101 protein-coding genes (2 of these 101 cut by a window edge) are annotated in these 115,343 nt (G+C 66.4%); 53 read left to right on the top strand and 48 right to left on the bottom strand.

The genetic code is table 11. The annotated features are described in order from the left end of the window. Together aroC and ASF44_RS14865 are read left to right on the top strand one after the other, a co-directional pair. Positions 1-587: the 3' portion of a chorismate synthase gene (gene aroC / locus ASF44_RS14860; protein WP_056900002.1), read on the top strand. Its footprint begins 508 nt before the window's first position; only the last 587 of its 1,095 coding nucleotides appear in the window; its start codon lies off the left edge, out of view; the stop codon is at positions 585-587. 120 nt (positions 588-707) lie between these two features. After that, a complete protein-coding gene (locus ASF44_RS14865; protein ID WP_056900003.1) occupies positions 708-2,267 on the top strand; it encodes a DEAD/DEAH box helicase in 1,560 nt (519 codons plus the stop codon). Between the two features lie 6 nt (positions 2,268-2,273). Here the strand turns inward: ASF44_RS14865 and ASF44_RS14870 are convergent, their stop codons facing one another. Further along, a complete protein-coding gene (locus tag ASF44_RS14870; RefSeq protein ID WP_056900004.1) occupies positions 2,274-3,116 on the bottom strand; it encodes a symmetrical bis(5'-nucleosyl)-tetraphosphatase in 843 nt (280 codons plus the stop codon). Positions 3,117-3,191: 75 nt separating this feature from the next. Here ASF44_RS14870 and ASF44_RS14875 point away from each other — a divergent pair, with 75 nt between their 5' ends. Both ASF44_RS14875 and ASF44_RS14880 read left to right on the top strand, forming a co-directional pair. After that, positions 3,192-3,680: a hypothetical protein gene (locus tag ASF44_RS14875; RefSeq protein WP_056900005.1), complete on the top strand. Its 489-nt coding sequence runs from the start codon at positions 3,192-3,194 to the stop codon at positions 3,678-3,680. After that, on the top strand, positions 3,680-4,996 hold the full coding sequence (locus ASF44_RS14880) for a hemolysin family protein (protein WP_056900006.1): 1,317 nt from the start codon (positions 3,680-3,682) through the stop codon (positions 4,994-4,996). Before ASF44_RS14875 ends, ASF44_RS14880 begins: the two co-directional genes overlap by 1 nt. A 33-nt stretch (positions 4,997-5,029) precedes the next feature. Here the strand turns inward: ASF44_RS14880 and purM are convergent, their stop codons facing one another. After that, a complete protein-coding gene (gene purM, locus ASF44_RS14885) occupies positions 5,030-6,082 on the bottom strand; it encodes a phosphoribosylformylglycinamidine cyclo-ligase (RefSeq protein WP_056900007.1) in 1,053 nt (350 codons plus the stop codon). A gap of 99 nt (positions 6,083-6,181) precedes the next feature. Here purM and hda point away from each other — a divergent pair, with 99 nt between their 5' ends. From hda to ASF44_RS14910, 6 genes are all read left to right on the top strand, one after another. Then, positions 6,182-6,856 carry a DnaA regulatory inactivator Hda gene (hda, locus tag ASF44_RS14890; protein ID WP_056900008.1) on the top strand — a complete coding sequence of 225 codons (675 nt, stop codon included), beginning with the start codon at positions 6,182-6,184 and terminating at the stop codon, positions 6,854-6,856. After that, positions 6,853-7,542, top strand: a complete 690-nt coding sequence (locus ASF44_RS14895; RefSeq protein WP_056900009.1) for an HAD family phosphatase — start codon at positions 6,853-6,855, stop codon at positions 7,540-7,542. Before hda ends, ASF44_RS14895 begins: the two co-directional genes overlap by 4 nt. Beyond that, positions 7,539-9,104 carry a polynucleotide adenylyltransferase PcnB gene (gene pcnB / locus ASF44_RS14900; RefSeq protein WP_056900010.1) on the top strand — a complete coding sequence of 522 codons (1,566 nt, stop codon included), beginning with the start codon at positions 7,539-7,541 and terminating at the stop codon, positions 9,102-9,104. Before ASF44_RS14895 ends, pcnB begins: the two co-directional genes overlap by 4 nt. Then, positions 9,101-9,628, top strand: a complete 528-nt coding sequence (folK, locus tag ASF44_RS31060) for a 2-amino-4-hydroxy-6-hydroxymethyldihydropteridine diphosphokinase (protein ID WP_082524780.1) — start codon at positions 9,101-9,103, stop codon at positions 9,626-9,628. The genes pcnB and folK overlap by 4 nt, the downstream gene beginning before the upstream one ends. 89 nt (positions 9,629-9,717) lie before the next feature. After that, entirely contained in the window at positions 9,718-11,799 is a 2,082-nt protein-coding gene (locus ASF44_RS31065) for an SUMF1/EgtB/PvdO family nonheme iron enzyme (RefSeq protein ID WP_162243812.1), read from the top strand. A gap of 362 nt (positions 11,800-12,161) precedes the next feature. After that, the gene (locus tag ASF44_RS14910) at positions 12,162-14,162 is read left to right on the top strand and encodes an acyltransferase family protein (protein ID WP_056900012.1); all 2,001 of its coding nucleotides are present in this window, start codon (positions 12,162-12,164) and stop codon (positions 14,160-14,162) included. 119 nt (positions 14,163-14,281) lie between these two features. Here the strand turns inward: ASF44_RS14910 and ASF44_RS31070 are convergent, their stop codons facing one another. From ASF44_RS31070 to ASF44_RS31800, 9 genes are all read right to left on the bottom strand, one after another. Continuing rightward, positions 14,282-15,460, bottom strand: a complete 1,179-nt coding sequence (locus ASF44_RS31070; RefSeq protein WP_082524782.1) for a glycosyltransferase family 4 protein — start codon at positions 15,458-15,460, stop codon at positions 14,282-14,284. 139 nt (positions 15,461-15,599) lie between these two features. Continuing rightward, positions 15,600-16,700, bottom strand: a complete 1,101-nt coding sequence (locus ASF44_RS31075) for a polysaccharide pyruvyl transferase family protein (RefSeq protein WP_162243813.1) — start codon at positions 16,698-16,700, stop codon at positions 15,600-15,602. A 223-nt stretch (positions 16,701-16,923) separates the two neighbouring features. Continuing rightward, a complete protein-coding gene (locus ASF44_RS14920; protein ID WP_082524784.1) occupies positions 16,924-18,417 on the bottom strand; it encodes a lipopolysaccharide biosynthesis protein in 1,494 nt (497 codons plus the stop codon). Next, positions 18,407-19,453, bottom strand: coding sequence for a nitroreductase family protein (locus tag ASF44_RS31080; RefSeq protein WP_082524785.1), 1,047 nt, complete (start codon positions 19,451-19,453; stop codon positions 18,407-18,409). The genes ASF44_RS14920 and ASF44_RS31080 overlap by 11 nt, the downstream gene beginning before the upstream one ends. A 60-nt stretch (positions 19,454-19,513) precedes the next feature. Then, a complete protein-coding gene (locus ASF44_RS14930; RefSeq protein ID WP_056900016.1) occupies positions 19,514-20,290 on the bottom strand; it encodes a glycosyltransferase family 25 protein in 777 nt (258 codons plus the stop codon). After that, a complete protein-coding gene (locus tag ASF44_RS14935; protein WP_162243814.1) occupies positions 20,287-21,564 on the bottom strand; it encodes a glycosyltransferase in 1,278 nt (425 codons plus the stop codon). Before ASF44_RS14935 ends, ASF44_RS14930 begins: the two co-directional genes overlap by 4 nt. A 91-nt stretch (positions 21,565-21,655) precedes the next feature. Beyond that, positions 21,656-22,885 carry a glycosyltransferase family 4 protein gene (locus ASF44_RS14940; protein ID WP_056900018.1) on the bottom strand — a complete coding sequence of 410 codons (1,230 nt, stop codon included), beginning with the start codon at positions 22,883-22,885 and terminating at the stop codon, positions 21,656-21,658. Then, positions 22,882-23,946: a glycosyltransferase family A protein gene (locus ASF44_RS14945; protein WP_056900019.1), complete on the bottom strand. Its 1,065-nt coding sequence runs from the start codon at positions 23,944-23,946 to the stop codon at positions 22,882-22,884. Before ASF44_RS14945 ends, ASF44_RS14940 begins: the two co-directional genes overlap by 4 nt. Positions 23,947-24,405: 459 nt before the next feature. Continuing rightward, complete coding sequence (locus ASF44_RS31800; RefSeq protein ID WP_156374511.1) at positions 24,406-24,738, bottom strand: hypothetical protein; 333 nt, start codon at positions 24,736-24,738, stop codon at positions 24,406-24,408. A gap of 153 nt (positions 24,739-24,891) precedes the next feature. On the opposite strand from ASF44_RS31800, the gene epsF reads away from it, so the two are divergent. The 7 genes from epsF to ASF44_RS14980 are packed head-to-tail and all read left to right on the top strand — an operon-like array spanning position 24,892 to position 32,878. Beyond that, positions 24,892-26,310, top strand: a complete 1,419-nt coding sequence (gene epsF, locus ASF44_RS14950) for a chain length determinant protein EpsF (RefSeq protein ID WP_056900020.1) — start codon at positions 24,892-24,894, stop codon at positions 26,308-26,310. 27 nt (positions 26,311-26,337) lie between these two features. Beyond that, on the top strand, positions 26,338-27,264 hold the full coding sequence (locus tag ASF44_RS14955) for a polysaccharide biosynthesis tyrosine autokinase (protein ID WP_056900021.1): 927 nt from the start codon (positions 26,338-26,340) through the stop codon (positions 27,262-27,264). Next, positions 27,254-28,291: a glycosyltransferase family 2 protein gene (locus ASF44_RS14960; protein ID WP_056900022.1), complete on the top strand. Its 1,038-nt coding sequence runs from the start codon at positions 27,254-27,256 to the stop codon at positions 28,289-28,291. Before ASF44_RS14955 ends, ASF44_RS14960 begins: the two co-directional genes overlap by 11 nt. 5 nt (positions 28,292-28,296) lie before the next feature. Continuing rightward, positions 28,297-29,478 carry a glycosyltransferase family 4 protein gene (locus ASF44_RS14965; protein WP_056900023.1) on the top strand — a complete coding sequence of 394 codons (1,182 nt, stop codon included), beginning with the start codon at positions 28,297-28,299 and terminating at the stop codon, positions 29,476-29,478. Between the two features lie 2 nt (positions 29,479-29,480). Further along, positions 29,481-30,377, top strand: a complete 897-nt coding sequence (locus ASF44_RS14970) for a family 16 glycosylhydrolase (RefSeq protein WP_162243815.1) — start codon at positions 29,481-29,483, stop codon at positions 30,375-30,377. 55 nt (positions 30,378-30,432) lie between these two features. Beyond that, a complete protein-coding gene (locus tag ASF44_RS14975; protein ID WP_156374512.1) occupies positions 30,433-31,794 on the top strand; it encodes a hypothetical protein in 1,362 nt (453 codons plus the stop codon). A gap of 13 nt (positions 31,795-31,807) precedes the next feature. Further along, complete coding sequence (locus tag ASF44_RS14980; protein ID WP_162243816.1) at positions 31,808-32,878, top strand: glycosyltransferase family A protein; 1,071 nt, start codon at positions 31,808-31,810, stop codon at positions 32,876-32,878. 78 nt (positions 32,879-32,956) lie between these two features. On the opposite strand, the gene ASF44_RS14985 is transcribed toward ASF44_RS14980, so the two are convergent. The 8 genes from ASF44_RS14985 to gmd form a co-directional block, all read right to left on the bottom strand. Then, complete coding sequence (locus tag ASF44_RS14985) at positions 32,957-34,114, bottom strand: acyltransferase (protein WP_056900027.1); 1,158 nt, start codon at positions 34,112-34,114, stop codon at positions 32,957-32,959. A gap of 16 nt (positions 34,115-34,130) precedes the next feature. Next, a complete protein-coding gene (gene epsE / locus ASF44_RS14990; protein ID WP_235579226.1) occupies positions 34,131-34,967 on the bottom strand; it encodes a polysaccharide export protein EpsE in 837 nt (278 codons plus the stop codon). Positions 34,968-34,988: 21 nt separating this feature from the next. Beyond that, entirely contained in the window at positions 34,989-36,233 is a 1,245-nt protein-coding gene (gene epsL / locus ASF44_RS14995; protein ID WP_056900028.1) for an XrtB/PEP-CTERM-associated polysaccharide biosynthesis outer membrane protein EpsL, read from the bottom strand. Between the two features lie 126 nt (positions 36,234-36,359). Then, positions 36,360-37,784, bottom strand: coding sequence for an undecaprenyl-phosphate glucose phosphotransferase (locus ASF44_RS15000; RefSeq protein ID WP_056900029.1), 1,425 nt, complete (start codon positions 37,782-37,784; stop codon positions 36,360-36,362). Then, positions 37,777-38,595, bottom strand: coding sequence for an XrtB/PEP-CTERM-associated transcriptional regulator EpsA (gene epsA, locus ASF44_RS15005; protein WP_056900030.1), 819 nt, complete (start codon positions 38,593-38,595; stop codon positions 37,777-37,779). Before epsA ends, ASF44_RS15000 begins: the two co-directional genes overlap by 8 nt. Before the next feature lie 414 nt (positions 38,596-39,009). Further along, a complete protein-coding gene (locus ASF44_RS15010; RefSeq protein WP_056900031.1) occupies positions 39,010-39,468 on the bottom strand; it encodes a low molecular weight protein-tyrosine-phosphatase in 459 nt (152 codons plus the stop codon). A gap of 14 nt (positions 39,469-39,482) precedes the next feature. Next, a complete protein-coding gene (locus ASF44_RS15015) occupies positions 39,483-40,436 on the bottom strand; it encodes a GDP-L-fucose synthase family protein (RefSeq protein ID WP_369820926.1) in 954 nt (317 codons plus the stop codon). Continuing rightward, complete coding sequence (gmd, locus tag ASF44_RS15020; protein WP_056900033.1) at positions 40,433-41,548, bottom strand: GDP-mannose 4,6-dehydratase; 1,116 nt, start codon at positions 41,546-41,548, stop codon at positions 40,433-40,435. Before gmd ends, ASF44_RS15015 begins: the two co-directional genes overlap by 4 nt. 164 nt (positions 41,549-41,712) lie before the next feature. Between gmd and ASF44_RS15025 the strand changes: the two genes are divergently transcribed. Further along, positions 41,713-42,360, top strand: coding sequence for a DUF47 domain-containing protein (locus ASF44_RS15025; RefSeq protein ID WP_056900034.1), 648 nt, complete (start codon positions 41,713-41,715; stop codon positions 42,358-42,360). Between the two features lie 15 nt (positions 42,361-42,375). Next, positions 42,376-43,386: an inorganic phosphate transporter gene (locus tag ASF44_RS15030; protein ID WP_056900035.1), complete on the top strand. Its 1,011-nt coding sequence runs from the start codon at positions 42,376-42,378 to the stop codon at positions 43,384-43,386. 24 nt (positions 43,387-43,410) lie between these two features. Here the strand turns inward: ASF44_RS15030 and ASF44_RS15035 are convergent, their stop codons facing one another. Continuing rightward, positions 43,411-43,860, bottom strand: coding sequence for a hypothetical protein (locus ASF44_RS15035; RefSeq protein ID WP_056900036.1), 450 nt, complete (start codon positions 43,858-43,860; stop codon positions 43,411-43,413). A gap of 5 nt (positions 43,861-43,865) precedes the next feature. Then, entirely contained in the window at positions 43,866-44,387 is a 522-nt protein-coding gene (locus tag ASF44_RS15040) for a GNAT family N-acetyltransferase (protein WP_056900037.1), read from the bottom strand. Between the two features lie 159 nt (positions 44,388-44,546). On the opposite strand from ASF44_RS15040, the gene rpsP reads away from it, so the two are divergent. From rpsP to hisC, 7 genes are all read left to right on the top strand, one after another. Next, positions 44,547-44,819 carry a 30S ribosomal protein S16 gene (rpsP, locus tag ASF44_RS15045; RefSeq protein ID WP_056900038.1) on the top strand — a complete coding sequence of 91 codons (273 nt, stop codon included), beginning with the start codon at positions 44,547-44,549 and terminating at the stop codon, positions 44,817-44,819. Positions 44,820-44,835: 16 nt separating this feature from the next. Beyond that, positions 44,836-45,405: a ribosome maturation factor RimM gene (gene rimM, locus ASF44_RS15050; RefSeq protein ID WP_056900299.1), complete on the top strand. Its 570-nt coding sequence runs from the start codon at positions 44,836-44,838 to the stop codon at positions 45,403-45,405. A gap of 19 nt (positions 45,406-45,424) precedes the next feature. Further along, positions 45,425-46,183 (top strand): tRNA (guanosine(37)-N1)-methyltransferase TrmD, encoded by a 759-nt coding sequence (trmD, locus tag ASF44_RS15055; RefSeq protein WP_056900039.1) that lies wholly within the window; start codon positions 45,425-45,427, stop codon positions 46,181-46,183. Between the two features lie 125 nt (positions 46,184-46,308). Further along, entirely contained in the window at positions 46,309-46,695 is a 387-nt protein-coding gene (rplS, locus tag ASF44_RS15060) for a 50S ribosomal protein L19 (RefSeq protein ID WP_056900040.1), read from the top strand. Positions 46,696-46,790: 95 nt separating this feature from the next. Then, positions 46,791-47,492 (top strand): CoA pyrophosphatase, encoded by a 702-nt coding sequence (locus ASF44_RS15065; protein WP_235579238.1) that lies wholly within the window; start codon positions 46,791-46,793, stop codon positions 47,490-47,492. Positions 47,493-47,526: 34 nt separating this feature from the next. Beyond that, positions 47,527-48,516, top strand: coding sequence for a CobD/CbiB family protein (locus ASF44_RS15070; protein ID WP_056900041.1), 990 nt, complete (start codon positions 47,527-47,529; stop codon positions 48,514-48,516). Then, complete coding sequence (gene hisC, locus ASF44_RS15075) at positions 48,513-49,586, top strand: histidinol-phosphate transaminase (RefSeq protein WP_056900042.1); 1,074 nt, start codon at positions 48,513-48,515, stop codon at positions 49,584-49,586. Before ASF44_RS15070 ends, hisC begins: the two co-directional genes overlap by 4 nt. A 3-nt stretch (positions 49,587-49,589) precedes the next feature. Here hisC and fghA read toward each other — a convergent pair whose 3' ends face one another. From fghA to ASF44_RS15105, 6 genes are read right to left on the bottom strand one after another with little or no spacing between them, the layout of a single operon-like run. Beyond that, a complete protein-coding gene (gene fghA / locus ASF44_RS15080; protein WP_056900043.1) occupies positions 49,590-50,432 on the bottom strand; it encodes an S-formylglutathione hydrolase in 843 nt (280 codons plus the stop codon). Beyond that, complete coding sequence (locus ASF44_RS15085) at positions 50,432-51,541, bottom strand: S-(hydroxymethyl)glutathione dehydrogenase/class III alcohol dehydrogenase (protein ID WP_056900044.1); 1,110 nt, start codon at positions 51,539-51,541, stop codon at positions 50,432-50,434. Before ASF44_RS15085 ends, fghA begins: the two co-directional genes overlap by 1 nt. 20 nt (positions 51,542-51,561) lie before the next feature. Further along, positions 51,562-51,837: a formaldehyde-responsive transcriptional repressor FrmR gene (gene frmR / locus ASF44_RS15090; protein ID WP_056900045.1), complete on the bottom strand. Its 276-nt coding sequence runs from the start codon at positions 51,835-51,837 to the stop codon at positions 51,562-51,564. A 33-nt stretch (positions 51,838-51,870) separates the two neighbouring features. Then, a complete protein-coding gene (gene rsgA / locus ASF44_RS15095; protein WP_200930613.1) occupies positions 51,871-52,818 on the bottom strand; it encodes a ribosome small subunit-dependent GTPase A in 948 nt (315 codons plus the stop codon). Next, positions 52,776-53,117, bottom strand: a complete 342-nt coding sequence (locus ASF44_RS15100) for a 4a-hydroxytetrahydrobiopterin dehydratase (RefSeq protein ID WP_056900047.1) — start codon at positions 53,115-53,117, stop codon at positions 52,776-52,778. Before ASF44_RS15100 ends, rsgA begins: the two co-directional genes overlap by 43 nt. A gap of 10 nt (positions 53,118-53,127) precedes the next feature. Then, the gene (locus ASF44_RS15105) at positions 53,128-54,423 is read right to left on the bottom strand and encodes a M48 family metallopeptidase (protein WP_200930606.1); all 1,296 of its coding nucleotides are present in this window, start codon (positions 54,421-54,423) and stop codon (positions 53,128-53,130) included. 36 nt (positions 54,424-54,459) lie between these two features. Here ASF44_RS15105 and orn point away from each other — a divergent pair, with 36 nt between their 5' ends. The 7 genes from orn (at position 54,460) to ASF44_RS15140 (ending at position 65,726) form a co-directional block, all read left to right on the top strand. Next, entirely contained in the window at positions 54,460-55,044 is a 585-nt protein-coding gene (gene orn / locus ASF44_RS15110; RefSeq protein WP_056900048.1) for an oligoribonuclease, read from the top strand. A gap of 213 nt (positions 55,045-55,257) precedes the next feature. Continuing rightward, positions 55,258-56,940 (top strand): DEAD/DEAH box helicase, encoded by a 1,683-nt coding sequence (locus ASF44_RS15115; protein ID WP_056900049.1) that lies wholly within the window; start codon positions 55,258-55,260, stop codon positions 56,938-56,940. Between the two features lie 277 nt (positions 56,941-57,217). Continuing rightward, positions 57,218-58,594 (top strand): TIGR03013 family XrtA/PEP-CTERM system glycosyltransferase, encoded by a 1,377-nt coding sequence (locus ASF44_RS15120; RefSeq protein WP_056900050.1) that lies wholly within the window; start codon positions 57,218-57,220, stop codon positions 58,592-58,594. Between the two features lie 55 nt (positions 58,595-58,649). Beyond that, a complete protein-coding gene (prsK, locus tag ASF44_RS15125; protein WP_056900051.1) occupies positions 58,650-60,764 on the top strand; it encodes an XrtA/PEP-CTERM system histidine kinase PrsK in 2,115 nt (704 codons plus the stop codon). Next, complete coding sequence (gene prsR, locus ASF44_RS15130; RefSeq protein ID WP_056900052.1) at positions 60,761-62,125, top strand: PEP-CTERM-box response regulator transcription factor; 1,365 nt, start codon at positions 60,761-60,763, stop codon at positions 62,123-62,125. Before prsK ends, prsR begins: the two co-directional genes overlap by 4 nt. A 38-nt stretch (positions 62,126-62,163) precedes the next feature. Then, positions 62,164-64,944: an XrtA/PEP-CTERM system TPR-repeat protein PrsT gene (prsT, locus tag ASF44_RS15135; RefSeq protein ID WP_056900302.1), complete on the top strand. Its 2,781-nt coding sequence runs from the start codon at positions 62,164-62,166 to the stop codon at positions 64,942-64,944. Next, positions 64,944-65,726, top strand: a complete 783-nt coding sequence (locus tag ASF44_RS15140) for a serine protease (RefSeq protein WP_056900053.1) — start codon at positions 64,944-64,946, stop codon at positions 65,724-65,726. The genes prsT and ASF44_RS15140 overlap by 1 nt, the downstream gene beginning before the upstream one ends. Before the next feature lie 24 nt (positions 65,727-65,750). Here ASF44_RS15140 and aspS read toward each other — a convergent pair whose 3' ends face one another. The 10 genes from aspS to ASF44_RS15190 form a co-directional block, all read right to left on the bottom strand. Then, complete coding sequence (aspS, locus tag ASF44_RS15145) at positions 65,751-67,553, bottom strand: aspartate--tRNA ligase (protein ID WP_056900054.1); 1,803 nt, start codon at positions 67,551-67,553, stop codon at positions 65,751-65,753. A gap of 78 nt (positions 67,554-67,631) precedes the next feature. After that, positions 67,632-68,261 carry a DUF502 domain-containing protein gene (locus ASF44_RS15150; protein ID WP_056900055.1) on the bottom strand — a complete coding sequence of 210 codons (630 nt, stop codon included), beginning with the start codon at positions 68,259-68,261 and terminating at the stop codon, positions 67,632-67,634. A 10-nt stretch (positions 68,262-68,271) separates the two neighbouring features. Further along, positions 68,272-68,625: an FmdB family zinc ribbon protein gene (locus tag ASF44_RS15155; RefSeq protein WP_056900056.1), complete on the bottom strand. Its 354-nt coding sequence runs from the start codon at positions 68,623-68,625 to the stop codon at positions 68,272-68,274. Between the two features lie 68 nt (positions 68,626-68,693). Then, positions 68,694-70,139, bottom strand: coding sequence for a sodium:solute symporter family protein (locus ASF44_RS15160; RefSeq protein ID WP_056900057.1), 1,446 nt, complete (start codon positions 70,137-70,139; stop codon positions 68,694-68,696). 30 nt (positions 70,140-70,169) lie between these two features. After that, positions 70,170-71,741 carry a ubiquinone biosynthesis regulatory protein kinase UbiB gene (gene ubiB, locus ASF44_RS15165; RefSeq protein ID WP_056900058.1) on the bottom strand — a complete coding sequence of 524 codons (1,572 nt, stop codon included), beginning with the start codon at positions 71,739-71,741 and terminating at the stop codon, positions 70,170-70,172. 34 nt (positions 71,742-71,775) lie between these two features. Continuing rightward, positions 71,776-72,240 (bottom strand): SCP2 sterol-binding domain-containing protein, encoded by a 465-nt coding sequence (locus ASF44_RS15170; RefSeq protein WP_369820927.1) that lies wholly within the window; start codon positions 72,238-72,240, stop codon positions 71,776-71,778. A gap of 129 nt (positions 72,241-72,369) precedes the next feature. After that, the gene (locus tag ASF44_RS15175; protein WP_056900060.1) at positions 72,370-73,377 is read right to left on the bottom strand and encodes a Tim44 domain-containing protein; all 1,008 of its coding nucleotides are present in this window, start codon (positions 73,375-73,377) and stop codon (positions 72,370-72,372) included. 39 nt (positions 73,378-73,416) lie between these two features. Further along, positions 73,417-74,148 carry a bifunctional demethylmenaquinone methyltransferase/2-methoxy-6-polyprenyl-1,4-benzoquinol methylase UbiE gene (gene ubiE / locus ASF44_RS15180; protein WP_056900061.1) on the bottom strand — a complete coding sequence of 244 codons (732 nt, stop codon included), beginning with the start codon at positions 74,146-74,148 and terminating at the stop codon, positions 73,417-73,419. A gap of 98 nt (positions 74,149-74,246) precedes the next feature. Beyond that, positions 74,247-74,660: a gamma-butyrobetaine hydroxylase-like domain-containing protein gene (locus ASF44_RS15185; protein ID WP_056900062.1), complete on the bottom strand. Its 414-nt coding sequence runs from the start codon at positions 74,658-74,660 to the stop codon at positions 74,247-74,249. A gap of 9 nt (positions 74,661-74,669) precedes the next feature. Further along, the gene (locus ASF44_RS15190; RefSeq protein ID WP_056900063.1) at positions 74,670-78,521 is read right to left on the bottom strand and encodes an FAD/FMN-binding oxidoreductase; all 3,852 of its coding nucleotides are present in this window, start codon (positions 78,519-78,521) and stop codon (positions 74,670-74,672) included. A gap of 187 nt (positions 78,522-78,708) precedes the next feature. Here ASF44_RS15190 and ugpB point away from each other — a divergent pair, with 187 nt between their 5' ends. The 8 genes from ugpB (at position 78,709) to ASF44_RS15230 (ending at position 90,388) form a co-directional block, all read left to right on the top strand. Continuing rightward, positions 78,709-80,016 carry a sn-glycerol-3-phosphate ABC transporter substrate-binding protein UgpB gene (ugpB, locus tag ASF44_RS15195; RefSeq protein WP_056900064.1) on the top strand — a complete coding sequence of 436 codons (1,308 nt, stop codon included), beginning with the start codon at positions 78,709-78,711 and terminating at the stop codon, positions 80,014-80,016. An 88-nt stretch (positions 80,017-80,104) separates the two neighbouring features. After that, positions 80,105-80,986, top strand: coding sequence for a sn-glycerol-3-phosphate ABC transporter permease UgpA (gene ugpA / locus ASF44_RS15200; protein WP_056900065.1), 882 nt, complete (start codon positions 80,105-80,107; stop codon positions 80,984-80,986). 86 nt (positions 80,987-81,072) lie between these two features. Then, positions 81,073-81,924 (top strand): sn-glycerol-3-phosphate ABC transporter permease UgpE, encoded by an 852-nt coding sequence (gene ugpE, locus ASF44_RS15205; RefSeq protein ID WP_056900066.1) that lies wholly within the window; start codon positions 81,073-81,075, stop codon positions 81,922-81,924. A gap of 10 nt (positions 81,925-81,934) precedes the next feature. Then, the gene (locus ASF44_RS15210; RefSeq protein ID WP_056900067.1) at positions 81,935-82,996 is read left to right on the top strand and encodes a sn-glycerol-3-phosphate import ATP-binding protein UgpC; all 1,062 of its coding nucleotides are present in this window, start codon (positions 81,935-81,937) and stop codon (positions 82,994-82,996) included. Beyond that, positions 82,993-83,736, top strand: a complete 744-nt coding sequence (ugpQ, locus tag ASF44_RS15215; protein ID WP_056900068.1) for a glycerophosphodiester phosphodiesterase — start codon at positions 82,993-82,995, stop codon at positions 83,734-83,736. The genes ASF44_RS15210 and ugpQ overlap by 4 nt, the downstream gene beginning before the upstream one ends. 173 nt (positions 83,737-83,909) lie before the next feature. Beyond that, a complete protein-coding gene (locus ASF44_RS15220) occupies positions 83,910-85,682 on the top strand; it encodes a cyclic nucleotide-binding and patatin-like phospholipase domain-containing protein (protein ID WP_056900069.1) in 1,773 nt (590 codons plus the stop codon). Continuing rightward, positions 85,667-89,533 carry a non-ribosomal peptide synthetase gene (locus ASF44_RS15225; protein WP_056900070.1) on the top strand — a complete coding sequence of 1,289 codons (3,867 nt, stop codon included), beginning with the start codon at positions 85,667-85,669 and terminating at the stop codon, positions 89,531-89,533. The genes ASF44_RS15220 and ASF44_RS15225 overlap by 16 nt, the downstream gene beginning before the upstream one ends. Positions 89,534-89,683: 150 nt before the next feature. Next, positions 89,684-90,388, top strand: a complete 705-nt coding sequence (locus ASF44_RS15230; RefSeq protein ID WP_056900071.1) for a TVP38/TMEM64 family protein — start codon at positions 89,684-89,686, stop codon at positions 90,386-90,388. Here the strand turns inward: ASF44_RS15230 and ASF44_RS15235 are convergent. Genes ASF44_RS15235 through ASF44_RS15250 form a run of 4 tightly spaced genes read right to left on the bottom strand, consistent with a single transcriptional unit; the run spans position 90,372 to position 94,366 of the window. Further along, positions 90,372-91,421 carry a VWA domain-containing protein gene (locus ASF44_RS15235; RefSeq protein WP_056900072.1) on the bottom strand — a complete coding sequence of 350 codons (1,050 nt, stop codon included), beginning with the start codon at positions 91,419-91,421 and terminating at the stop codon, positions 90,372-90,374. The genes ASF44_RS15230 and ASF44_RS15235 overlap by 17 nt on opposite strands. Before the next feature lie 28 nt (positions 91,422-91,449). After that, positions 91,450-92,436 (bottom strand): DUF58 domain-containing protein, encoded by a 987-nt coding sequence (locus ASF44_RS15240; protein WP_056900073.1) that lies wholly within the window; start codon positions 92,434-92,436, stop codon positions 91,450-91,452. After that, positions 92,417-93,424: a MoxR family ATPase gene (locus ASF44_RS15245; protein WP_056900074.1), complete on the bottom strand. Its 1,008-nt coding sequence runs from the start codon at positions 93,422-93,424 to the stop codon at positions 92,417-92,419. The genes ASF44_RS15240 and ASF44_RS15245 overlap by 20 nt, the downstream gene beginning before the upstream one ends. An 18-nt stretch (positions 93,425-93,442) precedes the next feature. Further along, entirely contained in the window at positions 93,443-94,366 is a 924-nt protein-coding gene (locus ASF44_RS15250) for a S1C family serine protease (protein ID WP_056900075.1), read from the bottom strand. A 139-nt stretch (positions 94,367-94,505) separates the two neighbouring features. On the opposite strand from ASF44_RS15250, the gene ASF44_RS15255 reads away from it, so the two are divergent. The 6 genes from ASF44_RS15255 (at position 94,506) to ASF44_RS15280 (ending at position 101,063) form a co-directional block, all read left to right on the top strand. Then, entirely contained in the window at positions 94,506-95,405 is a 900-nt protein-coding gene (locus ASF44_RS15255) for a TatD family hydrolase (protein ID WP_056900076.1), read from the top strand. Beyond that, positions 95,389-96,171 carry a spermidine synthase gene (locus ASF44_RS15260; RefSeq protein ID WP_056900077.1) on the top strand — a complete coding sequence of 261 codons (783 nt, stop codon included), beginning with the start codon at positions 95,389-95,391 and terminating at the stop codon, positions 96,169-96,171. The genes ASF44_RS15255 and ASF44_RS15260 overlap by 17 nt, the downstream gene beginning before the upstream one ends. Then, positions 96,168-97,946: a GspE/PulE family protein gene (locus ASF44_RS15265; RefSeq protein WP_056900078.1), complete on the top strand. Its 1,779-nt coding sequence runs from the start codon at positions 96,168-96,170 to the stop codon at positions 97,944-97,946. Before ASF44_RS15260 ends, ASF44_RS15265 begins: the two co-directional genes overlap by 4 nt. A gap of 136 nt (positions 97,947-98,082) precedes the next feature. Then, positions 98,083-98,571, top strand: a complete 489-nt coding sequence (locus ASF44_RS15270; RefSeq protein ID WP_056900079.1) for a tripartite tricarboxylate transporter TctB family protein — start codon at positions 98,083-98,085, stop codon at positions 98,569-98,571. A gap of 10 nt (positions 98,572-98,581) precedes the next feature. Next, positions 98,582-100,093 (top strand): tripartite tricarboxylate transporter permease, encoded by a 1,512-nt coding sequence (locus ASF44_RS15275; protein WP_056900080.1) that lies wholly within the window; start codon positions 98,582-98,584, stop codon positions 100,091-100,093. A gap of 172 nt (positions 100,094-100,265) precedes the next feature. Beyond that, complete coding sequence (locus ASF44_RS15280; protein ID WP_056900081.1) at positions 100,266-101,063, top strand: SDR family oxidoreductase; 798 nt, start codon at positions 100,266-100,268, stop codon at positions 101,061-101,063. A gap of 13 nt (positions 101,064-101,076) precedes the next feature. Here ASF44_RS15280 and ASF44_RS15285 read toward each other — a convergent pair whose 3' ends face one another. Continuing rightward, complete coding sequence (locus tag ASF44_RS15285; RefSeq protein WP_056900082.1) at positions 101,077-101,994, bottom strand: DMT family transporter; 918 nt, start codon at positions 101,992-101,994, stop codon at positions 101,077-101,079. A gap of 72 nt (positions 101,995-102,066) precedes the next feature. Between ASF44_RS15285 and ASF44_RS15290 the strand changes: the two genes are divergently transcribed. The 3 genes from ASF44_RS15290 (at position 102,067) to ASF44_RS15300 (ending at position 105,041) form a co-directional block, all read left to right on the top strand. Further along, on the top strand, positions 102,067-103,059 hold the full coding sequence (locus ASF44_RS15290) for a quinone oxidoreductase (protein WP_056900083.1): 993 nt from the start codon (positions 102,067-102,069) through the stop codon (positions 103,057-103,059). A 73-nt stretch (positions 103,060-103,132) separates the two neighbouring features. Continuing rightward, positions 103,133-103,936, top strand: coding sequence for an NUDIX domain-containing protein (locus ASF44_RS15295; RefSeq protein WP_056900084.1), 804 nt, complete (start codon positions 103,133-103,135; stop codon positions 103,934-103,936). Between the two features lie 196 nt (positions 103,937-104,132). Further along, positions 104,133-105,041 (top strand): diguanylate cyclase, encoded by a 909-nt coding sequence (locus tag ASF44_RS15300; protein ID WP_056900085.1) that lies wholly within the window; start codon positions 104,133-104,135, stop codon positions 105,039-105,041. Positions 105,042-105,058: 17 nt separating this feature from the next. Here ASF44_RS15300 and ASF44_RS15305 read toward each other — a convergent pair whose 3' ends face one another. The 4 genes from ASF44_RS15305 to ASF44_RS15320 all read right to left on the bottom strand — a co-directional run bounded on the left by ASF44_RS15305 (position 105,059) and on the right by ASF44_RS15320 (position 111,261). After that, on the bottom strand, positions 105,059-106,723 hold the full coding sequence (locus ASF44_RS15305; RefSeq protein ID WP_056900086.1) for a Na/Pi cotransporter family protein: 1,665 nt from the start codon (positions 106,721-106,723) through the stop codon (positions 105,059-105,061). Between the two features lie 71 nt (positions 106,724-106,794). Then, on the bottom strand, positions 106,795-107,286 hold the full coding sequence (gene lspA / locus ASF44_RS15310) for a signal peptidase II (RefSeq protein WP_056900087.1): 492 nt from the start codon (positions 107,284-107,286) through the stop codon (positions 106,795-106,797). Then, the gene (gene ileS, locus ASF44_RS15315) at positions 107,286-110,111 is read right to left on the bottom strand and encodes an isoleucine--tRNA ligase (protein WP_056900088.1); all 2,826 of its coding nucleotides are present in this window, start codon (positions 110,109-110,111) and stop codon (positions 107,286-107,288) included. Before ileS ends, lspA begins: the two co-directional genes overlap by 1 nt. A gap of 106 nt (positions 110,112-110,217) precedes the next feature. Continuing rightward, positions 110,218-111,261 (bottom strand): bifunctional riboflavin kinase/FAD synthetase, encoded by a 1,044-nt coding sequence (locus ASF44_RS15320; protein ID WP_056900089.1) that lies wholly within the window; start codon positions 111,259-111,261, stop codon positions 110,218-110,220. 182 nt (positions 111,262-111,443) lie between these two features. Between ASF44_RS15320 and ASF44_RS15325 the strand changes: the two genes are divergently transcribed. Then, positions 111,444-112,001, top strand: a complete 558-nt coding sequence (locus ASF44_RS15325; RefSeq protein ID WP_056900090.1) for an HNH endonuclease — start codon at positions 111,444-111,446, stop codon at positions 111,999-112,001. A 50-nt stretch (positions 112,002-112,051) separates the two neighbouring features. Here the strand turns inward: ASF44_RS15325 and ASF44_RS15330 are convergent, their stop codons facing one another. Beyond that, on the bottom strand, positions 112,052-113,167 hold the full coding sequence (locus ASF44_RS15330) for an acyl-CoA dehydrogenase family protein (RefSeq protein WP_056900091.1): 1,116 nt from the start codon (positions 113,165-113,167) through the stop codon (positions 112,052-112,054). A 10-nt stretch (positions 113,168-113,177) separates the two neighbouring features. Then, positions 113,178-114,356 (bottom strand): acyl-CoA dehydrogenase family protein, encoded by a 1,179-nt coding sequence (locus ASF44_RS15335; RefSeq protein WP_056900092.1) that lies wholly within the window; start codon positions 114,354-114,356, stop codon positions 113,178-113,180. A 105-nt stretch (positions 114,357-114,461) separates the two neighbouring features. Between ASF44_RS15335 and purN the strand changes: the two genes are divergently transcribed. Further along, positions 114,462-115,055: a phosphoribosylglycinamide formyltransferase gene (purN, locus tag ASF44_RS15340; RefSeq protein WP_056900093.1), complete on the top strand. Its 594-nt coding sequence runs from the start codon at positions 114,462-114,464 to the stop codon at positions 115,053-115,055. 39 nt (positions 115,056-115,094) lie between these two features. Beyond that, positions 115,095-115,343: the start of an RsmB/NOP family class I SAM-dependent RNA methyltransferase gene (locus ASF44_RS15345; protein ID WP_056900094.1), read on the top strand. 1,032 nt of this gene lie beyond the right edge of the window; 249 of the gene's 1,281 nt are visible here — the first part of the coding sequence; its start codon is at positions 115,095-115,097; the stop codon falls past the right edge of the window.

The raw sequence follows: 115,343 nt of genomic DNA on the forward strand, positions 1-115,343 counted from the left end.
GGGAGCATGTGCCGAACAACCCGTTCTTCGCGCCGGTGGCCGACGTCTCGCAGCTGGAGGCCTACATGGACCAGCTGCGCAAGGCCGGCGACTCGTGCGGCGCGCGCGTGCGCGTGACAGCCTCGGGCATGCCGGTGGGCTTGGGCGAGCCGCTGTTCGACAAGCTCGACGCCGACATCGCCTTCGCGATGATGGGCCTCAACGCGGTCAAGGGCGTGGAGATCGGCGCGGGCTTCGCCAGCGTGGCGCAGCGCGGCAGCACGCACGGCGATTCGCTGTCGCCGCAGGGCTTCTTGTCCAACAATGCCGGCGGCGTGCTGGGCGGCATCAGCACCGGGCAGGACCTGGACGTGGCCATCGCGATCAAGCCGACCAGCTCCATCATCACGCCGCGCGAGTCCATCGACACGGCTGGCCAGAGCGTGGAAGTGGTGACCAAGGGCCGGCACGACCCCTGCGTGGGCATCCGTGCCACGCCCATCGTCGAGGCGCTGCTGGCGCTGGTGGTGATGGAGCATGCGCTGCGCCAGCGCGCCCAGTGCGGCGACGTGCGCCAGGCCGTCGGGCCGATTCCCGCGAGCGCCTGAACACGGCCTGAAACTGCACCTGTCACAGGGTTTTGACCCCCTTGCGCGATAATTGCGGTCCGGCCCCACCCTGGCGGGCCGGCCTGCTATCTGTTTGGTAGCGCTTCAACCCTGGACTTGATGACCGACTCCGCAACCGCTCCCGAAGCAGGCTCCACCCCCGCCGAAACCGCAGCACCGACCGCTTCCTTCTCTCAGCTGAACCTCGCCGAGCCGCTTTCGCGTGCCGTGGCCGAGATGGGCTACAGCAGCATGACGCCGATCCAGGCGCAGGCCATTCCGGTGGTGCTGACGGGCCGCGACGTGATGGGCGCCGCCCAGACCGGCACCGGCAAGACCGCCGCCTTCTCGCTGCCGCTGCTGCAGCGCATGCTGCGCCACGAGAACGCCTCCACATCGCCTGCGCGCCACCCCGTGCGCGCCCTCGTGCTGCTGCCCACGCGTGAACTGGCCGACCAGGTGGCGCAGCAGATCAAGCTGTACGCCAAGTACACCCAGCTGCGCAGCACGGTGGTGTTCGGCGGCATCGACATGAAGCCGCAGACGGCCGAACTCAAGAAGGGCGTGGAGGTCCTGGTGGCCACGCCGGGCCGCCTGCTCGACCACATCGAGGCCAAGAACGCGGTGCTGAACCAGGTCGAGTACGTGGTGCTCGACGAGGCCGACCGCATGCTGGACATCGGCTTCCTGCCCGACCTGCAGCGCATCCTGTCGTACCTGCCCAAGCAGCGCACCACGCTGCTGTTCTCGGCCACGTTCTCGCCCGAGATCAAGCGCCTGGCCGGCAGCTACCTGCAGGACCCCACCACCATCGAGGTGGCGCGTTCGAACGCCACGGCCTCGACCGTGGAGCAGCATTTCTACAGCGTGGGCGACGACAACAAGCGCCGTGCGCTGCACCAGATCCTGCGCAAGCGCCAGTTGCGCCAGGCCTTCGTGTTCGTCAACAGCAAGCTGGGCTGCGCCCGGCTGGCCCGCGCGCTGGAGCGCGAGGGACTCAAGACCAACGCATTGCACGGCGACCGCAGCCAGGACGAGCGCCTGAAGGCACTGGACGCATTCAAGAAGGGCGAGGTCGACCTGCTGGTCTGCACCGACGTGGCCGCCCGCGGGCTGGACATCAAGGACGTGCCGGCGGTGTTCAACTTCGACATCCCCTTCAACGCCGAAGACTACGTGCACCGCATCGGCCGCACCGGCCGGGCCGGCGCCTCGGGCCTGGCGGTCAGCTTCGCCGGCGGCGGCAACGATGCGCGGCTGGTGGCCGAGATCGAGAAGCTGATCAAGACCAAGATCGAGATCGAGGCCTTCGAGTACGACGAGGACATGCCGCGCATCCGCGAGCAAGGCCGCTTCAACGAAGGCCGCCGTGCCTGGGGTGGCGACGACCCGCGCGACGTGATGGACGGCCCGCGCGGCCGGCCCGAGCCCCGCGAACCCCGTGAGCCGCGCGAACGCGCACCGCGCCGTTCGGCCTCCGTGGCGCAGGATCCGTTCTTCAACCAGCCCTACGAGGCGAATGCACCCGCTTCCGGCGCGCCGGGGTGGGAGAGCAAGCGCGAGACCGTGCGCAGCGGCGTCTCGGCCAACATCAAGCCCAAGCGCAAGCTGGCCGCGCTGTTCAAGGCGCCGGCACCCGCGCCGGCCGCCGCACCCCAGCCGGAAACCTCGGCCGGCTGATCGGGCTCAGCCCGGTTCCTGCGCCTGCGGGCAGTCGACCTGCACCAGCGCCTGCCGCGCAGCACGAGCGTCCACGCGCAGCGCACTGAGCGGGCCGCCCCACACGCAGCCCGTGTCCAGGCAATAGAGGTCGTCGCGGTCCAGCCAGCCCAGCGTGGACCAGTGGCCGAAGGCCACCGCCACCTCGGCCGTGCGCCGGCCCGGCACCTCGAACCAGGGCATGAAGCCGGCGGGCGCTGCGCCCACCCCCTCCTTGGTCTCGAACTCCATCTGGCCGTCGGCGCTGCAAAAGCGCAGCCGCGTCAGCGCGTTGATGACCACGCGCAGGCGCTCGTTGCCGGCCAGGCCGTCGTCCCAGCGGTCGGGCTGGTTGCCGTACATCTCGTGCAGGAAGTCGCCGATGTGCGGGCCGCGCAGCACCGACTGCAGTTCGGCCGCGAGTTCGGCCGTGCGTGCGGCGGTCCATTGCGGCAGCACGCCGGCATGCACCATCAACAGTTCGCGGCCGGCCACGGTCTCGTGGATCGCCAGAGGCTGGCAGCGCAGCCAGTCCAGCAGCGCGGCGCGGTCGGGCGCGGCCAGCACCGCGTCCAGCGTGTCGCGCTTGTGCGGCCGGCGCACGCCCCAGGCGCAGGCCAGGAGGTGCATGTCGTGGTTGCCCAGCAGGCAGCGCGCGCTGCCGTCCAGGGCCATCAGGCGGCGCAGCACCTGTGCCGACGCCGGGCCACGGTTGACCAGGTCGCCCAGCAGGTAGACGGTGTCGCGGCTGGGTGAGAAATCGATGGCCTGCAGCAGCCGGCCCAACGGCTCGTCGCAGCCCTGCACATCCCCGATCAGATAAGACGCCATGTGTACTCCGTCAACGACGCGCGACTCTACACGGCGCCGGATGCTGTAGATTGCACGGCAATCAGGGAGGAAGCCATGGATTCGAATTTCGGTGACGGAGAACTGAGTGGCATCGACCGCTCGGAGTTGCAGATGGCCTATGGCGCCTGCGTCGCCGACATCGAACTCTTCACGCGCCAGCAGTGGTGGGCCGGGGCCTATGCGCTGGTGATCTATGCCTTGCTGCTGGCGGGCGTGCACCAGCTGGTCGAGCCCGGCGTCGAGGGCGGCCTGCGGCACTGGGTGCTGGTGGCGATCACCTGGACGATCTGCCTGTACGGCTTGCTCGCGATCAAGCGCATGCAGATCTCCATCGTGGTGGGTCGGCGCCGGCTGGACCGCGTGCGCGCGCACTTCGGTCGCCCGTTCCAGGAGATCTGGACGATCGCCCGGCCGCGCGAGGACATCCACCGCATGCTGTACGGCGTGATGGTGCTGGGCGCCGTGCTGGTGACCTGGATGGCGCTGGACAAGGCCTTCAGCATGGGCCTGCCGCCGCTGCACGCGCCCACGCCGCTGCCCTGATGGACTTCCTGCTGATCGCGCTGTTGACCGCGCTCAACGGCGTGTTCGCCATGTCGGAGATGGCGCTGGCCACCAGCCGCAAGGCGCGCCTGGTGGCCATGGCCGAAAGCGGCGACAAGGGCGCGGCTGCCGCGCTGGCACTGCTGGCCAATCCCACGCGCTTCCTGTCGTCGGTGCAGGTCGGCATCACGCTGATCGGCATGCTCAACGGCATCCTGGGCGAGGCTGCGTTCAGCAGCGCCGTCGCCCAGTGGCTGGAGGCGCTGGGCCTGGGCCCCGGCGTGGCCGATGTCGTGGCCACGGCACTGGTGGTCACGGCCATCACCTTCGTGACCATCGTGTTCGGTGAACTGGTGCCCAAGCGCATCGCCCAGCTGCATCCCGAGAAGGTGGCGCACCTGGTCAGCCGGCCGATGACCTGGGTGGCCATGGTGGCCAAGCCCTTCGTGCGGCTGCTGTCGCTGAGCACGCAGGGTGTGCTGGCCGCGCTGCGCGTGGACACCGCCGGCAACCGCGCCGTGACCGAGGAAGAGATCGACGCGAGCCTGGAGGAGGGCGTGGACGCCGGCGTGATCGAGGCGCACGAGCACCGCATGGTGCGCAACCTGTTCCATCTGGACGAGCGGCCGCTGACCTCCATCATGGTGCCGCGCGACGACATCGGCTGGCTCGATGCCGGCCTGCCGGTGCTCGATGCGCTGCGCCAGGCGGGAGGCGAATCCGAGCATGCCGGCCATTCCTGGTATCCGGTGTGCCGCGGGTCTCTGGAAGACGTGGTCGGCATCGTCAGCGTGGCGCGCCTGCTGGCGCTGGCCGGACAGGACCGCGGGGCGCTGATCGGCGCGCATGCGCTGCCCGCCACCTTCGTGCCAGAGACGCTGTCGGGCCTGGAGCTGCTGGAGCAGTTCCGCGCACGCGCCGGGCGCATGGTGTTCGTGGTCGACGAATACGGCGTGGTGCAGGGCGTGCTGACGCCGCGCGACCTGCTGGAGGCCATCACCGGCGAGTTGCAGCCCGAGACCCAGACCGATGCCTGGGCCACCGCGCGCGGCGATGGTTCCTGGCTGCTAGACGGGCTGATGCCGGTCGGCGAGCTCAAGTCGCGCCTGGACATCGAGGCGCTGCCCGAGGAAGACCGCGGCCGCTACAACACCGTGGCCGGCCTGCTCATGGCCGTCTCGGGCCGCCTGCCGGCCACCGGCGAACGCATCGAGTGCGCGGGTTGGGTGTTCGAGGTGCTGGACCTGGACGGCCGGCGCATCGACAAGGTGCTGGCGCAGCCGCTGCGTGCGGACGAGGGCAGCGCGGGCGGCTGAGGCGGCCGCGGCCAGGCCGGGCCTGGCTGCAGATCAGGCCACGCGGACGGCCGCGCCGTCACCGCGCGCGGCGATGGCGCCGATGGTGTAGACCGTCTCGCCCGCTGCGCGCAGCGTGGCCGCCGTGGCCTCGGCCTCGGCGGCCGCCACCACGACCACCATGCCGATGCCGTTGTTGAAGGTGCGGTTCATCTCGATGTCGTCGATGCCGGCGGTGGCCTGCAGCCATGCGAACAGCTCGGTCTGCGGCCAGCTGCCGGCCTTGAGTTCCGCGGCCAGACCTTCGGGCAGCACGCGCGGAATGTTCTCGAGCAGGCCGCCGCCGGTGATGTGGGCCAGGGCCTTGATCGGGTGCTGGGCCAGCGCGGCCAGCACGTTCTTGACGTAAAGGCGGGTGGGCTCCATCACGGCCTGCCGGAAGGGCTTGCCGTCCAGCGTGGCCGGCACGCTGCCTGCGGCTTCGGCGCGTTCGATGCACTTGCGCACCAGGCTGAAACCGTTGGAGTGCACGCCGGCCGAGGCCAGGCCCAGCACCACGTCGCCGGCGACCACGTCCTGGCCCGTCAGGATCTTGCTTTTTTCCACCGCGCCGACGGCGAAGCCGGCCAGGTCGTACTCACCGGGCGGGTACATGCCGGGCATCTCGGCGGTCTCGCCGCCGATCAGCGCGCAACCCGACAGCTCGCAGCCCCGCGCGATGCCGCCGACCACGGCCGCTGCGGTGTCGACATCCAGCTTGCCGCAGGCGAAGTAGTCCAGGAAGAACAGCGGCTCGGCGCCCTGGACCAGCACGTCGTTGACGCTCATGGCCACCAGGTCGATGCCCACGGTGTCGTGCATGTTCCATTCGAACGCCAGGCGCAGCTTGGTGCCCACGCCGTCCGTGCCCGAGACCAGCACGGGCTCCTTGTAGCGCTTGGGCACCTCGAACAGCGCACCGAAACCGCCGATGCCGGCCAGCACGCCCTCGCGCATGGTCTTCCTGGCCAGCGGTTTGATGCGCTCGACCAGGGCGTCGCCGGCGTCGATGTCGACACCGGCATCCTTGTAGGACAGCGGGGTGGGGGAGGCGGGGGTGTTGCTCATGGGGGCAGGGTGCCTGCGACGGCACAGAGGGTAAGCAGGGAGACTAAAATCCGCGCGAATTCTACGGGGGCTCCCCCCGCTACCCGCTCCATCCCCCTGATGCAACAGTTGGCCCTCGACATCGGTCTGGCTTCCGGCCCCACGCTGGCGAACTTCTTCGCCGGACCGAACGAGGCTGCGCTGCAGCACCTGCAGCTGTGGGCCGGCAGCCCCACGCGCTCGCCCGTCCCCACCTACCTGTGGGGACCCGCGGGTGGCGGCAAGACCCACCTGCTGGAGGCCGTGCGGGCCTCCCTGCGCGAGCAGGGCGGCAAGGTCGGCTGGCTCGACCCCAGCGTGGCCGAGCCGCCCGAGTTCGACGAGGACTGGGCCGCCGTGCTGCTTGACGACGTGCAGCACTACTCGGCCGTGCAGCAGCACGCGGCCTTCAACTGGTTCGTCAACGCCCAGGGCCTGCAGCGCTGGGTGCTGGGCGCCGGCACGCTGCCGCCGGCCGACCTGCCGCTGCGCGACGACCTGCGCTCGCGCCTGGGCTGGGGCCACGTGTTCCAGCTGCAACTGCTGTCCGAGGCCGAACGCCGCGCCGTGCTGCGCCAGCAGGCCGACGCGCGCGGCATCTTCCTGTCCGACGAGGTGATGGACTTCATGCTGCGGCGTTTCAGCCGCGACCTGGCCAGCCTGGTCCAGCTGCTGGACCACCTGGACGGCTACGCGCTGCAGACCCAGCGCGCCATCACCATTCCGCTGATCAAGTCCATGCTGGAGCACACTTGAACCTGGCCCTCTTCGATCTGGACCACACGCTGCTGCAGATCGATTCCGACCACGCCTGGGGCGTCCACACCACCCGCATCGGCTGGACCGACCCCGAGGCCTTCGCCCGCCGCAACGACGCGTTCTACGCGCACTACAAGGCCGGCACGCTGGACATCCACGACTACGTGCGCTTTGCCACCGACGCCGTGCGCGAACGCGGCCCCGTGGCGGCTGCCGCCGCGCATGCCGATTTCATGCGCGAGATGGTGCTGCCAGCGCTGCTGCCGGCGGCGCGCGAGCTGGTCGCGCAGCACCGTGCGCGTGGCGACACGCTGCTGCTGGTCACGGCGACCAACGAATTCGTCACCGCGCCCATCGCCCAGGCCCTGGGCATCGAGCACCTGATCGCCGTGCAGCTGGAGCGCGCTCCGTTGCCCGACGGCAGCGGCGACTGGATCACCGGCGCCATCCGCGGCGTGCCCTCGGCGCGCGAAGGCAAGGTCACGCGCATGCAGGCCTGGCTCGCCGAGCGCGGGCTGGACTGGGACCGCGTGCACTGCACTTTCTACTCCGACTCCATCAACGATCTGCCGCTCCTGGAGAAGGTGCAGGTTCCGGTGGCCACCAATCCCGACGACCGCTTGCGGGCGGTCGCGCAGGCGCGCGGCTGGCGCATCCTGGACCTGTTCGAAAAACTCACATGATCAAGAAATTCATCGACAAGCTGCTGGGCAAGAGCGCTCCCACCACCCGCGCCCGCCCCAAGTTCGGCAAGCGCCAGGAGATCGCGGCCGAGGTCCACAAGATCGACGTCAACCTGGTGGACGAACGTGCCGCCAACGTCGTCAACACGCTGCAGCAGGCCGGTTACGAGGCCTACATCGTCGGCGGCGCCGTGCGCGACCTGCTGGTGGGCCTCAAGCCCAAGGACTTCGACGTGGCCACCAACGCCACGCCCGAGCAGGTCAAGGCGCTGTTCCGCCGCGCCTTCATCATCGGCCGGCGCTTTCGCATCGTGCACGTGGTCTACGGCCGCGGCCGCGAGCACGAGGTCATCGAGGTCTCCACTTTCCGCGCCTACCTGGACAACGCCGCCGCCGAGCAGGTGGCGGGCAACGAGCGCACCAGCAAGAGCGAGCTGGCGGGCATGCAGCATGCCGTGGATGCCACGGGCCGCGTGCTGCGCGACAACGTCTGGGGCCCGCAGGAGGAGGACGCTGCACGGCGCGACTTCAGCATCAACGCGATGTACTACGACCCCAGGCGCCAGATCGTTGTGGACTACCACGATGGCCTCAAGGACGTGCAGAACCGCAGCATCCGCATGATCGGCGACGCCGCCACGCGCTACCGCGAAGACCCGGTGCGCATCATCCGCGCGGTGCGCTTCGCGGCCAAGCTGGGTGCCCTGGGCTTCACGATCGACCCCAAGACCGCCGCACCGCTGGTCAAGTCGCAGCAACTGCTGGCCGACGTGCCGCAGAGCCGCCTGTTCGACGAAATGCTCAAGCTGCTGCAGACGGGGCATTCCATCGCCACCATCGGCAAGCTCAAGGAACTGGGCCTGGCGACCGGCATCTACCCGCTGCTCGACCTTGTGGTCGAACGCGCGGACCAGCCCTTCGTGCGTGCCGCGCTGCAGGACACCGACCGCCGCGTCGGCGAGGGCAAGCCAGTGGCGCCCAGCTTCCTGCTGGCCTGCGTGCTGTGGGCCGACGTGCGCGACGGCTGGAAGAACCGCATCGAGCACAAGCGCCAGCCGCCCTTTCCGGCGCTGCAGGACGCCATCGAGGACGTGTTCAGCGCGCGCATCGGCGACGTCTCCGGCCGCGGCAAGCTGGCCGGCGACATGCGCGAGACCTGGACCATGCAGCCGCGCTTCGACAAGCGCACCGGCAGCGCGCCCTGGAGCCTGATCGAACAGCCCCGATTCCGCGCCGCGTTCGACTTCATGCGCCTGCGCGCCGACGTCGGCGAGATCGACGAGGCGCTGGCCGAGTGGTGGCAGGAGTTCAGCCAGGCGAGCGACGAGCGCCGGGAAGACCTGCTGGAGCAGGCGCGGGAAGAGTCGGGCAAGGCGCGCGTGCGTGTGGTGAAGGGCACCCGGCGCGATGCCGCCGAGCCCGTGGCAGAGGGCGAACCCGCCGAGGCCGTGGCGTCGGCCGACGGCATGGCCGCTGCGCCCAAGAAGCGCCGTCGCCGCCGCAAGCCCTCCGGCGAGCGGACAGTGCCCGCCGGCCCCGTCGGCCAGGACGACGGCGCTTGATCCAGGTGGCGCCGGTCGCCGCCTTCATCGGCCTGGGCGGCAACCTGGGCGACGCGCGTGCCACGCTCGCCGCGGCGCTGCTGGCCTTAGATGGGCTGCCGGAGACACGACTGGTGCGCCACTCATCCCTCTACCGCACAAAGCCTGTGGATGCCGGTGGGCCCGACTACCTCAATGCCGTCGCCGAACTGGCCACCGAACTGCCCCCCCATCAACTGCTGGCCCATCTGCAGGCGCTGGAGTTGCAGGCAGGCCGTGAACGCCCTTACCGGAACGCACCGCGTACGCTGGATCTGGATGTGCTGCTCTATGGCGCGGTGGTCATGGACACACCCAGCCTCCAGGTGCCGCATCCGCGCCTGTGGGAACGCGCTTTTGCGCTCTTGCCGCTGTCGGAAATTGCGCCGATGCGTGTGCCGGCGGCGGCATTGGCCGCGGTGGCAGGGCAGGGCGTGGAGCGGCTTGTTGGTGCGCCGTGGAGCACCTGCGGAGAAGCTCAATGCGGTGCGGAATGCCAAAGATGATTTCAAGATGGGCTGACTTCAGCCAAATCGAGGCCGGGAACCGCTTCGGATATCAGGTGCTGAGGTCGGCGCACGTGGCCTCCTTCCTCATGTACGCACTGATCGGCGCTTTGGTCCTGGCGCCAAGCGCAGGTTTTGGCGAGACACTGGCAAACCACGTACCGGATTTCGTTACCGTTCCAGCGCTGCGTGCAGACCAGGTCGCCGGGGCGCCCGACGCCTGTCCGCTTCCGACGGCAGCTGTCCAGATCGGAAAGTACGAGGTCACCAATATCGAGTACGCCGCATTCTTGAACGCTGTCGCTCGCACGGGAGATCCCCGTGCGCTGTTCAGCCAGCTTCAAGAGGATCACTTCTGGGGCGGGATCGTTCGAGAGGCGGGTGGGGGCGGTTACACCTACAAGGTCAAACCGGGCTATGGAAATCTGCCAGTGACATTCGTATCGGCCCACGATGCGATGAGGTTCGCCAACTGGCTGCACTACGGCCGGCCCTCCACGGGTACCTCGGAATTGGGCACGACCGAGGGAACATCAAGCTCGGGCGCTTACGACACGCGTGCCCTGAGCGACGCCTCCAGCGGTCCGGCGCGCAACGCGGCTGCCCGGTACTTTCTGCCGACATGCGGAGAGTGGATGACGGCCGGATTCTTCGATCCTCGGACCCGCGCATTCACGGAGTATTCCGGTGGAAACGATGCACCGGCCAGTGGCAGCGCGGACATGAGCGGCCACTCGGCCAACTATTACGCGGGGCAATGGGCCATCCCATTCCCTCACCTTGCCCGCGTGAACGCCTACGAGAACAACCAAAGCGCGCTCGGAACGCGCAACCAGGCCGGTAACGTGATGGAGTGGGTCGAGGGTCCACTGGGACATCATCAGATGGCACTTGGGGGGTCGCTCTTTCTGCCTAGGGACACCCTTTCCAAGGGTTATCGGGATTCCGAGCTGAGCAGCAAAAAGCTCAGTTCGTTCGGCTTTCGCATTGCCAGGGCTTCCGGCACCCAGGAGTCCCTCCCGTTTTCAGCACCGGTAACTGTGACAGCGGCTGTGGCAGGCTCCAGTTCTTCGCCTTCCACAGGGCGCGGCGCGAATGTCGATTGGACGCTGATCGACAAGCCGGGCAACACGTCGGATCTGAGGACCGGCTACGGGTGTGTTGCCAAGCGCTACGAGATGGCCCGAACTGAGGTGACGAATGTCCAGTACGTCGCTTTCCTGAACGCTGTTGCTGCGGGCGGTGACCCGTATCGCTTATATCTGGAGGACATGGCCACTGGAGCCGTGGGCGGCATCGTGCGCCGCGTCGATGGCGAACGGGCCTCCTACCAGGTCAAGCCAGGGTATGAAGACAGGCCCGCCGCCTATCTGTCTTGGTTTGCCTTGGCACGGATGGCCAATTGGTACCACTTTGGGCAGCCCAATGGAATGCAGGTGGCCGGTGTCACGGAGGGAGACTACACCCTCGGCGCCTACGACACCAGAGGCTTCGCGTCGTTCGAGCAAGCCGGCCGCAAGCACACGGTTGCAGCGACGTTGTTCGAGCGCAATCCGGATGCCAAGTACTTCTTGCCGAGCAACGATGAGTGGTACAAGGCCGCGTACTACGACCCGGAGCGCCCTGGACTGCGCAAGTACTGGAGTTATCCGAATCGAAACGACACGCCGCCTGGCAGTGCACCCGATTCCAACGGCGCGAACTACCAAGTGAAAAGTCTGGGTGAGGGTGGTCCTTATTACGTCAGCACGGCTGGCCGCTTTGCAAGCCGGGGCTACTACGACCTGCTGGACATGGGAGGCAATCTCTGGGAATGGCTTGAAACATGGAGAGGTCTCGGCGGACAGCAAGGTTGGCGCCGCGACATCCCCACCAAGGGCCTGCGCGGCGGCTCTTTTAACTACATCGATATTGGTCTCTCGTTCAACAACATCGACCCTGGTTATCCATCCGACCATTATTTTGTGTATGGCGGACGTCTCGCGCGCGCGGCGCAGTCCGAATCAACTGACGTCGGCTGGTGTTTGCCCCCTGCGGCACGGGAGCGTTTGGCCGGGACGCTTCAATTCGCCCGAAAGCCCCGCATCGCGGCAGCGCTTGCAATTTTGCTTGTGGCTGTAACCATCTGCATCGTCTTTTGGGGTCGACGTCGCTCGAAACTGCCAAGGTGATAGTCGACAAAGCAAGAGCTGCAATAGAACCGGGGCGGGTGAAGGTGGCTGTCGCCTCGGTCAAGCTAAGGGGTGGCGCAAGCTCACCAAGCCGATGCCTTGATGGTGGTGATCCACGTTGCATCAATGCACGAGGCTTGTCGCTCAGTCCTGTGTCCAGTCTTCCGGTGCGGGTACGGGTGAGCGTTTCCTGCCACGTTCCTGTAGAAGAATGGCAATAGACCGCCAGCGGTAGTCAACAGTGTCGAGCGATCAAGGCAACTGCTGCAATCCTTCGTCCCGAAGTTGCCCATGCAACAATCCCGCACGCTGGTCGCCGTGCCGCAAAGCACTCACACTGCCAATCTTCCATTTTTCCACCCATGCAGTTCAGAAGTGATCTCAATGCCTTGAGGGCGTTGGCAGTGACGCTCGTCGTGCTGTTCCACTACCAAATCCCTGGATTTCAGAGCGGCTTCATCGGGGTGGATGTGTTCTTCGTGATTTCCGGTTATCTGATGACGAAGATCGTCTGGACCGCATTGAACAAGAAATCCTTCAGTTACCTGCAGTTCGTTGCGGCACGGGCTGCACGCATCTGGCCTGCCTTGGCATTCTTGATCCTCGCTCTATTCGCCATATTGGCGTTCTTGCTACCGCCGGTCGACTACCTCGACTATGCGGAACAGGCTCGGGCGGCGAGCTTGTTCTACAGTAACCATTACTTTGGCAACGCCGGGGGATACTTCACATCTACCGTAGACGAGCGCTGGCTATTGCACACTTGGTCGCTGTCCGTCGAATGGCAGTTCTACTTGATTTACCCGGTCTACTTGTGGTTCTTGCATGGGCTGAGCTGCCACGTCAGGCTACTGCAGCGCTGGGCACCGCAGCAGCTGCTTGTAGCAGGCATCCTCGCCCTGGTGCTGGTTTCGCTTGCCCTATCGGTCTATGTCACACCGCTCAGGCCAACCAGCGCTTTCTACAAGCTACCTTCCCGCGCGTGGGAGATGGCCGCTGGCGGATTGCTGCTGGCATTTGAGCCCCAACTACAGCAACGCTTGCATGGCAAACGACCACTTCTTTACATCGTTGCGGCGTGCATTCTGGTCTTCTCCATCGTGGCAGGAGCCTACGGGCATTGGGAGTCGAGATGGCCTGGAGCGCTGGCCCTCTGGCCAGTAGTGGCCGCGCTGCTGTTTCTTGCAGCCCACAACGATACGTCGGCAGCGGAACCTAGATGGCTGAAGATGCCGGGCATTCAATCTGTCGGGCTCTGGTCCTATTCCATCTATCTTTGGCATTGGCCATTCGTTGTTGGGTTGAACTTTCTCGATGTCCCGGAGGCATACAAATGGCCAGCCAAAATCGCGGCGATGGCGCTCTCTTTAGCGCTTGGAATGGCGTCGTTTCACTGCATCGAGAAACGTTTTGCCCTGCGCTCGAAAACATGGAAGGCTCTTCTCCAGCCTTCGACTGTCTTTGCAATTGCGGCACTGGCGGCTGCGGTCGGAGTCTCAGCCCTGATGGTGCGCTCCAGTGGCTGGGATAGCCGCGTTCGAACGGACAGGAATTTCTTCGAGGCGCATGCTGCCGCCCTCAAAGCAAGCTACTTCCCCAGCGAGTGCCATAACTTCAAGACGCCCATCGAACGGTTGAATATCTGCTCCGTCAATCCCGACGCACAAGGACCAAGAACTCTTGTATTCGGGGATTCGCATGCACAGCATTTGTACCCTTGGTTCAAACAGCACGCAACGACACGGGTCGACTTCGTGACGGCATCGGGCTGCCAACTGTTCAAGGGCTACAACAAGAAGGAGCCAGGCCACTACTGCGACAAAGTCGCAGACATGGTTCAAGAGAAGGCTTTGGATCCGGCGTATGCCACCGTGATTGTCGCAGGCAACTACGGGTACAACCCCAGCGCAATGGCGGCCGTGTTCTGCCTTGTCAAGAATGGTGTCTGTGATGAGGATTTGCCGACGGAACCTTCCGCGCTGATCTCTGTCAACGTGGATGCTTTCCAACATATTCTCGATGCAGGCAAGCAATTGGTGTTGCTGGAGCAGATGCCCATTGCGCCGTTTAACGTGCCCAAGAACGCCATGCGCCACAAGTTTATTGGCGCTGACGTGCCAGCAACTTATGAGCAAGCACGTCTGCCATTCCCAGGCGCAACAAGCTACATTGCACAGGTTTATGCCCGACTCGAGGGGCACGGCCATCTCGCCATGGTAGATCTACGCGACGGCTTCTGCGAAGGCACGACCTGCGCCATCTACGATCAGGCCATAGCAGGTCCAACCTTGATCGACCACAGCCATCTGAATCCGGACTGGCTGGTTCGCAAGGGGGAGGCGTTTCGGGCGTTTGTGCGGTGACGGCGTCGGGCAACCTGTCAATCGGAAACCGTTGCCATTTCCGCGACTGACGTTTTTGCCTTCTTGTTGGCCGTGGTAGGGATCCTTGCGCAACGCAGCAGTGTCTTGCTGAGGAAAAATTATCCAGGATTATCAGAAATGATATCTGGAAAATTGACCAAGTCTGCAGAAGCTGATTTAGCTCTTTCAAAAATATCCGAGTAATTCGGCGTTTTTATTCCAGTTCGGGTCTTCATCCAGCGTTCGATCAGTTGGGCCATCTCACTCGGGTCATCCGTTGCCGTGATCGAATCGCCTACGTGGTTGCTAAACTTCGTTGAAATAATTGGAATTCCAAGCTGCATCGCTTCGATCAGCTTGATTTGAAATCCAGATCCATGCCTTGTGGGGTTCAAGAAGAGCGACGCGTTCCGCATGAGGCTCTCATATTCAGTGCGTGCCAGCAGACCCGCATACTCGAGATTGCTGAAGCGTGAAGCGAGGTTCTTCAGGTAGCCATCTTGATCCCGCCCCGTCAGGACGAAGGAAATTTGCGGATCCACTTTGGGCATGACTTCTGCGAAAAACCAGTCCAGCGACAGTACATTCGGCTGCCACGTGGCGTTGGTTGGCATGATCACATATCGCTTGCCAACCACAGCAGAGTGAATGTCGCTGGAGGGCTTCCGAAAGGCCGGAGGAATTACAGAAATACGGAGATTTGGCGCAAGGGATCGCAGGGCATCTGCATCCTTTTCTGTAAAGCAAGCCACGGCATCGGCTTCTTTCAAAATCCGTTGTTCGTGCCGCTCCATTCGGCGCGCTTCGCCCCGCAACCGCCCCATCAGGGTCTGCGGCTTGGCATAGTCAACGATCAGCGATTCGACATTGTGGGCGAGATAAATGCGCTTGAAGTCTCGGCATTCCGCCCACACGAGCGTGCTCGGAATGTTGTCAAAGAGAACGACATCGGCTTGCGCGCGCTCAAGGTATTCTTCAATCTGACGGGCGACTTGGCGTCGTTCAAACTTCCTGTAGAACCATGGTCCGCGCTGAAAATTTCGTTCGAGAAAAAAGCGTAAACGCTCCATTGGACGCTTCTTGGCAGCGGGACGGCTGAGTGGCCAGCACGGCGTCTCTATCGAGCCTGCGAGAGACATCGGTCCCAGGTTATCCCAATCGATAAATGCAACGCTCAAGTCGCATAAGTCCTGAAGAAGCTTGGCTCTATCCACGCCGATCACGCCTCCCCCCGAACTGACGCTGCTTGGTGGCTCACTCAGGATCAGAAGTGCCCTTTTTTTTTGCTGCAATACCATGGTTTGTAGTCAGGCGTCAGGTTTTTAAGCGGCAGGAATGTGGTAGATGATCATTTTTTCTTTGACGGTGCGCTTGATGATCACCTGGTTTCTCATCGGAAAAAACGAGGTGATCGATCCGATGAAAATAGAAGAAAATTTATTGAGGCGCGCCCGTCAGCTGCTGCATGTTCAGCTCAGACGCCTTCTTCACCGAAGGAAGCTGTGCATTCACTTGGCCGGTCAGCGCGGGTAGGCGGTCGATGAAATCGTTGATCAAGGAGGCAAGTTTTTGCGGATCGACAGCATCTGCAGGTGGCAGCAAAAAGCGTTCTGGATAATTGAAATGTGCAAACAGGCCCTGAAACTTGTCTTGATAAGTCATTGCTGCCACTGGCTTCCCGGTGCCAAGCGTTGCAATTGCAAGGTGCATGCGGCCTGTGACCACCCCATCGGCCGCTCCTGCCATGGCCTTGAGTTCTGAAGCAGAGTACTGCCTGGTCGAATACATCTGACGCTCACCCAACTCCTCTTGCAGGGCTTTGGCGATCGGTCCAAGACAAGCATCGTCGCCTTCTTCACCGCGGTAGTCGTGCGAGAGAAGGAGTAGTGCAACCCGCTTTGCGCGGATGACCTGCCTCAGCGCCTCTATCGCGCTGGCGACGAGGCCCTCCACCTGCGCAGGTGTGGCTTTGGTGATCAACATGGGGTGCAAATTGAACCCGAGCACGATCATGCCGGCCGCACGTTGGCGGTCCGCCCACGCCATCACGTGCCGTACTGCATCAGATGAATCATCTGGCTCGAGCATGAAAGCGGCATCCGCAACCAGGTGCGATTCAATTCGGCTGAAGCGTTGAAACCTTCCTCGTGAAATGCGGTCCCGAACATTGACGGCTACCGACGGGCTAAGATTGTTGAATACCGGGCGCAGCAGTGAACTCGGGGACGAGTTGAAACTGAAACCCGAAAATGCTACTTTGGTGCCTCGGCGCGCAGCACACTCTGCGAACGCAAGCAATCTGGCAGTGGTGACTGGGTTGTAATATCCATCCATCACGTCAGCGCCAATGACCACCATCAAGTGCGGATCAAAAGAATCTACGAGTTTGATATCCCCTTCCATCCATCCCGACCAAGCAGGTATGGATTGAAATCCAAGCCTGAGGGCCGCATCGCGGGCAAGTTCCGTGGCAGTGATGGCTGCAACCTCGAGGTCGCGATGGCATTCACGCAAGCGCGCGACGATGGCGGTGATCATGGCTTCATCGCCTTTTGACCCGATCAACGTCCATGCATCGCAAGGCACGATCAGCAGGCGCGTGGGCGGTGGCGCTTTATTCTCCGTCGGCCGATACGTTGATAGAAATCTTCGGATGCGCCGGATTTGCTTCCATGCTCTATATTGGCTAATAAGGCGATTAATTCTGGGATAGGCCATGCTATTTATGGATTGACGTGATTGAAGCCAGGATATTATTGCGCTAGCTTTTTCGCGACCTTAGTAGCCGGAAAACTTCAACAAGTTGCTGACGTGCAAAGAGGAACAAGAATGCGATGTACCCAACTCCGCCTGCTGCCGAGCAGATGATGAGCTTGAATATCTCTGGGAACTGTTGGCCTTGCAGGAAATGGTACGCGCTCATGGCGATCGCCATCATGGCAATACAGCCGAAGATCATGGCTTGAATTCTTCTCCAAAGTTCAATCAACGAAATTCCCACCAAGACCTGAAGAACATAGAAGCTGGCCGGTGTAATTGCCAGTTGGCTCAGAATATATGCGTATAGCAACTGCGTCATTTCGCCATCGCGAAAATAAGTCAAGGTGCTGAATGTCAGAATGATTTTTACAACCATGAACTTCAGCCCAATGGAGGGCTTGCCAATGGCGTTGTAAACTGTCCCGTTATAAAACTGCATGACTTGTATCGCTCCAAGGAGCGCGGTCCAGCGCATTACTTCAGCGCTGGCGATCCATTTCTCTCCAAAAAGAACGATCGTGATGGAAGGCGCCAACGCTGCCACCATGCAAAAAATTGGCACCGCCACCGTGGCGGTGATTGCGACACTTTTGTAATATGCCGAGATCAGGGCAGGCCTATCCTGGGAGAGTCGTGAGAAACTGCTATGCGCCACGTCCAGAATGGTGGAGCTGAACATTTGCATCAGCGCTTGGTAGAACTTCAATCCCACGGTGTAAACCGCGAGGGCTGCAGGGCCCAATGTGGCGGCAAGAAAAACTTCAATATATCTGTTGTTGGCGAAATCCAGTACATAAGTACTCAACCTGCTGGAGCTGTAACCGATCAATGGGCGCAGACCGCGTATGTCGGTGGCCCTCGTGAGCCTCCAGGCGGGCCTGAACCACAGGCAGAGCGTGAACGTGACAGCTCCAATGATTGCCTGGAATACTAGGCTCCAGACGCCGAAACCAGCCAGAACCATGGCGATGACGGCGGCACTGCCGACGAAAGTGGAGGCAAGAGTCGCGGTCGCGATTCGTTTGTAATCGAGCGCTCGCCGCCGCATGGCCAGCTGGCCGAACGATGCAGCCGATATAGGAAGAACAAGCGCAGAGACCTGCAGAATGCGCGTCAATTCAGGTTGTTTCATGAACGACGCAATGAATGGCGCAAGAAGGCAAACAGAGATCGTCAGAAAAATCGCGACAGAAATATTGAGCCAGAACACCGTATTCATTTGCTGCGGTGTGATGGTTTCGCGTTGGACGACCGCCTCGCTCAAACCCTGTTCTGCCAGCATGCTGAGAAAGGTGAGAATCACGGTGGTCATGGCATACAAGCCGATCTCGGCGGGCGAAAGCACGCGCGCCAAAACCATGAATACGCCAAGCGAACTCAGTCGAAATGTCCAGCTCTGGATAGCCGACCAGATCAATCCCAACCGCACCTTGTCGCGCAATGATTCCGCCACTTTGACTCCTGCTGTAGGTATGGAGGGGGTTTCAGTTGTCATGGATTGTCGTCATCGACTGTGGGGTGCGCCGGGGGGAGCGGGGTACGAGGGCGTTCGCCGAAGCATATCCAACCGCCAAATACATGATGATTTTCTCGTGGTCGGCAATATTGCCTTGCTGGTGCGCGCGCTGGTCCAGGTCTGGCGCAACGCACCAATTCAGGCAGCAGCTTGCAATGCCGCGCGCCTGTAAGGCGAGGATGAGGCTCATGGAAAAGAGACCCGAGTCGATGTAGGGTTGGTTGCGTTCCGAGGCGTCGAAAAAATAGCGACTGTCGGCGCAGATAACGATCAAGGTGCTGAGCTGATGGCCGAATCCGGTGTTTCCATTTTGCAGTTCGAGCAAACGCGCAATTTGCTTGGGATCTCTGTAGATGTGAACGAGCCATGGCTGCCGGTTGCAAGCGCTGGGACTGAGTTGCGCTGCTGCGATTGCATCTTGCACAAGATCAAGTGGCACCACGACGTCAGAATAAGAGCGAACACTGCGCCTGTCTTTGCAAAGCTGATCAAATATCTCGGTCGTACCGTCGGTCGGACGATAAGGCACCGGCGTCGAAGAATCAGGTGCCGAAGGCATAGAGGTGTCTATGCAAGCGTCCAATGCGGTGAAGATGCTGGCTGCCTCGTGGGAGGGAGGTGGTGTTTCGTCCAGACGGTTTCGATAAGCGCGCAATGTTTCAATGGCGCCGATATACACTGGATCGTTGGTCGAAAAGCCGGCGCGGTGCCAGCGCGCTACCAACTTACAAGTGGCAAGAACGGGATCGCGGCCGAAGAATCGTTTAGGGCCGGAAATGCACAGGCCTTTTTCCAACTTGTGGTATTGAAAAATGAGTTCCGCGCTGAGCTTGGCGTAGGAAGCGTCGTGTTCGGCCCAGAACATGAACCGCTTGGCTTGGGTGATGTCGCCAATGAAATAGCGCAGCTTGTGCCAGCGTCTGATGTTGACCTTGAATTCGTCCAGTCGGCGTTTTGCCCTTGGGAAAGGCTTGACCAGAAGATTCACAGGGGCCACTAGGAGCTTCTTGAGCATGGCTGCAGCCTTTCTCGATGTCCAGGCAAAGGCTGGTTGGCGCGAACTTGCCGAATGGTTTTAGTTGATCGAGGCGGCGCCCTGGTCCTGGGGCTTGCCGAAAGGGTGGCGACTGCAGAACAGGTCGGACGACGCGCGTGCCGCACGTTCTCGGATCTTCCACGATAGCCTTGCAGCCCGTTGCCTGGCGGTGGGCAGGAATTCCTCCTGCGCCGAATGCCCGATGGTGGAAGGTCCGTGACGCTCCAGCACAGGAAATGGGAAAAGGCAGTAATTGCGCACGCCATAGTCCCAATACCTGGACATCGCCCAATCGACGGGCATGCACAGCACGTTGCACGAGCGGTGCAAGGCTGTCGCTCCTGTGCGGGTCAGCAGATAGGCCTGCGTGCCCAGCGTGAGGCCCCGAACGCTCAACAGATGGCTGTGGTCCGACAGCAGCTTGTATTTGGCCACGCGTGCGTTGAGGGGGTGCGTGCTGAAGAGCTTGAGGATGTCGATCCCGTGTGACGACAGATCGTGCCTGCACAACGGCGCAATCGCCGGCCAGTCCACCACGGTGTCGTCCTCCAGAACGACCAACTGATCGTAATCGGACGCCAGGAACCAGCCCCACAGGGCGTAGTGGCTGGCATAGCAACCGATCTCCCCGGGCTTGAGGGGGCGACCGAAGCGTGACACCGCCAGCTGCATGTCGTACCGCAATGGCGCCTCGGCCTGCCGCAGGGCGGGGAAGAAGGCCCAGTCCAGGCCGCAGCCGTTCGCCGCTTCGCCGAACTCCGTTCGGCGCTTGGTGGCGCTCTCCATGCTGATCACGCGGATGGCGGTCTTGGTCATGGCATGGCCTCGCGCGCAAGCGCCGCCTGTGCGGCCGGCTGCGGCAATGCGTGACGCCGACGGGCCGCGAGCGCGTTGATTTCTGTCATGAGCTGCAAGGTCTTGCTTTGGAAAGAGAAGTTCTGTGCCACGTGGGCACGACCGCTTTCACCCAGGTTGCGCGCCGTGGCCGGGTCGCGCAGGAGCGAGACGATGGCGTCGGCGAAGGCGCGCGTGCCGTTGGCCACGGCAAGGTGCTGCCCATCGACCGCGCCCAGGCCCTCCGCTCCGACGCTGGTCGCCACGACAGGGCAGGCGCGCGCGAGCGCTTCGATGACCTTGATCTTGATGCCACCGCCGAAGCGGTAGGGGCAGACGGAGACAGCCGCACCGTCGAAGAAGGCATCGATGTTGTCGACGAAGCCGGTCATGTGCACGCCCTGTGCCAGCAGTTCCGGCGTTTGCGGCGGGCATTGGGGCCCCGCAACGCGGAGTTGCGCGTCCGGCATCTGCGCACGGACCTGCGGCCAGACCTCCGAGAGCAACCAGTGCAGGCCGTCCACGTTGGGCGGGTGGAAGTAGTTGCCGACCATGGCCACGTAGCTGCCCGGGCCGCGTGCAACTTGAGGGGGGACCTCGGTTGCGACGGGGCTGAGGACGCACGGCACATCGGCCCAGAAGGCGCGCAGCACACCGGCGTCGGTCTCGCTCAGCGCCAGCAGCAGGTCGGCCGTGGCGTAATGGCGCATTTCGTAGCGTGCCCAGGACAGCCAGTTCAAGCCGTCGATGATGCGGCGCTTGGTGCTGCCGGCCTTGCGCCATTGGCGGTAGATCGACACGGTGCTCACGTCCTGGGTGTCCATGATGGTGGGCACGGCTGATCCAGCGCGGATGTATTGCGCCACCTGCGGGAACTGAAACAGCGCGGCGATGGCGCTGGACCGCGCGATGACGGTCTTGATGGTGTCTTCCATCTCGCGCGATTCCATCACCTGTGCCGGAACCGGCGGCCCGCCCAGCAGCTGGCGTGCGCGCAAGCGCCAGCGTGGCTGTGGTGCGGGGAGTGGCACGGTGGTGACGCTTGCGCAGAACTCGCGCAGCGCCGTCTTCCCAGCTTCCACGTCGTTCGTCGTGGTGTCGAACGAGACCCAGTGGATGCTGTAGTGGGCGGCCAGGCTCTTCAACAAACGGAAGCACAGCACGCCTCCACCGATGCCGCACCGCAGGTGGAATACCCAGGGGGCGACAACCACGATGGATGGCAGGGGCGTTCTTGTCGGTTCGTTCAGCTGCATTTCAAGAGATGGTCGGTGTGGTGTGTGGCAGCGGTGCGGCCATGCCGGATGGAATGGCCGTGGCGTCCTGGCTCCCATCCGTTGGCTGAGGTCAGATCGAAGGCATGAGGATCTTCTTTTCGCCCTTGGCTGCCTGCGGCACATGCGAGGCCAGGGCGGTCGCCAGCGCGGCGACTTGCTCCGAATTCCACTCCTGGGCAGCAGCTCTGGCGGCCTCGGCGAACTGGCGCCGCAACGCGGCGTCGTCCAGCAGGCGCAGGATGGAGTCGGCAAACGACTGGGCGTCATCGTCGTCTGCCACGCAGAAGGCACGCTCGAAGTACGCGTCCAGCCCACGCGCACCCGAACGCGTGGTGACGATGGGCATGCCTGCGGCCATGGCGTCCAGCAGTTTGATGTTGATGCCGGTACCGGCCCGCACGGGGTTGATCGCAATCATGGCGGCGTCGAACGCATCGGCGAGTTGGGGCACGAAACCCAGCCGCACGATGCCCGGTTGCGCTTCGATTTCGTTGGAAACCGCGCCGGCAAGCAGCAGTTCGAAGCCGGGCTTGGCTCGACGCACGATCGGAAGCACGTTGTCGATGAAGTGACGCGCGCCTGTCGTGTTGATGGGGTTGCCGGAGCCGACGAAGACCGCAGCTTGCCGTGCGGACGGGTTCGAGGAGACGGGCATGTCGATGAGGTGGCCGACTTGCAGGACACGCGTGCTGCTGCCGGCAACGCGCGTCGCAAAGTCGCGCGCTTCGCTGGCCTGGATGGCCAGGACGATGTCGGCGCGCCGAAAGCCCCTTTCTTCTTCTTCCAGGCTGGTGGAGAACCACTGGGGGCGCATGCCGGCCTTGAGGTAGGCGCGGTGCCGCAGGCCGAAACAATCGTGGGTGTCCAGCACGCGCAGGCAGTCCGGTGGCAGCGCTTCGAGGGCCTTGGATGCAAATACGTATTCGGCGAACACGACGTCGTACCGGTGCTGTGCGTGGAGCGCGGCGAGCTCTGCGTTGGCGGCGGCGCTGTACCAGTCGTCCAGGCGCCACATGAAGGCACGCTCGATGTTCAGGAACCGGCCGAGCTTGCGGGCCATGCGCGCGAGAGGGCCGGGACGCGGCGGAACGGCATTCAGCACATGCACCCTTGTGCTGCCGTAACGTGACTGCATCGCCACCAGGTCGTAGGGCTCCAGCGGGATGTAGGCGAAGTGAACCTCGTGGCCGGCCTGGATCAGGCCTTGGGCCAGCGTCATGATGCGGACGCGGTTGCCCGCGTCCGGCGGATCGGTAGGCACAGGCGACACCATCAGGATCCGCAGGCTGCCCGCGCTCATCGGATCACTCCCAGCCTGGAAAGCGCCGTGCGCAATGCCTGGGGACGCGCGGCTGGCACGAACCGCCAGAGGATCAAGCGGTTGCCGGCTTTGCGCGGCAGGAGCGCAACGAGCGTTGTCCATACGCCAATGGCGGTCTTGCCTTTGGCGGACATTCCTTGCGGCTTGAACAGGGCCTGTACGACGTCCAGCCATACAGCGCCCGCACTGTCGCCAGGAATCGGGTGGGTCTGGGGTTCAAGGCGCAACGAGGCCAGCCTGTAGGGAAGGTACGACAGGCTGCCGTTGATCGCGTCAGGCTTGATGTCGATGCCCACCCGCTGTGCGATGCGCCTGGCATAGGCATGCCGTTGCTGGGCACGCACGACGTGCAGTTGGAATTGCTTGACGTCCAGCCGCGAGGCTGCGCCATCGTTGCGGCCATGGATGCGGTAGCAGCCCAGCACGTGGGGAATCGTCAGCACGTCTCCAAGGAACGGTGCCGCCGCGAGGCAACTCGCGTCGCCAGGTCTGCCGCACGAGTCGTCCAATGGAAAGATTTGCGCCAGGTACGCACGGGCGTAGGCGTTGCCTGAGCCCGGGGGGGTGGGGTAGGCGGTCGTGGTCGCTGCCCAGTGGCGGATGTCCTCGGGCGTCGGCACACCATGGAATTGTGGAATCACATTGCCCAAAGGTTGGCCGCCGGCATCGATGGTGCGCATGCGGTACTGCACCTTGCTGACGCCGGGGCGCCACAAGGAGGCAACTTCGCGCATCACCTGCGGTTCGAGCAGATCGTCGGAGTCCAGGAAGATCACCACCTCCTCGGTAGCGAGGCGAAAGCCGACGTTGTACGCCTCCAGCTGCCCGGCATTCGCCTGATGCACGATCTGCACCCGGCCCCGGTAGCCTTCGATGACTTCGCGCGACCGGTCGGTCGACCCATCGTCCACGACGATCACCTGGACGCGGGGCCAGTCGACGGCCAAGGCGCTGTCGATGGCCAGGCCTATGAATTCCTGGTAGTTGTAGTTCGGGATGATGATGCTCAGCCCGAACGAAGGTTCACCGTTGGCGAGCATCGGTCTTCTCATGATTGTTGCTGCGATTGCCCAGATCGAGGGCGCATGGGCATGTGGGCCTGCAGCGTGCGGGGAGCGGCATCCTACCAGTCGACTGCCGAACCGGCCCAGTCGGAGATTCGCGGCACGGCCGTTGCGCCATGCTGGGAAATCGCCCTGTGGCCGGCAGTGCTGGCTGTGGAGCGGCCATCACCAAGGGCTGGCCGGCAGCTGGTCGGCAGCAGATCGTCGGACCCCAGCTACCGCACGGCGACCAGCTGGATTGTCGGATTGGGCCAACCGAGCGGCGCAGACGAACGGTGCTATGGTGCGAAGGTGCCGAGATGAATCAGCATGTAACGCAGAGATGGGTTTTTGCGTGCGCGTCAACGGTGGGGTGTCGTGGCCCGCAAGCGCTGTGGGTTGAAGATCCGCGCGGTCACGGCCTGGCAGCATGCGCATCGGCCGTATAACGCGTGTTCAGCCATTGCGCGAGCGTCGCCGCGCGATGATCGCCATGATGCACAGGCCGGCAAGTGCGGCATAGCTGCTCGTGCCCAGATCCTCCGACGGACCAGAGGACGCGGCGGCTTGGCGACGGAACGATTTGTCTGTCCCGGTGTCAGCGATCCTGCTGGGCAGCGCCATCTGGGACATGGCTGTCTGATAGTCCTGCGGTTGTAGGGTGTATTTGGCATGTCTCGCATTGGCCTGGGGCTGGGAGACGGCGTCGGTCACTGGTGATGCGCTGGCCGCGCAACTGGCGGCGATCGCAGTGGCAACCAGGACAATGCGCGGCGAGAAATTTCGCATGGTGAAGTACTCGGGTGGATTTAGCCACATGGATGGGGGGCATGGTGAGCGATTTTGTGCAGTGCAGCAATAGTCCAAATGTACTAAGTTGATGCCCTGTCGACCCGTCACAATCGCCCGCGGAACACGCCGCGCTGCTTGTTCGGAGCTTTTATGAATTTGATGGATGTTTATGTGTCGCTGCTGGCGCGATGGCGCACTGCGCTGATCGTGCTGATCGCAGTCGTCGGCGCCACCGCAGCCTTCACGCTGACGCGTGTTCCCCAATACACGGCGCAGGCTTCCGTGGTGCTGGACGTGAGGACCCCGGATCCGATCGCTGCGGCGGGAACGCAAAGCATGGCCGGCACTGCCTACATGGTCACGCAGGTCAACGTGCTTCGCAGCGAGCGCGTGGCTGTGCGGGCGCTGGATGCGTTGGGCCTGAGCCAGGATCCCGACCGCCAGGCGCAATGGCGCGCAGCGACGAACGGTGTGGGCAGCTTCGAGTCCTGGCTGGCGGACGGTCTGCTGTTGAAATTGGACGCAGCACCGCCGCGCGACTCCAATGTGATCGACGTGTTCTACACGTCGCCAGATCCCGTGTTTGCTGCAAAGGTCGTCAACGCCTGGGTCAAGGCCTATGTCGACACGACGCTGGAGTTGCGGGTCGAGCCCGCCAAGCGCTACAACAGCTTTTTCGACAACCGCAGCAAGGAATTGCGCGAACAACTGGAGGCTGCACAGTCGCGGCTTTCGGCCTTCCAGCAAAAGATGGGGATCGTCGCCACGGAAGAGAGGCTGGATGTCGAGAATTCGCGTCTCTCTGAGCTGTCGTCCCAGGTCGTGCAACTGCAGGGACTGGCAAACGAGTCGAGCGGGCGTCAGCGGCAGTCGGCACAGAACGCGTCCGACATGAACCAGGTGTTCAGTTCCCCGGTGCTGGTGTCGATGACGACGGACCTGGCGCGTGCGAAGACCCAGTTGAACGAGCTGGGCGAACGGCTGGGCGCCAACCATCCCGCCATGGCGGAACTGCGGGCCAAGATCGCGCAGCTGGAGTCCGGCATCGCCGCCGAAACCAGGCGTGTGGCGAGCAGCCTGTCCATCGACGACCGGATCAACCAGACGCGGCTCGCACAAGCGCAGGCCGCAGTTGCGGAGCAGCGTGCGAAGTTGCTGCAATTGCGGACGCACCGCGATGAAATGGCGGTGCTCGAGCGCGATGTGGAGAGCGCGCGGCGCAGCTACGACACGACGCTGGCGCGCCTGGCGCAAACCTCCGTGGAAAGCCAGACCAACCAGACCAACGTGTCGCTTCTCAAAGAGGCCACCCCGCCGGCCTACCCGGCATCGCCGCGTGTGCGGCTGAACATCACGATCGGCTTCTTGGTGGGCTGCCTGCTGGCTGTGGCCGGCGCGGTGGTGCGCGAATTGCTCGACCGCAGGTTGCGGACGGACCATGACGTCCTGAGCGGCCTCGACGTGCCCTTGCTGGGCGTGCTGCCCGCGAAAGCGGGTGCGAAGAGGATCGGTGCATCGCGTCGTCGGCTGCGGCTGACCTTGTCCTCGGCCCCCCCGAAGCTTTCGTGATGCCAATGTCAATGCGCTCAGGACTTCATGCAATCCAAATCAAATTTGCGCGCCATGCCACCGGTCGGTGATTCTGGCCAGTCGGGATCTTCGCCAGCGGCGGATGGTGGCGTGGTGATGGGGCGCTCGATCGGCGACCTGATCCGCGAGGCGCGCGGGCTCACTGCGGCGCAGATCGAACAGGTGCTGCAATACCAGCGCGAGCACCGCGTGCATTTCGGCGAGGCTGCAGTCGCCCTGAAGTTGGCATCGCGCGATGACGTGCTTTGGGCGCTGTCGCAACAGTTCCAATATCCCTATGCGCCCGCGGGCGATGTGTCGGCGCTGAGCCCTGAACTGATCACGGCGATCGACCCGTTCAGCGACGAGTCAGAGATGTTCCGCGACGTGCGTAGCCAGTTGCTGATGGGGGCGCTGGCGCCAGACCAGCCGCGGCGCGCTCTGGCCGTCATGAGCCCCAACGTGGGGGACGGCAAGTCCTTCTTTGCGGCAAACCTGGCCATCGCGTTCAGCCAGTTGGGCGGCAGGACGCTGCTGGTCGATGCCGACATGCGCACACCGCGCCAGCAGGATCTGTTCAACGTGGCAAGGCGTGCAGGCCTGAGCAACATCCTGGCCGGCCGTGCCGATGCGGAAGTCATCCACGAGGTGGCGGCATTGCCCGGGTTGTTCCTGCTGCCGGTGGGTGCCACGCCGCCCAATCCGCTGGAGCTTTTCCTGCGACCGACCTTTCGCCTGCTGCTGCAGGAGGTCTGCGCCAAGTTCGACCACGTGATCGTGGACACGCCGGCGGCAAGCCACGGGGCGGACGCGCGCGTCCTGGCTGCCACTTGCGGAGCTGCCCTGGTGATCGGCCGCCGCAACACCAGCCGCATGCACGCCATCAAGGAACTGGTCCAACAGATCGCCAAGACGCGGGCCACATTTGCCGGGGTGATCATCAATGAGCATTGAGGCACAAGCGCTGCGCGTGCTTGTTGTCATCCCCACGCTCAACGAGGCACATGGCATCGACGCGGTGATCGATGCCCTGGCTGTCGACCTGCCCGTCGACGCACAGGTGACGATGGTGGTGGCGGACGGCGGCAGCGACGATGGCACGGTCGAGCGCGTGCAGCGGCTGCAAGCAACGCGCCCCTGGTTGAAGCTGATGGCCAATCCGAAGCGCATCCAGAGCGCAGCCGTGAATCTTGCCGTTCGCACGCATGGTGGCGGTGCCGATGTGCTGGTGCGTTGCGATGCGCATGCGCGTTATCCGAGCGGCTTCATCGGCAGCCTGCTGCAAACGTTGGAACGTACGGGTGCCGATGAAGTGGTCGTGCCCATGGATTCGTCTGGCAGCGGCTGCTTCCAGCGTGCCGTGGCCTGGGTGTCCGATACGCGTGTGGGCTCTGGCGGGTCTGCGCACCGTGGTGGGCGGCGCAGCGGCTACGTGGACCATGGGCACCACGCGGCGTTTCGCATGGCCTCGTTCGTGCGTGCCGGAGGCTACGACGAGAGCTTCACCCACAACGAGGACGCCGAGTTCGATTGCCGCCAGCGCCGGCTGGGTGGCCGGGTGTATCTGGATGCCGACATCCGGCTCGAGTACGCACCACGCGCCACGCCTGCCCGGCTGGCCAAGCAGTACTTTGCCTACGGACGGGGGAGATCCCGCACGGTCCGCCGCCATCCGGGTTCGATGCGCTTGCGGCAGCTCGCGCTGCCGGTGCACCTGTTGGTGCTGCTGATGTCGCTGGCGCTGGCCGCATGGTCCGCCTGGGCCTTGGCCTGGCCGCTGGTGTACGCGGGTGTGCTGGCCCTTACCTCGTGCCAGACCGCCTGGGGCCGGCGTTCCCTGTGCGGACTGTGGGCCGGGCCCGCTGCGGGCATCATGCACACGAGCTGGGCTGCGGGTTTTCTGTGCGGATTGGCCTTCATCCGTGAAGCACCGTGGCGGGCCGATGGGTCGCTGCCGCTGGGCGCAAGGCGCGAGGTCTAGGCGGCATGACGCAGCTTTCCCCGCTTCATGCGCTGTTGATCGATCCTTCACTTTTCACGGCCCCTTACGACGCCGCGCTGACAACCGGGTTGGTGGCCGCCGGGGTGGAGGTGGTGTGGGCCACACGGCCGACGCGCAAGGGCGACCGGCAGGAGCTGCCGATCGAGCGGACCGATACCTTCTTCTACCGTCGGACCGATGAGGCGCAATGGGTGCCGAACCGGCTCAAGCCGGTGCTCAAGGGCATTGCCCACTTTGCCGGGTTGGCGACATTGTTGGCGCGTGTACGCAAGCAAAAGCCCGATGTCGTGCACGTCCAGTGGATCGTGGTGCCGCCGTTGGATGTGCTGGCATTCATGTTGATCCGCAGGTGGTGCCCGTTGGTGCTGACCGTTCACGACACGGTGCCCTTCAACGGCCAGAAGATGAGCCTGCTGCAGCGCATTGGATTCGATGTGCCGATGCGTTGGGCCCATCGGCTGATCGTGCACACCAAGTCCGGGCGTCAGGCGTTGATCGACCGTGGGGTGCCGGCCGGCAAGATCGAGGTGATCCCGCATGGACCTCTGCAGCTGGCCGTGCAGCCGATGCCGTCTGCGACACCACGCGATCCGCGTTGGACCTTCGTGCTGTTTGGCGAGATCAAGCCCTACAAGGGGCTCGACCTGCTGATCGAGGCTTTTGCGCGCATGCCTGCCGCCATGCGTGCCCAGGCGCGTGTCGTCGTTGCCGGCCGTCCGCGCATGGATCTGGCGCCGCTGCTGGCCCGGATCGAGGCGCTTGGCTTGTCGGAGCAATTTGACATGCGGCCGCAGCGCCAGTCCGAGGAGGAAATGGCCACGTTGTTCGCAGAGACCGATTGCTTCGTGTTCCCCTACCGCCAGATCGATGCCAGCGGCGTGTATTTCCTCGTGAAGTCCCTCAGTTGCTGGCAGATTGCCAGCCGGGTGGGCATCTTTGCCGAGGACATGGTTCCCGATGTCGACGGCACGCTCGTGCCATGCGAGGACGTGGATGCACTTGCACAGGCGATGCAGTCGTCCATCGCACGGCGTCCGAGGCGCAGCGCACCAGCCGCGTCGGATTCCTGGGCAGAGATCGGTCGGACGACCCGCGCCCTGTACCTGGATGCGATGGCGGCCTTCCACGGCGTATCGCACCCGAACAGCCCGAGCACTGTGGAGTAACGATGCGCAACCTGCCGGATTCGCCAGAACCTCTTCGTTCGCTGACGCTGTTACGCCGGCGGCTGATCCAGGGCTTGATTGGCCTTGCGGGGGGAGGCGCATGGCTGACGCGGGCAGCACATGGGCAAACCGCGGTGCCGTTGCCGGCACCGATCGCTGGCACCGGCTACCAGTTGGTCAAGAACTGGGACTTCACTTCGAACGTGACGGACATCGCCACGTTGCGCAAGGAGTTCTTCACGCGCTACATCTACAACAACGGGCAGCAGGACGCGCTGAACGATGAATGGCAGCGCTACCGCGACAACGGCAACCATGCGTTCGAGGACGATGCGCTGGCACTGGTCGCGCGCGCGCCTGCAGGCGTGGCGCGCGGGAAGATCGAAAGCGGCATGCTTCGATCCAAGTGGTTCGGCAAATATGGCTACTTCGAGTGCAGCATGAAGGTGCCTGCGGGGCGGGGGATGTGGCCGGCGTTCTGGCTCAACCCACAGGACGGGCGGTGGCCTCCTGAGATCGACATCGTCGAGATCGTCAACAACGGCCGCGACACCACACGCAACAGCTTTCACATCCTGCACACCCGCAGCAAGGAGAAGAGGGTCGTCACCTCGTCGCGCCTGGACAAGCACCAATCCTATTGGCCGGGATTTGATTACAAGGATGATTACCACCGCTTTGCCGTCTTGTGGGAGGCGGACCGGGTCCGCCACTACGTGGACGACAAGCTTGTGGCGGACCAGAGTTTCAAGTGGGAGCACGAAGACGGGGTGGATGGCGGGCCGGCGCATATTTTGGTCAACCTCGCCGTGGGTGGCAGCTGGCCCGGTGCTCCGGACGGTGCCGACGCTTTTCCTGCCAGGCTGATGCTCCGGCATATCCGCGTGTGGCAAGCATGAGGCAGGCCGGGGTTGCGGCGCTGACAGTCACACCTGACTATTCAGACTTGACACCATGAGTTTTTCGCACCCAGGCCATGCATGGTCGGGCAAGGTGCCGCGCAGCAGTACCCCAGGCACGCAGACGGTCCATGCTGCCCCAGATGCGGCACAACCACCGTTCGGCCTGAAGGTTGCGTTTGTCTTTGTATTGCTGGCGCTGACGGTGCTGGACCGCTTTGGCCTGCGTCTGACGAGCAGCTATTCGGTCAATCCCGCCACGATGGCGATGTATGGGCTGGTCGCCGCGCTGCTCGTGACTCGCCATGCGCAGATCAACGTCGTGAGTGCTCTGCTCTATGTCGGTGCCGTGACGCTGGCGTGTACAAGCTTCGTCGTGAACATGACGTTCGGTACCCGGCAACTCACGTCGCTGGGTTCTCTCATGCTGTTGTGCGTGCTGTATGCGCCGTTCGTGTTCGCGCTGCGCAACGGCCCGCATGCCGGGTCCATGTGGCGATGGATGATGCGCTGGTATGTGATCTTCATGGCAGTGCTTGCCGTGTTCGGCGTCACGCAATACTTTGCGCAGTTCGTGGTGCGACTGCCATGGCTGATCGACTTCACAGACTACATTCCCACAGCTATTCGCGGGTCGGGCGTCTACAACACATCCAATGTGATTGGGTCGGCGTTCAAGTCCAACGGCTTTTTTCTGCGCGAAGCTTCTGGCTTTTCCATGTACATGGCGATTGCGCTTGTCTGCGAGTGGGAGCTTGCGCGACGCAAATCGCTGCTGGCCTTGTTCGGCCTTGCCGTGGTCGTGACGTATTCGGGTTCGGGCATGCTGATCCTTATCGTCGCGCTGGCGCTGCCACTTGGTTGGCAGACGTTTTCGCGTGCCGTCATCGCAGGGCTGGCCATCGGATTGGTCGTGTTGCTGTTCGGCGATGCATTGAACCTTTCTTACACCCTGGGCCGTGTGGGTGAGTTCAACGCAGAGGGCAGCAGCGCCTATTGCCGGTTTGTGGCGCCTGCAAAACTGGTGGTCGAGCAGATCGAGTCTGATCCCTGGGTGGCTCTTCTCGGCCATGGGCCCGGCACGACGCAGAAAATGTCTGCTGTTTGTGAGACCACCTATGGCAAGGTGTTGTTCGAGTACGGAATGGTGGGCGCCTTGCTGTTTTCGGCGCTGATCCTGTTCGCGCTCGCGAGGCCATGGATTCCGCTGCGCTTGCGCTCGGCACTGGCCGTGAACTGGTATCTGCTCGGCGGCAATCTTCTGGGACCGGAATCGCTGTTGATGATTTTCTTTTTGAGTGCGATGTGGCCTTCGAGATTGCCGGAGAAGTTCGTTTTGAGTACGGCAAGACCGGATGATGCAGTGCGTGGCCGGGGCGCCGTGCAAAAGAACGAAAGGCCACGCGATGGCGGATAACGCAGTGCCGACGGTGAGCATCGTGATCACCTGTTTCAACTACGAGCGCTACATCGCGCTGTCGGTGGGCAGTGCTCTGGCGCAGTCGATTGCGCCGACGGAGATCATCGTTGTCAACGATGGATCGACTGACGGGTCTGCGGGGGTGCTCGCCAGTTTCGGCGCGCAGATCACCGTGATCGACCAAGCAAATGCTGGCCAGATCGCGGCAACCAACCGCGGATATGCCGCGAGCAGCGGCGACATCGTCATGTTCCTGGACGCCGACGACATTCTCGAAACCGGTGCCGTGCAGGCTGTGATCGAGGCGTGGACGCCCGACTGCGTCAAAGTGCAATTCGAGCTCGAGGTCATCAACGGGGCCGGCGAACTGCTGGGCAGGCGCTTTTGCAACTATGTGGAGCCCTACGGGCCGGAACAGGTGCGCAGTGAGTTCAAGCGGTTCGGCACCTATGTCTGGCCCGTCATGACAGGCAATGCTTTCGCGCGCCGATTCTTGCAAGGCGTGATGCCGCTGACGGTGAAGATGGCGCCGGACGGCATTCTCAACACGGTTGCGCCGCTGTACGGCAGCATCCAGGTCGTGCCCCAGGCACTGGCCCGCTACCGCTTGCATCAAGCCAATCAGAACTACCATGGCACGACATCCAATGCCATCGGTGTGCGGTTCGCCAAACAGGTGAATTTGCGGGTCAGCGAAGTGAACGTGTTGCGGCAGCATGCGGCCGCCCTGGGCGTGCAACTACCCGAAGGCAACTTGCTGGACCACGATATGACGTTCATCAACTACCGGTTGATGGCGCTGAAGCTGGGCGAGCCCTACGAGGAAAGCGCGGGTGATTCACCAGGGCGCCTGTGGCGCGCCGGCATCGTGGCATTGCGCAAGCGTCCCCTGCCATCGCACTTGAAACTGTTCCACATGCTGTGGCTGACGGCTCTGCGATGGAGTCCGCGCAGCGCGGCGCGCGCACTGATCCAGTTGCGGTTCCAGCGTGCCGAGTTGTTGCAGCCTTGGCGACGCCGTTGGGCAACCTTGACCGGTTTGGGGCGAGCGGCAGAGACCGGACCTGGAAGAAATTCGTAGTCTTCACCCGTCCGGATGCGTTGCTTCCTTTGCAGTTGAAGCGCCTTCAGATGGCGGCAGAGCCACCTGGAAGGAGGGTCACCGCGTCAGATGAGGACTCGCGGCCGGCGCCGTGGCATAGGCACCATCGGTGGCTGGGACTTCGCGCCAGCGCTTCGTGAGCCACTTGGCCAATCCCTGCTCGAGCCAACGCCACGACCAGTACGCTACCAGCCAACTCAGCAAGCCAGAGACGATGGCAAAAACCAGCGTCAGCTCCCAGCTGCCGCGACCGTCCGGAAAGAGCTTCAACAGCAAGAGCTTGGTCATGGACATGACCACCGGATGCACCAGATAGAAGCTGTAGCTGATGCTGCCGAGGTGCTGAGCCGCGCGCGTTCTGAGTGCGCCCAGGCCAGCCGGTGTTCCCGCCATGGCGACGCAGGCGATGACGTGCGTGCCAGCCAGAGCCGCGAGCAGGACGGACAGGGTGTGCCCATTGGCCAGCACGGACCACAATGGCACGCTGAACTCCGCGGCGAATATGCCGGTGTCGAACCAGGCGAACAAGAACACCAGGAGTGTCAATGGCACAAGCATCGGTGTGCGCTGCAGCCAGCGCACGGCACCTGGTGCCAACGCGACCAGCACGCCTGGCAGGAAGAACAGGGCACGCGGATAACACGCGATGAGCAAGCCGGCCAGGGCAGCCCACACCAGTTTGGCGGGCAGGGGGGCGCCCCGCCGCCACAACAGTGCAGCCAGCGCGGCAACGCCATAAAACACCCACTCGTAGGTCAATGACCAAGACGCCGGGTGCAGCAGAAAAATCGGCAACAGCGGCGGCAGCAAGAATAGATTGGCCAGCGAGTGCAGGACCCATTCCACAGGCGTGCTCGTGCCGCCGTGGCCAGCTGCATAACGCACGACGGCCAGAAAGATCGCGATGGGAATCCATACTGGAAAGATGCGGATCACGCGATCCAGCAGGAACCGCGACAGCGTGGCATGTCGGCGCAGGCTGTTCACGATGACGTAGCCACTGATCATGAAGAACAGTTCGACGCCATAGCCGAAGGCCATGAACAGGCGATGCAGCATCACTTGGGCCGTCGATGTCGCGTCGGCAGTCGGCGGCAAACCGGAGTTTGCAACGTGGTGCAAGAACACCAGCAGCACGCAGACACCGCGGAACCCGTTGATGTTCAGCGAGTAGTTGTCCGGTCGCGGCCGGACGGCTGCGGGCTGCGGGCTCATGGCCTTACCCTCGGTGTCAGAACAGGCTTTCGCGCACGTAGATCACATCATCGGGCTGCAGGGCATCCGAGAACTGTGGCGTGGTCTGTTGAACGACACCTGCAGCGTCCCTGCGGTGCAGCCGCAACCGGGTCTCGCTGCCGCGTGTGGTGGGGCCACCGCCAGTCGCTAGCGCTTGCATGACGGTCATGCCGCGTTCGATCCTGTAGGCGCCAGGCCGCTGCGCTTCGCCGTAGATGTAGAACATCGGCGCGCGTGGAACGTAGAGGACGTCGCCCCCGGCAATGGCGACGTCGTTTTCGCTGGACTCGACCATGAACAGTGCCGTGATGTCGATGGTCTTGCGGTAGGGCCGTCCATCGCGTGTGCCGGTCAGAATCACATAGTCTGCTCCGGTAGCGGTCGCTCCGCCGGCCATGGCCAGCACCTCCGTGACGCGGATGTTCGCGGTGTCCAGGGGAAAGCGGCCCGGGCGACTGGCATGGCCCAACACGGCAACTTGGTTGCCGCGCACCTGCAGCAGCACGATGTTGACCTGCGGCCGTACCAGGAAGTTGCCGGTGCGCAAGGCTTGGGCGATCTTTCGCTCCGCGTCCGCAATGGAAAGGCCGGCCAGTTCGACAGTGCCGATCAGCGGATAACTGATGGCGCCGTTGTCTGAGATGCGCGTTTCGACGGTCAGGTCCGGACTTTGGAAGACCTGCACTCGGATCGAGTCACCGACGCTGAGTCGGTAGTCGATGCTTTGTTGCTGTGCAGCTGCCATGCGTGGCAGCAGTGCACTGAACATTGTCACGATGAAGAAAGCCAACCAGACGGCCGTGCGGCGGGGGAGGGGCAGGATCAGGTTCATATGCGCTTTGCCAAATGATCGTCAGTAGGAGATCTGGGCTGAGAAATTGGCCGAATTGTTCTTGAAATCGAAGCCGGAGTAATTGGACACGCGTTTTTCCGTCTTCAACCAAAAACCCAAGGTGATGCTGTCGCGAGGCCGCCAATCCAAGCCGAGGGACGCCGACCGCGTGGTGTCGGCGCGGTCGAACGGAAAGTTGGCGCGATCGATTGCCCCGCCATAGTCTTCGTCGTACTGCTCCAGATGCATGCGCAGGCTGGTGTGCGCCGTCGCCTGCCACGAGGGGGTCAACGTGAATCTATTGCCGGACGCATAGCTGCTGTACTGGGTCTGGTAAGAACGCCAGTCACGGTCTGCCGTTGCATCCAGCCGGAGTTTGGCCGTCGGTTGCCAACTCAGGCGCAGCCCACCCACCGGACCACTGAAATCACTCCCCGCAAAACCGGGGTATTGGCGGCTGACATGCGCCACGCGCGCATACAGGGTGGTTTTTCCGGTGGCCACCCACCTTGCAGTGAGTTCGTGCTCTGTGTTGTTGAACGTGGTCGGCAGCGGCGTCGTGGTCACGGTTGCCTCCTCGCTGTACTCACCATGGCCCTTGCGCAGCCTGTAACTGAGTTGGCTGCCGGAAGGCAACACATACCGCACGCCGCCGGCCACACTCTGCACCTTGAATCCGCGGTCCTGGGCCAGCAGTTCCTCGTTGCGCAGGCGAAACTGGTCCACGGAACCGAAAAGCTTGACGGCTGCACCCATGTCGTACTCGCCCTGCGCACGCAGAACGCTGTCGGTCCGCACATTGCGCTGGGTCACGTCCTGCGTGTCGGAAAAGCTGTTGGAATTCTGGCGCTGGGTGGCCTGCAACGTTCCGCGCAGACGGGGTGTGATCGACCAATGCCACGCCGCCGCATAGTTCAGCGCTGTGAAATTCAGGTAATCGTAGTTCTGGTACTTGTAATTGACGAGCGAAGCATTCAGTTCGATGCGCTGCAGAGAGTAGCTTTTATCCAGCAACAGGCCGGCAGAGCCGATCCGGATCGTATCGGACCAAGGACGGCCTCCCAGCGTCGATGCAGGAAGCGTCGAAGACAGCCGGAACAGGTTGCTGTCATGCAACTGTTCATACCGGGCCACGAGTTGCAGCGTTTTGTCGGTGTCCGCCGAAACGCCGCCCGCGCCCGTCAACATGCACGCCAGAACGCTGCCCTTGACGAGCGGATGGTGCAGGACGATGCAGGGATGAAAGGAGCGCCGCTCAATGGTCAAGTGTGAATGTTCAAATCTGAAACGAGGGTTCACCACGACAACCTGCAGTAAAGCGGCGATTCGTCGACCCAACCGATGGGCTGCACGAGAGACGCACGTTCATTGGATCCGAGAGACGGCGGGGCATCAAAACGCCTTGCTGTCCTTGAACACGACGCCCACCGTCCTCGCGATGATGTAAAGATCCAGCCGCAGCGACCAATTGCGCAGGTAGTCCAGGTCGAACTCGATGCGGCGTTGCATGGACTCCAGATCGTCGCCGCCACGGAAACCGTTCACCTGCGCCCAGCCGGTGATGCCGGGGCGCACCTTGTGGCGAATCATGTAGCCGGAGATCTGCTTGCGGTATTGCTCGTTCACCGCGATGGCGTGAGGCCGCGGGCCGACGACGCTCATGCGTCCTTGCAGAACGTTGATGAACTGCGGCAGCTCGTCCAGCGAGGTCTTGCGGATGAACGCGCCGATCTTGGTCACGCGCGCGTCGCCACGCTTAACCTGCGTGTAGCTCTTCTCGCCGTCTTCGGTCACGGTCATCGAGCGGAACTTGTAGACCATGATCTCCTTGCCGTCGAGGCCGTAGCGGCGCTGCTTGAAGACGATCGGGCCGGGCGAGGTCAGCTTGATGCCGATGGCCACGGCCAACATGACCGGGGCGATCAGCACCAGGATCACGGATGCCAGCAGGATGTCCCAGGCGCGCTTGACCAGGCCGGTGGTGCCGCGGAACGGAGTCTCGCAGACGGAGATGACGGGCGTGCCGCAGACCGATGCGCTGCGGCCCTGGATCAGGTCGGTCACGAACATGTCGGGCACGAAGTAGATCGATGCGGTGGTGTCTTTCAGGCCGTCGAGCACCTGCAGGATGCGCGGCTGCGACGCCATCGGCAGCGACAGGTAGATCATCTGCACGTCGTTGGCCTGGACGTAGGCCGGCAGGGCGGCAAGGCGGTCGATCAGGCCGAAGCCCATGGGCGCGTTCAGGCGGTGCAACTCGCGGTCGTCGAAGAAGCCGGAGACCTCGATCTGGGAGTAGGGCGTCTCGCGGATGCGGCGCGCCAACGCCACGCCTTGCGTGTTCATGCCGACGATCACGGCCTTGCGCGGCGGCCCGCGCATCGCCAGGATGCCAGGCGCCGCCAGGCGCAGGGCGCGGTGTGCCGCGATCTGGGACAGCGGGGCCAGCCACAGCCACATGAGCACTGCACCGGTAGGGAATTGGCGGCTGTAGCCCGTGGCCACGCCCATGACCAGCAGCAGCGCCGCGATGGCGACCCAGTTGATCAGGGTTTGCGTGACCAGCTTGCGCAGCGACGAGCGGATCTGCGTCGTGCCAGGAAATGTCATCGCAAACACGATGACGGACAGGATGAGGTACTCCGGCTTGAGGCTGCCGCTGTGGTAGAGGCCGACGCCCCACAGCGACAGGACCAGCATGCCGGGGTCAATCAGCGATTCAATGAAGCTGAGCGGGTGGTCCTTGCCGAGAGTGCCGCCGCCTGCTGCGTCGGAGGCGGCCTTGATGTCGGTCAGTGGGATCGGGGAGCTATCCATGGGCGTAGGGGCTGTTCTTCAAGCGGGACACGGCCTGGGCGCGGTTGTAGACGTCCAGCTTCTTGAAGATGCGCTGAAGGTGGTTCTTGACGGTGAAGGCACTGATGTCCAGGATGGTGCCGATCTCCTGGTTGGTCTTTCCCATCTCGACCCATTGCATGATCTGCAGCTCGCGGCTGGTCATGCCGTTGTCTGGTACGGGCGCGGCCATGCCTTGTTGGCGTGAAATGGTGATCTGCGCGGCCGCCCCGGCCGGATGGCCCTGCGTGAGCGCGTCGGAAGGCAAGGCGACCTGGCGCATGGCCATGTCGATGTAAGGCAGCAGCGCAGCAATGGCAGCTGCGCCAGCTTCCTCGGAAACGGGGTCGCGGCTCAACACCACGTACAGGCAATCCTCGCCGCTGCGCAGGTCGCGCAGGCCATGCACCAGGGCAGAGCGCATCGGTGGGGAGATCGAACGCAGCGGGTCTTGCAGCGGGTGCAGCGAGAAGACGCCGCTCATGCGTTCGGCAGGCGTCACATAGGGCTGCTTGTTTCCGGCCGACCAGTTGGCGAACAGCTCCTGCAGGCGGGGAACCAGCGCGGACGCATCGGCCCGCGCCGTGCGCACACCGCGCAGTGGCGAGACGATGTCGTAGCCGATGGCGTTGCGCTGGAAGTCGCCCCAGGCTGCCACGAGGATGTCGTGCGGCATGAAGTACTGGATGCCGCCACGCAACCAATTGAACAAGTCCAGGTGGGTGCGGATGCGTGCGACTTCGGCCAGTACATCGAAGCAGCGTTCGCGGTCAGCGTCGGGGAGTTTGCTCAAAAATGACATTCACGTCCTTGAGGATGACCTGTCAATGGAATACATGGACGCCGCGGCCCCCTGCGCGCGTCGAAATGGTGCATCTTCATGGATGCTCCCGGCCTCATTCTTGGCTCTCGGTCTCGACTGTCGCCAGTTTGATGCCCGTCCATGTCTGCCTGATGGCATCCCCGTCTGGACCAAATTGTCATTGTTCGGCCTCTTTTCGTCAGGATGCGCCCAGCCGTCAGCTGGTCGGGGGGCCGTCAACGACAGGAAAGCCTGCCTTGACAGATTGTCGATGCCGGTGGTTGGTAGCGGGCGATCTTAGCGGCACAGTGCCGTGCAGCAACTTTCAAGCCATCAGGAAATGTAACAGTGTCCTGATTGACGCCCGTTCCTGGTGCAGCTCAGCGGCTCCCGCGCAGCCTACCGTTACTTACGGATCCTGTCGCGCCACGACAACACAGCCTGTTCGATCAGGCCATGCGTTTCCTGGTAGACCGACTCGTGCCGGAGGTAGGGGTCGGCGATCGTTCTCCCAAGCCAGTGGCCCAGCATGTGGGTCTTTCCACGCGCTTGCGGATCGATCTTCTCGATCTGACGGACATGGGGCCGTTCCATCACAAGAATCAGATCGGCCCACCAGAGCAACGTGCCGTTGACCTGTTGCGCGCAATGCCGCTCCAGCTCTTGCAGCAGCCGCGGCTGTTGGCGGGCGACATGGAGCACCGTTTCGTCCGCAGGCTTGCCGACCAACGCACGCGTGCCGGCGGATTGCACCTGCGTCATCTGCCCGCGGCCATCGGCCTCCAATTGCAGTCGCAACATGGCTTCCGCCAGTGGGCTGCGGCAGATGTTGCCGGTGCAGACGACCAGGATGCGTTCGTACATCGCGAACCCTCGGTCTAGGCTGCAGCCCGTGCCAGAAAGTCCTGGTACGCACGCGAGATGCCTTCCTCCAGGCCGATGCGCGGCTGCCACCCCATGGCGTTGAGCTGGCTCGAGTCCATCAGCTTGCGCGGCGTGCCGTCCGGCTTGCTGCGGTCGTAGACGATGCGACCTGTGAAACCCACTGCCCGCATGACCAGTCCGGCCAGCGTGGCGATGCTGACATCGGCACCGGCGCCCACGTTGATCAAGGGTCCATCGAAGCCGCGTTCCATCAAGAACACGCAGGCATCGGCCAGGTCGTCCACGTAGAGGAACTCGCGCAGCGGCGCGCCCGTGCCCCAGACCACGTACTCCGCATCGCCGCGCAGCTTGGCCTCGTGGGCCTTGCGGATCAGCGCCGGCAGCACATGGCTGTTGGCCAGGTCGTAGTTGTCGTTGGGGCCATACAGGTTGGTCGGCATGGCGCTGGTGTACTGGCGCCCGTACTGGGCGTTGTAGGCCTCGCACATCTTGATGCCGGCAATCTTGGCGATGGCATAGGGTTCGTTGGTCGGCTCCAGCAAGCCCGTCAGCAGGTGGTCTTCCCGGATCGGCTGCGGTGCCAGCTTGGGATAGATGCAGCTGGAGCCCAGGAACATCAGCCGCTGCACCCCGGCCAGGTGGGCCCCGTGGATCAGGTTGTTCTGGATGCAGAGGTTCTGGTAGAGGAACTCGGCGCGGTAGGTGTTGTTGGCCTGGATGCCGCCCACCTTCGCGGCAGCGATGAACAGATAGTCGGGCCGGTGTTCCGCGAGGTAGGCGTGCACGGCGGACTGGTCCTGCAGATCCAGCTCGGCACGCGCCGGCGCCAGTACCCGGCTGTAGCCGCCGGTCTGCAGGCGGCGCACGATGGCCGAGCCCACCATGCCCCTGGCGCCGGCCACCAGGATGGTGGCGTCGCGGGCCATCGGAGCAGTGCGCGCGCTCATTCGTGGTGGTCGTAAGCCGTGAAGCCGGCGAGGCGCACCAGCGCATCGCGCTTGGCAGAGGTGTAGTCCGCCTGGACCATCTCTGCCACGAGTTCCTTCAGCGTGGTCCTGGGGGTCCACCCAAGTTTCTGCCGGGCCTTGGTCGGATCGCCGAGCAGCGTGTCGACCTCGGTCGGCCGGAAGTAGCGCGGATCGACCTTCACGACCACATCGCCCGCCTTGCACTTGGCCTGCTTGCCCTGCACGGCAGCCACGATGCCGCGTTCGTCCACGCCCGAACCCTCCCAGCGCAGGGAGATGCCGAGTTCGCCAGCTGCGAATTCCACAAACTGGCGCACGCTGTACTGCACGCCGGTGGCGATGACGAAGTCTTCCGGCTGCTCCTGCTGCAGCATGAGCCACTGCATCTCGACATAGTCGCGCGCGTGGCCCCAGTCGCGCAGCGAATCCAGGTTGCCCAGGTACAGGCAGTCCTGCAGCCCCAGCGCGATGCGCGCCGTGGCGCGCGTGATCTTGCGCGTGACGAAGGTCTCCCCGCGCAGCGGGCTCTCGTGGTTGAACAGGATGCCGTTGCAGGCGTACATGCCGTAGGCCTCGCGGTAGTTCACCGTGATCCAGAAGGCGTACATCTTGGCCACGGCGTAGGGGCTGCGCGGGTAGAAGGGGGTGGTCTCCTTCTGCGGCGTCTCCTGCACCAGGCCGTACAGCTCGCTCGTGGAGGCCTGGTAGAAGCGCGTCTTCTTCTCCAGCCCCAGGATGCGGATGGCTTCGAGCAGCCGCAACGTGCCGATGCCGTCGGCGTTGGCGGTGTATTCAGGCATCTCGAAGCTCACGGCCACGTGGCTCATGGCGGCCAGGTTGTAGATCTCGTCGGGCTGCACCTGCTGGATGATGCGGATCAGGTTGGTGCTGTCCGTGAGGTCGCCGTAGTGCAGCACCATGTCGCGGTGCTCCACGTGCGGGTCCTGGTACAGGTGGTCGATCCGGTCGGTGTTGAACAGCGAGGCGCGCCGCTTGATGCCGTGCACTTCGTAGCCCTTGTGCAACAGGAATTCGGCGAGGTAGGCGCCGTCCTGGCCAGTGATGCCGGTGATCAGGGCGACTTTTTTCATGGGTGTCGTCAAGGAAGTCCGCGGGATTGGAGCAAAGCAGCGGGCGGGCCGCCGCGCGTGGACGGAAGTATCGCAGTGCAGGCCGACGCGCTGGAACGCGCAGTTACACTGCGCCCTGTTTCACCGATCCGTCATATTTTTGACACATCCCCCAGGACCTGCGCATGCTGTTCGGCAAGCTGATGCCACGCGATGGCAACTTTTTCGAGATGTTCAACCAGCATGCCGACCGCATCGTGGAGGCTGCGCGCGCCTTTTCGCAGCTGGTGGCCAACTACCACGATGCGCATCTGCGTGAGCAATACAACCGCGACGTGGACAACGCCGAACGCGCCGCCGACCGCGTCACGCAGGAGGTCAACCGCACGCTGCACAAGACCTTCATCACGCCGATCGACCGCGAGCAGATCCACTCGTTGATCAATTGCATGGACGACGTGGCCGACCTGCTGCAGGACGCCGCCGAGACCATGGCGCTGTACGACGTGCGCAGCATGACGGACGAGATCCGCCGCCTGACCGAGCTGTGCGTGAAGTGCTGCGAGCGCGTGCACGATGCCGTCAAGCTGCTGTCCAACATCGCCGAGCCGGCCACGGCCGAAGCGGCGCTGAAGACCTGCGAAGAGATCGACAAGCTCGAATCCGACGCCGACCGCGTCATGCGCGCCGCGCTCAGCAAGCTGTTCCGCGAGGAGCCCGACGTGCGCGAGCTGATCAAGCTCAAGGCCATCTACGAGCTGCTGGAGACGGTCACCGACAAGTGCGAGGACGTGGCCAACCTCATCGAGGGCATCGTCCTCGAGAACTCCTGATCCGGGCGGCGCGCGATGGCTTCTGTGCAGGTGGCCCTGTGGGTGGTGGTGCTGCTGGTCACCCTGGCCCTGGTGTTCGACTTCATGAACGGCTTCCACGACGCGGCGAACTCCATCGCCACCGTGGTGTCCACCGGCGTGCTCAAGCCGGGCCAGGCCGTGGTGTTCGCGGCCTTCTTCAACTTCGTCGCCATCTTCGTGTTCCACCTGAGCGTGGCGGCCACGGTGGGCAAGGGCATCGCCGAGCCGGGCGTGGTGGACGTGCACGTGGTGTTCGGCGCGCTGATCGGCGCCATCTCGTGGAACCTCATCACCTGGTACTACGGCATTCCGAGCAGCTCCTCGCATGCCTTGATCGGCGGCATCGTGGGCGCCGTGATGGCCAAGACCGGAACCTCCGGGCTGGTGGGCAGCGGCATCGCCAAGACGGTGGCATTCATCTTCGTGTCGCCTGTGCTGGGCTATGTGCTGGGCTCGCTCATGCTGGTGATCGTGGCCTGGATCTTCCGGCGCGCCACGCCCTCGCGCGTGGACCGCTGGTTTCGCCGGCTGCAGCTGGTGTCTGCCGGCGCCTACAGCCTGGGACACGGCGGCAACGATGCGCAGAAGACCATCGGCATCATCTGGCTGCTCCTGATCGCCACGGGCTACGCCTCGGCCAATGACGCCGCGCCGCCGACCTGGACCATCATCAGCTGCTACGTGGCCATTGCCGCCGGCACCATGTTTGGCGGCTGGCGCATCGTCAAGACCATGGGCCAGAAGATCACCAAGCTCAAGCCCGTGGGCGGCTTCTGCGCGGAGACGGGCGGGGCGCTGACGCTGTTCATGGCCACGGTGATGGGCATTCCGGTGTCGACCACGCACACCATCACGGGCGCCATCGTCGGCGTGGGCTCCACACGGCGCGCCAGCGCAGTGCGCTGGGGCGTGGCGGGCAACATCGTCTGGGCCTGGATCTTCACGATCCCGGCCAGCGCCTTCGTGGCGGCGATCGGCTACTGGGTCAGCTTCCGGGTGTTCTGACCCCTTGCGGCCTCCATCCGGTCCTCATTGCGAGATCTTGCGGGCCTCTTCGATCTGGTACTCGAAGTAGCGCTGGAAGCTGAAGGCTAGGCTGGCCATCAGGACGGCCGTGCCCAGCAGCAACGCGGCGGCGATGCCGATCACGGTGAACCAGTTGGTGCTGCCGGCCGGCGCTTCAGGCGCCGATGCTGCATTGAAGGCGGCGTTCCACTTTCCGGGGGAACGCAGGCCGTAGACGATGGCAGTCAGCGCACTGGCCGCGATCGACACGCCCAGCAGCGGAATCAGCACCCAGCTCAGGTGGTCGTCCTGGCCGAGTTGCTGCACGCGCTCGATGCCGTACAGGCCCAGCGCCGTGGGCAGCGGGTAGAGCCAGCCCCACAGGTCGCCCAGGCCGCGCAAGTAGAAACGGTGCAGGCCGAGCGGGCCGCCCAGCAAGGCCAGCCAGGTGGCAAGGGTCTTGTTCTTCTGCATCGTCTTCAGGCCGGTGGCTGGCTGTCGCCAGGGCCCAGGGCCTTTTCCATGAGCACGATGTCGAGCCAGCGCTCGAACTTCCAGCCGCACGAGCGGATCACGCCGACGTGCGCGAAGCCGAGCGCGCGGTGCACGCCGACGGAGCCGGCGTTGGCAGAGTCGCCGATCACGGCAATCAGCTTGCGCACGCCGCGCGCCTGCGCCTCTTCGGCCAGGGCGGTCAGCAATTGGCGGCCCACGCCGCGGCCTGCCGCTTCGGGTGCCAGGTAGATCGAGTCCTCTGCCGAGAAGCGGTAGGCCGGGCGCGGCTTGAACCAGTTGCAATAGGCAAAGCCCAGCACGCGGCCGTCTTCCTCGGCCACGAGATAGGGCAGTCCCTTGGCCAGCACGTCGGCACGGCGCGCTGCCATGTCCTCTGCCGATGGCGGATCGATCTCGAAAGTGCCGGTGCCATGCAGCACGTGGTGGGTGTAGATCGCGGCGATGGCCGCGACGTCGGTGTCGGTGCTGGGGCGGATGCTTGGCATGTGAAAAGGAAAAGCAGCAGGTGCAGGCTATAATCGCGGGCTTTTCAGCGTGTCGCTGGCCGGGTGGCCTCAAGCGCGTGTCTCAGCGCTGAAACAGAGAAACGAATCTGGCCTTACCGGTGCTATCTAGCTGGCAGGCCGACCCCTTGAGGATAAATCATGGTTGTCATCCGGCTTTCCCGCGGCGGTGCTAAGGCCCGTCCCTTTTTCAACATCGTCGTTGCCGACAAGCGCGTTCGCCGTGACGGCCGCTTCATCGAGCGCATCGGTTTCTACAACCCGACCGCCAAGGCCAACGAAGAGAGCATCCGCATCGCCCAGGACCGCCTGAGCTACTGGCGCAGCGTCGGCGCCCAGGCTTCGCCCACGGTCGAGCGCCTGGTGGCCCAGGCCGCCGCCGCACCGGCTGCTGCGCCCGCAGCGGCTGCCTGAGTTGGCAGGCCTGCCGATGCTGCAGGCACTCGATCCGGCGCCCCTGCCGGACGATGCGGTCGAAGTGGCCCGCATCGCCGGTGCCTGGGGTGTCAAGGGTTGGCTCAAGCTCCAACCCCATAGCGCCCAGCCCGAGGCGCTTTTTTCTTCCAAACGCTGGTATCTGCAGGCGTCCGACCGCGGCCCCAAGGCCTTCGATGGAACGCTGCTGCTGCGTGTGCGCGAGGCACGCGAGCATTCCGGCGGTGTCGTCGCGCAGGTGCAGGACATCGAGGACAAGGATGCGGCCGATGCGCTCAAGGGCGCACGCATCTTCGTGTCGCGTTCCAGCTTCCCAAGTGCCGCGACGGACGAGTACTACTGGGTCGACCTGATCGGCCTCGACGTGGTCAACCGCGAGGGCGTGGCCCTGGGTCAGGTGCGCGAGTTGCTGTCCACCGGGCCGCAGACCGTGCTGGTCATGGAGCAGCCGGGCGCCGAGGGCGGCAAGTCCGTCGAGCGCATGGTTCCCTTTGTCTCGGCCTACGTCGACAAGGTCGATCTGCCCGGCCGCTGCATCACGGTGGACTGGCAGCCAGACTACTGAACGAAGGGCTGGTCAGGCCGTGCGCTTCGACGTCGTCACGCTGTTTCCCGAACTGTTCGCACCGTTCCTGGCCAGCGGCGTCACGCGGCGCGCGTTCGCCTCGGGCCAGGTCGACGTGCGCTTGTGGAATCCGCGCGACCAGGCCGAGGGCAACTACAAGCGTGTGGACGACAAGGCCTTCGGCGGCGGTCCGGGCATGGTCATGCTGGCCGAGCCGCTCGCACGCTGTCTTGATGCGATCCTGGCCGAGCGCGGTGCCGGCACGCCCGTCGTGCTGTTCGCGCCGGTGGGCGCGCCGCTCAACCATGCGGCCGTGGCCAACTGGGCCGAAGGCGAGGGCGCCGTGCTGCTCTGCGGCCGCTACGAAGGCATCGACCAGCGCCTGGTCGACCGCTATGTGACGCACAGCATCAGCCTGGGCGACTTCGTGCTGTCGGGTGGCGAGATCGCCGCGCTGGCGCTCCTGGACGCGGTGGCGCGGCTGCAGCCCGGCGTGCTCAACGATGCCGAGAGCCACCAGTTCGACAGCTTCCATCCGGCCCTGGACGGGTTGCTGGACTGCCCGCACTACACCCGGCCCGAGCAATGGCGCGGCGCGCCGGTGCCCGAGGTGCTGTTGTCGGGCCACCATGGCCGTATCGCGCGTTGGCGCCGTGACGTGCAGCTGCGCCTGACTGCAGAGCGCCGGCCCGATCTGCTGGCCGCCGCGCGTGCGGCCGGGCGCTTGACTGCCGCGGACGAGGCAGCGCTGGCGCAAAAGGCAACTGGCGGGCTATAATCGCCGGCTTTTCGGATCCTCTGTCCGCTGCCTTTCGCAATGTCGCGTCTGGCCCCGTCCCGGCAACCGGCCTTTTTGCCCTGCTGCGCGACACCCGAGCGTGAGCACGATCCAGTGGAAGAACCATGAACCTCATCCAGATCCTCGAGCAGGAAGAAATCGCCCGCCTGGGCAAGACCATCCCCGAATTTGCACCTGGCGACACCGTGATCGTCAGCGTGAACGTGGTCGAAGGCACGCGCAAGCGCGTGCAGGCCTACGAAGGCGTGGTCATCGCCAAGCGCAACCGCGGCCTGAACAGCGGCTTCACCGTGCGCAAGATCTCCAGCGGCGAAGGCGTGGAACGCACGTTCCAGACCTACAGCCCGCTGATCGCCGGCATCGAAGTCAAGCGCCGTGGCGACGTGCGCCGTGCCAAGCTGTACTACCTGCGCGAGCGCAGCGGCAAGTCGGCCCGCATCAAGGAAAAGCTGGTTGCCAAGGCCCCCAAGGTCGCTGCTGCAGCCCAGTAATCCGGCCGGCCTTCCGGTCCGTCGAGCCGCCACCTGCTTTTGCGCGTGGCGGCTTTTTGCTTTCCGGTTCCCGTTTTCTTCCCCTACGAGTGCCTGTGTCCGATCTGCCGCTGACGCCGCTGTCCAAGATCCCGAATTTCGATCCGCGCCATGCGCCTTCGCTGGGAACCGATGCACACCTGCCCGCAGTGCCCCTGGCGCGCCTGACGGCCGAGGCCCTGCGCCAGCGATTCCGCGAGCCGCCGGTGTGGGAGCCCGAGGTGCGGGCCGAGCCGCGCTTCACCGACCGCGCGCCGGCCCGCGCTGCGGTGCTGGTGCCGGTGGTGCAGCGCGAAGCCGGGCCGACGCTGCTGCTGACCGAGCGCTCGCTGCAGCTGGCCAACCATTCAGGGCAGATCGCCTTTCCGGGGGGGCGCATCGATGCCGCCGATGCCGATGCCAACGCCGCTGCGCTGCGTGAGGCCGATGAAGAGGTGGGGCTGGACCCGTCCCATGTCGAGATCATCGGCGCGCTTTCCAACTATGTGACGGGCACGGCCTTCGTCGTGACGCCTGTTGTGGCCCTGGTGCGGCCTGGCTTTGCGTTGACGCTGAACGCCGGCGAGGTGGCCGATGCCTTCGAGGTGCCGCTGGCGTTCCTGATGGACCCGGCCAACCACCACCGCCACATGCTGGAATGGCAAGGGGTGCGGCGCGAGTGGTTCTCGATGCCGTTCCAGGACGGTGCTGCCGAGCGTTTCGTCTGGGGTGCGACGGCTGGCATGCTGCGCAACCTGTACCGCTTCCTGTCGGCCTGAAAGCGCCGTTCCCGTCGCCTATGATGGCCGCCCCATGAGCTTCTTCGCCATCTTCTGTGCGCTGCTGCTCGAGCAGGTGCGGCCGCTGGCCCGTGACAACGCCATCCACGGCTGGTTGCGTGCCTGGGTGCGCTGGAGCAGCGACAACTTCGACGCGGGGAAATCCCTGCACGGCTGGACCAGCTGGGCCCTTGCGGTCCTGCTGCCCACGCTGGTGGCGCTGGCCCTGTACTGGATGCTGGCCCACTGGATCGGCTGGCCCGCGGCTGTGCTGTGGAACGTGGTGGTCCTGTACGGCACGCTGGGCTTTCGACAGTTCAGCCACCACTTCACCGAGATCCGCAACGCGCTCGATGCCGGCGACGAACTGCAGGCGCGTGAGCACCTGGCCGCCTGGCAGCGCGTGGATGCGAGCGAGCTGCCGCGCCGCGAGATCGTCCGCCATGTGATCGAGTATTCGGTGTTGGCCGCGCACCGCCACGTGTTCGGCGTGCTGACCTGGTTCGCGGTGCTGGCGGCGCTCGGCCTGGGGCCGGCCGGCGCCGTGTTCTACCGGCTCGCGGAGTTCGTTTCGCGCTATTGGCGCTACCGCAGCAACCCCCAGGGCCAGCCGGCCAGCGCCGCTTTGCAGCAGGTGGCCGGTGGCGCCTGGACCGTGGTCGACTGGCTGCCGGCGCGCGCCACGGCGCTGGGCTTTGCCATCGTCGGCAGTTTCGAGGATGCCATCGACAGCTGGCGCCACCATGCCCAGCAGTTCCCCAATGACAACGACGGCGTGATCCTGGCGGCCACCTCGGGCGCCGTGAACGTCCGCCTGGGCGGCGAGGCGCTCAAGGCCAAGCCCGCGGCCGGCGCCCTGCAGCCCTTCGAGGCGGGCCTGCAGCCGCCGCAGGACTCGGCGTCCACGCCGGGCCGCGAGCCCGAGCTTGCGCACCTGCGCAGCGTGGTCGGACTGGTCTGGCGCACCGTTGTCCTGGTGCTGGGCCTGCTGGCCCTGCTGACCCTGGCGCGCCTCCTGGGATGAGCTTCACGAGTCCGCACCTGGCCGCGCTGGCGCCCTACACGCCCGGAGAGCAGCCCGCCATCGAAGGCTTGGTCAAGCTCAACACCAACGAGAACCCCTACCCGCCATCGCCACGCGTGCTGGCCGCGATCGAGGGTGCGGCACGTGCAGGCCTGCAGCTCTACCCGGACCCGGAATCCCGCGTGCTGCGTGGCGCGATCGGCCGCCACCATGGCGTGGCAGCCGATCACGTGTTCGTGGGCAATGGCTCGGACGAGGTGCTGGCCTTGGCCTTCGACGCCTTCTTCCTCCATGGCGATCTGCCGCTGCTGTTGCCCGACGTGAGCTACAGCTTCTACCAGTCCGTCTGCCGTTGGCTCGACGTGGCGGTGCGCCGGGTGCCGCTGGACGACGGGCTGCGTGTGGACCTCGCCGCCTTCGAGGCCACGCGCGGCGAGGCCGTCGCTGGCATGGTCATCGCCAATCCGAATGCGCCCACCGGCATCGCGCTGCCGCTCGATGCACTGGAGCGGCTGGCGCAGGTCCATCCGCAGCGCGTGCTGCTGGTCGACGAGGCCTACGTGGATTTCGGTGCCGATTCGGCCACGGCGCTGGTGGCGCGGCACCCGAACGTGCTGGTGGTGCAGACGCTGTCCAAGTCGCGTGCGCTGGCCGGGCTGCGCGTGGGCTGGGCCATCGGTCAGCCGCCGCTCGTGGAAGCGCTCACGCGGGTGAAGAACAGTTTCAACGCCTATCCGCTGGACCGTCTGGCGCAGGCCGGCGCCACCGCGGCCTTCGAAGACCAGGCGTACTTCGCGCGCCAGCGCGATGCTGTGGTGCACTGCCGCGAGGGCTTGTTGCTGCAGATGGAAGACCTCGGCTTTGCGGTGCTGCCCTCGCAGGCCAATTTCGTTTTCGCGCGGCATCCCGCGCACGACGCCGCGCAGCTGGCCGCGGCCCTGCGGGCGCGCAAGGTGCTGGTGCGCCATTTCGCGCAGCCGCGCATCGACCAATACCTGCGCATCAGCGTCGGCACGCCCGCACAGTGCGAGCAGCTGCTGCAGGCCATGGCGGCCTGCCTGCAAGGCTGAGCTTCAGCCTCGCAACGCCTGCGCATGGTGGGCGAAGTGATCGCCCAGGAAACTCGCGATGAAGTAGTAGCTGTGGTCGTAGCCCGGCTGCAGGCGCAGCGTCAGTGGGTGGCCGGCGGCGGTGCAGGCGGCCTGCAGCAGCTCGGGTTGCAACTGGGCTGCCAGGAATTCGTCTGCATCGCCTTGGTCGACCAGCAGCGGCAGCCGTTCGGCCGCACCCTTGACCAGCTCGACTGCGTCCCAGGCTGCCCAGCTGCCGCGGTCCTCGCCGAGGTAGGCCGTGAGCGCCTTCTGGCCCCAGGGCACCTGGGTCGGTGCGACGATGGGCGAGAACGCCGACACGCTCTTGTAGCGGCCAGGATGGCGCAGGGCCGTGACCAGCGCGCCATGGCCGCCCATGGAGTGGCCGGAGATGCCACGTGCGGCGGTCGCCGGGAAGTGCTGTTCGACCAGCGCCGGCAATTCTTCCGCCACGTAGTCCTGCATGCGGTAGTGCGCGGACCAGGGCGCCTGCATGGCGTTGACATAGAAGCCCGCGCCCTGGCCCAGGTCGTAGCCGGGGTCGTTGGCCACCGCGTCGCCGCGCGGGCTGGTGTCCGGCGCGATGACGATCAGGTTGTGGCGCGCGGCATGCTCCTGTGCGCCGGCCTTGTTGATGAAGTTCTGCTCGGTGCAGGTCAGGCCCGAGAGCCAGTACAGCACGGGGCACTTCTCGCCGCCCGGATCGTGCAGGGCGGCCGGCGGAAGGTAGACGCCGAACTTCATCTCGCAGCCGAGCGCGCTGGAGGCGTGTTTCCAGACCTCCTGGCGGCCGCCGAAGCTGGTGTGGCTCTCGACGCGTTCCATCAGTAGTGCACCACCGAGCGGATCGACTTGCCCTCGTGCATGAGGTCGAAGGCTTCGTTGATGTCCGTGAGCGGCATGGTGTGCGTGACGAACGGGGCGAGCTGGATGTCGCCCTTCATCGCGTCCTCGACTATGCCCGGCAGCTGGCTGCGGCCCTTGACGCCGCCGAAGGCCGTGCCCAGCCACTTGCGGCCCGTGACCAGCTGGAACGGCCGCGTGGAGATCTCCTGGCCCGCGCCGGCCACGCCGATGATGACGGACTGGCCCCAGCCGCGGTGCGCGCATTCCAGTGCCGCTCGCATCACATTGGTGTTGCCGATGCACTCGAAGGAATGGTCCACGCCCCAGCCCGTCATCTCGACGATGACCTGCTGGACGGGCTTGTCGAAGTCCTTGGGATTCACGCAGTCGGTGGCGCCGAAGGTCCTGGCCAGGTCGAACTTGGAGGGGTTGGTGTCGATCGCGATGATGCGGCCGGCCTTGGCCTTCTTCGCGCCTTGCACCACCGCCAGGCCGATGCCTCCCAGGCCGAACACGGCCACCGTGTCGCCCTCCTGCACCTTGGCCGTGTTCCAGACGGCGCCCAGGCCGGTGGTCACGCCGCAGCCCAGCAGGCAGACCTGCTCGGGGTTCGCGTCGGGGTTGATCCTGGCCAGCGACACCTCGGCGACCACCGTGTACTCGCTGAAGGTGGAGCAGCCCATGTAGTGGTAGATGGGCTGGCCGTCGTAGGAGAAGCGCGTGGTGCCGTCGGGCATCACGCCCTTGCCCTGCGTGGCGCGCACCGACACGCACAGGTTGGTCTTGCCGCTCTTGCAGAACAGGCATTCGCCGCATTCGGCCGTGTACAGCGGAATGACGTGGTCACCTGGCTTGACGCTGGTGACGCCTTCGCCGACGTCGACCACGATGCCGGCACCCTCGTGGCCCAGCACGGCCGGGAACAGGCCCTCGGGGTCGTCGCCCGACAGCGTGAAGGCGTCGGTGTGGCAGACGCCGGTGTGGGTGATCTTGACCAGGACCTCGCCCTTTTGGGGCGGGGCGACATCGATCTCGACGATCTGCAGCGGTTCTCCGGCCTTGAAGGCGACGGCGGCGCGGGATTTCATGGGTGGTGCTCCTGAAAGGGTTAGCGGAGGTAGGTGCGCACCAGCGCGGTCATGTCCTGAACGCGCTGTGCGTGGCGGTCTGCGTCTTCACCGGGCGCACCGAACTCTTCCCGGATGTGCGATTCCAGCACTTCCGCCATGAGCCCGTTGACGGCGCCGCGGATGGCGGCCAGTTGCTGTAGCACGGGGCCGCAGTCGGCGCCGGCTTCAAGCGCGCGCTCGAGCGCATCGGCCTGGCCGCGGATGCGGCGCACGCGCAGCAAGGCCTTCTTCTTCTCGGCGGGGGAGTGCGGCATGGCGTTACACTATACCCCAGGGGAGTATTGGCGCTAGTAGCGCGGCGGCTGGCTCAGTTCGGCGAACAGGTCGCTGTAGATCGCGTGGCGGCGCGGAGCGATGTCGCCTTCCTCGCCCACGGCGGCCAGCACGGCGCATCCAGGCTCGTGCAGGTGCGTGCAGTTGTAGAAGCGGCACTGGTCCGCATGCGCGGCGATGTCGGGCATCAGCGCGGCGAGCTGGCGCGGCGCGATCTGGTGCAGGCCGAACTCCTGGAAGCCGGGCGAGTCGATCACGGCCGTGCTGCGCGTGGCGTCGGTCCAATACCAGGTGGTGCTGGTGGTGGTGTGCTTGCCCGACTTGAGCGCGTACGAGATCTCCTGTGTCAGCACGGCGGCACCTGGCACCAGCTGGTTGATCAGCGTGCTCTTGCCGGCGCCCGAGGGCCCCAGCACCAGCGTGGCCTTGCCGTGCAGAAGCGGCGCCAGCTCGCCCGCCCCCTCGGTGCGCAGGCTGGCGGTGTGCACCCCGTAGCCCATGGCGCGGTAGGGTGCCAGGCGCTGCCAGGCGCGCGCGAAGGGTTCGGGAAGATCGCGCTTGTTGAGCACGACCAGCGGGGCGATGTGCGCGGCCTCGGCTGCGATCAGCACGCGCGCCAGCTGCTGCTCCGAGGGCTCAGGTTCGGCCGCGATCAGCACCAGAACCTGGTCGATGTTGGCTGCAAAGGACTTGGTGCGGATCTCGTCCTGCCGGTACAGCAGGTTGCGGCGCGGTTCCACGGCCTCGATGCTGCCTTCCTCGCCCTGGCCGGTTGGCGGCGACGACCAGCGCACCCGGTCGCCCACGACGGCCTGGCTTCTCTTGCCGCGCGGATGGCAGATGCGCCTGCTGCCGTCGTCGGCCTCGACCAGGCAGTGGCGGCCATGCGCGGCGACCACGAGGCCGCTGGAGACTGTGTTCAAGCGCCGCCTTGCAGCAGTGCGTCGAAGCGGGCGGCGCAGTCCAGATCGGTCTCGGAGATGCCGTGCACGTCGTGCGTGTTGAGGGCCACCACGCAATGGTCGTAGCGCACCACGAGTTCGGGATGGTGGTCCTGCACATGGGCGATGAAGGCGACCGCGTTCACGAAGGCCATGGTCTCGTGGTAGTTCGCGAAGCGGTAGGTCTTCTCGATCGCGACGTCGGCCCCGTCGCCGCGCAGGGTCCAGCCCTGCAGCTGGGCCAGCCGCGTCACGATGTCGGTGGGTTTGAGCGCGCGGCGCGGTGTGGTGGCCCAGTCCTTTTGGGTCAGCGTGTTCATGCGGTGCTCCTCAGATGGCGGGCTGTAGGCGGGCCAGCCGTTCCGAGGCTGGCGGGTGGGAGTAATAGAACTTCACGAACACCGGGTCCGGTGTCAGCGTGCTGGCGTTGTCTTCGTACAGTTTGAGCAAGGCGCCGGACAGGTCGGCACCGCTGGTCTGGGCCACGGCGAACGCGTCGGCCTGGAATTCGTGGCGGCGTGAAAGCTGGGCCGACAGCGGGGCCACGAAGAAGCTGAACACCGGCATGGCGAGCATGAACAGCAGCAGCGCCAGCGCATCGTTGGGGGCCGGGCGGCCATCGGGCAGCAGGGCCATGAGAGGCTGCACGCCCAGGCCTGTGTAGAACCAGGTCTGGCCCGACAGCCAACCCAGCAGCGCGAAGCCGGCCAGGCTCAGCGCGAACATCGCGACGATGCGCTGCACGATGTGCTTGTGCTTGAAGTGGCCGAGCTCGTGGGCCAGCACGGCGTCGACCTGGCGCGGCGACAGGCGGGCCAGCAGGGTGTCATAGAAAACCACGCACTTGGCGGCGCCGAAACCCGTGAAATAAGCGTTGCCGTGTGCGCTGCGGCGGCTGCCGTCCATCACGTACAAACCCTTGGCGGCGAAGCCGCAGCGTTGCATGAGGGCCGTGACGCTGGCCTTCAGGGTCTCGTCCTCCAGTGGCTTGAACTGGTTGAACAGCGGCGCGATGAAGCTCGGGTAGACCATCAGCAGCACGAGGTTGAAGCCCATCCAGGCGGCCCAGGCCCACAGCCACCACAGTTGGCCGGTCGCACCCATGAGCCACAGGATCAGGGCCGCAATCGGCAAGCCGATCAGCGCGCCGATCGACACCGACTTGAGCAGGTCGGCCAGCCACAGGCCGCCTGTCATCTTGTTGAAGCCGAAGCGTTGCTCGATGCCGAAGGTCTGGTGCAGCGAAAACGGCAACTCGAGCAGGCCGCCGATCAACGCGAACACGGCCAGCAAGGCAAGCTGCTGCGGCATGCCCGGGCCCAGGGCGCGCAGCAGGAGTTCGTTCAGGAGGTTCAGTCCGCCCAGCAAGGTCCAGCCCAGCAGCACGGCCACGCCGAAGGCCATCTCCAGCAGGCCGAAGCGCGACTTCGCGATGGTGTAGTCGGCGGCCTTGCGGTGTGCTGCCGGCGTGATGGTGCCGGCGAATGCAGGGGGTACCGCATCGCGGTGTCGCGCCACATGGCGGATCTGGCGGCTGGCCAGCCAGAACTTGACCAGCAGGCCGAGCACGAGGGCCACGGCGAATGCCGCGGTGAAAAGGTCCGCAGCGGACAGGTCGGGGGGCATAGCCGGGCAGTGTAGGCCATCGGCGAGAATGGCCGAATGGACCCGACGAACACCACTCCTGCACCCGTACTGCTGGGCAAATCCGACAAGAATCTGGTCTGGCTGGACTGCGAGATGACCGGCCTGGATCCGGAAGTGGAGCGCCTGATCGAGATCGCCGTGGTGGTGACAGGCCCGGATTTGCAGCCCCGTGTGGAAGGGCCGGTTCTCGTGATCCACCAGTCCGATGAACAACTCGACAAGATGGACGCCTGGAACAAGGGCACGCACGGCCGCAGCGGCCTGATCGACAAGGTGCGCGCCTCGACCGTCGACGAAGCCCAGGCCGAGGCCGAGTTGTTGGCGTTCCTTGCGCGCTACGTGCCCAAGAACGTGGTTCCGATGTGCGGCAATAGCATCGGGCAGGACCGGCGCTTCCTGGTCAAGTACATGCCCAAGCTGGAGGCGTTCTTCCATTACCGCAACCTGGACGTGAGCACGCTGAAGGAACTGGCCAAGCGTTGGAAGCCTGCGGTCTACAGCAGCTTCAAAAAGGCGCAGAAGCACACGGCGTTGGCAGACGTGCATGAGTCCATCGACGAATTGGCCCACTACCGCACACACTTCCTGCGCATGGATTGACTACGCATGCCATAATCGCGGGCTTCGGCGAAGTCTTGAAAGTTCAAGGCGACACCGTTTTTGTGCATCTCCCCTCACACTCCCGGCTCTGAAGTAGCCGCCAGCGCCCAGCGTCATGCTCGGCGTTGTTTCGTTTGAAGGTGGATGTTTGTTCCACCGATGACGAGCCTTGCACCGCCGAGCAGCGCGGCGCATCGCACGTGTGAGAAATCCATGACCGACTCTTTTGAAGACCGGGCAGCTTTGCCCATGCCCGCCCACGACACCGCTTTCGTCGAGGGCGATTCGTCCCCTTCCGTCGATGCCACGCCGGCGGATGTTTCGGCTTTCGCCGCCTTGGGCCTGGCCGAGCCGCTGCTGCGTGCAGTCGCCGACCTGGGCTTCACCCAGCCCACGGCCGTGCAGCAGCAAGCCGTGCCCATGGCCATGGGCAGCACCGGCGCGTTCAACGATCTGCTGGTCTCCAGCCAGACCGGCAGCGGCAAGACGGCGGCCTTCCTGCTGCCCGTGCTGCACACATTGATCCGCCAGCAGGAGGCCGACGAGGCGGCGGAGCGTGCAGAACGCGAGCGCTTGGCCGCCGACGCCGTTGCGCGCGGCGAAACCGCGCCGAAGAAGCCGCGCCGCAAGGATCCGACCAACCCGCGCCACTTCAAGGCGGCCGAGCCAGGTGCGTTGGTGCTGTGCCCCACGCGCGAGCTGGCGCAACAGGTGGCGCACGACGCCATCGAACTGGTCAAGCATTGCCGCGGCCTGCGTATTGCCAACGTGGTGGGCGGCATGCCCTATGCGCTGCAGATCGCCAAGCTGCAGAACGCCAATCTGGTCGTTGCGACGCCGGGCCGTCTGCTGGACCTGCAGCGCTCGATGCAACTCAAGCTCGACAAGGTGCGCTTCCTCGTGGTCGACGAGGCCGACCGCATGCTCGACCTGGGCTTTGCAGATGATCTGGCCGCGATCAATGACCTGACCGCCCAGCGCCAGCAGACGATGATGTTCAGCGCCACTTTTGCGCCGCGCATCCAGCAACTGGCGATGCGCGTGATGCGCGAACCCAAGCGCGTGCAGATCGATTCGCCGCAGGAAAAGCACCAGAACATCCGTCAAGTGTTGTTCTGGGCCGACAACGCGCAGCACAAGCGCGCGCTGCTGGACCACTGGCTGCGCGATGCCAGCATCGAGCAGGCCATTGTTTTTGCCAGCACCCAGATTGAGTGCGACGGTTTGGCCAACGACCTGCAACAGGCAGGCTTCTCGGCTGTGGCATTGCACGGTGCCCTGAGCCAGGGACTGCGCAACCGGCGTCTCATGGCGCTGCGCCAGGGACAAGTGCAGATCCTGGTGGCCACCGACGTCGCGGCCCGCGGCATCGATGTGCCGGCCATCACGCACGTGTTCAATTTCGGCCTGCCGATGAAGGCCGAGGACTACACCCACCGGATCGGCCGCACCGGCCGCGCCGGCCGTGACGGCTTGGCCGTGACCTTCGCCGAGTTCCGTGATCGCCGCCGTATCCAGGACATCGAGCACTTCACGCGACAGCCGTTCAAGGCCGAGGTGATTCCCGGCATGGAGCCGCGTGAGCGCCCGCCCGAGCCCCGCAAGCCCGCTTTCGGCCGCGGCGGCCCCCGCAGCGGTGCCGAGCCTCGTGGCCGTGGCTTTGGCGCACCGCGTGGCGGTCAGCATGAGCGCGATCGTGGTGGCTTCGGCGCCTGGCAGGGCGGCGATCGCGGCGGATTCGGCAGCCAGGCGCGGCCCTCTCCTGCGCCTGGTGGCCGTGCGCAGCCTGCAGGACGTGGCGACGGCGCTCGTACAGCCGGCGCGCGCCCAGCTGGCGGCGGCAAGGTGTTCGTGCCTTTCGATGCCAAGAGGCGCCCGCACAAAGCTTCGCGCTAGTTGTTGCGAAGGAGGTCGGCCGCGCTTGATGTCATGGCCGCCTCCTACAATCGTTCGGAGGTTTGTGGGTTTTTGCGCAGATTCCGCCCAAATAGGGCGCGATCATGGCGCCCGCGGCTGGATCTGAGCCGCCTTGCATCTGTTGGCACGTACAGTTGCGGTTGGCGGGCTCTGTCTTTCACCGGAAACGGCATCGGATGATTCGACTTCGACGTAGCGACATCAAAGGGGCGCGTTCCCTGGTTACATCAGACGCTTGGGCAGAGGGCTGCGGCGCATGATCAAGTTGTTCAATCACTACCTGCACCGGCGCACGGTGTTGCAGGTGGTTCTCGATTTCCTGTTGATCCTAGCGGCGGTGTTCGCAGAACTGGTCTGGCGCCGTGCCGAATGGCCGACGATGGTGCCGGTGCTGGGATACACAGCCCTGCTGGCCACCGGCATGCTGGTCATCAACGGCAGCATGGGTTTCTACCAGCGTGTGCACGGCCGTTCCTTGAACCAGTCGCGCGCGCGGGCGGCGCTGGCGCTGCTGCTGGCTGTGCCCGTGACGTACGCGGTCTTCGGGGCGGTCCCGTTGGGCATCGAGGGGCGGCAGTCGCTGGCCTTGGCAGCGATGGTCGGCTTGTTGGTGGTGCTGGCGCACCGCGTCGATGCGGCGCATTCCGGTGCGCAGTCTGCGCTACGTCACCGCGTCCTGGTGTTCGGCACCGGTCCCCGGGCGGCTTTGGTGGGCCGCGCGCTCAAGAAGGACGACCCGCACGTGGACGTGGTGGGTTACTACGCCAGTCCGAACGAGTCCGAGGCCGAAGTGTCGGCCTGGGGCATCCTCTCCAAGAACAAGTCGTTGACCGATACGGCCCTGGAGCTGGAAGTCGACGAAATCGTCGTGGCGCTGGTCGAGCGCCGCGGCGGCAGCATGCCCTTGCGCGAACTGCTGGACTGCAAGCTGCATGGTGTGCGGGTGGTCGACATGGCGACGCACTTCGAGAAGACCAAGGGTCAGATCCGTCTCGATTCGGTGTCGGCGGGCTGGCTGGTTTTCGGCGACGGATTCAGCCAAGGCGGGCTGCGCACGATCGTCAAGCGCATATTCGACATCGCCTGTGCGCTGGTGTTGATTGCGGCCACCGCGCCGATGATGCTGATCACGGCGCTCGTCATCAAGCTGGAGAGCCGTGGCCCCGTGTTCTACCGCCAGGAGCGCGTGGGTTTCAATGGCCGATTGTTCAACGTCGTCAAGTTCCGCAGCATGCGTACCGACGCCGAGAAGGACGGGCCGCAGTTCGCCGCTGCGAAGGACAACCGAGTGACCCGGGTCGGGGGCTTCATCCGCAAGGTGCGCATCGATGAATTGCCGCAACTGTTCTCCGTGTTGAATGGCGACATGAGTCTGGTGGGGCCCCGTCCAGAGCGGCCATTCTTCGTGGACCAGCTGACCCGCGAGATTCCTTACTACGCGGTGCGCCAGAGCGTCAAGCCGGGCGTGACCGGCTGGGCGCAGGTGCGTTACCACTACGGCGCTTCGGTAGAAGACTCGGCGGAAAAGCTGCAGTACGACCTGTACTATGTCAAGAACCACTCGCTCTTCCTGGATCTCGTGATTCTGTTCGAGACCATCGGGGTGGTATTGATGGCCAAGGGCGCGCGCTGAGCATGCCGGCGCCGTGCGTGGCGCAGGGCTGCACGCGCTCTGAGTAGAAAGTCGCGTGGACAGTCCCAACATCCTGCTGAGCATCTGGGGGTATGCCTTTACCGGGCTGACCTTCGCCGCGTTCGCCGTGGCGCTGGTGCGTCAGCACACGCTCTGGGCCACACACAAAGTCTCGCCAGGCCTGCTCTTGGGTGCTGTCGTGGCGTCGGCGATTTGGGCCTTTGTGGTGCTTGCCACATTGCTGGGGGCACCGCCCTGGCTGTTCGAATTCAGCTTGCTGGCAGATTGCCTGCGCTACGCCTGCTGGATTGGATTCCTGCTGTTGCTGTGGAGGCCTGAGCGCCGGGGATCTTTGGCGCGTCGCTTCGGTTGGGCGGGTGTGGTCGCTGCACTGCTGGTCGGGGGCACCTTGGCGGTGCGCTTGAACAGCTTGCTCCAGGGCGGTGATGCGCTCGCTGTGTCGGGCCAGTGGCAACTGCTGGGCGCCATGGCGCTGCCCGTCTTCGCGCTGTTCTTGCTGGAACAGGTCTACCGCAGCGTGGCCGACGACGTGCGCTGGAGTCTCAAGCCGCTGTGCCTGGGTCTGGCCGGCATCTTCCTTTTCGATCTGTACGTGTTCTCGCAGGCGGTGCTGTTCAGCCGACCTGACCTCGACGCCGTGAGCGTGCGCGGCTTGCTGCATGCGGTGATGGTCCCGCTGATGTGGTTGTCGATGACCGGCCGCAGCGACTGGGTCGGCAAGGTGCGCGTCTCACGCACGGCGATCTTCCATTCGGCCACGCTGGTGCTCGCAGGCGTCTACCTGATCTTCATTTCCGCGGTTGGTTACTACGTGCGCTATTTCGGTGGCGACTGGGGACGGGCGCTGCAACTGGCGTTGGTGTCTGTTGCCTCGGTGGGCATGATGGTGCTGCTGATGTCCGGCACGGTGCGTTCGCGCCTGCGGGTGACGCTGGGCAAGCACTTCTTCCGCTACCGCTACGACTACCGGGAGGAATGGCTGCGCTTCACCCAGACCCTGTCGAACGACCGGTCGCCGCTGGCGATGGGCCAGAGGGTGATTCGGGGCCTGGCCGACATGCTGGAAAGTCCGGCGGGTTGCCTGTGGCTGCGCGGCCCGGGCGAGAGCACGTTGCGGTGTTCGGCGACCTGGAACATGCCGGCGCCCAAGGACAAGGAAGAGGCAGACTCTGCGTTTTGTCGTTTCTTGCTGAACAGTGGTTGGGTGATCAACCTGCAGGAGTACCGCTCGTTTCCCCAGCGCTACGGAGACCTCGCGTTGCCGGCCTGGTTGCAAGAGGTGCTGCAGGCCTGGCTCATCGTGCCCTTGACTGTTGGTGACGAGCTGATCGGCTTCGTCGTGCTGGCTAGCGCGCGCGCCGATGTGGACGTCAACTGGGAGGTCAACGACCTGCTGAAGACGGCTGGCCGGCAGGCCGCCAGCTTCCTGGCGCAGATGCAGGCGACCGAGGCCTTGCTGGAGGTGCGCAAGTTCGACGCCTTCAACAAGATGTCCGCGTTCGTGGTCCACGACCTCAAGAACATCGTGACCCAGCTGTCCCTGATGATGAAGAACGCCAAGCGGCTGCAAGGCAACCCTGAGTTCCAGCAGGACATGCTCATGACTGTCGAGAATTCCTTGGACAAGATGCGGCAGCTGATGCTTCAATTGCGCGAGGGAGCCAAGCCAACCGGAACCGTGCATGGCGTGGGTCTGGCGGTCATTGCCCAGCGCATCGCCCGGGTGGCCGAAGGCCGCGGTCGCGAACTGGAACTCGACCTCGACGACCAGGTCGTCGCGCGCGGCCAGGATGAGCGGCTCGAACGCATCATTGGCCACATGGTGCAGAACGCCTTCGATGCCACCGAGCCTCCAGGCCGTGTCTGGCTGAAGCTGCGGCGCGAAGCCGGCATGGCAGTGGTCGAAGTCGGCGACACCGGGCGCGGCATGTCCGAACAATTCGTCCGGGAACGCCTGTTCAAGCCATTTCAGACCACGAAGCAGGCGGGTATGGGCATCGGTGCCTACGAGAGTTATCAGTACGTGCAGGAACTGGGTGGAAAAATCCAGGTGGACAGCGAACTTGGACGCGGAACAGTGATCATGATGCTGTTGCCGTTGTTCGACGCCCACTCGACATCCGTCCTGCAGCCATTGGAGAACGCATGAGCTCGGAAAAAATGCGCGCGCTGTTGATCGTCGAAGACGATCCGGCGCTGCAAAAGCAGATCAAGTGGTCGCTGGACCGTTTCGAGTCGGTGACCGCGTTGGATCGCGAGTCCGCGCTGGTGCAGTTGCGTCGGCATTGTCCGCCGGTCGTGACGATGGACCTGGGGTTGCCGCCGGACGCGGACTCGGTCACCGAGGGATTCAAGCTGCTGGAGCAGATCCTGGCGGTGGAGCCCGACACCAAGGTCATCGTCCTGACGGGCCAGAACGACCAGGCCAACGCTTTGCGCGCAGTGGCCATGGGCGCCTACGACTTCATGCCCAAGCCGTTCGACCCGGACGTGCTCAACCTGACGGTGGACCGGGCGTTTCGCCTGTTCGAACTGCAGAAGGAGAACCGCCGTCTGCGGTCCATGCAGCAGCCCGATGCGCTTGGCGGCTTGATCACGCGCGACCCGGAGATGCTGCGCCTGTGCCGCACCATCGAAAAGGTGGCCAACAGCACGGCGACCGTCATGCTGCTTGGTGAAAGCGGTACGGGCAAAGAGGTGCTGGCCAAGGGGCTGCACCAGGCGTCGCCACGGCGCAACGGCAAATTCGTGGCCATCAACTGCGCCGCGATTCCGGAGAACTTGCTCGAAAGCGAACTCTTCGGCTATGAGAAGGGCGCCTTCACCGGCGCCGCCAAGACCACGATCGGCAAGATCGAGACCGCCAACGGCGGCACCTTGATGCTCGACGAGATCGGCGACCTGCCGTTCACCCTGCAGGCCAAGCTGCTGCGCTTCCTGCAGGAGCGCACCATCGAGCGCGTGGGCGGTCGGCAAGAGATTGCGGTCGATGTGCGGATCGTCTGCGCCACGCACCAGGACCTCAAGGCCCTCAGCAAGGAGAGCCGCTTCCGTGAGGACTTGTATTACCGGTTGGCCGAGATCGTGGTGAACATTCCGCCCCTGCGCGCGCGGGTGGGCGATCCAGCGCTTCTGGCCCATGCTTTCGTGCGTCGCTTTGCACAAGAGCAGAACCGGGGATCTGTCAGCCTGAGCGAAGACGCCGTTCGCGCGATCGAAGCGCATGGCTGGCCGGGCAATATCCGCGAACTCGAAAATTGCATCAAGCGCGCGGTCATCATGGCCGATGGCAACCAGATCGTGCGCGACGACATCGGGCTGGACGCGCCCGAGCCTGCCGAAGGCCTGGACCCTGCGCTAGACCTGCGGGCCGTGCGTGATGCGGCCGAACGTACCGCCATCATCGCCGCGCTGGGCCGCGTCAACGGCAACATCGTCAAGGCCGCGGAACTGCTCGGCGTCAGCCGGCCCACGCTGTACGACCTCATGCACCGACTGGGCTTGAAATGAGCCCTGCCTTCGTCGAGACCAACTCAGGGAGTTTTTCCATGCCACGCCAGAAGATTACGTTCGCTACCGTCGCAGTCGCTGCTGCCGTCGCCTTGCTGCTCGCCGGCTGCGGCGGCGACAGTCCGGAATCGCTGTTGTCCTCTGCCAAGGACTACATCGCCAAGAACGACTACAAGGCCGCCACCATCCAGATCAAGAATCTGCTGCAGAAGCAGCCCGATTCGGCAGAGGCGAGGCTGTTGCTGGGGCAGTCCCTGCTCGCCACAAACGATCCGGCCGCGGCAGAGATCGAACTGCGCAAAGCCAGTGAACTCAAGCAGCCGGACGACCGGGTGGTTCCCAAGCTTGCACAAGCGCTGCTGCTGCAGGGCAAGAGCAAGAAATTGATCGAGGAGTTTTCGGCGACGCAATTGACGGCTCCCGCGGCGATCGCGGAACTGCAAACCGCGCTGGCAAGTGCCTATGCGGCCGAGCGCGATCAGGCTGCATCCGCGAAGGCGCTGGAAAAGGCTCTGGCCGCTGAACCGCAGAATCCGGGCGCGCTGCTGTTGCAGGCGCGCCAGAAACTGGCAACCCGGGACACGGACGGCGCGTTGGCGTTGCTCGACGGGCTGATTCAGCGGGATGGCAAGAATGGTGATGCGTGGCGGCTCAAGGGTGACATCCTTCAGTACGCGTTGAACCGGCCGGATGACGCGCTGGCGTCGTACCGCAAAGCGATCGAGGCGCAGCCCAACGATGCGCGGGGGTACTTTGGTGCTGTCGGGATCCTGACGCGGCAAGGCAAGCTGGACGATGCCGAGAAGGACATGGCCACGCTCAGGAAGGTCATGGGGAAGCATCCGGAAACCATCTACCTGGACACCCAACTCGCTTACGCCAAGAAGGATTTCCCGAAGGCCCGGCAACTCGCGCAGGATCTGCTGCGTGCCGCTCCCACCAATGCGCGCGCGCTGGAGATTGCCGGGGGCATCGAACTGCAACGCAATGCGCTGGTGACCGCCGAAGAGTATCTGGCAAAGGCGGTCCAGGGTGACGGCAGCCTGTCGATGGCTCGCCGCTGGTTGGCGATGACGTATCTGCGCGCTGGCCAGGCCGCCAAGGCGCAAGCCACGTTGGCACCGGTCATCAACGATGCCACTGCCGATCCCACGCTGCTCTCTCTGGCCGGCGAAGTGAGTTTGATGGGAGGCGATGCCAAGAAGGCGGAAGAGTACTTTGCGCGTGCCAGCAAGCTCGATCCCACCGATGGTCGCAAGCGTACCGCGCTGGCCATGTCGCAGATGGCGAGCGGCAAGCTGGAAGCTGGCCTGGAACAACTCCAGGACATTGCTGCAAGCGACACAGGAACCTCCGCCGACATGGCGCTCATCAGCACGCAGATGCGGCGGCGCGAATTCGACAAGGCGCTCAAGGCCATCGATGGCCTGGAAAAGAAAGCGCAAAACTCGCCCGCGATCGGGCAGTTGCGTGGCAGCGCGTTGCTGGCCAAGAACGATCTCGGCGGTGCACGCAAGAGCTTCGAGTCGTCCCTGGCGCATGACCCGAATTTCTTCCCCTCCATCGCGGCGCTGGCCACGCTGGACATGGCTGAGCGAAAGCCCGAGCAGGCGCGCAAGCGCTTCGAGGACTTGCTCGCGCGTGAGCCGAAGAATGCGCGAGCCATGGTCGCCCTGGCGGAAATGCAGGCCCGCGAGCCTGGCGATCACAAGAAGCGCATCGTCGATCTGCTGACGCAGGCCATCGACGCAGATGCGACGGAAGCGGGTCCGCGGGTGATGCTGGTGGACTACCTCCTGCGGGAGCAGGACGTCAAGCAAGCCGTGTCCGTGGCCCAGGCGGGGCTGGCAGCGCTGCCAGACAATCCAGCCTTGCTGGATGCGGTTGGCAGGGCGCAGATCGCGGCCGGCGACATGAACCAGGGCACCACCATGCTGGCGCGTGTGGCGGCGCTGCAGCCGCAGTCTGCTGCGCCTTTGGTGCGGCTGGCGGATGCACAGATGCTGGACAAGAACACGGCTGCGGCCGATCAGTCGTTGCGCCGCGCGCTTGAGTTGCAGCCCAATCTGGTCGATGCCCAGCGCCGGCTGATCGCAGTGCGCCTCGAACAGGGACGTGCTGCAGATGCCATCGCGATCGCACGCACGGTCCAGAAACAGCGTCCGACAGAATCCGTCGGCTTCGTGCTGGAGGGCGATGCGCGCATGGCCAACAAGGACGCCGCCGGGGCGTTGGTCGCCTACCAATCCGGTCTCAAGGCTGCCCCGTCGTCTGAAGCAATGGTGCGCCTGCTGACGACATTGCGCTCCACCGGCAAGGGCGCCGAGGCGGAGCGCCAGGCCGACGCCTGGCGCAAGGCCCAGCCCACGGATATCGTGGTGCCGATGTTCCAGGCGGAAATGGCCATGGGCGAGAAGCGCATGGCCGACGCCGAGAAGATCTACCTCGAGGTGGTCAAGAAGCAGCCGAACAATGCCGTTGCCTACAACAACTTGGCCTGGGTTTCGTCCGAACTCAAGCGCGACAACGCGCTGTCCTATGCCGAGAAGGCGAACGAGCTCGTGCCCAACGAAGCCGCTTTCATCGACACCTGGGCCGCCTTGCTGGCCGACAAGCAGGACTATAAGAAGGCCATCGAACTGCAGACCAAGGCGCTTGGTTTGCAGGGGAACAACCCCTTGTTCAAGTTGAACATGGCCCGGATCTATGCCAAGGCCGGCCAGAAGACCGAGGCGCGGCAACTGCTGGACGATCTGGCCAAGCAGGGCGACAAGTTCGCTGGCCAGGCGGAAGTCGAGAAACTGCGCGCGACCCTCTGATGGCTGCCACGCGCCGTCGATGGATCGCGCTTTGCGGGGTTGGCTGGCTGCTGTGCGTCCAGTCCGCGCAGGCGCAGTTCGTCGAACTCATCGAAAAGACCAAACCTTCGATCCTGATCGTCGGCACGTACAAGGCCACGAGCAGCCCGCGCTTCAACCTGCGCGGAACCGGCTTCGTGGCGGGCGACGGCAACCTGGCCATCACCAATGCGCACGTGCTGCCCAAGCCGGATGAGCCCTCGGACGGCTCCGATCTCGTGGTGCAGGTGCGGATGGGCCGCGAACTGCAGATGCGCACGGTCACCGTGCTGGAGATCGATCGGTTGCGCGACCTGGCCTTGCTGCGCTTCTCGGGCGACCCGGCACCGGTGCTGGCGCTGGGCGATTCCGATGCGGTGAAGGAAGGCCAGACCATCGCCTACACCGGCTTTCCGATCGGTGGGGCGCTTGGCTTTTCGCCGGTGACGCACCGGGGCATGGTGTCGTCGATCACGCCCATCGTGCTGCCGGCCGCCAACGGCCAGGCGCTCTCGGCGCGCGCCATCCGCAACGCGCGCGATGGCAGCTTCGACATTTTCCAGCTGGATGGAACGGCCTATCCGGGCAACAGCGGCGGCCCGGTGTTCGACGTCGCCACCGGCCAGGTGATCGCGGTGATCAACATGGTCTACGTCCGCGGAACGCGCGAAACCGCGTTGTCCCAGCCGTCGGGCATCACCTACGCGATCCCCGCCAACTTCATCGTGCCGCTGCTGCAACGGCACCAGGGCCAGCCGCGCTGACCGACCCTGGGTGCACGCCGCGTGTCAGGCGGCTGCGGTGGGGTTGCGCAGCCGGATGTGGAGTTCGCGCAGCTGCTTCTCGTCCACGGGCGCCGGTGCCTGCGTCAGCAGGTCCTGGGCGCGCTGCGTCTTGGGGAAGGCGATCACGTCGCGGATCGATTCGGCACCCGTCATCAGCGTGACGATGCGGTCCAGGCCGAAGGCCAGGCCGCCATGCGGTGGGGCGCCGTACTGCAGCGCGTCCAGCAGGAAGCCGAACTTCTGCTGGGCTTCCTCCGCGCTGATCTTGAGCGCGTCGAACACCTTCTGCTGCACGTCGGCGCGGTGGATACGGACCGAGCCGCCACCCATCTCCCAGCCGTTGAGCACCATGTCGTAGCCCTTGGAAATGCACTTCTCGGGCGCGGTGACCATCCAGTCCTCGTGACCGTCCTTGGGCGCGGTGAACGGGTGGTGCACGGCGGTATAGCGTTGCGATTCCTCGTCGAACTCGAACATCGGAAAGTCCACCACCCACAGCGGTGCCCAGCGGTTCTCGAACAGGCCATTCTTCTTGCCGAATTCGCTGTGGCCGATCTTGATGCGCAGGGCGCCGATCGCGTCGTTGACGATCTTCTCCTTGTCGGCGCCGAAGAACAGCAGGTCACCGTCCTGCGCGCCGGTGCGGGCCAGCACTTCCTGCAGGGCCTTGTCGTGGAGGTTCTTCACGATGGGCGATTGCAGGCCGTCGCGGCCCTTGGCCAGCTCGTTGACCTTGATGTAAGCCAGCCCCTTGGCACCGTAGATCTTGACGAACTCTGTGTAGGCGTCGATCTCGCCTCGCGACAGGCCCGTGCCTTCCTTCGCCGCACCGGGAACGCGCAACGCAACCACGCGGCCGCCCTTGCCGTTGGCGGCAGCCGAGAACACCTTGAAGTCCACATCACCCATGATGTCCGTGAGTTCGGTGAACTCCAGCTTCACGCGCAGGTCGGGCTTGTCCGAGCCGAAGCGGTGGGCTGCCTCCTGGTAGGTCATGACCGGGAACTCGCCCAGGTCCACGCCCAGGGTGTTCTTGAAGACCGTCTCGATCATTCCCTGGAACAGCGCGCGGATCTCTTCTTCGCCCAGGAACGAGGTCTCGATGTCGATCTGGGTGAACTCGGGCTGGCGGTCGGCGCGCAGGTCCTCATCGCGGAAGCACTTGGTGATCTGGTAGTAGCGGTCGTAGCCGGCCACCATCAGCAGCTGCTTGAACAACTGGGGCGACTGCGGCAGCGCGAAGAAGTGGCCGTCGTGCACGCGGCTGGGCACCAGGTAGTCGCGTGCGCCTTCGGGCGTGGACTTGCCCAGCATCGGCGTCTCGATGTCGATGAAGCCGTTGGCGTCCAGGAACTTGCGCACCTCCATGGCCACGCGGTAGCGCAGCATGAGGTTCTTCTGCATGTAGGGGCGGCGCAGGTCCAGCACGCGGTGCGTCAGGCGCGTGGTTTCGCTGAGGTTCTCGTCGTCGATCTGGAACGGCGGCGTGACGGACGGATTGAGCACCGTCAGCTCCTGGCACAACACTTCGATCTTGCCGCTCTGGATCGTGTCGTTGGTCGTGCCGGCCGGGCGCGCACGCACCAGGCCCTTGACCTGGACACAGAACTCGTTGCGCAGGCCTTCGGCGGTGGCGAACATCTCCGGACGGTCGGGGTCACAGACCACCTGCACGTAGCCTTCGCGGTCGCGCAGGTCCACGAAGATCACGCCGCCGTGGTCGCGCCGACGGTTGACCCAGCCGCACAAGGTCACGGTCTGGCCCATCAGCGCTTCGCTGACGAGGCCGCAGTAGGTGGTACGCATTTGAGATTCCATATCCAGCTCGGAGGTCTTGGCGCCTGTGCCGGCGCCGTTGGAGGAGAAAGCGCCGGCCCCGCAGGCTCAGCGCAATGTCGGGTTCGGGTCGGGCGGCATCACCGGCGCCACCACACCCATCGAAACGATGTACTTGAGCGCCTCATCGACGCTCATGCGCAGTTCGACGCAATCGCTGGCCTTCACCAGCACGAAATAGCCGCCGGTCGGGTTCGGCGTGGTCGGCACGTAGACGCTCAGGTAGTCCTGCGGCGGCAGATGGTTGGCCGTGTCGCCGCGCGGCGTGCCGGTCACGAAGGCAATGGTCCACATGCCGGCATGCGGCCATTGCACCAGCACCGCGGTGCGGAAGGCGTTGCCGTTTTCCGAGAACACCGTGTCCGACACCTGCTTCACGCCGGAATAGATCGAACGCACGATGGGAATGCGGTGCAGCAGGTGGTTCCACCAGTCGACCAGCTTGCGCCCGAGGAAGTTGCTGGCCACGGCGCCGACCGACAGCAGGATGGCCAGCGCCAGCAAGACGCCGAAGCCGGGCACGTGGAAGCCGAGCAGGCGGTCCGGATGCCATGCGGAGGGCAGGATCAGCAGTGTCTGGTCGAGCGCGCTGATGACCCACTCGAGCACCCAGGCGGTGATCACCGCAGGCACCACGACGAGCAGGCCCGTGGCCAGCCATTTGCGCAAGGCGTTCATCGGCGGGCGCTCAGGTGCTGCCGGACGACGGGGTGGACGGCGTAGGGCTGGCGGCGGGCGCGACGGCCGCAGTGGCAGCCGCCGGTGCGGGTGCCGGCGCAGGGCTGGCCGCTGCATCGCCGGCCGGCGCGGGTGCGCTCTCGCCGGGCTTCGCCGCGGGCGCGCCGCCAGCGGCGTTGCCGTTGTTGCGGAAATCCGTCACGTACCAGCCCGAGCCCTTGAGCTGAAAGCCGGCGGCAGTCAACTGCTTGCGAAATGCCTCGGCCCCGCATTGCGGGCACACGGTCAGCGGCGCGTCGGAGATCTTTTGCAGAACATCCTTGGCATGGCCGCAGGACTCGCATCGGTAGGCATAGATTGGCATGGCGTGGCGGGCGCAGGTGGGCTCAAAAAAACCCTCGATTATAGGCCGCGGCCCGCCCGCGAAGCGCTTCAGGTGCTGCGCACGAGCGGGCGGTGGCTGGCGTGCCGATCGGCGATCCACTGCGGCGCCAGCGAACCGGCCAGCATGCCCGCCACCGAGGCCAGCACGCCGGCCAGTTGCGCCGGGAATACTTCGCCCCAGGGCGAGTACATGACGGCCAGCCAGGTGCCGATGCCGGCGATGACGGCCAGGATGGCCCCCTGGGTGCTCGCGCGCTTCCAGTACAGGCCGAACACCAGTGGCACGAAGGCGCCGACCAGTGGCACCTGGTAGGCACCCGACACGAGCTCGTAGATCGACGTGCCCTGCATGGCGATGGAGTACGCCAGCACACAGGCGCTGAACACCAGCACCGTGATGCGCATGGTCAGCAGTTCCTGCCTGTCGCTGGTGCGCGGCACGAACTGGCGCCAGATGTTCTCGGTGAAGGTGACCGAAGGCGCCAGCAGCGTGGCCGATGCGGTCGACTTGATGGCCGACAGCAGCGCACCGAAGAACAGCACCTGCATCACGAACGGCATCTTCTCCATGACCAGCGTGGGCAGGATCTTCTGCGGATCGTCGGCCAGCAGCGCCTGGGTCTGCTCGGGCATGATGATCAGCGCGCTGGCCACCAGGAACATCGGCACGAAAGCGAACAGGATGTACATGGTGCCGCCGATCACGGGGCCCTTGGTGGCGGCCGAGACGCTGTTGGCCGACATCACGCGCTGGAACACGTCCTGCTGCGGGATCGAGCCCAGCATCATCGTCATGGCGGCGGCGAAGAAGAACAGCATGTCGTGCAGGCTGGGCTCGGGCCAGAACTTGAACAGGTCGCGGCTGACCGCCAGGTCGATCACCTTGTCGGCACCGCCGGCCATCTGTCCGGCGAACACCGCCAGCACGGCCAGGCCGGCCACCAGGATGATCATCTGGATGAAGTCCGTCACGGCGACCGACCACATGCCGCCGAACAGCGTGTAGGCCAGGATGGACACCACGCCGATCACCATGCCGGTCGCGATGCCGATGGCGCCGCCCGACAGCAGGTGGAAGACCAGGCCCAGCGCAGTGACCTGGGCCGAGACCCAGCCCAGGTAGCTCAGCATGATGATCAGCGAGCACCCCACCTCGACCACGCGGCCATAGCGTTCGCGGTAGTAATCGCTGATGGTCAGCAAGTCCATCTTGTAGAGCTTGGCGGCGAAGAACAGGCCCACCAGGATCAGGCAGAAGCCGGCGCCGAAGGGGTCCTCGACCACGCCGCCCAGCCCGCCCTGGACGAACTTTGCGGGGATGCCCATCACGGTTTCCGAGCCGAACCAGGTCGCGAACGTGGTCGTCACGATCATGATGAGCGGCAGGTTCTTGCCCGCGACCGCGAAGTCCGCGGTGGTCTTCACCCTGCGCGCGGCCCACAGGCCCACGGCAATGGTGGCGAGGAGGTAGACGAACACCAGTGTCAGCAACACGATCCCAGTTCTCCGGTCAAGAGTGGTTGTTCAGAACAGCTGCACGCGCACCCACAGCTGCATGGCCAGCAAGCCCAAAGCAAAACCGATGCCGCCATAGATGATGCCCTGCAGCAACCGGTTGGTCCGGCGCTGCTCGGCCACCAGCTGCAGCAGCTGCCGGTCGTGCTGCCCGGACGTGCCCCCGCGGCGCAGGTAGTCGACCAGCAGGCGCGGCAGCTCGGGCAGAAGCTTGGCATAGCGCGGTGCCTCGTCGCGCAGCTGGCGCAGCAGGGCCTGCGGGCCGATCTGCTGCATCATCCATTTCTCCAGGAAGGGCTTGGCCGTGGCCCACAGGTCGAGGTCGGGGTCGAGCTCGCGGCCCAGGCCCTCGATGTTCAGCAGCGTCTTTTGCAGCAGCACCAGCTGGGGCTGGATCTCCACGTGGAAGCGGCGCGAGGTCTGGAACAGCCGCATCAGCACCATGCCCAGCGAAATCTCCTTGAGCGGGCGGTCGAAGTAGGGCTCGCAGACCGCGCGGATGGCCGCCTCCAGCTCGTCCACCCGCGTGTTCGCCGGCACCCAGCCCGACTCGATGTGCAGCTCGGCCACACGCTTGTAGTCGCGGCGGAAGAAGGCCGTGAAGTTCTGCGCCAGGTATTCCTTGTCGAACTCGGTCAGCGTGCCGACGATGCCGAAGTCCAGGGAGATGTAGCGTCCGAACGTGGCGGGATCCAGGCTCACCTGGATGTTGCCGGGGTGCATGTCGGCGTGGAAGAAGCCATCGCGGAACACCTGCGTGAAGAAGATCGTCACGCCATCGCGCGCCAGCCGGTGCATGTCGACACCGGCCTCGCGCAGCCGTGCGGTCTGGCCGATGGGCACGCCCTTCATGCGCTCCATGACGATCACATCGGGCGCGCAGTAGTCCCAGAACATCTCGGGGATGAGCACCAGGTCCAGGTCGGCCATGTTGCGGCGCAACTGGGCCGCGCTGGAGGCTTCGCGCAGCAGGTCGAGCTCGTCGTGCAGGTACTTGTCGAACTCGCCCACCACCTCCAGCGGCTTGAGCCGCTTGGCCTCGTTGGACGCACGCTGCACCCAGCCGGCCAGCATGCGCATCAGCGCCAGGTCGTTCTCGATGGTGGCCAGCATGCCGGGGCGCAGCACCTTCACGGCCACCTCGCGCTGCTCGCCCTTGCGCGTGCGCAGCACGGCGAAATGCACCTGCGCGATGGAGGCACTGGCGATCGGCGTGCGGTCGAACTGCACGAAGATCTCGTCGAGCGGTTTGCGGAACGCGCGCTCGACCGTGGCGACCGCGATGTCGGACGGGAAGGGCGGCACGCGATCCTGAAGCCGCGCCAGTTCGTCGGCGATGTCGGGCGGCAGCAGGTCGCGCCGCGTCGACAGCACCTGGCCGAACTTCACGAACAGCGGCCCCAGGCGCTCCATCGCCTCGCGCAGGCGCTGGCCGCGCGGTGCGCTGAGGTCGCGGCCCACCGACAGCACGCGCGTGAGCCCGCGCAGCCAGGGCTGGCGAAAGCTGGAGAGCACCAGCTCGTCCAGTCCATAGCGCAGCGCGATCCAGGAAATGTAGGCGCCGCGGGCGAATTGCCTCACGGCGCGGCTTTCATGCCGGCGGCCATGTCGACCGTCATAGCGGGCGCTTGCCGCGCGCGCCGCTGGCGAGCGCCACGAACTTCTTCAGCGCCGCGGAAGCAGCCCGGCCAACCTGGCCGAGCGCATGGGCCGGCGCATCGCCGACCAGGCGCGACAGGTCTTCCTCGATGTCCCAGCGCACGTGCTCGATGAGCCAGTTCACATCGGCCGCCAGCTGCACATCACCTTCGATGCGGATGCCGGGCTTGTCGCCGCGCAGCAGCGTCTGCGCCAGCGCGGCCGCGGACTCCTCGGTCACGGTCAGCGTCAGGTCGGCCGGCGTCAGCGCGTCGGCCAGGTCCAGCAGCCCGGCGGGCGTGGCCAACAGGTGCAGGGTGAACTGGCGCCACTGAAAGCGCACGGCGCGGCCCTGGTGGCGCAGCAGCCTTTCCATGGCTTGCGGCTCCTGCATCAGCACATGGTTCAGCAGCAGCACCAGACGCCGGTGGAATTCATCCACGGCCCAGGCGGGCGGCTGCAGCGAACTGCCAACGCGGTCTAGCAGACCGCCCAGAAAAGAAAAAGGGGACGATGTGGCCATGTCCCCGATTATTTCCGCGTTTGCGCCGCATACCGCGGCGCGGGCGCTTTATTGCAGTGCCTGGACACCAGCCACCAGCCAGCCGACGTGGCCCGCCTTGGGCTTGGTCATGTTCCAGACTTCGCGGAACGGGCTCGGGCCGGCCGAGGGCTCCTCGCGGATCATGCCGGAGAACTCCACGCTGGCCATGTAGTCGTCGCCCAGGTCCTCGATGCCCAGCAGCTTGGCGTCCAGCATGACCACGTCGGTCTTGTTCGACAGGCCGCCGGTGTGGGCCTCGCGTTCCTTGAGCTGGGCCTGGATCTCGCCCAGCATGGTGTCGGTCATCATGGCGCGCAGCGAGGAGATGTCGGCGCGGTCCCAGGCCGATTGCAGCGTCACGAAGTTGCGCTTGGCGGCGACCAGGAAGCCGTCGGTGTCGAAGTCGGCCGGGATGCCCCAGGTTTGCGAACCCGACAGGCCCGAGCCGATCACCACGCCGGTGGTGCCGACGCCCGCGGTGCCTGCGTCGAACGCGGTGGCGTTGCGCTCCCAGGGGCGGGCCGAGGCGTCGTTGCCGACGTTCTCGGGCCGGTAGCTGCGCGGCACCTCGGGTGCCTGCGGCGAGGCCGGGCCCGCGCCCTGGAAGGCGAACGGACTGCGGTTGGCCTGCTGTGGCTGCGCGCCGCGGCGCGCACGCATCACCGCACCGATGACCACCATGGCCATCAGCACCAGCAAGGCGATCAGCATGAACTGGCCGAAGGCTTCGCCCAGGCCCAGCGACGATGCCAGCCAGGCCAGCCCTAGGCCCGCTGCCAGGCCGCCCAGCATTGCGCCCCAGGGGCGCTTGGGTTGTGCGGCAGCCGCATTGGGCGCTGCGGCCGCCTTGTTCGGCACGGCGTTGTTGGTCGACTGCGCGGGTGCGGCCGGTGCCTGCGGCGCGGCTTCACGCTGCGTCACGTTGTTCGATTGCTTGCCGAAGGACTTGCCCCCGCCCATGCGGCGCTGTGCGTCAGCGTCGGTACCCAGCGTCAACATCAGTGCGCCGGCCAGAATCACGGTCCAGAACTTCATCGAGGTCTCCTCGTCGTCTTCAAATCAAAAAAGGGCGGTTCAGCACTTGATGCCCACGTGCAGCGCCACCATGCCGCCGGTCATGTTGTGATAGTCCACGTGGCCGAATCCCTGTGCCTGCATGAGGCCTTTGAGCGCCTGCTGGTCAGGGTGCATGCGGATCGATTCGGCCAGGTAGCGGTAGCTGGCGTCGTCGCCGGCGACCATCTTGCCGATCCGTGGCAGCACCTTGAAGGAGTACCAGTCGTACGCCTTCTCCAGCGGCTTGGCCACCTTGGAGAACTCCAGCACGAGCAGCTTGCCGCGCGGCTTGAGCACGCGGCACATCTCGGCGATGGCCTTGTCCTTGTGCGTCATGTTGCGCAGGCCGAAGGCCACGCTCACGAGGTCGAAGCTCTCGTCGGCGAAGGGCAGGGCTTCGGCGTCGCAGACCATGCTGGGCACCACCACGCCGTCGTCGAGCAGGCGGTCGCGGCCGGTGCGGAGCATGGCTTCGTTGATGTCGGTGTGCACCACCAGGCCGCTGCGGCCCGCGCTCTTCGCGAAGCTGCGCGTGAGGTCGCCGGTGCCGGCCGCGATGTCCAGCACGTGCTGGCCTTCGCGCACGTTGGCCACCAGCGTGGTGTAGCGCTTCCAGGCCCGGTGCAGCCCGGCGGACATGAGGTCGTTCATGAGGTCGTACTTGGGCGCGACCGAATCGAACACCTCCCGCACGCGGCTGGCCTTCTCCGTCTCGTCGACGGACTGGAAACCGAAATGGGTGGATGACATGTTGCGAATCCTAGGACACAAGGGGTGTGCAGGGACTCACATCCCTGCACCAGATCGGGGATTGTGGTGCGCTTTGCGCCACAGTGGGCGCGGCGCCGTCAGTGGCTGGCGCAGCCGTGCCCGGCCGCAGGCGCCATGGGCGCGTCGCGGTCCACGCCGGCTTCGGCCAGGCGGCGCGTGTAGTCGGCCCACAGCTGCTGCTCTTCCTTGCCCAGGAAGTACAGGTATTCCCAGGTGAAGATACCCGAGTTGTGGCCATCGGAGAAACCGGGTTGCACGGCGTAGTTGCCGACCGGGTCCAGGCCCAGCAGCGTGACCTCGCGCTTGCCGGTCTGCAGCACCTCCTGGCCCGGCCCGTGGCCCTTCACCTCGGCCGAGGGCGAGTACACGCGCATGAGCTCGAACGGGATGCGAAAGCGCGCGCCGTCGGAGAACGCGATCTCCAGCACGCGCGACTGGCCGTGCACGGTGATGTCCTCGGGCGTGGGGGTGGTGGGGGTCAGGCCGGCCATGGCATCCTTTTACACGAGCACGCGTTCGATGCCGCCGCTGTTGGCGGCACCCACATAGTTCTGCATCCAGTCCTCGCCCAGGATCTTGCGCGCCATCTCGACCACGATGTAGTCGGCCTCCAGCAGGCCGCTCTGCAGGTCGTTCTGGTAGCGCGACAGGCCCTGCAGGCAGCTCGGGCAGCTGGTCAGGATCTTCAGGTCGCCCTGCACGCCCTGCGCGCGCAGCGCCGCTTCGCTGTTGCGCAGTTCCTCTTCCTTGCGGAACCGGATCTGCGTAGAGATGTCGGGCCGCGTCACGCCCAGCGTGCCGGATTCGCCGCAGCAGCGTTCGCTCTTGGCCACGCCATCGCCCAGCAATGCCTTGACGGTCTTCATCGGCTCCTGCTGCTTCATCGGCGTGTGGCAGGGGTCGTGGTACAGGTAGGCCCCGGCCTGGCCCAGCGTCACGCCCTTCTCGAGCAGGAACTCGTGGATGTCGATGATGCGGCAGCCCGGGAAGATCTTGTCGAACTGGTAGCCCTGCAGCTGGTCATAGCAGGTGCCGCAGCTCACCACCACGGTCTTGATGTCCAGATAGTTCAGCGTGTTGGCCACGCGGTGGAACAGCACGCGGTTGTCGGTGATGATCTTCTCGGCCTTGTCGAACTGGCCCGAGCCGCGCTGCGGGTAGCCACAGCACAGGTAGCCCGGCGGCAGCACCGTCTGCACACCGGTGTGCCAGAGCATGGCCTGCGTGGCCAGGCCGACCTGGCTGAACAGCCGCTCCGAGCCGCAGCCCGGGAAATAGAACACCGCCTCCGAATCCGTGCTCGTGGCCTGCGGATTGCGGATGATGGGCACGTAGTCCTTGTCCTCGATGTCCAGCAGCGCGCGCGCGCTGCGCTTGGGCAGCCCGGCCGGCATCTTCTTGTTCACGAAGTGGACCACCTGCTCCTTGATCGGTGCCGGCCCCACGGTGGCCGGCGGCGCGGCGGTCTGCTTCTTCGACAGCCCCCGCAGCACGTCGCTGGCCAGCCGCTGGGCCTTGAACCCGACGTCGACCATGGCCGTGCGCATGAACTTGATGGTCTGCGGATTGGTCGCGTTGAGCATCAGCATCGCCGCGGCATTGCCGGGCCGGAAGCTCTTCTTGCCCATCTTGCGCAGCAGGTTGCGCATGTTCATGGTCACGTCGCCGAAGTCGATCTTGACCGGGCAGGGCGTCAGGCACTTGTGGCAGACGGTGCAGTGGTCAGCCACGTCCTCGAACTCCGCCCAGTGCTTGATCGACACGCCGCGGCGCGTCTGCTCCTCGTAGAGGAAGGCCTCGATCAGCAGCGAGGTGGCCAGGATCTTGTTGCGCGGGCTGTAGAGCAGGTTGGCACGCGGCACGTGGGTGGCGCAGACCGGCTTGCACTTGCCGCAGCGCAGGCAATCCTTGACGCTGTCGGCGATCGCGCCGATGTCCGACTGCTGCAGGATCAATGACTCGTGGCCCATGAGGCCGAAGCTCGGCGTGTAGGCGTTGGTGAGGTCGGCCGGCAGGGCTGCATCGCGCAGCAGCTTGCCCTTGTTGAAGCGGCCCTCGGGGTCGACACGGCGCTTGTAGTCGGCGAACGGCGCAACCTCTTCCTCGGTCAGGAACTCCAGCTTGGTGATGCCGATGCCGTGTTCGCCCGAGATCACGCCGTTGAGCGAACGCGCCAGCGCCATGATGCGCGCCACCGCCTCGTGGGCGGTCTGCAGCATCTCGTAGTTGTCGCTGTTGACCGGGATGTTGGTGTGCACGTTGCCGTCGCCCGCGTGCATGTGCAGCGCCACCCAGACCCGGCCCTTGAGCACGCGCTGGTGGATGGCCTCGCATTCCTGCAGCAGCGGCCGGAAGGCCGCGCCCGGGAACAGGCTCTGCAGCGGCGTGCGGATCTGCGTCTTCCAGCTGGCGCGCAGGCTGTGGTCCTGCAGCTGCGGGAACAGCGCGTCCACGTCGTGCAGCCAGCCCTGCCACTGCATGCGCACCTCGCGCAGCAGCGCCAGCGCCTGGGCCACGCGGTCTTCCAGCAGCTCGGCCGAGGCGATCTCCGAGGCATCGTCCTCCTTGCCCAGCGGCAGCTTGCCGGCGCCGAAGAAGTCGATCAGCGCGTCGGCCAGCGCCAGCTTGTTGCGCAGCGACAGCTCGATGTTGATGCGCTCGATGCCGTCGGTGTACTCGGCCATGCGCGGCAGCGGGATCACCACGTCTTCGTTGATCTTGAAGGCGTTGGTGTGGCGGCTGATGGCGGCGGTGCGCTTGCGGTCCAGCCAGAACTTCTTGCGCGCCTCGGGGCTGATGGCGATGAAGCCCTCGCCGCTGCGCGAGTTGGCGATGCGCACCACCTCGGACGTGGCGCGCGCCACGGCATCGGCGTCGTCGCCCGCGATGTCGCCGAACAGCACCATCTTGGGCAGGCCCGCGCCATGGCTCTTGGACTTGGTGGCGTAGCCCACGGCCTTGAGGTAGCGGTCGTCCAGGTGCTCCAGGCCGGCCAGCAGCACGCCCGAGCGCTTCTGCTCGGCGAACATGAAGTCCTTGATCTCCACGATCGAGGGCACGGCGTCCTTGGCGTTGCCGAAGAACTCCAGGCACACCGTGCGCGTGTGCGCCGGCATGCGGTGCACGATCCAGCGCGCGCTCGTGATCAGGCCGTCGCAGCCTTCCTTCTGAATGCCGGGCAGGCCCGACAGGAACTTGTCCGTCACGTCCTTGCCCAGGCCTTCCTTGCGGAACACGCGGCCCGGGATGTCCAGGCGCTCGCTGCGCACGGGGGTCTTGCCGTCGGCCTCGAAATACTCCAGCTGGAAGCTGGCCAGTTCCACGTCGTGGATCTTGCCCAGGTTGTGGTTCAGGCGCGTGACCTCCAGCCACTGCGCCTGCGGCGTGACCATGCGCCAGGACGCCAGGTTGTCCAGCGCCGTGCCCCACAGCACGGCCTTCTTGCCGCCCGCGTTCATGGCCACGTTGCCGCCGATGCAGGAGGCTTCGGCCGAGGTCGGGTCGACGGCGAACACATAGCCGCCGCGCTCGGCCGCGTCGGCCACGCGCTGGGTGACCACGCCGGCGCCGGTCCAGATCGTCGCCACCGGCTGTTCCACGCCAGGCAGCGCGACGAGCTCGACCTCGGTCATGGCCTCGAGCTTCTCGGTGTTGATGACCGCGCTCTTCCAGGTCAGCGGGATCGCGCCGCCGGTGTAGCCGGTGCCGCCGCCGCGCGGGATGATGGTCAGGCCCAGCTCGATGCAGGCCGCGACCATGCCGGCCATCTCGGCCTCGGTGTCCGGGGTCAGCACGACGAACGGGTATTCCACGCGCCAGTCGGTCGCATCCGTCACATGCGCCACGCGGGCCATGCCGTCGAACTTGATGTTGTCCTTGGCCGTCAGCCGCTGCAGCGTGCGGCGGGCGCGCCGGCGCAGGGTGGCGATCTCGGCAAAATCGGCGTCGAACCGGGCCACGGCCTGGCGCGCGGCCTCCAGCAGCTCGCCGACCAGCGCATCGCGGCCGGGGTCGGACTGCGGCGTTCGGCGTTCTTCGGCCGCAGCCAGCCGGTGCTGCAGGGCCTGCACCAGCAGCGCGCGGCGCTTGGGGTTGTCCAGCAGGTCGTCCTGCAGGTAGGGGTTGCGCTGCACCACCCAGATGTCGCCCAGCACCTCGTAGAGCATGCGGGCGGAGCGGCCCGTGCGGCGCTCGCCGCGCAGCGTCTGCACCAGGTCCCATGCGCGCGCGCCCAGCAGCCGCACCACGATCTCGCGGTCGGAGAAAGAGGTGTAGTTGTAGGGGATCTCGCGCAGGCGCTGCGTGTCTTCTGCCGGCGCCAGCAGCTGGTTCAATGTATTCGGGGCATTCATCGGGGGTCGTGCTCAAGCCCGCCGGCCCGGCGCAGGCGGGGGTGGATGTTACCGCAGCGCAACAATCAGCGTCCCGATCTGCGCGGACCATGGAAAGCCCGCATGGGCGCATGACAGTCACTGCGCTTAAATCGTTTTGTCACATGGCGCAGCTAGCCTGCCGCCTTTCCTGTTTACCGGAGCTTTCATGAAGAAGACCTTTGCCCTGGCGGCACTGGCCGCCGCCGCGTTCACGCTGCCGGCCCACGCGCAGACCGAGATCCAGTGGTGGCATGCCATGAGCGGCCCCCTGGGCGAGTGGGTCAACGACCTGGCCAAGCAGTTCAACGCCAGCCAGACCGAATACAAGGTCGTGCCGACCTACAAGGGCCAGTACGACGAGACACTGACGGCCGGCGTCGCCGCCTTCCGCGCCGGCAACGCGCCGCACATCCTGCAAGTGTTCGAGGTCGGCACCGCGACCATGATGGCGTCCAAGGGCGTGATCAAGCCGGTCGGCGAGATCATGAAGGAGGCGGGCGTCAAGTTCGACCAGAACGCCTACATCTCCGCCGTCGCCGGCTACTACACGGCGCCCAACGGCCAGATGCTGAGCTTCCCGCTGAACAGCTCCACGACCATCTTCTATTACAACAAGGACGCCTTCAAGGCCGCCGGCCTGGACCCGAACAAGGCGCCGACGACCTGGCCCGAGGTGGTGGCCGCCGCGGCCAAGCTCAAGGCCAGCGGCCACAAGTGCCCGTTCACCACCAGCTGGGTCAGCTGGACGCAGCTGGAGAGCTTCTCGGCCTGGCACAACACGCTCTACGCCACGCTCAACAACGGCTTCGGCGGCACGGCCACGCGCCTGGCCTTCAACTCGCCGCTGCATGTGCGCCACTTCGAGAACCTGGCCAACATGTCGCAGCAGGGCCTGTTCGTCTACAAGGGCCGCAACAACACCCCCGACGCCTCGTTCCCCTCGGGCGAGTGCGCGATGATGACCGGCTCCTCCGGCCTGTATGCGCGCGTGGCCAAGGACGCCAAGTTCGCCTACGGCATCGGCGCGCTGCCGTACTACCCGGACGTGGCCGGCGCACCGCAGAACACCGTGATCGGCGGCGCCAGCCTGTGGGCCATCGGCGGCAAGAAGCCGGCCGAATACAAGGGCGTGGCCGCGTTCTTCAGCTTCCTGTCCAATGCCGAAGTGCAGTCCGCCAGCCACAAGCGCACGGGCTACCTGCCGGTCACCATGGCCGCCTACGAGCTGACCGAGAAGTCGGGCTTCTACAAGCAGAACCCCGGTACCGACGTGGCCGTGACGCAGATGATCCGCAAGACCACCGACAAGTCGCGCGGCATCCGCCTGGGCAACTTCCTGCAGATCCGCACCATCGTCGACGAGGAAGCCGAGCAGATCTGGAGCGGCAAGCAAAGCGCCAAGCAGGCGCTGGACAACGCCGTCAAGCGCGGCAACGAGCAGCTCGAGCGCTTCCAGAAAGCCAACAAGGGCTGACACGCCGGCAGGCACTGGCGGGCGGCTACACTCGCCCGCCGCGGCGCAGGGGGCGCCGCGGCAACCCGGATCCAGGACGATCACCACAATGGAAAAACGCGTGCTGTTCCGCTCGGCGTGGCTGCCCTGGCTGCTGGTCGCGCCGCAGATGGCGGTCGTGCTGGTGTTCTTCTTCTGGCCGGCCAGCCAGGCCATCGTGCAGTCGCTGCAGACCGAGGACGCCTTCGGCACCTCCACGGTGTGGGTCGGCCTGGACAACTTCGTCGCGCTGTTCCAGGACGAGGCCTACCTCGAATCCTTCAAGGTCACGGCGCTGTTCTCGGCGCTGGTGGCGGGCCTGGGCATCGCGGTATCGCTCGTGCTGGCCGTGTTCGCCGACCGCATCCTGCGCGGCTCCCTGGTCTACAAGACCTTCCTGATCATTCCCTACGCCGTGGCGCCTGCCGTCGCCGGCGTGCTGTGGGTGTTCATGTTCTCGCCCAGCATCGGCATCGTGGCCTATGGGCTGCGCGGGCTGGGCTATGACTGGAACCACCTGCTCAACTCCGGCCATGCGCTCACGCTGATCGTGGTGGCCGCGGTCTGGAAGCAGATCTCCTACAACTTCCTGTTCTTCCTGGCGGGCCTGCAGTCCATTCCCAAGGCGCTGATCGAGGCCGCCGCCATCGACGGGGCAGGGCCGGTGCGCCGCTTCCTGAGCATCCAGCTGCCGCTGCTGTCGCCCACCACGTTCTTCCTGCTGGTCATCAACGTGGTCTATGCCTTCTTCGACACCTTCGCGATCGTGCACGCCACGACCGAGGGCGGCCCCGGGCGCGACACCTCCATCCTGGTCTACAAGGTCTGGCACGACGGCTTCAAGGCGCTGGACCTGGGCGGCTCCGCTGCGCAGTCGGTGGTGCTGATGGGCATCGTCGTGGTCCTCACGGTGATCCAGTTCCGCTATGTCGAGAAGAAAGTGAACTACTAGCATGTGGCCCCCACGCTCATCGCTTCGCGTATCGCTGCCCCCCAAGGGGGCGCGTCAGCGCCTTCGGGCGGCCGGGCGGCACTGACATGGTCGAACGCCGCCCCCTGCTGACGCTGCTCTCGCACCTGGTCCTGGTGCTGGGCATCCTCATCGTCGCCTTCCCGATCTACCTGGCGTTCGTCGCCTCCACGCACACGCGCGACGAGATCGTGCAGGTGCCGATGCCGATCACGCCCGGCGCGCACATGGTGGAGAACTACACCGCGGCGCTGACCGGCACCGGATCCACCCAGGGCTCGGCCGCGCCGGTGGGCCGCATGATGTGGGTCAGCCTCGTCACGGCGCTGGTCATCAGCCTCGGCAAGATCTCGATCTCGCTGCTGTCGGCGTTTGCCATCGTCTACTTCCGCTTCCCGTTCAAGAAGCTGGTCTTCTGGATGATCTTCATCACGCTGATGCTGCCGGTGGAGGTGCGTATCCTGCCCACCTACAAGGTGCTGTCGGACCTGGGCATGCTCAACACCTATGCCGGGCTCACGGTGCCGCTGATCGCCTCGGCCACGGCCACCTTCCTGTTCCGCCAGTTCTTCCTGACCGTGCCCGACGAACTCGTGGAGGCGGCGCGCATCGATGGCGCGGGGCCCATGCGCTTCTTCAAGGACGTGCTGGTGCCGCTCTCGCAGACCTCCATCGCGGCACTGTTCGTGATCCAGTTCATCTACGGCTGGAACCAGTACCTGTGGCCGCTCCTGGCCACGACCACCGAGGACATGTACCCCATCGTCATCGGCATCAAGCGCATGATCGCCAGCGGCGACTCCGCCACCGACTGGAACATCATCATGGCCACGGCCATCCTGGCGATGCTGCCGCCGGCCCTGGTCGTGGTGCTGATGCAGAAGTGGTTCGTCAAGGGCCTGGTCGATACCGAGAAGTAAGCAAGCACACATGGCCTCCATTTCCATCCGCAAGCTCATCAAGCGCTACGGCCACGGCGCCAAGGCGCTGCAGGTCATCCATGGCGTCGATGCCGAGATCAAGGATGGCGAGTTCGTCGTCATCGTCGGTCCCTCGGGCTGCGGCAAGTCCACACTGCTGCGCATGGTGGCCGGGCTGGAGGAGGTCAGCGAGGGCGAGATCGCCATCGGCCCGCGCGTGGTGAACGATGTGGAACCGGCCGAGCGCGACATCGCCATGGTGTTCCAGAACTACGCGCTGTACCCGCACATGACGAACTTCGAGAACATGGCCTATGGCCTGAAGATCGCCAAGGTGCCCAAGGAAGAGATCCGCCAGCGCGTGGACAAGGCCGCCAAGATCCTGGAGCTCACGCACCTGCTCGACCGCAAGCCGCGCCAGCTCTCGGGCGGCCAGCGCCAGCGCGTGGCCATGGGCCGCGCCATCGTGCGCCAGCCCCAGGTCTTCCTGTTCGACGAGCCGCTGTCCAACCTGGACGCCAAGCTGCGCGCGCAGACCCGGCTGGAGATCCAGAAGCTGCACAACGAGCTCGGCATCACCTCGCTGTTCGTCACGCACGACCAGGTCGAGGCCATGACATTGGCCCAGCGCATGATGGTCATGAACGCCGGCCGCATGGAGCAGTTCGGCACGCCCGAAGAGGTCTACCACCGGCCGGCCACCACCTTCGTGGCCAGCTTCATCGGCTCGCCCCCGATGAACCTCATCGAAGGCCGGGCCGAGGGCACGCGTTTCGTCGTCGGCGAGCAGCGCCTGGCGCTGCCGCTGGCCGCGCCGCGCGACGGTGCGCTGGTGCTGGGCCTGCGTCCCGAACATGCCGAGTTGCGCACCGACGGTGCCTGGCACCTCGTGGTCGAGGCGGTCGAGATGCTGGGCGCCGAGCGCCTGGTCTACGGCCGCGTCGGCCAGAGCCTGTTCACCGTGCGCCAGGACGCCATGCTGGAGGCGCCGCGCATCGGCGACACCGTGGCCGTGGGCGTGCCGGCCGCGCAACTGCACTGGTTCGACGCCGAAACCCGGCAGCGGCTGTGACGGCCGGCCGCTGGCCTTACCCCGCCTGGGTGGCCCACCGCGGTGCCGGCAAGCTGGCACCCGAGAACACCCTGGCGGCTTTCCGCCTGGGCGCCGCCCACGGCTACCGCATGTTCGAGTGCGATGTGAAGCTCAGCGCCGACGGCGTGCCCTTCCTGCTGCACGACGCCACGCTGGAGCGCACGACCAACGGCCAGGGCACGGCGGGCGACAAACCCTGGGACGAACTCTCGCGGCTGGATGCCGGCAGCTGGCACTCGCGCGCCTACGCCGGCGAGCCGTTGGCCACGCTGGCCGGCGTGGCCCGCTTCTGCCAGGCCAGCGGCCTGCTGCTCAACATCGAGATCAAGCCCACGCCGGGCTCGGAAGCCGCCACCGGTGCGGCCGTGGCCGATGCCGCGGCGGTGCTGTGGGCCGGCCAGCCCGTGCCGCCGCTGCTGACCTCGTTTCAGCCGGCTGCGCTGGAGGCTGCCCAGGCCGCCCAGCCGGCACTGCCGCGCGGCTTGCTGCTGGACGAACTGTCGCCCGGCTGGGACCAGGCGGCCGGGCGCCTGGGCTGCCAGGTGCTGGTCTGCCGTCACAGCCTGTGGACCGCCCACCTGGTGCAGCAGGCGCGGGGCCTGGGGCTGCGGGCGGCCAGCTACACCGTCAACGACGTGGCCGAGGCGCAGCGCTTGCGCGCACTTGGCGATCACACCGTCATCACCGATCGCGTCGATCTGTTCTCTTCTGCGTGCTAAAGCATTGACGTACGTGTAACGGTGGAGAAGTGCGTGATAAACCGCGCACTTTTCAAGCCAAAGAGCGGATGAATTTGTTATCGTTGTGCGCGGGTGCAGGAGTGTGTACTGGCGCATCGACCGATCGGTACCCGTTCCGTTCGCATGCGCTTCGCAGGAAGGGGTTCCTTCGCATGGTCGCAGCAGAGAGGTTCCAGGCGCGTGCCTTGCAGGTGCTGCGGGGCAGCCGCATCTTCGGCCAGCTCGACGAGGAGGTGCTGCACGACCTGGCGCGCTTCCTGGTGCGGCAGGATGTTCCCGGCGGCCACCAGGTGCTGCGCGAGGGCGCGCCGTCGGACAGCATGCTGATCCTGCTGAGCGGCCGCCTGCGGGTTTCGCGCACCAACCCCGACGGCAGCCTGCTGCTCTACAACGAGATCAGCGTGGGCGAAGGTGTCGGCGAGACCGGCATGATCCTGCAGCAGCCGCGCACGGCCGACGTGACGGCGGTGCGCGATTCCACACTGGCCGTGCTGCACAGCAGCGACTTCGAGGCGCTGCTCCAGCTGCGGCCCCTGGCCGTGAACCGCGTCTTCTCCCAGGCGATCTACAACCACCTGCGCCATGGCGCGCAGGTCGCGCAGCGGGGCTTCGCCCAATCCTTCGTGGTGGTGCCGCTGCATCCGGATGTGCCGGCCGGCGCGGTGGCTCGCGCGCTGACCGCAGCCTTCGCCAAGAGCGGGCGGGCGCGCCATCTGGCGCCGGAGCAGGGCACCGGGGACGAAGGCCGCAGCGATGCGCTCGACGAGCAGTTCGACCACCTGGTCTACGAAGCCGAGGCGCAGGCCACGGACTGGACGCGGCGCGCCTTCCGCCAGGCCGACCAGGTGATCTACGTGGCCCGGTCGGACGGGCCGCTGGCGGTCGGCGACCTGGAGCAGCAACTGGCGCGCGAGCCGGGCTACGCGCTCAAGCGCAAGCACCTGGTCGTCATGCACGCTGCCGATGCGCAGGCGCCGCACGCGGTGCGGCGCTGGCTCGCGGGCCGGGCCTGCGAACGCGTCTACCCGCTGCGCGCCGAGCATGTCGAGGACTTCGCCCGCCTCGCGCGCTTCCTGACCGGAACCGCCGTCGGCGTGGTGCTGGGCGGCGGCGGTGCGCGTGGCTACGCCCACCTGGGCATCCTGCGTGCGCTGCACGAGGCCGGCATCCCGATCGACATGGTGGGCGGCAACAGCATGGGCGCGCTGGTTGGCGCGCAGTACGCCTGCGACGTGCCGCTGGACGACATCATGCGCAACACCCAGGCTTTCGCGGCCGGTGGCGAGCGCCTGACCCTGCCGCTGATCTCGCTGGTGTCCGGGTTCCGGGTCGAGCGCGACCTGCGCAGGATGTTCGGCGAGCGCAGCGTCGACAGCCTGTGGCGGCCGTTCTTCGCGGCCGCCTGCAACCTGTCCAAGGGCCACACCACGGTGCAGGACACCGGTCCGCTGTGGAAGGCGGTGCTGGCCAGCAATTCGCCGGCCGGGCTGTTCCCACCGGTGCTGCACAAGGGCGACCTGCTGGTGGACGGCGCCATCCTGGAGAACGTGCCCGTCGACGCCATGCGCATGCGCCTGGGCACGCCGCTGGAACGCCGGCGCGGCAACGGCACCATCATCGCCATCGACGTGGACGTGCAGGAAGACCTGGCCGTGGCGCACGACCTGGCGCGGCTGTCGCGCCGCAGCGCGCTCAAGGGCATGCTGGCGCGCAAGGCCACCCAGCCCGGCATCATGGAGATCCTGTACCGGGCCGGCCACATCGGCGGCCTGCACAAGCGCGCCGCGACCGTGGCGCAGGCCGACCACTACCTGGAGCCGCCCGTGGCCGAGTACTCCATGATGGACCACAAGCGCGCGCCGGAGATCGTCGAGGCAGGTTACCGGTATGCGGTGGAGAGGATTGCGCAATGGACACGACCGTAATCGATGCCGACCCGTCGGCCGAAGCCGAACGCCGCGAAGGGCTGGCGCTCTCGCTGAGCCAGCGCGAAGTCTGGCTGGACCAGCGGGCCTGGCCCGGCAGCGCCCACCTGAACATCGGCGGCGGCGCCTTCCTGGTCGGCCTGCTCGACCTGACGGTGTTCCGCCGCGCCCTGGCGCGCCTGGTCGCCGAGAACGAGGCCCTGCGCCTGGCGCCGCTGCCCGACGGCCGCCAGCACCTGCTGCCGCCGACCGAGGAGCCGGCGCTGGAGGTGGTGGACCTGGGCGACGCCGAGGACCCGAAGGAGGCCATGCGCCGCTGGTGGCAGCAGCGCATGACCGAGCCCTTCGTGCTGGACGGCCGCTCGCCCTGGCGCTTTGCCCTGCTGCGCGCGTCCGACCAGCTGCATGGGCTGACGATCCAGTTCCACCACCTGGTCATGGACGGCTGGGGCACTTCGCAGGTCATGCGCCGCTGGGCCGAGATCCACAACGCGCTGCTGGCCGGCGAGCCCCCGCCGGCTTCGTCCGTGCCGCACTACAGCGCCTTCATCGCCGAATCCAATGCCTACCGCGGCTCCGAGGGTTTCGAGCGCGACAAGCGCTACTGGCGCGAGCGCATCCCGGAGCTGCCCACGCCGCTGATCGAGAGGCGCTTCAGCCAGGCGCGGCCCGACACGCTGCCGCCGGCCAGCCTGGCCTTCCACCGGGTGCCGCGGGCCGACTACGAACGCCTGCGGCGCCACGCGACAGAGCAGGGCCAGACCGTGTTCAACCTGGTGCTGGCCGCGCTGGTGCTGTACTTCGCGCGGATCTGCGAGCGCAGCGACGTGATCGTCGGCGTGCCCAGCCTGAACCGCGGCGGGCGCCGCTACACCGACACGCTGGGCATGTTCGTCGGCGTGGTGCCGATCCGCATCCAGATCACGCCGCAGATGCAGGTGGGCGAGCTGATCGCCAGCGTGGGCGCCTCCATGCGCGCGGCGCTGCGCCACCCGCGCTACCCGATCAGCGAACTGGGGCGCGAGCTGCAGATGATCCGCGCCAACCGCGACGGGCTGTTCGACGTGCTGCTCTCGTTCGAGCGGCAGGACTATGCCGTGTCCTTCGGCGCGGCCCAACTGGTCGAGTCGCGCCAGCTGTTCTCGGGCGTGGCCCGGTTTCCGCTGGGCGTGACGGTCTGCGAGTTCCACCCGACCCAGGACGTCGAACTGGCACTGGAAGCCAGCGCTGCCTGCTTCTCGTCCGGCGAGACCGAGCTGCTGGGCCGGCGGCTGTGGCACCTGGTCGAGGCCATCATGGACACCCCGCCCGACGGCACCGTCGACAGCATCGAGCTGCTGCCGCCGGAGGAGCGCTGGCACGTGGTCTCCGGCCAGCACAAGGACGTGGCCTGGCACCAGGTGGTGCTGCCCTTCGTCAACCTGTTCGAGTACCAGGCCGCGCTGCGGCCCGAGGCGGTGGCGCTGGTGTGGGACGGTGGCGCCATGGACTACCTGGCGCTGGACCGGCACGCCAACCGGCTCGCCCGCAAGCTGCTGGAGCTGGGCGCCGGGCGCGATGTCGTCGTCGCCATGGCGCTGGAGCGTTCGCCGGAACTGGTGGTCACGCTGCTGGCCATCGCCAAGGCCGGTGCCGCCTTCCTGCCGCTGGACGTGGACGCACCGCTGGCCCGCCTGGGCGCCATCCTGCAGGAGAGCGGGGCGGCGCTGCTGGTGGTCCAGCCGCGCCATGCCGAGCGCCTGGGCGGCCTGCACGGCAACACCCTGGTGCTGGACCCGCTGGGCGACGAGGTGTTCGACGCCAACGCCACCGACCTGCCGCCGCGCCGGCCAGCCGCCTCGGACATGGCCTATGTGCTGTTCACCTCCGGCTCCACCGGGCGGCCCAAGGGCGTCACCATCGAGCACGGCATGCTGTCGCGCCGGCTCATGTGGCTGTCGCGCGCCTGGGCGGTGGATGCGCGCGACCGGTCGGGCCAGGGCACGCAGGCCACCTTCGATCCCTCGCTGATCGAGCTGCTGCTGCCGCTGATCCACGGCGCCAGCGTGGCGCTGCCGCCGCCGGGGCGGCTGCTGCCCGAGATGCTGGCCGAATTCGCACTGCGCCACGGCGTGACCTTCATGGCCTTCGTGCCGTCCACGCTGGTGCGCTTCCTCGACGCCGCGGCCGGCCGCAGCGGCCTGAAGCTGCGCGTGGCCTGCTGCGGCGGCGAGGTGCTGCCGCCCGAACTGGCCAGCCGCTTCATCAGCGTCACCGGCGGGCGCCTGTTCAACGTCTACGGGCCGACCGAGGCCACCATCTTCGCCACCGCCTGGGAGTGCGAGGCCCAGCGCAGCCATGCGGCGCTGCCGATCGGCCGGCCCATCGACGACACCCGCATCTACGTGCTGGACGCCGGCCTGCGCCCGCTGCCGCTGGGCGTGGCCGGCGAGATCTTCATCGGCGGCGCGGCCGTGGCGCGCGGCTACCTGCACCGGCCGGAGCTGGACCTGCTGGCGTTCGTGGCCGACCCCTTCCATCCCGGCGAGCGCATGTACCGCACCGGCGACCGGGGCTGGCTGGGCAGCGACGGCCATCTGCACTTCGTCGGCCGGCTGGACCGCCAGGTCAAGCTGCGCGGCTACCGCATCGAGCTGGGCGAGATCGAATCCGCGCTGCTGGCCATCGACGGCGTGGTGCAGGCCGCCGCCGCGCTGCGCGAACTGCGCGACAAGCCCGCCATCCATGCCTGGGTGCAGGCGCCGGGCCAGAGCGCCGAGCGCCTGCACGCGCTGCTGCGCGCGCGCCTGCCCGACTACATGCTGCCGGCCAGCATCACCCTGATGCCCGAGTTGCCGTCCAGCAGCACCGGCAAGATCGACTACAAGCAGCTGCCGGACCCGGTGGCACAGCCCGGCGGCGCCTCGCGCGCGCCCCTGAACGACACCGAGAGGGCGCTGCTGGCGCTCTGGAAGGACGTGCTCAAGGTGCCCACGCTGGGCGTTCAGGACAACTTCTTCGACCTGGGCGGCGATTCGCTCGCGGCTGTCAACATGATGAGCGGGCTGGAGAAGCTGCTGGGCCGGCAGGTGCCGCTGTACCTGATCACCGAGCACCCGACCGTCGAAAGCCTGTCGGCAGCGCTGCAGCAGCACAGCGCCACGCCGGGGCTGCTGCTGCCGCTGGGCGGCACGGGCCGCGTGCCGCTGTACCTGGCGGCGTCCGGCCACGGCGATCTGCTGCGGCTGCAGAACCTGGGGCCGGCACTGGGCGAGGCCTGCAGCTTGTACATGCTGCAGCCCCCGCCCGGCGAGCCGGTCAAGACCATCGCCGAACTCGCCGCGATGTACGCGGACCGCATCCAGGCGCAGTCGCTGGCCGAGGGGTTCGACGGCGGCTGGGTGGCCGGCTTCTCGGTGGCCGGCATGGCGGCGCTGGAGACCGCACGGCTGCTGCGCGAACGCGGCTGGCCGGTGCGCGGCCTGGTGCTGCTGGACACCACCTACCCGAGCTCGGTGCTGGGGGGCACCCGGGCCTGGCGCGCCGCAGGCTGGATGGTGCGGCACTTCCATATCCAGGACCTGACCATGAACGGCCGCCGGCTCGACGCCATGTTCAACGACCCCGGCCTCGTCAGCCAGGTCATGGCGCTGCGTGGCTACAAACCGGTGGCCTACGACGGGCCGACGCTGCTGGTGCGCACCTCCGGCCTGCGCACCTGGGACCGCTGGCTGTTCAAGCCCTGGCGCCGGCTCATGGGCCACCACCTGCAGGAGGTGGAGATCGCCGGCATGCACGGCACCATGTTCGACGAGCGGCATGTGGCCGAACTTGCCGCCGCGCTGCGCGCACGCATGGAGCCGCGCGCATGAGCGCGGCGCCGGGCCGCCCCAAGCAAGCTCGCTCCCGCTCGGCGGGACAGGCCGCAGGCCGAAGGGTGCTCCAGTGAGCGCGGCGCCGGGCCGCCCCAAGCAAGCTCGCTCCCGCTTGGCGGGACAGGCCGCAGGCCGAAGGGTGCCGCAGTGACCGCGGCTTCCGGACTGCGCGGCCGGCTGTGGGGCCTGGTGCTGGCGCTGGCCGTGCTGCTCGGGCTGGCCGCGGCATGGACCTGGTCGCCGATGCGCGAATGGCTCGACGTGGACCGCATCGTGCACGGCCTGCAGGCGCTGGGGCAGGCCTTCGGCCCCGTCGCCGCCGTCGCCGGCCTGAGCCTGGCACTGGTGCTGGCCGTGCCACTGACCTTCCTGACGCTGGTGACGCTGGTGGCTTTCGGGCCCTGGACCGGTTTCCTGACCTGCATGGCCGGCGCGCTGCTCGGAGCCGCCGCCAGCCACGGCCTGGGTGCGCTGCTGGGCCGCGAGGCGGTGCAGCGCCTGGGCGGCCCGCGCGTGAACGCGGTCAGCCAGCGCCTGGCCGACCATGGCCTGCTGGCCGTGGTCGCCATCCGCATGGTGCCGGTGGCGCCGTTCGCCATCATCAACATGGTGGCCGGCGCCTCGCACATCAGCCTGCGCCACATGCTGCTGGGCACCCTGATCGGCATGGCGCCGGGCACGCTGGTGATGGCGTTCTTCGTGGACCAGATCGTGGCCGCGTTGCGCAACCCGGGTCCGCTGACCTATGCCTTGATCGCGGGAACGCTGCTGTTCATCGTCTGCGCAGGCGTCGCCGCCAGGCGCTGGGTGCGCCGCGTGGAGGCGCAGCGCGGCGTCAAAGAACCCGGTTGAACCAGGCCAGCGAGAGGCCGGCCGACACCAGCGCCAGCAAGGCGCCGGCCAGCGCCAGCAGGGCCGAGATCTCGGTTTCCTTCTTCTCCACCGTCAAGCGCGAGCTCAGCGTCTGGTAGACCTTGCGCAGGTTCTCGGCCGAGCCGGCGTAGAAGTATTCGGCCTGGGTGCGCGTGGCCACGGCCTTGAGCGTCTCCTCGTCCAGCCGCACGCGCATGGACCAGCCCTCGAAGCCGATGGTCTCGCCGTCCACCGTGCCGATGCCCACGGTGTAGACGCGCACACCGCGGTCGGCGGCCATCTTGGCGGCCTCCAGCGTGTCCACGCCCGTGGTGCGCTGGCCGTCGGTGAGCAGGATGATGGCGGCCGAATCGTAGGAGCCGGGCGCCACCGGCGTGAACTCCTTGACCTCGCCCTTGGCTGCGATGTCCTTGTCCAGGGGCACGCCGCGCGGGCGCTCGCGGCCGTAGGTCATGGCGCCCACGTCGATGCCGGCGTCGGGAAACAGTTCGGCCAGCGACACCACGATGGCGCTGCCGATGGCCGTGGCGCGCTGCAGCTGGAACTTGTCGATGGCCACCACCAGGTCCTCGCGCGACAGCGTGGCCGGCTGCACCACCTGTGCGGTGCCGGCAAAGGCGACGATGCCCACGCGCACATGGCGCGGCAGGTCGGCGATGAAGGCCTTGGCCGCGTTCTGTGCCGCCACCAGCCGGTTCGGCTGCACGTCGGTGGCGCGCATGCTGCCCGACACGTCCATGGCCAGGATGATGGTTTCCTGCTGCGAGGGCAGGCTGATCACGGCCATGGGCCGCGAGGCTGCCACGATCAGCGCGCACAGGGCCAGCAGGAACAGCACGGGCGGCAGGTGGCGCTTGAAGCCCTGGCGCACGCCCATGGCCTCGCGCACGATGGACAGGCTGGCATAGCGCAGCGCTGTCTTCTTGCGCCGGCGCAGCAGCCAGATGTACAGCAGCACCAGCAGCGGTGCCAGCAGCAGCAGCCAGAGGAACTGGGGCCAGAGGAAGTTCATGGGCGTTCTCCTCGGTGCTGGAACGGGATCACGCGGCCAGGACGGGCCGCAGATGGGTGGGAAGGCCGCCGCCGGCGCCGGACAGGCGGCTGCGCCGGCGGCGCAGTTCGGCAAAGCGCAGGATGGCGGCGGCCAGGTCGTCGTCTGTGGACAGTTCCAGCGTGTCCACGCCGGCCTCGCCCAGCGCCTGGCGCAGTTCGGCCTCGCGCTGCGCGGCGATGCGCGCGAAGCGCTTGCGAAAGCCGGCATCGGAGGTGTCGACCAGCAACTGCTCGCCGGTCTCGGCGTCGCGGATCGGGATCAGGCCCAGGTCGGGCAGCTCCAGCTCCAGCGGGTCGAGCAGGCGCACGGCCAGCACCTCATGGCGCTGGGCGAGCTGGGCCAGAGGCTTCTCCCAGCCCGGCGCGCTGATGAAGTCCGAGACCACGAACACGGTGGAACGCCGGCGCATGAGCCCGCCGGCCGCCTGCAGCAGCTCGTGCAGGTGCGTCACGCGGCCGGGCTCGGTCGGCTGGCCACCGTCCGAGCCCGCCGGCAACATGCGGTGCAACAGGTCCAGCACATGCAGGCGGCTGGCGCGCGGCTGCAGCACCTGGTCGAGCCCGGCGCCGTACAGCATCGCCCCGACCCGGTTGCCGTGGCGCGTGAGCAGCCGCGCGAGCACGGCCACGAAGGCTGCCGACACCTCGCGCTTCTTCTGCTCGCCCGAACCGAAGTCGACCGAGGGCGACAGGTCGAGCAGGAACCAGGCGGCCATCTCGCGGTCTTCGGTGAACACGCGCACATGGGGCTGCTGCAGCCGGGCCGTGACGTTCCAGTCGATGTGGCGCACGTCGTCGTGGTGCTGGTACTCGCGCAGGTCCGCCAGATCCATGCCGGTGCCGCGCATCAGCGTGCGGTAGTCGCCCTGCAGCAGGCCGTCGAGCCGGCGCAGCACCGTCCACTCGAGCCGGCGCAGCAGGTGCTCGGCCTGCGCGGCCGGCGCGACCTTGGCTTCAGGCGGCGAGCTTTTCATGTTCCAGGGGCTTGGGCGGCGCCGGAACGCGGGCCATGATCTTGCCGACCAGCGCGTCGGCGGTGATGCCCTCGGACAGCGCCTCGTACGACAGCGCCACGCGGTGGCGCAGCACGTCGGGCACGAGGTCGCTCATGTCCTCGGGCAGCGCGTAGCTGCGCCCGCGCAGCATGGCCAGGGCGCGCGCGCCTTCGGTCAGGTTGATGGTGGCGCGCGGGCTGGCGCCGAAGGTGATGAAGCGCGACAGCTCCTTGAGCCCGTGCGCCTCGGGCTTGCGCGTGGCCGAGACCAGCTTGACGGCGTACTGGATCAGCGAGGGATCGACATAGATGCGCCGGCATTCCTTCTGCAGCGCCGCCAGCTGCTCGACCGTGGCCACGGGCGCGACCTGCACGGCCGGGCCGGTCACGCGCGTGACGATCACGAACTCTTCCTCGTCGGTCGGGTAGTCGACCAGCACCTTCATCATGAAGCGGTCGACCTGGGCCTCGGGCAGGGGGTAGGTGCCTTCGGTCTCGATCGGGTTCTGCGTCGCCATGACGAGGAAGGGCTTGGGCACGCGGTGCGTCTCGCCGGCGATGGTGACCTGGCGCTCCTGCATGACCTCCAGCAATGCGCTCTGCACCTTGGCCGGCGCGCGGTTGATCTCGTCGGCCAGCAGCAGGTTGGTGAACACCGGGCCCAGCGCGGTGGCGAAGTCGCCGGTCTTCTGGTTGTAGATGCGGGTGCCGACCAGGTCGGCCGGCACCAGGTCGGGCGTGAACTGGATGCGCTTGAACTGGCCCTGGATCGTCTCGGCCAGCGTCTTGACCGTCAGCGTCTTGGCCAGCCCCGGCACGCCCTCCACGAGCAGGTGGCCCTGCGCCAGCATCGCCACCATCACGCGCTCGAGGAAGCGGTCCTGCCCGACGACGACGCGCTTGACCTCGTAGAGGATCTGCTCCATCAGCTGGGCGGTATCAAGGCTCTGGGTGCTGGCGTCGCTCATGAAGGATCCTCGGGATGGTCAGAAGGGGTGCAGGCCCACGGCCGAAGCGGCGTTCTCGATCGGCACGGCGAAACCGATGCCGACGAAGGTGCGCTGCTGCGAAGGGTTCAGGATGGCGGTGACGATGCCGACGACCTGCCCGTCCATGGTCACCAGCGGGCCGCCGGAGTTCCCGGGATTGGCCGCGGCGTCGAACTGGATCAGGTTGGTCAGCACGTGCTTGCCCTCGGGCGAGCGGAACGAGCGGCCCAGGCCGGAGACCACGCCGGCCGAGGTGGAAGGGCCGATGCCGAAAGGAAAGCCGACGGCCACCACCTGGTCGCCGGGCGTCAGGTCGGCGGTGGAGCGCATGGTCGCGGCGATCATGTCGTCGGGGATCTTGTGGGCCTGCAGCACGGCCAGGTCGTTCTCGGGCTGGGTGCCGGTCACGCTGGCGGTGCTCTCCATGCCGTCGGAGAAGGTGACCTTGATGGTCTGCGCGCCGGAGACCACGTGCAGGTTGGTCAGGATGATGCCCTTGTCGACGATGACCACGCCGGTGCCCACGCCTTGCTCCACCTCCTCCTTGCCGTCCTTGCTCTTGACGAAGCCCATCACGCGCACGACCGAGGGAATGATGGCCGCGTAGGCCTTAGCGGCCGGCGAGGGCAGCACATTGGTCTCCAGCGTGCGCAGCACGGCGGCGTCGATGTCCTTCTGGGTCAGCGCGCGGGCACCGGGACGCAGCGCGATCGTGCCCGCGCCCAGCGCGGCCGCGGCCAGCAGCACGATGGTGGCCCACAGCAGGCGCGGATCGCTCCACCAGCGCCTGCGCGCAGGGGGCGGCGCCGCGGATGCCGCGGGCGCTGCGTCAGTGGGCTGGGGGGAAGAGGGGGCAGCGTCGGCATCCGGCGGCTCGGGTCGGGCACGGGATGCACTGCTGTAAAGAGCCGGCCTACGCATCGGTGTTCACCTGTGATGGGACGTTGCGGATCTACGCAAATACAGTACCACGGTTCATTCCTGGGCGCATCCCCGGCCGGACGGCATCCCCCAATCGACGTACGGCGATGCGGCCGGGGCCGCGCGCTACAGTGGCCCCATGCCCTGGATCGACACCCACTGCCATCTCGATGCGCCGGAGTTCGGCCCGGACCACGCGCTGGCGCTGGCCGCGCGCGCGCAGGCGGCCGGGCGCGGCGTGGCCCTGTGCGTGCTGCCGGCGGTCGGTGTGTTCGATTTCGACACCGTGCGTGCATTCGCCCACCGCACCGGCGACGCCTACGCCCTGGGCATCCACCCGCTGTTCGTGCCGCGGGCCGACGATGGCGACCTGGACCGGCTGGACGCGGCCCTGGCCGCACATGCCGGCGACCCGCGGCTCGTGGCGGTGGGCGAGATCGGGCTGGACTTCTTCGTGCCCGGGCTGGCCGAGCCCGCCATGCGTGCGCGCCAGCTGCATTTCTTTCGCCGGCAGCTGCAGCTGGCGCGGCGCCACGGCCTGCCCGTCATCGTGCACACGCGGCGCAGCGTCGACCAGGTGCTGCGCCAGCTGCGCGAGATCGGTGCAGGCACGCACTGGAACGGCATCGCCCATGCCTTCAACGGCAGCGGGCAACAGGCCCAGGCCGTGTTGGCCCAGGGCCTCAAGCTGGGCTTCGGCGGTGCGATGACCTTCGACACCGCACGCCAGCTGCGCCAGCTGGCCACCGGGCTGCCGCTGGAGGCCATCGTCCTGGAGACCGACGCGCCCGACATTGCGCCGCAATGGCTCTACGTGCGCCAGTCCGAGCGGGCGGCCGGCCGGCCCCAGGGACTGAACACGCCGGCCGAGCTGCCGCGCATCGCCGAGACGCTGGTGGCGCTGCGCGGCCTGCCGCTGGCCGACATCGAGGCGGCGACCACTGCCAATGCGCTCGCGGCCCTGCCGCGCCTGCGTGCGCTGTTGCAGGCAGGGCCGCCGGCGCAGGCCACAATCGTGGCCGATGAAAAAAGCCGCTAAATCCACCACGGCCCGCAGCGCCAAGCCGGCGCTGCCCGAGGTGCAGTTCGCCGACGACGGCGTGGTGCGCACGCTGCACCTTGGCACCGAATGGGTGCAGGGCTCGATGCTGATCGACAAGCCCTACGACATCGAGCTGGAGTACGTGCAGCGCATGATGGCCTGGCTGCTGTTCGTGCCCGCCGAGGGCATCACCAAGCGCCACGCCATGCAGCTGGGCCTGGGGGCCGGCGCGTTGACCAAGTTCTGCCACAAGAAGCTGCGCATGCGCACCACCGTGATCGAGCTGAACCCGCAGGTGATCGCCGCCTGCCGCGGCTGGTTCAAGCTGCCGCCCGACGATGCGCGGCTGCAGGTGCGCCTGGCCGACGCGGGCCTGGCCGTGCTGGACGCCACGCTGCACGGCACCGTCGACGCGCTGCAGGTCGACCTGTACGACCAGGAGGCGGCCTCGCCCGTGCTGGACAGTGCCGATTTTTATGCCGACTGCCGCCGTCTGCTGACCGAGGAGGGCGCCATGACGGTCAACCTGTTCGGCCGCTCCTCGAGCTACGAGGCCAGCCTGGCGCGCATCGCCGAGGCCTTCGGCGAGCGTGCGGTCTGGGCCTTCCGGCCCACGCGCGAGGGCAACACCGTGGTGCTGGCCCAGCGCGAGGCCAGTCGGCCCGAGCGCGCCGACCTGCTGGCCCGCGCGGCCGACATCGAATCGCGCTGGGGCCTGCCGGCGCGCAAGTGGCTGCGCGTGTTCGGCGCTACCGCGCCATGACGGTGCCCTACGTCGGCCCGCTGACCTGGCGCCTGCTGGTCGACTGGCTGGTCACCGACGGGGTGATCTCCGCCGACGAACACCGCCGCACCGTGGCGCGCTGCGCCCAGGCCGAAAGCGCGCAGCCGGCGCTGGTGCGGCTGGCCAGCGTGGCCATGGCGCGCGCGCGCGACGGCAAGCCGCTGGACATCGAGATGCTGGCCGAGTGGCTTGCCGGCCGTGCCGGCCTGCCCTATCAGCGCATCGACCCGCTCAAGGTGGACGTGGGCAAGGTGGCCGACACCATGAGTGCCGTCTACGCCGAGCGCCACAAGGTGCTGCCGCTGCAGGTCGGCGCGAGCGTGGTGGTGGTGGCGACGGCCGAACCCTTCGTCAGCGACTGGGTGCCCGAGGTCGAGCGCCAGTCGCGCCGCAGCGTGCGCCGCGTGGTGGCCAACCCGCTGGACATCCAGCGCTACACGGCCGAGTTCTTCGCGCTGGCCAGGTCGGTACGCGCGGCGCAGAAGGCCGGCGGCAGCGCGGGCCTGGCCAGCTTCGAGCAGCTCGTCGAGCTCGGCAAATCCAGCAAGACGCTGGACGCCAACGACCAGGGCGTGGTGCAGCTGGTGGACTGGCTGTGGCAGTACGCCTTCAACCAGCGCGCCAGCGACATCCACCTGGAGCCGCGGCGCGAGCAGGGCGTCATCCGCTTCCGCATCGATGGCGTGCTGCACCCGGTCTACCAGATGCCCATGGGCGTCATGAACGCCGTGGTCGCGCGCGTGAAGCTGCTGGGCCGCATGGACGTGGTGGAAAAGCGCCGCCCGCAGGACGGCCGCATCAAGACGCGCAACCCGAGGGGCGACGAGGTCGAGATGCGCCTGTCGACGCTGCCCACGGCCTTCGGCGAGAAGATGGTGATGCGCATCTTCGATCCCGACACCGCCGTCAAGGACCTGGACGCGCTGGGCTTCTCGCCGCACGACGCCACGCGCTGGGAGGCACTGGTGCGCCAGCCGCACGGCGTGGTCCTGGTCACCGGGCCGACCGGCTCGGGCAAGACCACCACGCTGTACTCCACGCTCAAGCGCGTGGCCACCGAGGCGCTCAACGTCAGCACCATCGAAGACCCGATCGAGATGATCGAGCCGGCCTTCAACCAGACCCAGGTGCAGCCGCAGCTCGACTTCGACTTCGCCGAGGGCCTGCGCGCGCTGATGCGCCAGGACCCCGACGTGATCATGGTCGGCGAGATCCGCGACCTGCAGACCGCCGAGATGGCGGTGCAGGCCGCACTCACGGGCCACCTGGTGTTCTCCACGCTGCACACTAACGACGCGCCGGCGGCGCTGACGCGGCTCATGGAGCTGGGCGTGCCTTCCTACCTGCTCAACGCCACCGTGCTCGGGGTGCTCGCGCAGCGGCTCGTGCGCGTGCTGTGCCGGCACTGCCGCGCGCCTGACGAGGGCACCACGGCCGAGACGCTGAACCGCGTGATCCACCCCTGGCGCATCAACGGCGCATGCACGCCCTACAAGCCCGTGGGTTGCCTGGAATGCCGCATGACGGGCTTCATGGGCCGCATGGGCCTGTATGAATTGCTGACCGTCAGCGAAGCCTTCAAGGACAAGCTGGCGCAGGCCGGCGGCCAGCCCTCGGCACTGCGGCGCCAGGCGCTCGTCGACGGCATGCGGCCGCTGCGGCTGGCCGGCGCGCTGCGCGTGGCCGAGGGGCTGACCACCATGGCCGAGGTGCTCAGCGCCACCCCGCCGCTGGAGACGCCGCCCACGGCCTGACAGCCGCCGCGCAAGGGCCGTTGCGGCGCTGCAATCCGTCAGGCGCGCGTCAGCCAGCATGTAGGTGGAATCCACATCTTTCGGCGGTTTGAATGCCTCCACAATCGCGCCACCTTTTGCTAGAGGAGGCATTTTTGTGAACATCAAAAGTCAAAAAGACTTTTTCTCCGGACTCATGTTCACCGTGGTGGGCGTTGCGTTCGCATGGGGCGCGACAACCTACACGGTGGGCAATGGGGCCCGCATGGGACCGGGCTACTTCCCGCTGATGCTGGGCATCGTCATGGCCATCATCGGCATGATCATCACCTTCACCTCCCTGGTGACGGAGACGGCGGACGGCGACAAGATCGGCAAGTGGGCCTGGAAGCAGGTGGTCTTCATCCTGGGGGCCAACCTCGCGTTCGGCATCCTGCTGGGCGGCCTGCCGAGCATCGGCATCCCGGCCATGGGCATGATCGCGGCCATCTATGCGCTGACCATCATCTCCAGCCTGGCCGGCCATGAGTTCCACCTCAAGTCGGTGCTGATCCTGGCCACCGTGCTGGCCATCGGCAGCTACTTCGCTTTCATCTGGGCGCTGAAGCTCCAGATCCAGGTCTGGCCGACCTTCATCACGGGCTGAGCAAGACACCATGGATCTGATTCACAACCTCTCGCTGGGTTTCGGCGTTGCGTTCACGCTGACCAACCTGCTGTACTGCCTGATCGGCTGTATCTTGGGCACGCTGATCGGCGTGCTGCCGGGCATCGGCCCGGTGGCCACCATCGCCATGCTGCTGCCCGCCACCTACGCGCTGCCGCCGGTGTCCGCACTCATCATGCTGGCCGGCATCTACTACGGCGCGCAGTACGGCGGCTCCACCACCGCCATCCTGGTCAACCTGCCGGGCGAATCGTCGTCGGTGGTGACCGTGATCGACGGCTACCAGATGGCGCGACGCGGTCGGGCCGGTCCTGCACTCGCGGCGGCTGGCCTGGGCTCGTTCTTCGCGGGCTCGGTCGGTACGCTGATCCTGGCCGCGTTCGCGCCGCCGCTGACCGAAGTGGCGTTCAAGTTCGGCCCGGCCGAATACTTCTCGCTGATGATCCTGGGCCTGATCGGTGCCGTGGTGCTGGCTTCGGGCTCGCTGCTCAAGGCCATCGGCATGATCGTGCTGGGCCTGCTGATGGGCCTGGTGGGTACCGACGTGAACTCGGGCGTCGCCCGCTACAGCTTCGACATCCCCGAACTGACCGACGGCATCGGCTTCGTGGCCATCGCCATGGGCGTGTTCGGCTATGGCGAGATCATCACCAACCTGTCCAAGCCCGAAGACGAGCGCGAAGTGTTCACCGGCAAGGTCACGGGCCTGATGCCGACCAAGGAAGACTTCAAGCGCATGCTGCCGGCTGTGCTGCGCGGCACCGCGCTGGGCGCGGCCCTGGGCATCCTGCCCGGCGGTGGTGCGCTGCTGGCAGCCTTCGCGGCCTACACCATCGAGAAGAAGACCAAGCTGCACCCGGGCGAAGTGCCCTTCGGCAAGGGCAACATCCGCGGTGTGGCGGCGCCTGAGTCGGCCAACAACGCCGGTGCGCAGACCTCCTTCATCCCGCTGCTGACGCTGGGCATCCCGCCCAACGCCGTGATGGCGCTGATGGTGGGTGCCATGACGATCCACAACATCCAGCCGGGCCCGCAGGTGATGACCAGCAACCCCGAGCTGTTCTGGGGCCTGATCGCCTCGATGTGGATCGGCAATGCGATGCTGGTGATCCTGAACCTGCCGCTGATCGGCATGTGGATCAAGTTGCTGACGGTGCCCTACAAGTTCCTGTTCCCGTCCATCGTGCTGTTCTGCGCGATCGGCGTGTACTCGACCAACAACAACACCTTCGACATCTGGATGGTGGGTGCCTTCGGCTTCATCGGCTACATGTTCAACAAGCTCGGCTGCGAACCCGCACCGCTGCTGCTGGGCTTCATCCTGGGGCCGATGATGGAAGAGAACCTGCGCCGTGCGCTGCTGCTGTCGCGCGGCGACTGGAGCGTGTTCGTCACGCGCCCGATCTCGGCCGGCCTGCTGATCGCCGCCGCCATCCTCGTGATCATCGTGCTGCTGCCGGCGGTCAAGAACAAGCGCGAAGAGGCCTTCGTCGAAGACTGACGTCCTGCGCGGCATTTCCCTTCGGACGGCGCCCTCGGGCGCCGTTTTTCATGGGTGGACCGCCCCATGAGGAAAATGCCCCCACGGGGCGCGGCGGACCTCGCGCAGCGGGGCAGCGCGGGGCCATTTTTCCTATGATCGGCGCCCGATTCAGGCAACAACGGAGAACGCAATGGACTTGGGTATTGCAGGCAAGTGGGCACTGGTGTGCGGCGCGAGCAAGGGGCTGGGCTTCGGCTGCGCGCAGGCGCTCGTGCGCGAGGGCGTGAACGTGCTGATCGTGGCGCGCGGTGCCGAGGCGCTGCAGGCGGCAGAGCGCACGCTGCTGGACGATCCGCAGCGCCCGGCGGCGGCCGAGGTCCTCCATGTGGCGGCCGACATCACGACGCCGGCCGGCCGGGCAGCCGTGTTCGCCGTGCGGCCCGAGTTCGACATCATCGTGACCAATGCCGGCGGCCCACCGCCGGGCGACTTCCGTGACTGGGACCGCGAGGACTGGGTCAAGGCGCTGGACGCCAACATGCTGACGCCCATCGAGTTGATCAAGGGCGCGGTGGACGGCATGGCTGCACGCGGCTTCGGCCGCATCGTCAACATCACCTCGAGTTCGGTGAAGGCGCCGATCGACGTGCTGGGCCTGTCCAACGGCGCGCGCAGCGGGTTGACCGGCTTCGTCGCCGGCGTGGCGCGCACCACCAAGCTGGCTTCGGCCAACGTGACCATCAACAACCTGCTGCCCGGCGTGTTCGACACCGACCGCATCCGTGCCACCGTGGCCGGCCAGGCCGCCAAGACCGGCAAGCCGGTCGAGGACATCGTGGCCGCGCGCAAGAACAACATCCCGGCCCGCCGCCTGGGCACGCCGGCCGAGTTCGGTGCGATCTGCGCCTTCCTGTGCAGCCAGCACGCCAGCTACATCACGGGGCAGAACATCCTGCCGGACGGCGGCGCCTACCCCGGCACGCACTGAGCCCGCAGCAGGCCTATGGGCCTGCCTCGCGCCGCCGGGACGACACGACGATGCCGCCCACGATCAGCGCGAACGCGAACGCGTGGTACTGCCGCGGCGGCTCGCGCAGCACGAGGCCGGACAGCAGCACCGCGAACAGCGGTGTGAGGTTGGCGAAGAACCCTGCCGTGCTGGGGCCCACGCGGCGCACCCCCGCACCCCAGCACAGGTAGGCGGTCAGCGAGGGGCCGAGCGCGATGTAGAGCAGCGCGCCCGCCAGCGGCCAGCCCCAGGCCGTGGACACCGGGGACAGCCACAGCGCCTCGCCCAGCGCGAAAGCGCCGGCCCAGGGCAGGCCGAACACCACCTGCGCCATCAGGAAGCCGGCCCAGTGCGCACGCAGCGAGGCGGGGTAGCCCGGCCGCGTGAGCAGCCAGCTGTAGGCCGCCCAGGCCAGCGTGGCCAGCAGCATGTACAGGTCGCCGGGCACCAGGCGCAGCTGCAGCAGCTGCTGCGGCTCGCCACGGGCCAGCACCACCAGCACGCCGGCGACGGACAAGGCGGCGCCCAGCAGCTGCCTGCGCGAGACCGATGCCCCGAACAGCAGGCCGATGGCCAGCATCCAGACCGGCAGGCTGGAGCCCACCAGCGTCACGTTGATCGGCGTGGACGTCTGCAGTGCCAGGTACTGCAGCGCGTTGTAGCAGCCCACGCTGAGCAGGCCCAGCAGCAGCAGGCCGCGGCGGTGTTCCCACAGGCCGGAGCCGCGCCGCAACACGGCTGAGGCCAGCGGCAGCAGCAGCACGAACACCAGCACCCAGCGCAGGAAGTTCAGCAGGACGGGCGGGATCATGCCGGCCACCAGCCGGCCGACGATGGCATTGCTGGCCCACATCAGCGGGGGGAGTGTGAGCAGGGCGATCGTGGAGGGCGTCAGGCGTTGCGCAGGCATTGAAGCGACTGTAACGACGCGCCATCGCTGCTAGCATCCGCCGCTTCGATTGCACGCGCACGAGAGGACGACATGACGACGACGAGCAAGGCCATCCGCATCGACCGCAACGGCGGCCCCGAGGAAATGCAACTGGTGCAGGTCCAGGTGGGCGAACCCGGCCCGGGCGAGATCCGCATCCGCCACAAGGCCATCGGCCTGAACTTCATCGACGTCTACCAGCGCAGCGGGCTCTACCAGCTGCCCATGCCGCTGCAGCTGGGCATGGAGGCCTCGGGCGTCGTCGAGGCGGTGGGCGCCGGCGTCACGCACCTGGCGGCCGGCGACCGCGCCGCCTATGCCAGCCAGCCGCCGGGCAGCTACTGCGAACTGCGCGTGATGCCGGCACGCAACGTCTGCAAGCTGCCGGACGGCATCGACTTCGAGACCGGTGCGGCCATGATGCTCAAGGGCCTGACGGCGCAGTACCTGCTCAAGAAGACGCTGCCGCAGGGCGGCCTGCAACGCGGCGACCATGTGCTGTTTCATGCCGCGGCCGGCGGCGTGGGCCTGATCGCCTGCCAATGGGCGCGCGCGCTGGGCCTGGAGCTGATCGGCACCGCCGGCTCGCCCGAGAAATGCCAGCTGGCCCTGGCGCATGGCGCGGCCCACGCCATCGACTACAAGCGCGAGGACTTCCTGGCCCGCGTCAAGGAGATCACCGGCGGCAAGGGCGTGAAGGTGGTGTACGACTCCATCGGCAAGGACACCTTCGAGAAGTCGCTGGAATGCTTGCAGCCCTTCGGCCTCATGGCCAGCTTCGGCAACGCGTCCGGCCCGGTGGCGCCCTTCGCGCCGGGTGTGCTGGGCAACAAGGGCTCGCTGTACCTCACGCGGGCCACGCTGTTCACGCATATCGCCACGCGCGAGAGCAACCAGGCCATGGCCGACGACCTCTTCGACGTGGTGCTGCGCGGCGACGTGAAGATCCGCATCGACCAGCGCTACCCGCTGGAGCAGGTGCAGCAGGCGCACCGCGACCTGGAGGCTCGCAAGACCACCGGCTGCACCATCCTGACCTTGTGAGCGCAGCGCCGGGCCGCCCCAAGCAAGCCCGCTTCCCCTTGGGGGAACAGGCCGCAGGCCGAAGGGGGCACCAATGAACGCGCTGTCGCTCGACCCGAACTGGTGCGCAGCGCTGCTGGCGCGCGCCGAGCAGCCGCCGCAGGCGCCGCGCGTGCCGCTGCTGTGGCAAGAGCGCGAGATCGGCAGCATCGAACCGGCGCTGCCGCTTGCACTGGGCCGCCTGGCTGCCGTCGACGGCACGGCGCTGCTGTGCCGCGAAGGCCAGGCCTACTGCGTGCGCGGCCCGCTCGGCGACAGCCTGCAGCGGCTGGCGCTGGCGTTGCGCGCGGCCGGCCTGGCCCATGCCTGGCGCGACGAGCAGTTGGCGGTCTGCGACGTGCATGGCGTGCCGCTGGCCAGCGTGGAGCGCGCCGTGGTGCGCGTGCTGGGCATCGCGACGCGCGCCGTGCACCTGGTCGGCTTCGACACGCGCGGCCACGTCTGGCTGCAGCAGCGTGCCTTCGACAAGCCCAACGACCCCGGCCTGTGGGACACGCTGATGGGCGGCATGGTGGCCGCCGGCGACACGCTGGACACGGCCCTGGAGCGCGAGACCTGGGAGGAGGCCGGCCTGCGCCTGGAGGCGCTGCAGGACCTGCACCAGGCCGGCTGGGTGCACCAGCGCCGGCCGGCCGGCGATGGCACGCGCCACGGCTACCTGGTCGAGGACATCGCCTGGAGTCGGTGCGTGCTGCCCGATGGCCTGGTGCCCAGCAACCAGGATGGCGAGGTCGAGCGCTTCGAATGCGTGCCGCCGGACGAGGTGGCGGCGCGGCTGCAGCAAGGCCTGTTCACCGACGAGGCAGCCTTGATCCTGATGCAGGCACTGGACGCATAGCCGACCCTGCCCGCACCGCGTGGCGTTCGAGGCGCGGTGCGGGGGGCGTCGCCGAAATGCCACGGTTTTCCGTGTATGCATTGCAGGCGTTTCGAATGCGGGTGGGCAAGGGGCTTCCGCAGATACGATGGCGGCCAGCATCGATTCCCTCACCTGCGGCAAAGGTGACTGGGGAGCCGGCGCAGGGAGGGCCCCTATGGATTCGAACGTGCGGCAGACGGTGCTCGTCGTGGACGACTCGGCACTGAACCGCCACATGCTGACCGACCTGCTGAGGTCTGACTACACCGTGCTGGACGCGCGCGACGGCGAGCAGGGCCTGGCGCTGGCGCGCGAACACCAGCCCGACCTGATCCTGCTGGACGTGGTGATGCCCGGGCTGGACGGCCACGAGGTGCTGCACCGGCTCAAGGCCGATCGGCGCACCGCGGTGATCGGCGTCATCTTCATCACCGGACTGAACTCCGCGGCGGAGGAGGAGCGCGGCCTGCGCGGCGGCGCCTCCGACTATGTCGTCAAGCCTTTCCATGCGGCGGTGGTGCGTGCGCGTGTGGCCTTGCACCTGCAGCTGGCGCGCCAGCGCCGCATGCTCGAGCAACTGGCCCGTGTCGACGGGCTGACCGAGATCGCGAACCGCCGGTGCTTCGACGACACGCTGGCCACCGAGACGGCCCGCGCCTGCCGGTCCGGCCGCGGGCTGTCCGTGGCCCTGGTCGATGTCGATTTTTTCAAGCAGTACAACGACCACTACGGCCATGCCAGGGGCGACGGGGTGCTGCGCCAGGTGGCGCGCACGCTGAGCAGCGGCATGCGGCGTCCGGCCGACATGGCAGCGCGTTACGGTGGCGAGGAGTTCGTGCTGCTGATGCCCGAGACCGACCTGGCTGGCGCGCTGCTGTGCGCAGACCGGATGCGGCACGGGATCGAGCTGCTGGCGATTGCGCATGCGTGGTCCGATGTGGCGCCCTGCGTCACCGTCAGCGTCGGCGTGATGCACGGCAGCAGCGTGGACGAGCTGTGCGGCGAAAGCCTGCTGCTGCAGGCCGACCGCCGCCTCTATGCCGCCAAGCGCGCGGGCCGCAACCGCGTGGTCGGGCACGACTGAAGCTTCGGCAAACGCCCTCAGCCCAATTCGTCGAACTTGGACTCGCGGATGCGGCTGGGCGCCAGCGCGCCGGCCGAGTCCAGGATCGGGTAGGCGATCGAGCAGATGTGCGAGTTGATGCGCTTGAGCTCGGACAGCAGGTCGATGTGCAGCGAACTGGTCTCGATGCTGGGCACGGTCTTGTCGGTCAGCCGGGCCAGATGGGTGCGCGAGTAGGCGCGTTCGAGGTCGCGAAAGCGCGCCTTCTCTTCCAGCAGCTTCCTGGCGTCGTGCACGGTGCCGTTCAGGAACACGCTCATGCCCAGCCGCAGGTTGGAGATCAGGCGGTCGTGCAGTTCGCGGATCTCGGCCATGCCGGCCTCGGAGAAGCTGCGGCCCGGGCGGATCTTCTTGTCCTCGATGTCGATCAGCACGCGCTCGATGGTGTCGCCGATGTGCTCCATGTTGATCGTGAAGCTGATGATGTCGGTCCAGCGCTGGCTCTCCTCCTCGTCCAGGGCCTCGCGCGAGATCTTCGTCAGGTAGTACTTGATGGACGAGTAGAGCTGGTCGACCGTGTCGTCGAGCTTGCGCAGTTCCTCGGCCAGGCGCAGGTCGTTGTGCACGATCACGTCGAGCACGCCGCGCAGCATGGTCTCCACCACGTCGGCCTGGTGCAGCGCCTCGCGCGCGGCGCACGAGATCGCCAGCGAGGGGGTGGCCAGGGCCGACGGGTCCAGGTGCTGCGGCCGCGCGAGCGGTCCGCCCTGGCCGCGTTGCGTGCGCGGCAGCCAGCGTTCGACGCAGCCGGCGATCCACTGCGTGAGGCCGATGAAGACGGTGGCCACCACGATGTTGAAGGCCAGGTGGAACAGCACCACCAGCGTGGCCGTGTCGGCGATGTACGGCCGCACGGCCTGCAGCCACAGGCCGACCCATGGCGCGGCCAGCACCACGCCCAGCAGCTTGAACACGAGGTTGCCCAGCGGCACCTGGCGCACTTCCACGGCCGAGCGCAGCGTGGTCAGCACGGCCAGCGCGCCGCTGCCCAGGTTGGCGCCGAGCACCAGGCCCAGCGCCACCTCGGCCGGGACCACGCCGGACGCGGCCAGCGTGGCCGTGAGCAGCACGATGGCCAGGCTGGAGTAGGAAATGACGGCCAGCAACGCGCCCACCGTGATCTCCAGCATCAGATCGCTGGAGAGCGAGCCCAGCAGCGACTTGATGGCCGGTGCCTGCGTGAGCACGGCCGTGGAGGCGGTGACCAGGCGCAGCGCCAGCAGCATCAGGCCCAGGCCGATCAGCACACGGCCGAAGCGTCCGACGTCGGTGGACTGGCGCGCGATGAAGAGCACCACGCCGACGAAGATCAACAGCGGCGACAGCCAGGACAGGTCGAACGAGAACACCACCGCCATCAGGCTGGTGCCCACGTCGGCCCCCAGCATCACCGCCAGCGCGGCCGGCAAGGCCACGAGGCCCTGGCCGACGAAGGAGGAGACGATGAGCGCGGTGGCGGTGCTGGACTGCACCAGGGCGGTCACGCCCAGGCCCGAAGCGAAGGCCGAGAAGCGGTTGCCCAGGCTGTGCGACAGCGTGCCGCGCAGGTTGGCGCCAAACACGCGCAGGATGCCGGTGCGCACCATGTGCGTACCCCAGACCAGCAGCGCGATGGCCGCCAACAGATTCAGCAAATGCTTCATGGAATGTGGCGCCCACTATACGCGCGCGGACCCGGCCCGCACGGTGGCCACAACCAGCGGAATGCGGCGGATCAGCGGCCGCGCCGCATGCGCCGCAGCTCGTCCAGGATCAGCAGCACGGCGCCGACCGTGATGCCGCTGTCGGCGATGTTGAAGGCCGGGAAATGCCAGCCGGCCCAGTGGAAGTCCAGGAAGTCGACCACGTAGCCGTGCTGCAGGCGATCCACCACGTTGCCGATGGCGCCGCCCAGGATCAGCGTCAGCGCGAACGAGAACAGCCGCTGGCCCGCATGCGCGCGCAGCAGCCAGACGATGAACACCGCCGCGCCCACGCCGATGGCGGTGAAGAACCAGCGCTGCCAGCCCGATGCCCCGGCCAGGAACGAGAAGGCCGCGCCGGGGTTGTGTGCGCGCACGATGTTGAAGAAGCTGGTGACGACGGTCGCGTCACCGAGCTGGTAGTGGTCCAGGATCCACTGCTTGGTCCACTGGTCGGCCACGAAGATCGCGGCCGCCAGCAGCAGCCAGGGCCACCAGCGTGGGCGTGCAATGCCGCCGGCCATCAGGCGAAGGTCCGGGTTTCGCCGGCACCGAACAGGTTGCTGTTGCAGCGGCCGCACAGCGTGGGGTGGGCCGGGTCGCTGCCGACGTCGGCGCGGTAGTGCCAGCAGCGTTCGCACTTGGTGTCCTGCGAGGGCGTGACCTGCACGGCGAGTTCGGCGCCTTCGTGGAGTTCGGCCTTGGAGGCGATCAGCACGAAGCGCAGGTCTTCGCCCAGCGCCGCCAGCACGGCGTGGTCGTCGGCAGCCGCCGACAGCACCACGTTGGCCTGCAGCGAGGAGCCGACGGCGCCGGTGGTGCGCACGGCCTCGATCTCCTTGTTGACCACGTCGCGCACCGCGCGGATGCGCGACCACCTGGCCAGCAGTGCCTCGTCGGCCGCGGGCAGTTGGGTGTAGGTCTCCATGAAGATGGAGTCGGAGTTGCCGACCAGCTTCCAGGCCTCTTCGGCCGTGAAGGAGAGGAACGGCGCCATCCAGCGCAGCATGGCCTGGGTGATCTGCCACAGCGCGGTCTGCGCGCTGCGGCGCGCCAGCGAGCCGGCGGCCGTCGTGTACAGGCGGTCCTTCAGGATGTCCAGGTAGAACGCGCCCAGGTCTTCCGAGCAATAGACCTGCAGCTTGGCCACCACCGGGTGGAACTCGTACACCTTGTAGTGCGCCAGGATCTCGGCCTGGAACTGCGCGGCACGCGCCAGCGCGTAGCGGTCGATCTCCAGGAGCTGGTCGGCCGGCACGGCGTCCTTGGCCGGGTCGAAGTCGCTGGTGTTGGCCAAGAGGAAGCGCAGCGTGTTGCGGATGCGGCGGTAGGCATCGACCACGCGCGCGAGGATCTTCTCGTCGCCGGCGATGTCGCCCGAGTAGTCGCTGGCCGCCACCCACAGGCGGATGATCTCGGCGCCCAGCTTCTTGTTGACCTCCTGCGGGTCGATGCCGTTGCCGAGCGACTTGCTCATCTTGCGGCCCTGGCTGTCCACCGTGAAGCCGTGCGTGAGCAGGCCGCGGTAGGGCGCGCGGCCCTCCAGCGCGCTGGCCAGCAGCAGCGAGCTGTGGAACCAGCCGCGGTGCTGGTCGTGGCCTTCCAGGTACAGGTCGGCCTCGGGGCCTTCGGTGTGGAAGCCCGGCGCATGCGTGCCGCGCAGCACATGCCAGAAGGTCGAGCCGGAGTCGAACCAGACCTCCAGGATGTCGGTGCTCTTGGTGTACTGCGCGGAGTCGGCACCCAGGATCTCCTCGGTGGTCACGCGGCTCCAGGCCTCGATGCCGCCTTGCTCGACGATGTCGGCGGCCTGGTCCAGGATCTCCATGGTGCGCGGGTGCAGCTCGCCCGAATCCTTGTGCAGGAAGAACGGGATCGGCACGCCCCAGCTGCGCTGGCGCGAGATGCACCAGTCGGGCCGGTTGGCGATCATGTCGTGCAGCCGCGCCTTGCCGTTCTCGGGGTAGAAGCTGGTCTGCTCGATCGCGGCCAGCGCGGTCTGGCGCAGCGTCTGCGGGGCCTTGTCCTTGGTGAACACGCCTTCGCCCTCGTCCATGCGGATGAACCACTGCGCCGCGGCGCGGTAGATCACGGGCGTCTTGTGGCGCCAGCAGTGCGGGTAGCTGTGCGTGATGGTCTCGGTCGCCAGCAGGCGTCCGGCCGTCTTCAGCGCATCGAGGATGACGGGCACGGCCTTCCAGATGTGCTGGCCGCCGAACAGCGGGAAGTCGTCGGCGTAGGCGCCGTTGCCCTGCACCGGATTGAGGATGTCCTCGTTGCGGATGCCGTGGGACGTGCAAGAGTTGTAGTCCTCCAGGCCGTAGGCCGGCGCCGAGTGCACGATGCCGGTGCCGTCGTCGGCCGTGGCGTAGTCGGCCAGGAACACGGGCGCGAGGCGGCGGTAGCCCGCATCGGCGTCGTAAAGCGGGTGTTCGAAGTCCAGGCCGCCCAGCTTCTCGCCCTTGGCCGTCGCCAGCACCTGGCCCTGCAGGCCGTAGCGCGCGAGGCACTTCTCGACCAGCGAGGCGGCCAGCACGAGCAGGCCGCGCTCGGTGTCGACCAGCGCGTAGTCGAGCTCGGGGTTCAGATTCAGCGCCTGGTTGGCGGGGATGGTCCAGGCCGTGGTGGTCCAGATCACCACGAAGGCGTCCTTGCTGAGCGAAGTCAGGCCGAAGGCGGCGGCCAGCTTGGCCGGGTCGTGCGCCTTGAAGGCGACGTCCAGTGTCTGGCTCTTCTTGTCGGCGTATTCGATCTCGAACTCGGCCAGCGAGGAGCCGCAGTCGAAGCACCAGTACACGGGCTTCAAGCCCCGGTAGACGAAGCCGCGCTCGATCACGCGCTTGAACGCGCGCAGCTCGCCGGCCTCGTTGGCGAAGTCCATGGTCTTGTAGGGATGGTCCCACTCGCCCAGCACGCCCAGGCGCTGGAAGTCGGCCATCTGCTGGGCGATCTGCTCGGTGGCGAAGGCGCGGCTCTTGGCCTGCATGTCGTCGCGGCTGAGCTTGCGGCCGAACTTCTTCTCGATGGCGTTCTCGATCGGCAGGCCGTGGCAATCCCAACCCGGCACGTACAGCGCGTCGAAGCCTTCCAGCTGGCGCGCCTTGACGATCATGTCCTTCAGGATCTTGTTGACCGCGTGGCCCATGTGGATCTGGCCGTTGGCGTAGGGCGGGCCGTCGTGCAGGATGAACTTCGGCTTGCCCGCACGCGCGGCGCGCAGCCGCTTGTACAGGCCTTGCTCGTTCCAGTCCTTCACCCAGCCCGGCTCGCGCTTGGGCAGGTCGCCGCGCATGGGGAACGGGGTGTCGGGCAGGTTCAGGGTGCTGCGGTAATCGGTGGTGTCGGTCATGGTGCGGGCAGGGGCGTCGTCGGCGACGGCGCCGTGGAACTGGGAAGGGGGAACGCGGCCCGGCTGGTCGCCGGAAACACGCGCGAGCGCGGGGAAAGCCGGGCGGCTAAATTCGGTCGCGCGTGGTCTGCCGGCGCGTCTGCGCATGGCCGGCCGCCAGCCAGGCGCGGGCCTCGTCGCAGTCCCTGTTGATGCCGGTCTTGAGGGCATCCAGGCTGTCGTACTTCAGCTCGTCGTGCAGTTTGTGCAGCAGTTCCACGCGCACGATCTTACCGTAGCCCCCCTCGGGGCCGAGGTCGGCGGGCCAGTCCAGGCAGTGCGTCTCGAGCAGCACGCGGCCGCCGTTGATGTCGTTCGGGTCCAGCGACGGGCGCACGCCCAGGTTGGCGACGCCGGCCAGCGGCTGGTCTGCCAGGCCATGGACTTCGACCACGAAGATGCCCGAGGCGGCCGGCTTCCAATGCGAAAAACGCATGTTGATGGTGCGGAACCCCAGTTCGCGGCCGAGCTGGCGGCCGCGCACCACGTGGCCGCTGATGCTGTAGGGGCGGCCCAGCAGGCGGGCTGCGTCGTCCATGCGGCCCTGGCCGAGCGCCTCGCGCACGGCCGAGCTGGACACGCGCACGCTGCGGCGGCCACCCTCGGCCGCCGCGTCGGGCAGCGAAACCTCGTAGCTGTTCATGCGCGCCACCTCGAAGCCCATGGCGTTGCCGGCGGCGGCGAGCATGGCGTAGTCGCCCGCGCGCTTGGCGCCGAAGCGGAAGTCGTCGCCCACCAGCACGTAGCGCACGTTCAGGCCGGCGACCAGCACGTCCTGGATGAAGGCCTGGGGGCTCTTGCCGGCCAGCTCTGCACGGAAGGGCAGCACGATGGTCTGGTCCACGCCGCAGCGGGCCAGTTCGGTCAGCTTGTCGCGCAGCGTGCCGATGCGCGCGGGCGCGATCTCGGGCCGGCCCGTGGCCTGCGCGAAGTAGTCGCGCGGGTGCGGCTCGAAGCTCATCACGCAGCTCTCCACGCCGCGGTGCTGGGCCTCGTTGCGCAGCAACGCCAGCATGGCTTGGTGGCCACGGTGCACGCCGTCGAAGTTGCCGATGGTCAGCGCGCACGCCGGCGCGATGCCCCGGTAGTGGAAGCCGCGGAAGATCTTCATGGTGTCGTTATCTTTTCCATAGCGCCGAAGGCGTACCCCCGGCCGCGCCCGTCATATCCCGGCCAGGCGAACCCTGTATATTGTGACGCGGCGCACCATGGTCAAGTCGGGCCGGTGGTGCGCACAGCCTGGATGTTTGCGATTCCGTGTCCGTGCGCATGCGCGCTAGCTGGAGGCGTCATTTGAAGGTCTTGAAGCTCTCGGGGCAGGGCCTGCCCCAATCCTGGATCACGCTGGAACAGGCGGTGCTGCACTACGCCGCCGACGAGGTGCGCTGGGAGTCCGGCGCCGAGGTCGCGGTGTTCCGCGGTGGCCACAACGCGGTCACGGGCCTGCAATCGAAGATCGCCGTCAGCAGCATCATCGGCACCAAGGGCGTGCCGGGCGTCAACCCGTTCCGCGCGCGGCCCGCCCTGACCAACAGCAAGCTGTTCGCGCGCGACCGCAACGTCTGCGCCTACTGCGGCCAGCATGTGCCGGAGGACGCCCTCACGCGCGAGCACATCGTGCCGCTGGCCCAGAAGGGCCAGGACCACTGGATGAACGTGGTCACGGCCTGCCGCGGCTGCAACCACCGCAAGAGCAACCGCACGCCCGAGCAAGCCCGCATGCCGTTGCTGTACGCGCCCTACGTGCCCAGCCTGTGGGAGGACTTCATCCTGCGCAACCGCCGCATCCTGGCGGACCAGATGGAGTTCCTGATGGCGCACGTGCCGCGGTCGTCCCGGCTGTTGGTCTGACAAACAAAATGCCCCGCGACCGCGGGGAATTTTTCCTGGAGGGATGGGCTTCAGGCGAACACGCCGGCCTTGTCCTGCATGCGCGCCGAGACCTCGCCCAGGTGGTGCAAGGTATCGCCGAACTGCATCTCCATCTGCGTGAGGCGCTTGAAGTAGTGGCTGCCGACATACTCGTCGGTCACGCCGATGCCGCCGTGCAGCTGCACCGAGTTCTGGCCGACGAAGCGCAGCGACTGGCCCAGCTGCACCTTCGCGCGCGCCATCGCGCGGCGGCGCTCTTCGGCCGGCGCGTTGAGCTTGAGCGAGGCGTAATAGCTCATGGAGCGGATCAGTTCCAGCTGCATCTTCATGTCGGCCATGCGGTGGCGCAGGGCCTGGAAGCTGCCGATGACCACGCCGAACTGCTTGCGCGTGTTGAGGTACTCGGCCGTGATCTCCATGGTCTTGTCCAGCGCGCCGACGGCCTCGGCACACAGCGCGGCGATGCCGATGTCCACGGCGTGCTCCAGCGCGGTCAGGCCATCGGCCGTGACCAGCGTGGCAGCAGCATCCTGGAACACGACTTCGGCGGCGCGCGAGCCATCCTGCGTGGCATAGCCGCGTGCCGCGACGCCGGAGGCGGCACGCTCCACCAGGAACAGCGCGATCTTGCCGTCGACCGTGGCCGGCACCAGGAACGCATCGGCCTGGTCGCCCGCCGGCACGATGCTCTTGTGCCCGCTGACCGACCAGGCGGTGCCGCTCTGCCTGGCCTGCGCGGCGCATGCATCGAGCCGGTAGCGCGCGGCGCGCTCCTGGTGTGCCAGCACCACCAGCGCGTCGCCCGACGCAATGCGGGGCAGCCAGCTGGCCTGCACCTCTGCCGGGGCGTAGGCCGACAGCGTGCCGCTGGCGATCAGCGTCTGCGCCACAGGTTCGAGCACGATGCCGCGGCCCAGTTCTTCCATCGCCACCATGGCCTCGACGGGGCCCATGCCCATGCCGCCGTGGTCTTCGCTGACGTACAGGCCCGTCAGGCCCAGGCCGGCGAGTTCGGCATAGGCCTCGGCAGAGAAGCCACCTGCCTTGACCAACGCGCGGCGGTTGTCGAAGCCGTAGCCCTTGTCGACCCACTTGCGCACGGCGTCGCGCAGTTGTTCCTGGTCGTCGCTGAAGTTGAAATCCATGTCTGTCTCCTCAACCCAGCACGGTCTGGGCCACGATGTTGCGCTGCACTTCGTTCGATCCGCCGTAGATCGTGGTCTTGCGCATGTTGAAGTAGGTGGCGGCCAGCGGCGCGCAGTGGGCCGCGCCCACGTGGTCGCCCTGCCAGCCGGCTTCCATGGCTTCCTTGATGAACGGCAGGCTGTAGGGGCCGGCGGCCAGCATCATGAGTTCGCTGTAGCGCTGCTGCACCTCGCTGCCCTTGATCTTGAGCAGGCCAGCTACGTCCAGCGAGTTCTTGCCCGACTTCTCGGCCGACAGCACGCGCAGCACCATCATCTCCAGCGCCACCACGTCCACCTCGAGCTTGGCGATCTCGTCGCGAAAGCGCACGTCGTCGTACACACCCTCGGCCTTGGCGATGCGCTTGAGCCGCTCGAGCTCGCGCTTGGCGCGGTTCACGTCGGCGATGTTGGTGCGTTCGTGGCTCAACAGGTGCTTGGCATAGGTCCAGCCCTTGTTCTCCTCGCCGATCAGGTTCTCGACCGGCACCTCGACGTCGTCGAAGAACACCTCGTTCACCTCGTGCCCGCCGTCCAGCATGATGATGGGCCGCACGCTGACGCCCTTGCTCTTCATGTCGATCAACAGGAAGCTGATGCCGGTCTGCGGCTTGCCTTCGTTGCTGGTGCGCACCAGGCAGAAGATCCACTCGCCGTACTGGCCCAGCGTGGTCCAGGTTTTCTGGCCGTTGACGATGTACTTGTCGCCTTTGCGCTCAGCACGCGTCTTGACCGAAGCCAGGTCGGAGCCCGAACCGGGTTCGCTGTAGCCCTGGCTCCACCAGACCTCGCCGCTGGCGATGCCGGGCAGGAAGCGCTTGTGCTGCTCGGCGTTGCCGAAGGTCATGATGACCGGCGCCACCATCACGGGCCCGAACGGCACGATGCGCGGCGCACCGGCCAACGCGCATTCCTCTTCGAACAAGTGCTTCTGCACCGCGTTCCAGCCGGGGCCGCCAAACTCCTTGGGCCAGGCGTAGCCGAGCCAGCCCTTGCTGCCCAGGATCTTGGCCCAGCGCTGCATATCGTCGCGCGTGAGGTGCAGCGCGTTGTGCACCTTGTGGGAGATTTCGGCCGGCAGATTGGCATGCACCCAGCTGCGCACTTCTTCCCTGAACTGTTGCTCTTCGGCCGTGAAAGCCAAATCCATGGTGGTCTCCTGTTCGTCACAAGCCGTCCAGCGACGGCCGCGCAGTTGTAGCACGACCGTGCGCTTCGGGCTGTCACCTGCGTCTGGGGATAATCCCGCGCGCTGATGAAGAACCTCGTGATCCTGATTTCCGGCGGCGGCTCCAACATGGAAGCCATCGTGCGCACCGCGCAGCAGCGCGACTGGCCCGGCCGCCTGCACGCCCGCGTGGCGGCCGTGCTGAGCAACCGTCCCGATTGCGCCGGACTGGCGCGCGCCCGGGCGTTGGGCGTGCCGACCGCTGCCGTCGACCACCGCGCCTTTGCCCAGGCGGCCGACCCGCGCGCGGCCTTCGATGCCGCGCTGGCCGAGGCCATCGACCTGCATGCGCCCGACCTGGTCGTGCTGGCCGGTTTCATGCGCATCCTGACGCCCGGTTTCGTGCGCCGCTACGCGGGCCGCCTCGTCAACATCCATCCTTCGCTGCTGCCGGCCTTTCCGGGCCTGCACACCCACCGGCGCGCCATCGAGGCCGGTTGCCGCGTGGCCGGCGCCACCGTGCACCGCGTGACCGAAGAGCTGGACCACGGCCCCATCCTCGACCAGGTGGTGGTGCCGGTGCTGCCCGGCGACGACGAGGCCGCGCTGTCTGCGCGCGTGCTGACGCAGGAGCACCGCATGTACCCGCGCGCGATCGAGCGGCTGCTGGCCACGGGCTGAGCAGGCCTGCGCCGACGATCCCGGGACGACAATCGCCCCATGCATCCCAAAGCCGTTCTGGACGCCTGCGCCGACCTCGTGCGCGAGGCGCTGGTCTTCGACCATCCCGCCGACGCCGTGGCGGCGCGCTTCTTCCGCACCCACCGTGGCCTCGGTCCGCGCGAGCGCGCCACGCTCTCCGACACCTTGTTCGCCGTGCTGCGCCGCAAGCTGCAGTACGAGCATTTCGCCCCTTCGGGCTCCGGCCCCCGCGAGCGTCGCCTGGCGATCCTGGGCTTCGGCGGACCG

The sequence above is a fragment of the Pseudorhodoferax sp. Leaf274 genome (assembly GCF_001422445.1).
Taxonomy (GTDB): domain Bacteria; phylum Pseudomonadota; class Gammaproteobacteria; order Burkholderiales; family Burkholderiaceae_C; genus Pseudorhodoferax.

Bases quoted from the DNA above. Each gene is read 5' to 3' on its own strand.
- ASF44_RS15010 (WP_056900031.1), bottom strand. From the start codon at position 39,468: ATGTACGAACGCATCCTGGTCGTCTGCACCGGCAACATCTGCCGCAGC.
- ASF44_RS14965 (WP_056900023.1), top strand. From the start codon at position 28,297: ATGACGCAGCTTTCCCCGCTTCATGCGCTGTTGATCGATCCTTCACTT.
- gmd (WP_056900033.1), bottom strand. From the start codon at position 41,548: ATGAAAAAAGTCGCCCTGATCACCGGCATCACTGGCCAGGACGGCGCC.
- ASF44_RS15255 (WP_056900076.1), top strand. From the start codon at position 94,506: ATGCCCTGGATCGACACCCACTGCCATCTCGATGCGCCGGAGTTCGGC.
- ASF44_RS15040 (WP_056900037.1), bottom strand. From the start codon at position 44,387: ATGCCAAGCATCCGCCCCAGCACCGACACCGACGTCGCGGCCATCGCC.
- ubiE (WP_056900061.1), bottom strand. From the start codon at position 74,148: ATGTCATCCACCCATTTCGGTTTCCAGTCCGTCGACGAGACGGAGAAG.
- hisC (WP_056900042.1), top strand. From the start codon at position 48,513: ATGAGCTTCACGAGTCCGCACCTGGCCGCGCTGGCGCCCTACACGCCC.
- ASF44_RS15330 (WP_056900091.1), bottom strand. From the start codon at position 113,167: ATGGATTTCAACTTCAGCGACGACCAGGAACAACTGCGCGACGCCGTG.
- ASF44_RS15300 (WP_056900085.1), top strand. From the start codon at position 104,133: ATGGATTCGAACGTGCGGCAGACGGTGCTCGTCGTGGACGACTCGGCA.
- fghA (WP_056900043.1), bottom strand. From the start codon at position 50,432: ATGGAACGCGTCGAGAGCCACACCAGCTTCGGCGGCCGCCAGGAGGTC.
- ileS (WP_056900088.1), bottom strand. From the start codon at position 110,111: ATGACCGACACCACCGATTACCGCAGCACCCTGAACCTGCCCGACACC.
- ASF44_RS15240 (WP_056900073.1), bottom strand. From the start codon at position 92,436: ATGAAAAGCTCGCCGCCTGAAGCCAAGGTCGCGCCGGCCGCGCAGGCC.
- ASF44_RS15305 (WP_056900086.1), bottom strand. From the start codon at position 106,723: ATGAAGCATTTGCTGAATCTGTTGGCGGCCATCGCGCTGCTGGTCTGG.
- ASF44_RS31080 (WP_082524785.1), bottom strand. From the start codon at position 19,453: ATGCTCAAGAAGCTCCTAGTGGCCCCTGTGAATCTTCTGGTCAAGCCT.
- ASF44_RS15320 (WP_056900089.1), bottom strand. From the start codon at position 111,261: ATGAAGATCTTCCGCGGCTTCCACTACCGGGGCATCGCGCCGGCGTGC.
- ASF44_RS14960 (WP_056900022.1), top strand. From the start codon at position 27,254: ATGAGCATTGAGGCACAAGCGCTGCGCGTGCTTGTTGTCATCCCCACG.
- ASF44_RS15030 (WP_056900035.1), top strand. From the start codon at position 42,376: ATGGCTTCTGTGCAGGTGGCCCTGTGGGTGGTGGTGCTGCTGGTCACC.
- ASF44_RS15245 (WP_056900074.1), bottom strand. From the start codon at position 93,424: ATGAGCGACGCCAGCACCCAGAGCCTTGATACCGCCCAGCTGATGGAG.
- rpsP (WP_056900038.1), top strand. From the start codon at position 44,547: ATGGTTGTCATCCGGCTTTCCCGCGGCGGTGCTAAGGCCCGTCCCTTT.
- ugpB (WP_056900064.1), top strand. From the start codon at position 78,709: ATGAAGAAGACCTTTGCCCTGGCGGCACTGGCCGCCGCCGCGTTCACG.
- purN (WP_056900093.1), top strand. From the start codon at position 114,462: ATGAAGAACCTCGTGATCCTGATTTCCGGCGGCGGCTCCAACATGGAA.
- pcnB (WP_056900010.1), top strand. From the start codon at position 7,539: ATGATCAAGAAATTCATCGACAAGCTGCTGGGCAAGAGCGCTCCCACC.
- ASF44_RS15150 (WP_056900055.1), bottom strand. From the start codon at position 68,261: ATGAACGCCTTGCGCAAATGGCTGGCCACGGGCCTGCTCGTCGTGGTG.
- ASF44_RS15155 (WP_056900056.1), bottom strand. From the start codon at position 68,625: ATGCCAATCTATGCCTACCGATGCGAGTCCTGCGGCCATGCCAAGGAT.
- ASF44_RS14970 (WP_162243815.1), top strand. From the start codon at position 29,481: ATGCGCAACCTGCCGGATTCGCCAGAACCTCTTCGTTCGCTGACGCTG.
- ASF44_RS15120 (WP_056900050.1), top strand. From the start codon at position 57,218: ATGATCAAGTTGTTCAATCACTACCTGCACCGGCGCACGGTGTTGCAG.
- rplS (WP_056900040.1), top strand. From the start codon at position 46,309: ATGAACCTCATCCAGATCCTCGAGCAGGAAGAAATCGCCCGCCTGGGC.
- ASF44_RS15100 (WP_056900047.1), bottom strand. From the start codon at position 53,117: ATGAACACGCTGACCCAAAAGGACTGGGCCACCACACCGCGCCGCGCG.
- hda (WP_056900008.1), top strand. From the start codon at position 6,182: ATGCAACAGTTGGCCCTCGACATCGGTCTGGCTTCCGGCCCCACGCTG.
- ASF44_RS15015 (WP_369820926.1), bottom strand. From the start codon at position 40,436: ATGAGCGCGCGCACTGCTCCGATGGCCCGCGACGCCACCATCCTGGTG.
- ASF44_RS15260 (WP_056900077.1), top strand. From the start codon at position 95,389: ATGAAAAAAGCCGCTAAATCCACCACGGCCCGCAGCGCCAAGCCGGCG.
- ASF44_RS15335 (WP_056900092.1), bottom strand. From the start codon at position 114,356: ATGGATTTGGCTTTCACGGCCGAAGAGCAACAGTTCAGGGAAGAAGTG.
- ugpA (WP_056900065.1), top strand. From the start codon at position 80,105: ATGGAAAAACGCGTGCTGTTCCGCTCGGCGTGGCTGCCCTGGCTGCTG.
- lspA (WP_056900087.1), bottom strand. From the start codon at position 107,286: ATGGCCGGCGGCATTGCACGCCCACGCTGGTGGCCCTGGCTGCTGCTG.
- ASF44_RS15185 (WP_056900062.1), bottom strand. From the start codon at position 74,660: ATGGCCGGCCTGACCCCCACCACCCCCACGCCCGAGGACATCACCGTG.
- ASF44_RS15175 (WP_056900060.1), bottom strand. From the start codon at position 73,377: ATGAAGTTCTGGACCGTGATTCTGGCCGGCGCACTGATGTTGACGCTG.
- ASF44_RS14870 (WP_056900004.1), bottom strand. From the start codon at position 3,116: ATGGCGTCTTATCTGATCGGGGATGTGCAGGGCTGCGACGAGCCGTTG.
- ugpE (WP_056900066.1), top strand. From the start codon at position 81,073: ATGGTCGAACGCCGCCCCCTGCTGACGCTGCTCTCGCACCTGGTCCTG.
- ASF44_RS15105 (WP_200930606.1), bottom strand. From the start codon at position 54,423: ATGCCCCCCGACCTGTCCGCTGCGGACCTTTTCACCGCGGCATTCGCC.
- ASF44_RS14940 (WP_056900018.1), bottom strand. From the start codon at position 22,885: ATGAGCGCGGGCAGCCTGCGGATCCTGATGGTGTCGCCTGTGCCTACC.
- ASF44_RS14875 (WP_056900005.1), top strand. From the start codon at position 3,192: ATGGATTCGAATTTCGGTGACGGAGAACTGAGTGGCATCGACCGCTCG.
- aspS (WP_056900054.1), bottom strand. From the start codon at position 67,553: ATGCGTACCACCTACTGCGGCCTCGTCAGCGAAGCGCTGATGGGCCAG.
- frmR (WP_056900045.1), bottom strand. From the start codon at position 51,837: ATGCCGCACTCCCCCGCCGAGAAGAAGAAGGCCTTGCTGCGCGTGCGC.
- epsE (WP_235579226.1), bottom strand. From the start codon at position 34,967: ATGAACCTGATCCTGCCCCTCCCCCGCCGCACGGCCGTCTGGTTGGCT.
- ASF44_RS15265 (WP_056900078.1), top strand. From the start codon at position 96,168: ATGACGGTGCCCTACGTCGGCCCGCTGACCTGGCGCCTGCTGGTCGAC.
- ASF44_RS14955 (WP_056900021.1), top strand. From the start codon at position 26,338: ATGCAATCCAAATCAAATTTGCGCGCCATGCCACCGGTCGGTGATTCT.
- ASF44_RS15210 (WP_056900067.1), top strand. From the start codon at position 81,935: ATGGCCTCCATTTCCATCCGCAAGCTCATCAAGCGCTACGGCCACGGC.
- ASF44_RS15295 (WP_056900084.1), top strand. From the start codon at position 103,133: ATGAACGCGCTGTCGCTCGACCCGAACTGGTGCGCAGCGCTGCTGGCG.
- rimM (WP_056900299.1), top strand. From the start codon at position 44,836: ATGCTGCAGGCACTCGATCCGGCGCCCCTGCCGGACGATGCGGTCGAA.
- ASF44_RS14865 (WP_056900003.1), top strand. From the start codon at position 708: ATGACCGACTCCGCAACCGCTCCCGAAGCAGGCTCCACCCCCGCCGAA.
- ASF44_RS15280 (WP_056900081.1), top strand. From the start codon at position 100,266: ATGGACTTGGGTATTGCAGGCAAGTGGGCACTGGTGTGCGGCGCGAGC.
- ASF44_RS15115 (WP_056900049.1), top strand. From the start codon at position 55,258: ATGACCGACTCTTTTGAAGACCGGGCAGCTTTGCCCATGCCCGCCCAC.
- ASF44_RS15190 (WP_056900063.1), bottom strand. From the start codon at position 78,521: ATGAATGCCCCGAATACATTGAACCAGCTGCTGGCGCCGGCAGAAGAC.
- ASF44_RS14935 (WP_162243814.1), bottom strand. From the start codon at position 21,564: ATGCAGCTGAACGAACCGACAAGAACGCCCCTGCCATCCATCGTGGTT.
- purM (WP_056900007.1), bottom strand. From the start codon at position 6,082: ATGAGCAACACCCCCGCCTCCCCCACCCCGCTGTCCTACAAGGATGCC.
- ASF44_RS14910 (WP_056900012.1), top strand. From the start codon at position 12,162: ATGCAGTTCAGAAGTGATCTCAATGCCTTGAGGGCGTTGGCAGTGACG.
- ASF44_RS15235 (WP_056900072.1), bottom strand. From the start codon at position 91,421: ATGAACTTCCTCTGGCCCCAGTTCCTCTGGCTGCTGCTGCTGGCACCG.
- ASF44_RS15220 (WP_056900069.1), top strand. From the start codon at position 83,910: ATGGTCGCAGCAGAGAGGTTCCAGGCGCGTGCCTTGCAGGTGCTGCGG.
- ASF44_RS15025 (WP_056900034.1), top strand. From the start codon at position 41,713: ATGCTGTTCGGCAAGCTGATGCCACGCGATGGCAACTTTTTCGAGATG.
- ASF44_RS14930 (WP_056900016.1), bottom strand. From the start codon at position 20,290: ATGACCAAGACCGCCATCCGCGTGATCAGCATGGAGAGCGCCACCAAG.
- ASF44_RS15070 (WP_056900041.1), top strand. From the start codon at position 47,527: ATGAGCTTCTTCGCCATCTTCTGTGCGCTGCTGCTCGAGCAGGTGCGG.
- ASF44_RS15085 (WP_056900044.1), bottom strand. From the start codon at position 51,541: ATGAAATCCCGCGCCGCCGTCGCCTTCAAGGCCGGAGAACCGCTGCAG.
- ASF44_RS31075 (WP_162243813.1), bottom strand. From the start codon at position 16,700: ATGATCACCGCCATCGTCGCGCGCTTGCGTGAATGCCATCGCGACCTC.
- ASF44_RS14880 (WP_056900006.1), top strand. From the start codon at position 3,680: ATGGACTTCCTGCTGATCGCGCTGTTGACCGCGCTCAACGGCGTGTTC.
- ASF44_RS15250 (WP_056900075.1), bottom strand. From the start codon at position 94,366: ATGCGTAGGCCGGCTCTTTACAGCAGTGCATCCCGTGCCCGACCCGAG.
- ASF44_RS14985 (WP_056900027.1), bottom strand. From the start codon at position 34,114: ATGAGCCCGCAGCCCGCAGCCGTCCGGCCGCGACCGGACAACTACTCG.
- ASF44_RS14920 (WP_082524784.1), bottom strand. From the start codon at position 18,417: ATGACAACTGAAACCCCCTCCATACCTACAGCAGGAGTCAAAGTGGCG.
- orn (WP_056900048.1), top strand. From the start codon at position 54,460: ATGGACCCGACGAACACCACTCCTGCACCCGTACTGCTGGGCAAATCC.
- prsT (WP_056900302.1), top strand. From the start codon at position 62,164: ATGCCACGCCAGAAGATTACGTTCGCTACCGTCGCAGTCGCTGCTGCC.
- ASF44_RS15000 (WP_056900029.1), bottom strand. From the start codon at position 37,784: ATGGATAGCTCCCCGATCCCACTGACCGACATCAAGGCCGCCTCCGAC.
- ASF44_RS15285 (WP_056900082.1), bottom strand. From the start codon at position 101,994: ATGCCTGCGCAACGCCTGACGCCCTCCACGATCGCCCTGCTCACACTC.
- ASF44_RS15275 (WP_056900080.1), top strand. From the start codon at position 98,582: ATGGATCTGATTCACAACCTCTCGCTGGGTTTCGGCGTTGCGTTCACG.
- prsR (WP_056900052.1), top strand. From the start codon at position 60,761: ATGAGCTCGGAAAAAATGCGCGCGCTGTTGATCGTCGAAGACGATCCG.
- ASF44_RS31070 (WP_082524782.1), bottom strand. From the start codon at position 15,460: ATGGTATTGCAGCAAAAAAAAAGGGCACTTCTGATCCTGAGTGAGCCA.
- ASF44_RS15290 (WP_056900083.1), top strand. From the start codon at position 102,067: ATGACGACGACGAGCAAGGCCATCCGCATCGACCGCAACGGCGGCCCC.
- ASF44_RS14945 (WP_056900019.1), bottom strand. From the start codon at position 23,946: ATGCTCGCCAACGGTGAACCTTCGTTCGGGCTGAGCATCATCATCCCG.
- ASF44_RS31065 (WP_162243812.1), top strand. From the start codon at position 9,718: ATGTACGCACTGATCGGCGCTTTGGTCCTGGCGCCAAGCGCAGGTTTT.
- ASF44_RS15225 (WP_056900070.1), top strand. From the start codon at position 85,667: ATGGACACGACCGTAATCGATGCCGACCCGTCGGCCGAAGCCGAACGC.
- ASF44_RS15035 (WP_056900036.1), bottom strand. From the start codon at position 43,860: ATGCAGAAGAACAAGACCCTTGCCACCTGGCTGGCCTTGCTGGGCGGC.
- epsF (WP_056900020.1), top strand. From the start codon at position 24,892: ATGAATTTGATGGATGTTTATGTGTCGCTGCTGGCGCGATGGCGCACT.
- ASF44_RS14975 (WP_156374512.1), top strand. From the start codon at position 30,433: ATGAGTTTTTCGCACCCAGGCCATGCATGGTCGGGCAAGGTGCCGCGC.
- ASF44_RS31800 (WP_156374511.1), bottom strand. From the start codon at position 24,738: ATGCGAAATTTCTCGCCGCGCATTGTCCTGGTTGCCACTGCGATCGCC.
- ASF44_RS15140 (WP_056900053.1), top strand. From the start codon at position 64,944: ATGGCTGCCACGCGCCGTCGATGGATCGCGCTTTGCGGGGTTGGCTGG.